Annotated in this window: 124 protein-coding genes, 1 tRNA gene and 1 riboswitch (2 of these 126 cut by a window edge); of the genes, 96 read left to right on the forward strand and 29 right to left on the reverse strand. The window is 38.5% G+C overall.

Features of this window, described 5'->3' with window-relative positions; genetic code table 11:
* The 9 genes from M3175_RS02505 to M3175_RS02545 all read left to right on the forward strand — a co-directional run.
* Positions 1 to 857, forward strand: partial view of an L-lactate dehydrogenase gene (locus M3175_RS02505; RefSeq protein WP_251514290.1) — the 3' portion only. 100 nt of this gene lie to the left of the window's left edge; 857 of the gene's 957 nt are visible here — the last part of the coding sequence; the start codon falls outside the window, past its left edge; it ends in the stop codon at positions 855 to 857.
* Positions 858 to 919: 62 nt separating this feature from the next.
* The gene (yqgO, locus tag M3175_RS02510) at positions 920 to 1,111 is read left to right on the forward strand and encodes a protein YqgO (RefSeq protein ID WP_251514292.1); all 192 of its coding nucleotides are present in this window, start codon (positions 920 to 922) and stop codon (positions 1,109 to 1,111) included.
* Positions 1,112 to 1,252: 141 nt separating this feature from the next.
* On the forward strand, positions 1,253 to 2,773 hold the full coding sequence (locus tag M3175_RS02515) for a rhomboid family intramembrane serine protease (protein WP_251514294.1): 1,521 nt from the start codon (positions 1,253 to 1,255) through the stop codon (positions 2,771 to 2,773).
* A gap of 139 nt (positions 2,774 to 2,912) precedes the next feature.
* On the forward strand, positions 2,913 to 4,370 hold the full coding sequence (locus M3175_RS02520; protein WP_251515253.1) for a spore germination protein: 1,458 nt from the start codon (positions 2,913 to 2,915) through the stop codon (positions 4,368 to 4,370).
* A 123-nt stretch (positions 4,371 to 4,493) separates the two neighbouring features.
* Positions 4,494 to 4,694 carry a YqgQ family protein gene (locus M3175_RS02525; RefSeq protein ID WP_251514296.1) on the forward strand — a complete coding sequence of 67 codons (201 nt, stop codon included), beginning with the start codon at positions 4,494 to 4,496 and terminating at the stop codon, positions 4,692 to 4,694.
* A gap of 11 nt (positions 4,695 to 4,705) precedes the next feature.
* A complete protein-coding gene (locus M3175_RS02530) occupies positions 4,706 to 5,683 on the forward strand; it encodes an ROK family glucokinase (RefSeq protein ID WP_251514298.1) in 978 nt (325 codons plus the stop codon).
* A 249-nt stretch (positions 5,684 to 5,932) separates the two neighbouring features.
* The gene (locus M3175_RS02535; protein ID WP_251514300.1) at positions 5,933 to 7,813 is read left to right on the forward strand and encodes an LTA synthase family protein; all 1,881 of its coding nucleotides are present in this window, start codon (positions 5,933 to 5,935) and stop codon (positions 7,811 to 7,813) included.
* 116 nt (positions 7,814 to 7,929) lie between these two features.
* Positions 7,930 to 9,117 carry a M14 family metallopeptidase gene (locus M3175_RS02540; RefSeq protein ID WP_251514302.1) on the forward strand — a complete coding sequence of 396 codons (1,188 nt, stop codon included), beginning with the start codon at positions 7,930 to 7,932 and terminating at the stop codon, positions 9,115 to 9,117.
* A gap of 73 nt (positions 9,118 to 9,190) precedes the next feature.
* Positions 9,191 to 10,336, forward strand: a complete 1,146-nt coding sequence (locus M3175_RS02545) for a YqgU-like beta propeller domain-containing protein (protein WP_251514304.1) — start codon at positions 9,191 to 9,193, stop codon at positions 10,334 to 10,336.
* Between the two features lie 55 nt (positions 10,337 to 10,391).
* Here M3175_RS02545 and M3175_RS02550 read toward each other — a convergent pair whose 3' ends face one another.
* Complete coding sequence (locus M3175_RS02550) at positions 10,392 to 10,565, reverse strand: DUF2759 domain-containing protein (RefSeq protein WP_251514305.1); 174 nt, start codon at positions 10,563 to 10,565, stop codon at positions 10,392 to 10,394.
* Positions 10,566 to 10,802: 237 nt separating this feature from the next.
* Between M3175_RS02550 and M3175_RS02555 the strand changes: the two genes are divergently transcribed.
* A complete protein-coding gene (locus M3175_RS02555) occupies positions 10,803 to 11,435 on the forward strand; it encodes an MBL fold metallo-hydrolase (protein ID WP_251514307.1) in 633 nt (210 codons plus the stop codon).
* Between the two features lie 137 nt (positions 11,436 to 11,572).
* Positions 11,573 to 12,649, forward strand: a complete 1,077-nt coding sequence (locus M3175_RS02560; RefSeq protein WP_251514309.1) for a class I SAM-dependent methyltransferase — start codon at positions 11,573 to 11,575, stop codon at positions 12,647 to 12,649.
* 59 nt (positions 12,650 to 12,708) lie between these two features.
* Here the strand turns inward: M3175_RS02560 and M3175_RS02565 are convergent, their stop codons facing one another.
* Both M3175_RS02565 and M3175_RS02570 read right to left on the reverse strand, forming a co-directional pair.
* Positions 12,709 to 12,954 carry a DUF2626 domain-containing protein gene (locus M3175_RS02565; RefSeq protein WP_066049620.1) on the reverse strand — a complete coding sequence of 82 codons (246 nt, stop codon included), beginning with the start codon at positions 12,952 to 12,954 and terminating at the stop codon, positions 12,709 to 12,711.
* An 86-nt stretch (positions 12,955 to 13,040) separates the two neighbouring features.
* Positions 13,041 to 13,739 carry a helix-turn-helix transcriptional regulator gene (locus tag M3175_RS02570; RefSeq protein ID WP_251515256.1) on the reverse strand — a complete coding sequence of 233 codons (699 nt, stop codon included), beginning with the start codon at positions 13,737 to 13,739 and terminating at the stop codon, positions 13,041 to 13,043.
* A gap of 201 nt (positions 13,740 to 13,940) precedes the next feature.
* Here M3175_RS02570 and mgsR point away from each other — a divergent pair, with 201 nt between their 5' ends.
* Positions 13,941 to 14,318, forward strand: a complete 378-nt coding sequence (mgsR, locus tag M3175_RS02575; protein ID WP_251514310.1) for a transcriptional regulator MgsR — start codon at positions 13,941 to 13,943, stop codon at positions 14,316 to 14,318.
* 42 nt (positions 14,319 to 14,360) lie between these two features.
* On the opposite strand, the gene M3175_RS02580 is transcribed toward mgsR, so the two are convergent.
* Positions 14,361 to 14,432, reverse strand: a tRNA-Gln gene (locus M3175_RS02580).
* Between the two features lie 147 nt (positions 14,433 to 14,579).
* Here M3175_RS02580 and comGA point away from each other — a divergent pair.
* From comGA to M3175_RS02615, 8 genes are all read left to right on the forward strand, one after another.
* On the forward strand, positions 14,580 to 15,650 hold the full coding sequence (comGA, locus tag M3175_RS02585) for a competence type IV pilus ATPase ComGA (RefSeq protein ID WP_251515259.1): 1,071 nt from the start codon (positions 14,580 to 14,582) through the stop codon (positions 15,648 to 15,650).
* Positions 15,637 to 16,668 carry a competence type IV pilus assembly protein ComGB gene (gene comGB, locus M3175_RS02590; RefSeq protein WP_251514312.1) on the forward strand — a complete coding sequence of 344 codons (1,032 nt, stop codon included), beginning with the start codon at positions 15,637 to 15,639 and terminating at the stop codon, positions 16,666 to 16,668. The genes comGA and comGB overlap by 14 nt, the downstream gene beginning before the upstream one ends.
* A gap of 19 nt (positions 16,669 to 16,687) precedes the next feature.
* Positions 16,688 to 17,008: a competence type IV pilus major pilin ComGC gene (comGC, locus tag M3175_RS02595; RefSeq protein WP_251514314.1), complete on the forward strand. Its 321-nt coding sequence runs from the start codon at positions 16,688 to 16,690 to the stop codon at positions 17,006 to 17,008.
* Positions 17,001 to 17,435 carry a competence type IV pilus minor pilin ComGD gene (gene comGD / locus M3175_RS02600; protein WP_251514315.1) on the forward strand — a complete coding sequence of 145 codons (435 nt, stop codon included), beginning with the start codon at positions 17,001 to 17,003 and terminating at the stop codon, positions 17,433 to 17,435. Before comGC ends, comGD begins: the two co-directional genes overlap by 8 nt.
* The gene (gene comGE, locus M3175_RS25110) at positions 17,419 to 17,739 is read left to right on the forward strand and encodes a competence type IV pilus minor pilin ComGE (RefSeq protein WP_371321645.1); all 321 of its coding nucleotides are present in this window, start codon (positions 17,419 to 17,421) and stop codon (positions 17,737 to 17,739) included. The genes comGD and comGE overlap by 17 nt, the downstream gene beginning before the upstream one ends.
* A complete protein-coding gene (gene comGF / locus M3175_RS02605) occupies positions 17,726 to 18,166 on the forward strand; it encodes a competence type IV pilus minor pilin ComGF (RefSeq protein ID WP_251514317.1) in 441 nt (146 codons plus the stop codon). The genes comGE and comGF overlap by 14 nt, the downstream gene beginning before the upstream one ends.
* Entirely contained in the window at positions 18,163 to 18,534 is a 372-nt protein-coding gene (locus M3175_RS02610; RefSeq protein ID WP_251514319.1) for a hypothetical protein, read from the forward strand. Before comGF ends, M3175_RS02610 begins: the two co-directional genes overlap by 4 nt.
* A 71-nt stretch (positions 18,535 to 18,605) precedes the next feature.
* A complete protein-coding gene (locus M3175_RS02615) occupies positions 18,606 to 18,812 on the forward strand; it encodes a YqzE family protein (RefSeq protein ID WP_251514320.1) in 207 nt (68 codons plus the stop codon).
* A 10-nt stretch (positions 18,813 to 18,822) separates the two neighbouring features.
* Here the strand turns inward: M3175_RS02615 and M3175_RS02620 are convergent, their stop codons facing one another.
* Together M3175_RS02620 and M3175_RS02625 are read right to left on the reverse strand one after the other, a co-directional pair.
* Positions 18,823 to 19,617 carry a YqhG family protein gene (locus M3175_RS02620; protein ID WP_251514322.1) on the reverse strand — a complete coding sequence of 265 codons (795 nt, stop codon included), beginning with the start codon at positions 19,615 to 19,617 and terminating at the stop codon, positions 18,823 to 18,825.
* Positions 19,595 to 21,283 carry a DEAD/DEAH box helicase gene (locus tag M3175_RS02625; RefSeq protein WP_251514324.1) on the reverse strand — a complete coding sequence of 563 codons (1,689 nt, stop codon included), beginning with the start codon at positions 21,281 to 21,283 and terminating at the stop codon, positions 19,595 to 19,597. Before M3175_RS02625 ends, M3175_RS02620 begins: the two co-directional genes overlap by 23 nt.
* A 167-nt stretch (positions 21,284 to 21,450) precedes the next feature.
* A riboswitch (glycine riboswitch) is annotated at positions 21,451 to 21,542 on the forward strand.
* Between the two features lie 139 nt (positions 21,543 to 21,681).
* Here M3175_RS02625 and gcvT point away from each other — a divergent pair.
* Genes gcvT through gcvPB form a run of 3 tightly spaced genes read left to right on the forward strand, consistent with a single transcriptional unit; the run spans position 21,682 to position 25,607 of the window.
* Positions 21,682 to 22,794, forward strand: a complete 1,113-nt coding sequence (gene gcvT / locus M3175_RS02630; RefSeq protein WP_285852107.1) for a glycine cleavage system aminomethyltransferase GcvT — start codon at positions 21,682 to 21,684, stop codon at positions 22,792 to 22,794.
* A gap of 16 nt (positions 22,795 to 22,810) precedes the next feature.
* Positions 22,811 to 24,157 carry an aminomethyl-transferring glycine dehydrogenase subunit GcvPA gene (gene gcvPA / locus M3175_RS02635; protein WP_251514328.1) on the forward strand — a complete coding sequence of 449 codons (1,347 nt, stop codon included), beginning with the start codon at positions 22,811 to 22,813 and terminating at the stop codon, positions 24,155 to 24,157.
* The gene (gene gcvPB, locus M3175_RS02640) at positions 24,150 to 25,607 is read left to right on the forward strand and encodes an aminomethyl-transferring glycine dehydrogenase subunit GcvPB (protein ID WP_251514330.1); all 1,458 of its coding nucleotides are present in this window, start codon (positions 24,150 to 24,152) and stop codon (positions 25,605 to 25,607) included. The genes gcvPA and gcvPB overlap by 8 nt, the downstream gene beginning before the upstream one ends.
* Positions 25,608 to 25,701: 94 nt before the next feature.
* Here gcvPB and M3175_RS02645 read toward each other — a convergent pair whose 3' ends face one another.
* Positions 25,702 to 26,082, reverse strand: a complete 381-nt coding sequence (locus M3175_RS02645; RefSeq protein WP_119709106.1) for a rhodanese-like domain-containing protein — start codon at positions 26,080 to 26,082, stop codon at positions 25,702 to 25,704.
* A 173-nt stretch (positions 26,083 to 26,255) separates the two neighbouring features.
* On the opposite strand from M3175_RS02645, the gene lipM reads away from it, so the two are divergent.
* The 4 genes from lipM to M3175_RS02665 all read left to right on the forward strand — a co-directional run bounded on the left by lipM (position 26,256) and on the right by M3175_RS02665 (position 32,158).
* The gene (gene lipM, locus M3175_RS02650; protein ID WP_251514331.1) at positions 26,256 to 27,092 is read left to right on the forward strand and encodes an octanoyltransferase LipM; all 837 of its coding nucleotides are present in this window, start codon (positions 26,256 to 26,258) and stop codon (positions 27,090 to 27,092) included.
* 387 nt (positions 27,093 to 27,479) lie between these two features.
* Complete coding sequence (locus M3175_RS02655) at positions 27,480 to 30,032, forward strand: vitamin B12-dependent ribonucleotide reductase (RefSeq protein ID WP_251514333.1); 2,553 nt, start codon at positions 27,480 to 27,482, stop codon at positions 30,030 to 30,032.
* Positions 30,033 to 30,139: 107 nt separating this feature from the next.
* On the forward strand, positions 30,140 to 31,165 hold the full coding sequence (gene splB / locus M3175_RS02660; protein WP_251514334.1) for a spore photoproduct lyase: 1,026 nt from the start codon (positions 30,140 to 30,142) through the stop codon (positions 31,163 to 31,165).
* Positions 31,166 to 31,273: 108 nt separating this feature from the next.
* Positions 31,274 to 32,158 carry a patatin-like phospholipase family protein gene (locus M3175_RS02665; protein ID WP_251514336.1) on the forward strand — a complete coding sequence of 295 codons (885 nt, stop codon included), beginning with the start codon at positions 31,274 to 31,276 and terminating at the stop codon, positions 32,156 to 32,158.
* A 16-nt stretch (positions 32,159 to 32,174) separates the two neighbouring features.
* On the opposite strand, the gene M3175_RS02670 is transcribed toward M3175_RS02665, so the two are convergent.
* A complete protein-coding gene (locus M3175_RS02670; RefSeq protein ID WP_251514338.1) occupies positions 32,175 to 32,549 on the reverse strand; it encodes an SA1362 family protein in 375 nt (124 codons plus the stop codon).
* Between the two features lie 365 nt (positions 32,550 to 32,914).
* On the opposite strand from M3175_RS02670, the gene M3175_RS02675 reads away from it, so the two are divergent.
* The 3 genes from M3175_RS02675 to efp all read left to right on the forward strand — a co-directional run bounded on the left by M3175_RS02675 (position 32,915) and on the right by efp (position 35,170).
* A complete protein-coding gene (locus M3175_RS02675; protein ID WP_251514340.1) occupies positions 32,915 to 33,439 on the forward strand; it encodes a YqhR family membrane protein in 525 nt (174 codons plus the stop codon).
* 86 nt (positions 33,440 to 33,525) lie between these two features.
* Positions 33,526 to 34,587 carry a M24 family metallopeptidase gene (locus M3175_RS02680; RefSeq protein ID WP_251514342.1) on the forward strand — a complete coding sequence of 354 codons (1,062 nt, stop codon included), beginning with the start codon at positions 33,526 to 33,528 and terminating at the stop codon, positions 34,585 to 34,587.
* Positions 34,588 to 34,612: 25 nt separating this feature from the next.
* Entirely contained in the window at positions 34,613 to 35,170 is a 558-nt protein-coding gene (gene efp, locus M3175_RS02685; protein WP_251514344.1) for an elongation factor P, read from the forward strand.
* A gap of 54 nt (positions 35,171 to 35,224) precedes the next feature.
* On the opposite strand, the gene M3175_RS02690 is transcribed toward efp, so the two are convergent.
* Positions 35,225 to 35,902 carry an SIMPL domain-containing protein gene (locus M3175_RS02690; RefSeq protein ID WP_251514346.1) on the reverse strand — a complete coding sequence of 226 codons (678 nt, stop codon included), beginning with the start codon at positions 35,900 to 35,902 and terminating at the stop codon, positions 35,225 to 35,227.
* Positions 35,903 to 36,061: 159 nt separating this feature from the next.
* On the opposite strand from M3175_RS02690, the gene spoIIIAA reads away from it, so the two are divergent.
* The 8 genes from spoIIIAA to M3175_RS02730 are packed head-to-tail and all read left to right on the forward strand — an operon-like array spanning position 36,062 to position 41,250.
* Positions 36,062 to 36,979 carry a stage III sporulation protein AA gene (gene spoIIIAA, locus M3175_RS02695; protein WP_251514347.1) on the forward strand — a complete coding sequence of 306 codons (918 nt, stop codon included), beginning with the start codon at positions 36,062 to 36,064 and terminating at the stop codon, positions 36,977 to 36,979.
* Positions 36,980 to 37,495 carry a stage III sporulation protein SpoIIIAB gene (gene spoIIIAB, locus M3175_RS02700; RefSeq protein WP_251514349.1) on the forward strand — a complete coding sequence of 172 codons (516 nt, stop codon included), beginning with the start codon at positions 36,980 to 36,982 and terminating at the stop codon, positions 37,493 to 37,495.
* Positions 37,496 to 37,527: 32 nt separating this feature from the next.
* Positions 37,528 to 37,734, forward strand: coding sequence for a stage III sporulation protein AC (gene spoIIIAC, locus M3175_RS02705; protein WP_009794945.1), 207 nt, complete (start codon positions 37,528 to 37,530; stop codon positions 37,732 to 37,734).
* Positions 37,735 to 37,742: 8 nt separating this feature from the next.
* Positions 37,743 to 38,138 (forward strand): stage III sporulation protein AD, encoded by a 396-nt coding sequence (gene spoIIIAD, locus M3175_RS02710; protein ID WP_251514351.1) that lies wholly within the window; start codon positions 37,743 to 37,745, stop codon positions 38,136 to 38,138.
* 36 nt (positions 38,139 to 38,174) lie between these two features.
* On the forward strand, positions 38,175 to 39,383 hold the full coding sequence (gene spoIIIAE, locus M3175_RS02715; RefSeq protein ID WP_251514353.1) for a stage III sporulation protein AE: 1,209 nt from the start codon (positions 38,175 to 38,177) through the stop codon (positions 39,381 to 39,383).
* 10 nt (positions 39,384 to 39,393) lie between these two features.
* The gene (gene spoIIIAF, locus M3175_RS02720) at positions 39,394 to 40,008 is read left to right on the forward strand and encodes a stage III sporulation protein AF (RefSeq protein ID WP_251514354.1); all 615 of its coding nucleotides are present in this window, start codon (positions 39,394 to 39,396) and stop codon (positions 40,006 to 40,008) included.
* The gene (gene spoIIIAG, locus M3175_RS02725; RefSeq protein ID WP_251514356.1) at positions 40,009 to 40,689 is read left to right on the forward strand and encodes a stage III sporulation protein AG; all 681 of its coding nucleotides are present in this window, start codon (positions 40,009 to 40,011) and stop codon (positions 40,687 to 40,689) included.
* A gap of 15 nt (positions 40,690 to 40,704) precedes the next feature.
* On the forward strand, positions 40,705 to 41,250 hold the full coding sequence (locus M3175_RS02730; protein WP_251514358.1) for a SpoIIIAH-like family protein: 546 nt from the start codon (positions 40,705 to 40,707) through the stop codon (positions 41,248 to 41,250).
* Between the two features lie 35 nt (positions 41,251 to 41,285).
* Here M3175_RS02730 and M3175_RS02735 read toward each other — a convergent pair whose 3' ends face one another.
* The 5 genes from M3175_RS02735 to M3175_RS02755 all read right to left on the reverse strand — a co-directional run bounded on the left by M3175_RS02735 (position 41,286) and on the right by M3175_RS02755 (position 45,219).
* Positions 41,286 to 41,927 (reverse strand): response regulator, encoded by a 642-nt coding sequence (locus tag M3175_RS02735; protein ID WP_251514360.1) that lies wholly within the window; start codon positions 41,925 to 41,927, stop codon positions 41,286 to 41,288.
* A 13-nt stretch (positions 41,928 to 41,940) separates the two neighbouring features.
* Positions 41,941 to 43,032 carry a GAF domain-containing sensor histidine kinase gene (locus M3175_RS02740; RefSeq protein WP_285852108.1) on the reverse strand — a complete coding sequence of 364 codons (1,092 nt, stop codon included), beginning with the start codon at positions 43,030 to 43,032 and terminating at the stop codon, positions 41,941 to 41,943.
* Positions 43,033 to 43,099: 67 nt separating this feature from the next.
* Positions 43,100 to 43,456: a VOC family protein gene (locus M3175_RS02745; RefSeq protein ID WP_251514363.1), complete on the reverse strand. Its 357-nt coding sequence runs from the start codon at positions 43,454 to 43,456 to the stop codon at positions 43,100 to 43,102.
* Between the two features lie 12 nt (positions 43,457 to 43,468).
* Positions 43,469 to 44,497, reverse strand: a complete 1,029-nt coding sequence (locus tag M3175_RS02750; protein WP_251514364.1) for an S-adenosylmethionine:tRNA ribosyltransferase-isomerase — start codon at positions 44,495 to 44,497, stop codon at positions 43,469 to 43,471.
* Positions 44,494 to 45,219 carry an SDR family oxidoreductase gene (locus M3175_RS02755; RefSeq protein WP_251514366.1) on the reverse strand — a complete coding sequence of 242 codons (726 nt, stop codon included), beginning with the start codon at positions 45,217 to 45,219 and terminating at the stop codon, positions 44,494 to 44,496. The genes M3175_RS02750 and M3175_RS02755 overlap by 4 nt, the downstream gene beginning before the upstream one ends.
* Positions 45,220 to 45,489: 270 nt before the next feature.
* Here M3175_RS02755 and accB point away from each other — a divergent pair, with 270 nt between their 5' ends.
* The 14 genes from accB to spo0A all read left to right on the forward strand — a co-directional run bounded on the left by accB (position 45,490) and on the right by spo0A (position 59,470).
* A complete protein-coding gene (gene accB / locus M3175_RS02760; protein ID WP_251514368.1) occupies positions 45,490 to 45,999 on the forward strand; it encodes an acetyl-CoA carboxylase biotin carboxyl carrier protein in 510 nt (169 codons plus the stop codon).
* Positions 46,000 to 46,012: 13 nt separating this feature from the next.
* A complete protein-coding gene (accC, locus tag M3175_RS02765; RefSeq protein ID WP_251514369.1) occupies positions 46,013 to 47,371 on the forward strand; it encodes an acetyl-CoA carboxylase biotin carboxylase subunit in 1,359 nt (452 codons plus the stop codon).
* Positions 47,372 to 47,388: 17 nt separating this feature from the next.
* Positions 47,389 to 47,796, forward strand: coding sequence for an Asp23/Gls24 family envelope stress response protein (locus M3175_RS02770; RefSeq protein ID WP_119709082.1), 408 nt, complete (start codon positions 47,389 to 47,391; stop codon positions 47,794 to 47,796).
* 139 nt (positions 47,797 to 47,935) lie between these two features.
* Positions 47,936 to 48,334 carry a transcription antitermination factor NusB gene (gene nusB / locus M3175_RS02775; RefSeq protein WP_251514370.1) on the forward strand — a complete coding sequence of 133 codons (399 nt, stop codon included), beginning with the start codon at positions 47,936 to 47,938 and terminating at the stop codon, positions 48,332 to 48,334.
* 30 nt (positions 48,335 to 48,364) lie between these two features.
* Positions 48,365 to 49,219 carry a bifunctional methylenetetrahydrofolate dehydrogenase/methenyltetrahydrofolate cyclohydrolase FolD gene (folD, locus tag M3175_RS02780; RefSeq protein WP_251514371.1) on the forward strand — a complete coding sequence of 285 codons (855 nt, stop codon included), beginning with the start codon at positions 48,365 to 48,367 and terminating at the stop codon, positions 49,217 to 49,219.
* Positions 49,220 to 49,360: 141 nt separating this feature from the next.
* Positions 49,361 to 50,719: an exodeoxyribonuclease VII large subunit gene (xseA, locus tag M3175_RS02785; RefSeq protein WP_251514372.1), complete on the forward strand. Its 1,359-nt coding sequence runs from the start codon at positions 49,361 to 49,363 to the stop codon at positions 50,717 to 50,719.
* The gene (locus tag M3175_RS02790) at positions 50,712 to 50,945 is read left to right on the forward strand and encodes an exodeoxyribonuclease VII small subunit (protein ID WP_251514381.1); all 234 of its coding nucleotides are present in this window, start codon (positions 50,712 to 50,714) and stop codon (positions 50,943 to 50,945) included. Before xseA ends, M3175_RS02790 begins: the two co-directional genes overlap by 8 nt.
* A 2-nt stretch (positions 50,946 to 50,947) precedes the next feature.
* Entirely contained in the window at positions 50,948 to 51,841 is an 894-nt protein-coding gene (locus M3175_RS02795; RefSeq protein WP_371321646.1) for a polyprenyl synthetase family protein, read from the forward strand.
* A gap of 134 nt (positions 51,842 to 51,975) precedes the next feature.
* Positions 51,976 to 53,880, forward strand: coding sequence for a 1-deoxy-D-xylulose-5-phosphate synthase (gene dxs / locus M3175_RS02800; protein ID WP_251515265.1), 1,905 nt, complete (start codon positions 51,976 to 51,978; stop codon positions 53,878 to 53,880).
* Entirely contained in the window at positions 53,877 to 54,719 is an 843-nt protein-coding gene (locus M3175_RS02805; protein WP_251514399.1) for a TlyA family RNA methyltransferase, read from the forward strand. Before dxs ends, M3175_RS02805 begins: the two co-directional genes overlap by 4 nt.
* Before the next feature lie 143 nt (positions 54,720 to 54,862).
* Positions 54,863 to 55,312, forward strand: a complete 450-nt coding sequence (ahrC, locus tag M3175_RS02810) for a transcriptional regulator AhrC/ArgR (RefSeq protein ID WP_119709076.1) — start codon at positions 54,863 to 54,865, stop codon at positions 55,310 to 55,312.
* A 16-nt stretch (positions 55,313 to 55,328) separates the two neighbouring features.
* Entirely contained in the window at positions 55,329 to 57,017 is a 1,689-nt protein-coding gene (gene recN, locus M3175_RS02815; RefSeq protein WP_251514408.1) for a DNA repair protein RecN, read from the forward strand.
* A gap of 130 nt (positions 57,018 to 57,147) precedes the next feature.
* The gene (gene spoIVB, locus M3175_RS02820) at positions 57,148 to 58,437 is read left to right on the forward strand and encodes a SpoIVB peptidase (RefSeq protein WP_371321647.1); all 1,290 of its coding nucleotides are present in this window, start codon (positions 57,148 to 57,150) and stop codon (positions 58,435 to 58,437) included.
* A gap of 229 nt (positions 58,438 to 58,666) precedes the next feature.
* Entirely contained in the window at positions 58,667 to 59,470 is an 804-nt protein-coding gene (gene spo0A / locus M3175_RS02825; RefSeq protein ID WP_251514419.1) for a sporulation transcription factor Spo0A, read from the forward strand.
* A 104-nt stretch (positions 59,471 to 59,574) separates the two neighbouring features.
* On the opposite strand, the gene M3175_RS02830 is transcribed toward spo0A, so the two are convergent.
* Together M3175_RS02830 and M3175_RS02835 are read right to left on the reverse strand one after the other, a co-directional pair.
* A complete protein-coding gene (locus M3175_RS02830) occupies positions 59,575 to 60,375 on the reverse strand; it encodes a CsxC family protein (RefSeq protein WP_251514421.1) in 801 nt (266 codons plus the stop codon).
* Positions 60,376 to 60,520: 145 nt separating this feature from the next.
* Positions 60,521 to 61,102 carry a hypothetical protein gene (locus M3175_RS02835; RefSeq protein WP_251514422.1) on the reverse strand — a complete coding sequence of 194 codons (582 nt, stop codon included), beginning with the start codon at positions 61,100 to 61,102 and terminating at the stop codon, positions 60,521 to 60,523.
* A 172-nt stretch (positions 61,103 to 61,274) separates the two neighbouring features.
* Between M3175_RS02835 and M3175_RS02840 the strand changes: the two genes are divergently transcribed.
* Both M3175_RS02840 and M3175_RS02845 read left to right on the forward strand, forming a co-directional pair.
* Positions 61,275 to 62,849: a flagellar assembly protein A gene (locus M3175_RS02840; protein WP_251514424.1), complete on the forward strand. Its 1,575-nt coding sequence runs from the start codon at positions 61,275 to 61,277 to the stop codon at positions 62,847 to 62,849.
* A gap of 16 nt (positions 62,850 to 62,865) precedes the next feature.
* A complete protein-coding gene (locus M3175_RS02845; RefSeq protein ID WP_251514425.1) occupies positions 62,866 to 63,606 on the forward strand; it encodes a glycerophosphodiester phosphodiesterase in 741 nt (246 codons plus the stop codon).
* A gap of 5 nt (positions 63,607 to 63,611) precedes the next feature.
* Here M3175_RS02845 and M3175_RS02850 read toward each other — a convergent pair whose 3' ends face one another.
* The gene (locus M3175_RS02850; RefSeq protein WP_251514427.1) at positions 63,612 to 63,863 is read right to left on the reverse strand and encodes a DUF2627 domain-containing protein; all 252 of its coding nucleotides are present in this window, start codon (positions 63,861 to 63,863) and stop codon (positions 63,612 to 63,614) included.
* Between the two features lie 135 nt (positions 63,864 to 63,998).
* Between M3175_RS02850 and M3175_RS02855 the strand changes: the two genes are divergently transcribed.
* The 14 genes from M3175_RS02855 to M3175_RS02920 all read left to right on the forward strand — a co-directional run bounded on the left by M3175_RS02855 (position 63,999) and on the right by M3175_RS02920 (position 81,690).
* Positions 63,999 to 66,059, forward strand: coding sequence for a sigma-54 interaction domain-containing protein (locus M3175_RS02855; protein WP_251514429.1), 2,061 nt, complete (start codon positions 63,999 to 64,001; stop codon positions 66,057 to 66,059).
* Positions 66,060 to 66,193: 134 nt separating this feature from the next.
* Positions 66,194 to 67,099, forward strand: coding sequence for a phosphate butyryltransferase (gene yqiS, locus M3175_RS02860; RefSeq protein ID WP_251514431.1), 906 nt, complete (start codon positions 66,194 to 66,196; stop codon positions 67,097 to 67,099).
* A gap of 33 nt (positions 67,100 to 67,132) precedes the next feature.
* Positions 67,133 to 68,227, forward strand: a complete 1,095-nt coding sequence (bcd, locus tag M3175_RS02865; protein ID WP_251514432.1) for a branched-chain amino acid dehydrogenase — start codon at positions 67,133 to 67,135, stop codon at positions 68,225 to 68,227.
* A 71-nt stretch (positions 68,228 to 68,298) separates the two neighbouring features.
* Positions 68,299 to 69,423, forward strand: coding sequence for a butyrate kinase (gene buk / locus M3175_RS02870; protein ID WP_251514434.1), 1,125 nt, complete (start codon positions 68,299 to 68,301; stop codon positions 69,421 to 69,423).
* Between the two features lie 16 nt (positions 69,424 to 69,439).
* On the forward strand, positions 69,440 to 70,861 hold the full coding sequence (gene lpdA / locus M3175_RS02875) for a dihydrolipoyl dehydrogenase (protein ID WP_251514436.1): 1,422 nt from the start codon (positions 69,440 to 69,442) through the stop codon (positions 70,859 to 70,861).
* 71 nt (positions 70,862 to 70,932) lie between these two features.
* Positions 70,933 to 71,928: a thiamine pyrophosphate-dependent dehydrogenase E1 component subunit alpha gene (locus M3175_RS02880; protein ID WP_251514438.1), complete on the forward strand. Its 996-nt coding sequence runs from the start codon at positions 70,933 to 70,935 to the stop codon at positions 71,926 to 71,928.
* Between the two features lie 14 nt (positions 71,929 to 71,942).
* Positions 71,943 to 72,926 carry an alpha-ketoacid dehydrogenase subunit beta gene (locus tag M3175_RS02885; protein ID WP_251514440.1) on the forward strand — a complete coding sequence of 328 codons (984 nt, stop codon included), beginning with the start codon at positions 71,943 to 71,945 and terminating at the stop codon, positions 72,924 to 72,926.
* A 32-nt stretch (positions 72,927 to 72,958) separates the two neighbouring features.
* Positions 72,959 to 74,221 (forward strand): dihydrolipoamide acetyltransferase family protein, encoded by a 1,263-nt coding sequence (locus M3175_RS02890; RefSeq protein WP_251514442.1) that lies wholly within the window; start codon positions 72,959 to 72,961, stop codon positions 74,219 to 74,221.
* A gap of 129 nt (positions 74,222 to 74,350) precedes the next feature.
* Positions 74,351 to 76,213 (forward strand): methylmalonyl-CoA mutase family protein, encoded by a 1,863-nt coding sequence (locus tag M3175_RS02895; protein ID WP_251514471.1) that lies wholly within the window; start codon positions 74,351 to 74,353, stop codon positions 76,211 to 76,213.
* Complete coding sequence (scpA, locus tag M3175_RS02900; RefSeq protein ID WP_251514487.1) at positions 76,206 to 78,386, forward strand: methylmalonyl-CoA mutase; 2,181 nt, start codon at positions 76,206 to 76,208, stop codon at positions 78,384 to 78,386. Before M3175_RS02895 ends, scpA begins: the two co-directional genes overlap by 8 nt.
* Positions 78,386 to 79,432: a methylmalonyl Co-A mutase-associated GTPase MeaB gene (gene meaB / locus M3175_RS02905; RefSeq protein WP_251514489.1), complete on the forward strand. Its 1,047-nt coding sequence runs from the start codon at positions 78,386 to 78,388 to the stop codon at positions 79,430 to 79,432. Before scpA ends, meaB begins: the two co-directional genes overlap by 1 nt.
* A gap of 169 nt (positions 79,433 to 79,601) precedes the next feature.
* Entirely contained in the window at positions 79,602 to 80,039 is a 438-nt protein-coding gene (locus tag M3175_RS02910; protein ID WP_251514491.1) for a BrxA/BrxB family bacilliredoxin, read from the forward strand.
* Between the two features lie 114 nt (positions 80,040 to 80,153).
* A complete protein-coding gene (locus tag M3175_RS02915; protein WP_251514493.1) occupies positions 80,154 to 81,158 on the forward strand; it encodes an aromatic acid exporter family protein in 1,005 nt (334 codons plus the stop codon).
* Positions 81,159 to 81,174: 16 nt separating this feature from the next.
* Positions 81,175 to 81,690, forward strand: coding sequence for a L,D-transpeptidase (locus M3175_RS02920; protein WP_251514494.1), 516 nt, complete (start codon positions 81,175 to 81,177; stop codon positions 81,688 to 81,690).
* Between the two features lie 41 nt (positions 81,691 to 81,731).
* On the opposite strand, the gene prli42 is transcribed toward M3175_RS02920, so the two are convergent.
* On the reverse strand, positions 81,732 to 81,827 hold the full coding sequence (gene prli42 / locus M3175_RS02925; protein WP_251514496.1) for a stressosome-associated protein Prli42: 96 nt from the start codon (positions 81,825 to 81,827) through the stop codon (positions 81,732 to 81,734).
* Positions 81,828 to 81,968: 141 nt separating this feature from the next.
* Here prli42 and mce point away from each other — a divergent pair, with 141 nt between their 5' ends.
* The 6 genes from mce to gnd all read left to right on the forward strand — a co-directional run bounded on the left by mce (position 81,969) and on the right by gnd (position 88,615).
* On the forward strand, positions 81,969 to 82,385 hold the full coding sequence (gene mce, locus M3175_RS02930; protein ID WP_371321648.1) for a methylmalonyl-CoA epimerase: 417 nt from the start codon (positions 81,969 to 81,971) through the stop codon (positions 82,383 to 82,385).
* Positions 82,382 to 83,932, forward strand: a complete 1,551-nt coding sequence (locus M3175_RS02935) for an acyl-CoA carboxylase subunit beta (RefSeq protein ID WP_251514500.1) — start codon at positions 82,382 to 82,384, stop codon at positions 83,930 to 83,932. The genes mce and M3175_RS02935 overlap by 4 nt, the downstream gene beginning before the upstream one ends.
* A 75-nt stretch (positions 83,933 to 84,007) precedes the next feature.
* Positions 84,008 to 85,126 carry a tripeptidase T gene (locus M3175_RS02940; protein WP_251514501.1) on the forward strand — a complete coding sequence of 373 codons (1,119 nt, stop codon included), beginning with the start codon at positions 84,008 to 84,010 and terminating at the stop codon, positions 85,124 to 85,126.
* 126 nt (positions 85,127 to 85,252) lie between these two features.
* The gene (locus M3175_RS02945) at positions 85,253 to 85,726 is read left to right on the forward strand and encodes a chemotaxis protein CheW (RefSeq protein ID WP_251514503.1); all 474 of its coding nucleotides are present in this window, start codon (positions 85,253 to 85,255) and stop codon (positions 85,724 to 85,726) included.
* A gap of 72 nt (positions 85,727 to 85,798) precedes the next feature.
* Positions 85,799 to 87,073 carry a DNA polymerase IV gene (locus M3175_RS02950; protein WP_251514505.1) on the forward strand — a complete coding sequence of 425 codons (1,275 nt, stop codon included), beginning with the start codon at positions 85,799 to 85,801 and terminating at the stop codon, positions 87,071 to 87,073.
* A gap of 135 nt (positions 87,074 to 87,208) precedes the next feature.
* Positions 87,209 to 88,615, forward strand: coding sequence for an NADP-dependent phosphogluconate dehydrogenase (gene gnd / locus M3175_RS02955; protein WP_251514507.1), 1,407 nt, complete (start codon positions 87,209 to 87,211; stop codon positions 88,613 to 88,615).
* Between the two features lie 533 nt (positions 88,616 to 89,148).
* Here the strand turns inward: gnd and zwf are convergent.
* A complete protein-coding gene (gene zwf, locus M3175_RS02960; RefSeq protein WP_285852155.1) occupies positions 89,149 to 90,618 on the reverse strand; it encodes a glucose-6-phosphate dehydrogenase in 1,470 nt (489 codons plus the stop codon).
* A gap of 333 nt (positions 90,619 to 90,951) precedes the next feature.
* Here zwf and M3175_RS02965 point away from each other — a divergent pair, with 333 nt between their 5' ends.
* The 4 genes from M3175_RS02965 (at position 90,952) to rnz (ending at position 94,479) form a co-directional block, all read left to right on the forward strand.
* A complete protein-coding gene (locus M3175_RS02965) occupies positions 90,952 to 91,836 on the forward strand; it encodes an ABC transporter ATP-binding protein (RefSeq protein WP_251514510.1) in 885 nt (294 codons plus the stop codon).
* Positions 91,837 to 91,839: 3 nt separating this feature from the next.
* Positions 91,840 to 92,637, forward strand: coding sequence for an ABC transporter permease subunit (locus M3175_RS02970; protein WP_251514512.1), 798 nt, complete (start codon positions 91,840 to 91,842; stop codon positions 92,635 to 92,637).
* Positions 92,638 to 92,653: 16 nt separating this feature from the next.
* Positions 92,654 to 93,454: a DUF2705 family protein gene (locus M3175_RS02975; protein ID WP_251514514.1), complete on the forward strand. Its 801-nt coding sequence runs from the start codon at positions 92,654 to 92,656 to the stop codon at positions 93,452 to 93,454.
* 98 nt (positions 93,455 to 93,552) lie between these two features.
* Positions 93,553 to 94,479, forward strand: coding sequence for a ribonuclease Z (rnz, locus tag M3175_RS02980; protein ID WP_251514515.1), 927 nt, complete (start codon positions 93,553 to 93,555; stop codon positions 94,477 to 94,479).
* Between the two features lie 36 nt (positions 94,480 to 94,515).
* Here the strand turns inward: rnz and M3175_RS02985 are convergent, their stop codons facing one another.
* The 3 genes from M3175_RS02985 to proC form a co-directional block, all read right to left on the reverse strand.
* Positions 94,516 to 95,673, reverse strand: a complete 1,158-nt coding sequence (locus M3175_RS02985; RefSeq protein ID WP_251514517.1) for a glycosyltransferase family 2 protein — start codon at positions 95,671 to 95,673, stop codon at positions 94,516 to 94,518.
* Between the two features lie 167 nt (positions 95,674 to 95,840).
* Positions 95,841 to 96,026 carry a hypothetical protein gene (locus M3175_RS02990; RefSeq protein ID WP_251514519.1) on the reverse strand — a complete coding sequence of 62 codons (186 nt, stop codon included), beginning with the start codon at positions 96,024 to 96,026 and terminating at the stop codon, positions 95,841 to 95,843.
* Between the two features lie 193 nt (positions 96,027 to 96,219).
* The gene (proC, locus tag M3175_RS02995; protein ID WP_251514521.1) at positions 96,220 to 97,065 is read right to left on the reverse strand and encodes a pyrroline-5-carboxylate reductase; all 846 of its coding nucleotides are present in this window, start codon (positions 97,063 to 97,065) and stop codon (positions 96,220 to 96,222) included.
* 461 nt (positions 97,066 to 97,526) lie between these two features.
* On the opposite strand from proC, the gene M3175_RS03000 reads away from it, so the two are divergent.
* Both M3175_RS03000 and M3175_RS03005 read left to right on the forward strand, forming a co-directional pair.
* Positions 97,527 to 98,495, forward strand: coding sequence for an MBL fold metallo-hydrolase (locus M3175_RS03000; protein WP_251514523.1), 969 nt, complete (start codon positions 97,527 to 97,529; stop codon positions 98,493 to 98,495).
* Positions 98,496 to 98,580: 85 nt separating this feature from the next.
* The gene (locus M3175_RS03005) at positions 98,581 to 99,384 is read left to right on the forward strand and encodes an SDR family NAD(P)-dependent oxidoreductase (protein ID WP_251515271.1); all 804 of its coding nucleotides are present in this window, start codon (positions 98,581 to 98,583) and stop codon (positions 99,382 to 99,384) included.
* Between the two features lie 23 nt (positions 99,385 to 99,407).
* Here M3175_RS03005 and M3175_RS03010 read toward each other — a convergent pair whose 3' ends face one another.
* Complete coding sequence (locus tag M3175_RS03010) at positions 99,408 to 99,587, reverse strand: YqzH family protein (RefSeq protein ID WP_251514524.1); 180 nt, start codon at positions 99,585 to 99,587, stop codon at positions 99,408 to 99,410.
* A gap of 161 nt (positions 99,588 to 99,748) precedes the next feature.
* Between M3175_RS03010 and M3175_RS03015 the strand changes: the two genes are divergently transcribed.
* Together M3175_RS03015 and M3175_RS03020 are read left to right on the forward strand one after the other, a co-directional pair.
* The gene (locus tag M3175_RS03015; RefSeq protein WP_251514526.1) at positions 99,749 to 101,008 is read left to right on the forward strand and encodes a Y-family DNA polymerase; all 1,260 of its coding nucleotides are present in this window, start codon (positions 99,749 to 99,751) and stop codon (positions 101,006 to 101,008) included.
* Positions 101,009 to 101,020: 12 nt separating this feature from the next.
* Complete coding sequence (locus M3175_RS03020; protein WP_251514528.1) at positions 101,021 to 101,353, forward strand: YolD-like family protein; 333 nt, start codon at positions 101,021 to 101,023, stop codon at positions 101,351 to 101,353.
* Positions 101,354 to 101,388: 35 nt separating this feature from the next.
* Here the strand turns inward: M3175_RS03020 and M3175_RS03025 are convergent, their stop codons facing one another.
* Complete coding sequence (locus M3175_RS03025) at positions 101,389 to 101,598, reverse strand: CDGSH iron-sulfur domain-containing protein (RefSeq protein ID WP_160546512.1); 210 nt, start codon at positions 101,596 to 101,598, stop codon at positions 101,389 to 101,391.
* Between the two features lie 146 nt (positions 101,599 to 101,744).
* On the opposite strand from M3175_RS03025, the gene M3175_RS03030 reads away from it, so the two are divergent.
* Both M3175_RS03030 and M3175_RS03035 read left to right on the forward strand, forming a co-directional pair.
* A complete protein-coding gene (locus M3175_RS03030) occupies positions 101,745 to 102,074 on the forward strand; it encodes an iron-sulfur cluster biosynthesis family protein (RefSeq protein ID WP_251514529.1) in 330 nt (109 codons plus the stop codon).
* Between the two features lie 109 nt (positions 102,075 to 102,183).
* On the forward strand, positions 102,184 to 102,714 hold the full coding sequence (locus M3175_RS03035; protein WP_251514531.1) for a hypothetical protein: 531 nt from the start codon (positions 102,184 to 102,186) through the stop codon (positions 102,712 to 102,714).
* A gap of 17 nt (positions 102,715 to 102,731) precedes the next feature.
* Here the strand turns inward: M3175_RS03035 and M3175_RS03040 are convergent, their stop codons facing one another.
* Together M3175_RS03040 and M3175_RS03045 are read right to left on the reverse strand one after the other, a co-directional pair.
* Complete coding sequence (locus tag M3175_RS03040; RefSeq protein WP_251514533.1) at positions 102,732 to 103,658, reverse strand: alpha/beta hydrolase; 927 nt, start codon at positions 103,656 to 103,658, stop codon at positions 102,732 to 102,734.
* 83 nt (positions 103,659 to 103,741) lie between these two features.
* On the reverse strand, positions 103,742 to 104,644 hold the full coding sequence (locus M3175_RS03045) for a hydroxymethylglutaryl-CoA lyase (protein ID WP_251514534.1): 903 nt from the start codon (positions 104,642 to 104,644) through the stop codon (positions 103,742 to 103,744).
* A gap of 150 nt (positions 104,645 to 104,794) precedes the next feature.
* On the opposite strand from M3175_RS03045, the gene M3175_RS03050 reads away from it, so the two are divergent.
* From M3175_RS03050 to M3175_RS03060, 3 genes are all read left to right on the forward strand, one after another.
* Positions 104,795 to 105,484: a CoA transferase subunit A gene (locus M3175_RS03050; RefSeq protein ID WP_251514536.1), complete on the forward strand. Its 690-nt coding sequence runs from the start codon at positions 104,795 to 104,797 to the stop codon at positions 105,482 to 105,484.
* A gap of 15 nt (positions 105,485 to 105,499) precedes the next feature.
* Positions 105,500 to 106,159 (forward strand): CoA transferase subunit B, encoded by a 660-nt coding sequence (locus M3175_RS03055; RefSeq protein ID WP_251514538.1) that lies wholly within the window; start codon positions 105,500 to 105,502, stop codon positions 106,157 to 106,159.
* 64 nt (positions 106,160 to 106,223) lie between these two features.
* Entirely contained in the window at positions 106,224 to 106,475 is a 252-nt protein-coding gene (locus M3175_RS03060) for a YqkE family protein (protein WP_251514540.1), read from the forward strand.
* A 65-nt stretch (positions 106,476 to 106,540) separates the two neighbouring features.
* On the opposite strand, the gene M3175_RS03065 is transcribed toward M3175_RS03060, so the two are convergent.
* Together M3175_RS03065 and mciZ are read right to left on the reverse strand one after the other, a co-directional pair.
* Positions 106,541 to 107,449, reverse strand: a complete 909-nt coding sequence (locus M3175_RS03065; protein ID WP_251514542.1) for an aldo/keto reductase — start codon at positions 107,447 to 107,449, stop codon at positions 106,541 to 106,543.
* Between the two features lie 84 nt (positions 107,450 to 107,533).
* Positions 107,534 to 107,668 carry a Z-ring formation inhibitor MciZ gene (gene mciZ / locus M3175_RS03070; protein WP_160546505.1) on the reverse strand — a complete coding sequence of 45 codons (135 nt, stop codon included), beginning with the start codon at positions 107,666 to 107,668 and terminating at the stop codon, positions 107,534 to 107,536.
* A 73-nt stretch (positions 107,669 to 107,741) separates the two neighbouring features.
* Here mciZ and M3175_RS03075 point away from each other — a divergent pair, with 73 nt between their 5' ends.
* Positions 107,742 to 108,296: an NUDIX hydrolase gene (locus M3175_RS03075; RefSeq protein WP_251514544.1), complete on the forward strand. Its 555-nt coding sequence runs from the start codon at positions 107,742 to 107,744 to the stop codon at positions 108,294 to 108,296.
* On the forward strand, positions 108,293 to 109,456 hold the full coding sequence (locus tag M3175_RS03080; protein WP_251514546.1) for an endonuclease Q family protein: 1,164 nt from the start codon (positions 108,293 to 108,295) through the stop codon (positions 109,454 to 109,456). The genes M3175_RS03075 and M3175_RS03080 overlap by 4 nt, the downstream gene beginning before the upstream one ends.
* Positions 109,457 to 109,483: 27 nt before the next feature.
* Here the strand turns inward: M3175_RS03080 and M3175_RS03085 are convergent, their stop codons facing one another.
* The gene (locus tag M3175_RS03085; RefSeq protein WP_251514547.1) at positions 109,484 to 110,044 is read right to left on the reverse strand and encodes a GNAT family N-acetyltransferase; all 561 of its coding nucleotides are present in this window, start codon (positions 110,042 to 110,044) and stop codon (positions 109,484 to 109,486) included.
* Between the two features lie 148 nt (positions 110,045 to 110,192).
* Between M3175_RS03085 and spoIIM the strand changes: the two genes are divergently transcribed.
* The 7 genes from spoIIM to M3175_RS03120 form a co-directional block, all read left to right on the forward strand.
* The gene (gene spoIIM / locus M3175_RS03090; protein WP_251514549.1) at positions 110,193 to 110,837 is read left to right on the forward strand and encodes a stage II sporulation protein M; all 645 of its coding nucleotides are present in this window, start codon (positions 110,193 to 110,195) and stop codon (positions 110,835 to 110,837) included.
* 117 nt (positions 110,838 to 110,954) lie between these two features.
* A complete protein-coding gene (gene fur / locus M3175_RS03095) occupies positions 110,955 to 111,413 on the forward strand; it encodes a ferric iron uptake transcriptional regulator (RefSeq protein ID WP_119709011.1) in 459 nt (152 codons plus the stop codon).
* 163 nt (positions 111,414 to 111,576) lie between these two features.
* Positions 111,577 to 111,804, forward strand: coding sequence for a YqzK family protein (locus M3175_RS03100; RefSeq protein WP_251514551.1), 228 nt, complete (start codon positions 111,577 to 111,579; stop codon positions 111,802 to 111,804).
* Positions 111,805 to 111,810: 6 nt separating this feature from the next.
* On the forward strand, positions 111,811 to 112,701 hold the full coding sequence (gene xerD, locus M3175_RS03105; RefSeq protein WP_251514553.1) for a site-specific tyrosine recombinase XerD: 891 nt from the start codon (positions 111,811 to 111,813) through the stop codon (positions 112,699 to 112,701).
* Between the two features lie 196 nt (positions 112,702 to 112,897).
* On the forward strand, positions 112,898 to 114,079 hold the full coding sequence (gene deoB / locus M3175_RS03110; RefSeq protein WP_251514567.1) for a phosphopentomutase: 1,182 nt from the start codon (positions 112,898 to 112,900) through the stop codon (positions 114,077 to 114,079).
* Positions 114,080 to 114,101: 22 nt separating this feature from the next.
* A complete protein-coding gene (locus M3175_RS03115; protein WP_251514568.1) occupies positions 114,102 to 114,923 on the forward strand; it encodes a purine-nucleoside phosphorylase in 822 nt (273 codons plus the stop codon).
* Between the two features lie 35 nt (positions 114,924 to 114,958).
* Positions 114,959 to 115,343, forward strand: partial view of a pyrimidine-nucleoside phosphorylase gene (locus M3175_RS03120; RefSeq protein WP_251515274.1) — the start only. Its footprint extends 920 nt past the window's final position; 385 of the gene's 1,305 nt are visible here — the first part of the coding sequence; its start codon is at positions 114,959 to 114,961; its stop codon lies beyond the right edge, outside the window.

The raw sequence follows: 115,343 nt of genomic DNA on the forward strand, positions 1-115,343 counted from the left end.
TGCTAATCGATTTAAATAAAGAAAAATCTGAAGGTGATGCTATGGATTTAAACCATGGGATGCCTTTTGCTCCAAGCCCAACAAAGATATGGTTTGGTGATTATAGTGATTGTAAAGATGCTGATTTAGTTGTCATTTGTGCTGGGGCAAATCAAAAGCCTGGTGAAACAAGATTAGACCTAGTTGAAAAAAATACCCGTATTTTCAAAGGGATTGTTGAGCAAGTTATGGCAAACTCCTTTGACGGTATTTTTCTAGTAGCAACAAATCCGGTAGATATTTTAACCTATGCTGTCTGGAAATTTTCTGGCCTGCCTAAGGAGAGAGTCATTGGATCTGGTACCATTCTCGATACAGCAAGGTTTCGCTACCTGTTAGGAGATTATTTTAATGTAGATACAAGAAATGTTCATGCCTACATTATCGGTGAGCATGGAGATACAGAGCTTCCCGTTTGGAGTCATGCGGACATTGCCGGTAGTGCAATCTCACAATGGATCAAGAAAAGTAGCGAGTATAAGCAAGAGGATTTAGAAGAACTTTTTCTTAATGTAAGAGATGCTGCTTATCATATTATTGAAAGAAAAGGTGCAACTTATTACGGAATTGCGATGGGGTTAGTTCGAGTAACAAAGGCGATTCTTCAAAATGAAAATTCCGTTCTTACTGTTTCGGCTTACCTTGACGGTGAATATGATCAAAAAGATGTTTACATAGGTGTACCTGCAGTAGTGAACAGAAATGGAATTAGAGAAGTCATCCATTTGGAACTAGATGAAACAGAGAAGGTAAAGTTTGCTCACTCTGTTAAAGTGTTGAAAAAGACTATGGAACCTGTCATGAATATTGAAAAATGATTTTCATTTGTCATGGATAAAAATGAATTTGACGTTTCAAACTATAGGTAGGAGGGATGAAAATGTCACGTTTATTTTCCATGGTATTAGTTGGTATTGGTGGATATTATGCCTATAAGAATCGTTTTCGATTGGTTAATATCGTACTAGGTAGTCCTATGATAAGAAAACTTGTTATAAGTTCTTTAATGAATGTACCGTATGTAAGAAATCTAATGACAAAAACGGTATTCTCAGGACGTCCTGCCTATTAATAAAAAAGACCAAAGTTTTGTACTTTGGTCTTTTTTATGTTCATTTTTCGTTTGTGTAAGCACTAAACTCAAAACTTTTTTATTAGGAACTAATCTCGTATATAATGTGAGTAAATGTTTGTAAAGGAAAGAGGGGGAAGCTTGAATCAATTAGAAGATTATTTATTTTGGAAGCTTGCACATTTTCTTATTCATAAAAAGGAGTATCGACTGTTAAGAACCTCTCCTTCGCAAGAGGAATTGTGGTTTGAAAGAGTAGAAAACAAACAAGTACCAATAATTCGTCTTAGAAGGATCGACTTAGACTGGAGCAATTGGCTTGCTCGGGATATAGAAAGTAGTGGAAACAATGGTGAAGCAATGCGACGTCAATTGATTCGTGGTGAGGCAAACATATTAAATTTATATGTGTCAGCCTATCCACCGGTCGATGACTATGAGTTTCTACTTTCAGGAAAAAAGATACTCAAAACAAATGTCACGACAAAGGTGATTACCCGGGACACATATAACAAGGAAATATCTGAATTGGAACATATATTCAGTGAGGAAATACCACTTGAGAGCAAGGCGGTGTACTCTCTAAATGAAATTGAGCTCTTAAAGAATGATACGTTAGAAACAGCAATTGAACGTATAAAAATTGAGAAGAGGATGTTTGAAAATGGAAAACCCTTTTTTACATATCTCTTCATGGGCCTTCAAATCATCGCTTTCCTTTTTCTTGAGTGGAAAGGTGGAAGCACAAATACGGCCACACTCATTAAGTATGGTGCGAAGTTTAATCCGCTTATTCTAGAGGGAGAGTGGTGGAGGTTTTTAACACCCATCCTCCTTCATATCGGATTTTTCCATTTATTTATGAATACATTGGCGTTGTATTATCTTGGCCCTACAATAGAAAGAATCTATGGACGAATGAGATTTCTTTTTATATATTTGGTCGCTGGATTTAGTGGCTCACTGGCAAGTTTTCTATTCACTACAAGTCTTTCCGCTGGTGCAAGTGGTGCAATCTTTGGATGCTTTGGTGCTCTTCTATACTTTGGGCTTAACTATCGTTCCCTTTTCTTTCGGACAATGGGCTACAATGTTCTTGTTGTCATTGCTATCAACCTGTCTCTTGGTTTTACGATCCCGGGAATTGATAACGCTGGTCATCTTGGCGGGCTTGTTGGAGGATTTCTAGCTGCATCGATTGTCCATTTTCCAAAACATAAAAAATGGGTCCAGCAACTATTGTTTTTATTCCTTACTTTAGCAGGAATGGGTAGTATTTTGTGGTATGGGTATACAAATCCAGAAAAAATTACAGATACACAATCAGTGATGGTCTTGTCTCAGGTGTATATTCAAGACGAGGACTATGATAAAGCCTATCGTTTATTGTCCAACGCCATTCAAACTCATCAATCCTCTGCGGAATTATTTTTTCAGCTTTCTTATGTTGAGATTAAACGAAACGATCTATCTTCTGCGGCAAACCATTTACAAAGAGCAATTAAACATGATCCATACTTTCATGAGGCATACTACAATCTTTCCCTCATTTACTATGAATTAGGAAACAGTGAAGAGTCACTAACATATGCGCAAAAAGCAGTAGAACTTGCTCCTGATCGAGAGGAATATCAAAGTTTTATAGACAAATTACAACAGTAAATTCAATTTTCTTAAGGTGATGTTTTTAAGCATCACCTTTTTCCATTGGTAGAGTATGTTTTTTTGGGGGGATGTCTATGATGTTGAAGTATACATGGAAATGTTTGGAGTAAGCTCTTCAATTGAACGAGGTGAAGCTATGGAAGCAACTAAACATAAAGTGAGTTCAAAACTACATACTAATACAAGTTATTTAAGGGATGCTCTTGGTGTTGATAAAAGCTTTGATGTTATTCAATTAGATGTAGAGTATGCTGAGAAAGGAATGGCGTTTTATTTTGTTGATGGCTTTGTAAAAGATGATATTCTTCACTATTTAATGAAGCTATTAGCAGATTTAAAGAAGGAGCAGCTTGAGCCTGACGCACTGAGTGCGTTGCTAAAAACATATATTCCTTATGTCGAAGTGGAAACTACTGACGATTTGGATAAGGTTGTTGATACCGTATTAGCAGGTCCTACAGCCCTTCTTGTAGATGGAATACCAACAGCCATTCTAATTGACGCGAGAACCTACCCCGTTCGTGGTCCTCAAGAGCCGGATATTGAAAGGGTGGTTAGAGGAGCAAGAGATGGCTTTGTCGAGACATTAGTTTTTAATACAGCCTTGACACGAAGAAGAGTAAGAGACCGAACATTACGGATGGAATATTTACAGGTCGGAAGAAGATCGAAGACTGATATCGTCATTAGTTATATAGAAGATATTGCCGATCCCCATATGGTTAAACAGTTAAAAGAATCTTTATCAAAAATTGATACAGATGGCTTACCGATGGCAGACAAAACAATCGAAGAGTATCTGTCAGGTAGACATTGGAACCCCTTCCCTGTTATTCGATATACCGAAAGACCGGATACAGCGGCTACCCATTTATATGAGGGACATGTATGTATTATCGTCGATGGGTCACCGAGTGTAATCATTGCCCCGGTCACCTTTTGGCATCATCTGCAGCATGCAGAGGAGTATCGAAACAAACCTATTGTTGGTGCATATCTTAGATTAGTACGTTTTATTGCGGTTTGGGCTTCTATCTTTTTGTTACCAATGTGGTATTTATTAGCGACGAATAAAGAATTATTGCCAGATGCTCTTGCTTTTATAGGGCCAAATGAGATGGGGCAGATACCGCTCTTTTTACAGTTTTTGCTGATTGAAATTGGGCTTGACGTGCTAAGGATGGCAGCTATTCATACTCCATCAGCTTTAGCAACTGCACTTGGTCTTGTAGCAGCCCTAATGATTGGACAAGTTGCTGTCGAAGTAGGATTATTGAGTAATGAAGTTATATTATACTTCTCTATTGCAGCCCTAGGAACGTTTGCAACACCAAGTTATGAGTTAAGCTTAGCATCAAGATTAGTAAGGCTGTGCTTACTCATTTTTACAGCGCTATTCCACACGATCGGATTTGTCGTGGGGACCGTATTACTCATTCTATTACTCGCAAATATGAAATCTTTTGGTGTCCCATATCTTTGGCCATTCATCCCATTTGATATAAAAGCACTAAAAGATGTTCTCATTCGATCACCAATTCCTTTAAAGAGTAAGAGACCAGAAATTTTACACCCACAAGATCCTGATAGATAACACATGTCTTTCTTTTAGAAAGGCATATTTTTTTTGCAGTATTGAGTATAGCGCGGTTTTCGATTATACTTTTTATGAAAGCGTTTGTATAAGCTTTCACAATTTAGTGCTTGAGGTAAATACATGAAGAATACATATGATATTCAACAATTTTTAAAGAAGTTTGGAACCATTATTTACGTGGGTGATCGCCTTGCTGATTTAGAATTGATGGAGGAAGAACTGAAAGAATTGCATCAATCACAGTTGATTGAAGAGCAAGACTTTCAAACGGCATTGTTTATTGTCCGTCATGAAATTCAACAATTAAAAAACAAAGAATAGTAGGTGTTAATATGACAGATAAGTGGTTGGTTGGGGTAGATTTAGGGGGAACAACAACAAAGCTTGCTTTTATTAATCAATACGGTGAAATCTTAAAGAAATGGGAAATTCCAACAGATAATAGCAATAAGGGGAAAAATATTACGATAAATATAGCTAAATCAATTGATCAGGCACTTGAAGAATTAGATCAACCTAAAAGTAAGCTATTAGGGATTGGAATGGGTGCACCTGGTCCAGTGGATTATGCTACAGGCATTATCTACAACGTTGTAAATTTAGGTTGGGATGATAACTATCCTTTAAAGGATTTATTAGAAGTAGAAACCTCTTTACCTGCTATCATTGACAATGATGCTAACTGTGCGGCTCTTGGTGAAATGTGGAAGGGTGCTGGAAATGGTGGGAAGGATATCGTTGCTGTCACATTAGGAACAGGCGTTGGAGGCGGTGTGATCGCTAACGGGCATATAGTTCAAGGTGTAAGTGGGGCAGCTGGTGAAATTGGTCATATTACATCCATCCCTGTTGGTGGGGCACCTTGTAACTGTGGAAAAACAGGCTGCTTGGAAACCATCGCTTCAGCAACAGGTATCGTTCGTATTGGAAAAGAAAAGCTTCAGGCGGTACAGGATTCAAGTGGAGAACTCGCATCTATTTATCGTGAAGAGGGTACCATTACAGCCAAAAATATATTCGATAGTGCGAGAAATGGGGATGTTCTTGCAAAAGAAGTAATTGAAGAAGTAAGTTTCCATCTTGGATTAGCATTAGCAAATATTGCAAACACACTTAACCCTGAGAAAATTGTTCTTGGTGGTGGAGTTTCAAAAGCGGGAGATATCTTACTAGACAGCGTTTGTCAAAACTTTGAGAAATACGCCTTCTCAAGAGTTAAGGAATCAACAAAAATCGCTGTTGCGACACTCGGAAATGACGCAGGTGTGATTGGAGCAGCTTGGTTAATAAGGGATTATGTAAGTAAGTAATAAGGACGAACCTCTACATCTAAAGTGGAGGTTCTTTTTTATTTTTAAAAAAATAGGACAAAGTTGAAACTATTTTAGGTTTCAAACGTCTATTATTAGGGTAATATGGAGGTCAGTAATTTAACATTCTATAAAATAATTATAATGATGAGTTTGATTTTTTGTTAAAAAAGTATTAAGATTATTTTTGGTTAACTATAATTCTACCAAAATATACCATTGACCAAAGAAACAGGAGGTACCATCTGCATGAACAAGTTGAACTGGTCAAAATTCCCTTTAATTGCAATTGCAATTGTATTGCTCTGGATAAAAACGTATATCGTTTATAAAACTAGCTTTGATATTAAAATTGAAAACTGGAGACAAGAGTTTATTTTATTTATAAATCCACTAAGTTTCCTAATGCTGATCATTGGTATTGGCTTATTTTTAAAGGGAAAAGGCCAAAGCCGATTCATTATTACGACAAGTTTTCTTATGTCAGCCGTTTTGTTTGGAAATGTTGTTTTTTATCGTTTCTTTAATGATTTCTTAACGATACCGGTTTTGTTTCAAACAAGTAATATGGCGGACTTAGGAAGTAGTGTGAATGAACTATTAGAATGGAAGGATCTTTTATATTTCACTGATTTCTTTCTAATTGTTGCATTTGTCTTACGCAGACCAAACTTAAACGAACAGAAAAATCGAAATAAAGTAGTGATAAGCGCGTATTATTTACTTACGGCTGCTATTGCATTTTTTAATTTAGGCATGGCAGAAGCAGAAAGACCACAGCTCCTTACCCGAACATTTGATAGGGAAATGCTTGTCAAAAACATTGGAACATACAATTACCATATTTACGATGCGTTCTTACAGTCCAAATCATCCGCTCAAAGGGCATTGGCAGACGGCAGTGAATTGGTGGATATTGAAAACTATGTTCGAGCAAATTACAAGCGTCCTAGTGATGATATGTTTGGAATTGCAAAAGGAAAAAATGTGATTTTAATTTCAATGGAGTCAACCCAAAGCTTTGTTATTAATCAGGAAGTAAATGGCCAAGAAATTACTCCTTTCCTAAATCAATTTATTAAGGAAAGTTATTATTTTGATAACTTCTATCACCAAACCGCACAAGGCAAAACGTCAGATTCTGAGTTTATCGTTGAAAATTCGCTATATGGATTAAGCCGCGGGGCAGTATTTTTTACTCATTCAGAAAATGAGTATCGAGCAACACCAGAAATTCTAAATGAAAATGGATATTACACCGCTTCACTTCATGCCAATAACAAGAGCTTCTGGAATCGTGATTTAATGTATGATTCATTAGGCTATACAAGATTCTATGCCTTGGGTGATTATGACGTAGATGAGACAAATTCGATTGGTTGGGGACTTAAAGATATTCCTTTCTTCGAACAATCAGTTGATCATTTACTAGATATGCCAAAACCGTTTTACTCGAAATTTATTACTCTAACGAATCACTTCCCATTTGAACTTGGAGAAGAAGATTTGTATATTCAACCTTATGATTCTACAAATAAAACCGTAAATAATTATTTTCCTACGGTCCGATACCAAGATGAAGCATTAAAACTCTTTATTGAGGATTTAAAGGAAACTGGATTGTACGAGGACTCCATTATTATCCTTTATGGTGATCATTACGGTATATCGGAAAATCATAATAAGACAATGGGTGAGTTTTTAGGAAAAGAAATTACACCTTTAGAGAGTACACAGCTTCAAAGAGTACCATTAATCATTCATATTCCAGGGCAAGAAGGAAAGGTTATTCACAATGTTTCAGGTCAGGTTGATTTAAAGCCTACCATTCTTCACTTACTTGGAATTGATACAAAGCAAAATATTGATTTTGGTTCCGATCTGTTTTCTGAAGACTATACAGAGTTTACCGTGCTTCGTGATGGAAGCTTTATCACGAAGGAATATGTATACACGAAAGGCACATGTTATAACAAATCAACAGGGGAAGCAATTGATTCTGTTGAAGCATGTGAGCCATACATGGAAAAAGCGAAAAATGAGCTTGAGTACTCTGATAAAATTGTTTACGGAGATTTGCTTCGATTTTACGAAAAATCTGGGAAAATCAAAAAAGAGACGAATGAGTGATCAAATAAAGGCCTACTTTTTGTAGGCTCTTTTTTATCGCTCAGATTTGTCTCTTCTTTCTAGGAATTTTTTTTCATCTTCATCATATGAATCGATAAAGGAAGGAGATGATGGCCTTGAAAGTTAAGGTTCGGACCGGAGACTCATTGGACTATTATAGTCAACTATTTATGTTGCCAATTCATTTGTTGTTAGACGCTAACAAACGGACAAATGATACGATCCTTGAAAAAGGGCAAACGATACAGATTCCAGGATTTGAGCTAGAAACTCGTTATATCGGCCAGAATGAAGCTTTCTGGAAATTAGCTCTTCACTATAACCTTTCCATTGATGCTTTATTGTTAGTCAATCAGAAGCGCAATCCAAACAGCTTGGAGCAAGGTGAAACGATTAATATTCCAAAGCGAATAATTAAACCGATCATACATGGACAGACCTTTTATGATTCAGCTCAGCTTAATACAGATATTAAAAAGCTTGTTGAAGTGTATCCTTTTGTCTCAACAAGTACCATTGGTCAAAGTGTGCGTGGAAATCCGATTCATGAGCTGCGGTTCGGCAAGGGAGATTTAAAAATACACTATAATGCTTCTTTCCATGCAAACGAATGGATTACTACACCGATTCTCCTCCAGTTAGTGAATACCTTTCTGTTAGCATTAACCAATCATAGACCAATCAGAGGAATAGATATTCAGGCACTTTATAACCGTGTGGATGTTTCTATCGTACCCATGGTGAATCCAGATGGTGTGGATCTAGTTTTACATGGTCCGTTAGAAAATGAATGGGATAGTTTAAAGTCATTTAACGGTGGCAGTAGTGATTTTGTAGGTTGGAAAGCAAATATTCGCGGAGTTGATCTAAATAATCAATATCCTGCTAAATGGGAAATTGAAAAAGAGAGGAAAATACCAAAGGCACCGTCGGCAAGAGATTTCCCTGGTAATGAACCTTTAACAGAACCTGAGGCAATTGCAATGGCTCAACTAGCTAAAGAGAGAAATTTTCATCGGCTTTTGGCCTTTCACACACAGGGAGAAGAGTTTTATTGGGGTTATGAAGGGTTGGAACCTTCGGAGGCATCTTCACTTGCAAACGAGTTTGAACGTGTCAGTGGATACCGTTCAGTACAGTATATTGACAGCCATGCAGGCTACAAGGATTGGTTTATACAAGAGTTCAAACAGGCTGGCTTTACGTTTGAACTTGGGAAAGGAATCAATCCACTCCCATTATCACAGTATAGAAAGATATACCATGAGATGCTAGGGATATTTTTAGCTGCTATGTATGTTTAGGAAGGATTTTACTTGTTCACCGCAATAGAGAAAGGTAAAATAAATTTAATTGTTTTTAAGGAGGAAAAGAATAGTGTTTTCAATAAAAATTAAACAGGCACTTTATCTTATTCTTTTCCTTCTATTTGTTGTTCTATTATTTGGGTGTAGTAAGGAAAATGTACCAAATAACTTACCTCAATCATTACATAATAATGAGTTAAAAAAGAAGGAAATACCTCTTTCCTTTATTGGTGGCGAGGTCATGCTACCCATTAAAGAAATCAAGGGAAGTTTTTCTTCGGCTAGTGGCTGGTTAGACAATCAAACCATACTATATGTAACCGATACTAGTGAGGGCTCCGCCTTGTATTCTTATGACATAGTGGTAGGTCAGTCCACACTGTTGTATTCGAGCGTCTATTCTATTGTTTCGGTAACTGTTAGTCCTTCTAGAAACAGTATACTTATTCATTCATCACCTAATTCAAGTACGGGATTGGTGACGATTATTTCATCTACTGGAAAAATCATTCTGTCGTCAGAGATACCTTCGAATGAATTGGCGATTGAGTGGAATGAGTATAATGAAAATCTTTTGCTAATAACGAGCTTTACTGAAGATTGGCAGTATCACACATATACATTAGATATAAGTAATAATACACTTGCTCAAATAACCATCCCACAACCATTTGCATATTGGAGTAATGTAAATGAACTTCTATATCTCGATTGGCGTACGGATAGTCCATCGCTTTCTGCGCCGTTAAAAAAATATAATATTAATAGTAAAGTAAGTAAGGATGTCTTGAAGGATGTCTATCAGGTAGATGTTTTTCCGAAACATACACTTAGCATAACGATTGACTCCAATGAGGAATCATCTGTGGGAAACTACACATTTTATGACCAAGACTTTCAAGTTAAGTCACAGTTGTTGTTGCCACAGCTGTCGAACTTTTCAGGATGGTCCGTTCCTTTTTATGATTATAACCAGGATTCTCACGCATTCTATATATTTAAACCAGAATATAGTTCGGAGATTGACACATACGAAGGGACGTTCGACCTTATCAAGTTTTCAGTCGAGTCTAATGAGGAGCAAGTTGTTATCGAAGACTTAGGAAATCAGCCTATCAGCTGCTCTCCTAACGGATCATTATGTTTGTACGGGTATAATCTGGAGAACGTCCTCCTCCTTAGTGAGAAAAAGGAAATAGGGTTGATAGAAAAATAAAAAAGGACTGCGAAAATTTCTTTTCACAGTCCTTTTTTAGTACATCGCTATTGTATTAATGCGTTGCTGGATATCCATGGTGAATTACAGTCATAACTGTAAAGAAACCGAAAATAGCTAAAGTTCCTACAGCAAAAAATAGTCCTAGGAAATTTTTGTTTTTTAGTGAACTAAATGCTCCGTATGCTGCTAGCAATGTAACTAAAGCAAATATAATGACCAATCCCACTTTGACAGCCCCCTTTATCAAATGGTAAAGACAAATGCCTTTTATCATTTCGTGCATATTCAGTATTCTATGTAACGTAAGTGTTTACATTCGTATTTTATTGTATCGGTTTTTATGCCATTTGTCGAGGTCTAAAAATGACACTTTCTTGACGTCAATTCTGTAGAGCAATATTTCTCCTTTCCATAAAACTAGTGTAAAATATTCTTAAGATTAAATGATATGGAGGAAAATCTTATGAAATGGGAACAGGTTCCCCTCGGTCCGTTACAAACCAATAGCTATATTGTAACCGAAGGAAATCATTGCCTTGTTATTGACCCCGGTGATGAAGGGAAAAAACTGATTCAATTGCTAGAAAAGAGAAAAGTGGTACCACAAGCAATCCTGTTGACACACGCTCATTTTGACCATATTGGAGCAGTAGACATCATTAGAGACCACTATCGTGTACCCGTATACATACATAAGAAAGAAGAAAACTGGTTAGGAGATCCTTCTTTAAACGGTTCTAAATTCTTTATGATGCCAGTCTCTACATCAGTAAAGCCAGCAAACAGTTTCTTTGAAAAGGAAGAAACCTTAACGATTGGAGACTTTACTTTTTCCGTATTTGAGACGCCTGGACACTCTCCGGGTAGTGTGTCGTTTTACTTTGAGGAAGCAGAAATTGTTATTTCAGGAGATGCGTTGTTTCATCAGAGCATCGGGAGAACAGACCTTCCTGGGGGAAATCATGATCAGCTTCTTAAGAGTATTCATAGTAAATTATTAGTACTTCCCGAGCAAACGTTAGTATTGCCTGGACATGGATTCACAACTACTATTGGTGACGAGATGGATTCCAATCCGTTTTTAAATGGTTTTTAACAAATGAAAAGACCCTTCTCATGTGAGTAGGGTCTTTTATAGGGATACTACCATACCTTCTTTGGGAGGGATGGTTAATTACTAATACGATATTACAAAATAAATACTGTGTCAATAGAGGATAGTGGGGATATCTAGTGAAGGAAAAAATAATTGAAATGATCACTTCATCCAAACATCAGCAAATCTCTTATGCTGAATATATGTCAGCAGCCTTATATGATAGGGAAAGTGGCTATTATATGAAAGCTGGGGAGAAGGTTGGTCGTCAAGGAGATTTTATTACAACAAGTAACATCGGAAATATTTATGGACAGTTAATTGCAAGGTGGTATTTTAAGCAAGTATCTGCGGGGGTTATCCCTGCTTATGTTTGTGAAATCGGAGCTGGATCAGGAAGATTTGCAAAAGCATTTCTGGAAGAATGGAGCATATTAACTACAGAACCTATTACGTATTTCGTATTAGAGGCCAGTCCTTTTCATCAGGAACTTATACAAAAAGGGATAAATGATGGGAAAATAAAAATAATTGATACGTTGAGTAAGCTTAAAGGCTTTCGTGGAATGATTTTTTCAAATGAGTTATATGATGCTCTCCCGGTACATGTTATCGAGGAGAGAAAGGGGATCCTTCATGAAGTGATGATTACGTTAGAGAACGAGGACTTAAAGGAGTTATTAGTACCGCTTGTAAACACTAATGTTCAATCTTATGTGGCAGAATATATGCGAAACTTGAGAGAACACGAGCGAGCGGAAGTACCTGTAGCAATGGTTGAATTCATTAAAGAGCTATCTAATATAATTGACTCAGGAATCTTACTAACTGTTGATTACGGTTATACTGACTCAGAATGGGAAGAACCAGGTCGCTCACAAGGTAGCTTAAGGGGATATTCGAAACACACAATGAAAACAAACCTGCTTTCACATCCAGGGGAAATCGATATTACCTCACATGTACAGTGGGATCCTTTCATTCTGATTGGGAAAAAGTATGGACTAAACTTAGAACGATTTATGAGGCAGGATGAATTCTTCTTACAAATTGGTATTTTGGATTTATTGAAAGACCATTATGATCCTAATCCTTTTTCGGAACAAAGTAAACGAAACCGAGCGATTCGGAGTTTAATCACACCGGGTGGAATGAGTAGCCATTTTCAAGTAGTTGTTCAATCGAAAAATGTTTCAAAGGAATTCTCTATATAATAAAAAGCGATGGAACAATTCCATCGCTTTTTCCCCTTTTTCATGGGGCTTCGTTCCTATTAATGCCCGCCAGCACCTGGTGTCATCATAAATGTTGTCCAGTATGTAAAGCCAACGAAGAACACTGTTAAATAGGCACCGAAAATATAAATATACATACGTTCAGAAAGCTTTAGGTAGCTTAACAGAATGAAAAACCCCGTTTGACCAAAGAATAGCAATGATGTTTGTGGCATATGCCCTAGGTAGAACATAACGGCAAAAATACCTGTCCAAAACCCCATTACTCTAAACATACGATCCATATGATCCCTCCTTTTCACCCTACAAGTCCCTTACCTTACAATATTATAATGTAAACGCTATGAAAAAGTAAACAGGAGTTTGCTTTTTAATTGGTGATTAATGCTTGATATGCACAAGCATCGCAGCCATTGATTAGGTTTTGCTTCTCTATAAGTTCAACTTCATTAAAAAGTGACTCAAACATCCCTTTTAAAAATTCGTGATGTGTTTCACAAACAGCATCTGGATGTTCAGTCGCAATTTCTTTAAATGGACAGTTGAAAATTTGGAAGTATATACGAGACTGATCTTCACTCACTTCGAATTCTGGATAAAAGCCAGCCATTGTTGCAGCATTTTTCAACGTGTTTAACTTTTGTTCAAATGTTGGGAATTCTCCATTATGAGATCTGGCCATTTCTTGTTCAATCATTTCCTTACCAAATCTTTTCCCGGTCATTCGTAATACTTTATGGCCTTCTTCTCCAAGAGAGAGCATGGATTCCATGGTAATTTTAGCTAACAATTGATAGTCACGGAACGGAAAATTTAACTGAATGACGTCATCGGACAATCGGTATAACCTACTTGGTCTACCACCTTTGCCTGTTTTCTTTGTTTCCGAGATCAGCATATTCACATCTTCTAGCTTAGAAAGATGTAATCTTGCTACGTTCGGATGAATATTAAAATTGTCTGCAATTTCTTGAACGGTAACTTCCTGATGTCTTTTTGTAATGTACTGATAAATGTAATAACGAGTTGGGTCCGATAATACATTTGTTATTTTCAATGTTTGTTCCATCTTAGCCACACCTCTCGGATCTCCTTAAATTTATTCCATTATAATACAGGCGACCGTAGTAAAAACTGTATTCACTATAAGTTTATAAAATGTTCACAACTTGTTGGCGAAATATTGAACAATTAACTATACAAAGGTTATACAAAAGGTTAAAATATATTTAACAAATTAATGAAAACAACTTAAAAGGCGGGGAAAAGGATGAATGATTTGATATTTTTCACTTATCCAAGTTGTACATCTTGTCGTAAAACGAAAAAGTGGCTAACGGCCAATGCAGTTGCATATGAGGAGAGGCATTTATTTAAGGAGACACCGACAAGTGAGGAGCTGAAAGAAATACTTTCTCTTACCACTGAGGGATTGGACGAATTGCTTGCCACAAGAAGTCGAATATTTAAAAGTCTTAATCAAGATGTGAGTGATCTTACTCTTTCACAGGCAATCAATATGCTCGTTGAAGAACCTAGATTGCTAAAACGACCTATTGTTACTGATGGCAAAAAGTTAATAGTCGGTTACAACCCCGACGCATTAAAGAGCATCGCGAACAAAAAAATGATTAAAAAAAGTAGCTAGACAAATAAAAACAGGAAGACCACAGTCTTCCTGTTTTTATTACTGGGCTAGCTGGATTCGAACCAACGCATGACGGAGTCAAAGTCCGTTGCCTTACCGCTTGGCTATAGCCCATCTTTGTAATGTTTAAATGATGAAACTACCGTGTTTGTAGTAATTATTATGGTTGCTTTGTTGAAAATTATACACACTTTTTCTCCCATCATTTACTATTGAAGTGGTATGATAGGATTATCCAAATGAAAAGGTGGTGTCTTATTGGTGACTTCGATTGAAGAATTAGCCGATCGAATGTTGAAGGATGCTGTTACAAAGCAAGCAACCGATATCCACATTATCCCCCGAAAGCATGATACTCTTGTTCAATTCAGAGTGGCACATCGTCTCGTCACTCGCTATTCGTTTCCTATCGAAGAATGCGAAAGGTTAATCTCCCATTTTAAATTTAGTGCATCCATGGATATTGGGGAAAAAAGACGTCCCCAAAACGGGTCCTATTCGATAGTGGTCGATCATCAGCAAATTGGTTTGCGCCTCTCCACGCTTCCTGGCAACAAAAAAGAAAGTTTAGTCATACGACTGCTCCCTGAGCACCAATCAATTCCTTCCTACCAAGTTTCCTTATTCCCTTATATGACAAATAAGCTTCTAGCCTTACTTAAACATGCCCATGGATTAATTATCTTGACTGGTCCAACCGGAAGTGGGAAAACCACAACCCTATACACTTTGCTCGAAAAGAGCACGAATTTATTTGACCGAAATGTGATAGCTTTAGAAGACCCAATTGAAAAGGAAAGTGACGCAGTTTTACAGGTTCAAGTGAATGAAAAAGCTGGAATATCATATTCGACTGGATTAAAGGCCATCCTTCGTCATGATCCAGATATTATTATGGTAGGGGAAATTCGTGACAGTGAGACAGCCAAAACGGCTGTGAGAGCAGCGTTGACAGGCCATTTGGTGTTATCAACCATGCATACTCGAGATGCAAAGGGGGCCATTTATCGACTCCTTGAGTTTGGAGTAGATTGGATTGAAATTGAACAAACTCTTGTTGCTGTAACAGCTCAAAGATTAGTAGAACTTAGTTGTACACTCTGTACAACTGAATGTACAAATGCTTGTTTTGTTTGTAATCGTTCAAAGAAAGCATGTGTTTTTGAGATATTAGCTGGTCAACCTTTACATCATGTTATTAATGAAGCAAGAGGAGAGAAAAGAGCGTATGACTATACGACCCTAAGAAAGATCATATCAAAGGGGATCGCACTGGGGTTTATTAAAGAAACAGAATATGATCGATGGGTGTTAGACAATGAAATCAAATAAGTGGTTAGTAACGGAACAATCTAACTTGCTAAAGCATGTGGGAGAATTACTGGATAGGGGGTACTCTCTTGCCGAAGCAATGGAATCCACTTCCTTGCAGATGGCAGAAGGGAAGAAAATCCAGCTTAATAACAGCATCAAATTACTAAAAGAGGGCTTCGCTTTTTCGTTAGTGATTCAAAAATTAGGATTTCACCAAACCTTAGTTAGCTATGTGTATTTTGCAGAGCAACATGGTGGCCAAGCACACGCATATATAGAAGCAAGTAAATATATGTTGAAGCAGCAAAAAGATAAGAAAGAACTAATTAAAGTATTAACTTATCCTCTAATTCTTGTTTTCACCACTATACTCCTTTTTGTATTTGTTGATCAATTTCTTTTACCAAAGTTTGTTTCTCTCTTTCAATCCATGGACTTGCCTTCAAACCTCTTCACAAGGGTTATTCTCCTTATTGGTTCTACCATCCCCTACGTTAGCACTCTCTTAGTCATAACTCTACTTCTATTTGCTAGTTACTTTCTTTTTGTGTTCAAAAACTATTCCGCTATAAGACAAAAGAAGATTTTAGTATCCATTCCGTGGTGTGGTTCGTTTTTTCAATTATTAATCACTCACTATTTTTCTGTGCAAATGAGTTATTTGTTAGGAGGGGGACTTTCGATTTATGAGGCGGTTACTCTCTTCGAAGGAAATAAGGAAAATAAGTTTGATCAAGAACTAGGAGCTTATTTAAGGAAACATCTATTAAAAGGGACTAGTCTTGAAGAAATCATTAAAAAGCAGAGACTATTTGAATGTGATTTATCAATGGTCATCCAGCACGGGCAAAAAAATGGTCGGCTTGATCAAGAACTTTATTTCTTTAGCGGCCATTGTATAAATAGATTCCAAGAAAAAGTGAATGATATTATGAAATTTATTCAACCGACTGTTTTTCTACTTGTAGGATTATTGGTTATTTCAATGTATTTATCCATCCTATTGCCAATGTTTCATTTAATGGATGGTATATAAATATTAAGGAGAGAAAAAAATGAAAAAATTCATCCAAAATGAAAAGGCTTTTACACTAATTGAAATGATGATTGTTTTGCTTGTGATTTCAGTATTATTAATCATTGCAGTACCAAATATCAGCAAGCATAACAGCAATATTAAGGAAAAAGGATGTGAAGCTTTTATAAAAATGGTAGAAGCACAGGTTCAGTCCTTTGAAATGGAAAAAAATCGTATGCCAACTGGTTTGGCAGAATTGCAAACAGAAGGATATTTAAAAGAAAACCAATCATCCTGTCCCAATGGAGATGTCGTGACGATCTCATCTTCAGGAACTGTCACTGCTAATAATGAATAACAATAATGGGTTTACATTAATAGAATCTATTTTTGTGTTAAGTATGTTTGTTTTAATTGTCTCTATTTCTTTTCTTTTTGTTCGTCCTCAAATGTTTTTCCTCGATAAACAGCTCTTTTTTTCTCAATTCAAGGATGACCTTTATTATATGCAACAATATGCTATCACAAATCATACAGTTGTTTCTGTAAATATCCTCCCGCTATCTCATCGATATTACGCAAAGGATCAGAATGGAAATTATATTGTCGATCGAATCTACTCAAACAAGGTGAATATTAGAGAGGGTTCACAAAAATTGTATTTTCGATATAACACCTCTGGAAATATAAATACCTTTGGTACATTGTATATCGATATACAAAAAGAACGTTATAAATTTACGTTTAACATAGGGAAAGGGAGATTTTATGTTATTCAAAACTAACGGCTTTTTCCTTGTAGAACTTTTGCTATCTCTGTCAGTTTGGTTGGTACTTACTTTATTTTTACTTCCCATGTTTATTCAGGTGAGCAAGCAGTCGCTTAATACCCAATATAGTCGTGAGGCATCAAAGATCTTATATGACTCCTTGCAGGAAGTAATGTTTACCGGAAGTATCAAAGACCAATTAACAATACAAAGAAAAGGGAAGTCATATACAGTGACAAAGGAAGTGACTAAAAATGAGGTGTGTGTAAGTTATGATAATTCCTTCAAAAAGGAAGTTCTTATATGTGACAATTTTTAATCATCAGGGCTTTACTATGGTAGAGATGTTGGTCTCTTTCTCGATTTATTGTATGCTTGCTTCTTTTTTACCCTATATTTTTTCTATTATTTTAAACATGACCCATGTTGCGAACCGCACACAACAATTAGAATTCGAGATCTTTATTAGTCAATTAAATACTGAGCTTCAAGGTTGTGATTATGTTGAGGTGAAAAACGGGAAGCTATATATGCAGAGTGTTGGGGATTTAGTCACCTATGAGAAATATGGGCCATATATCCGTCGATTGGTACAATTTCAAGGTCATGAAATCGTTTTGCAAAATATTAGTAGTGTTGAGTTCAAACAAAATCAACATAGTATATCAATTTATGTTATTGGTAACAATCATGTTATTTATGAGGACCAGCTGTTTCCTTTTCTTCAGGTGGTGGAAGGTCCATGAATGAAAAGGGGTTTATGTATCCTGTTAGTTTATGTATTTTTCTACTAGTCTCTCTTTTTCTAACGATTGAGTTTAATCAATACGTATCCGAAAAAGGGATCGTAGCATCAGTCAATCAACAAGAAAGACGACAGTATTTATTCTTGCTCACATCAAAGAAGATTTCTGAGGAAATGGCTGGAGGGTTGATTCCTGGAGATGGAATGGCAACCTACTCTGACACCAAAGTGACGTACACAGTGAAACAGATTTCTACCCAATATGTAGAAGTTACTTATATTATGATTCAAGGTACACTTTCTGTTAAAGCGATAGCGCAGTATGAGGTAGGAAGCGGAAAATTAATAAGATGGTTGTTGCCAGTGTAGCTTATCTCCCTATGGGTTTAGTTAACTAGTATTTGGTCATACTGTTAATGACAATAAGGGAGGCAAGTAACATGAGCGCCATTAATGATTATGTGAAATACATTACACAAACGGTCGTGAAATATATTGATCAACCGAAGGAAGAAAGAAAAAAGCTTAGGAAGGAGAAGAAAGAAACGAGAGAAGCATTTGCTTACCGTTGGTTTGGTATTCTTCCATATGTCATTATGATGAGCAAAGGAAAGAGAGAGAAATCACTTAAAGGGAATGACAAATGAGTCGTTCCCTTTAAATTGCATTTTCAGATAAGTAAAAAATACCACCGTTTATAATCGAAATTTGGACTTTTGGTTCGTATTGCTCCTTTAAGGCTCGTTTTTCATTTTCATAGCTTTCCCCTTTTTCTTCCACATCTTCATAAAAATGCTCCAGCAACCTCAAGTCTTTTGACCAGCGTTCTCTAGCCTCATTTGCCCATGTATGATCTTCTTCAAGAACGTTTGAACGAATCATATTCTGAATTCGTGTTACTCCACTATTCGGCATAATAAGTGGTGATAAGGTAAAGGAGTAATCAGGTATTTTGCGAGCTAATTGTAATTTTATCAGCTCCTCGTGGAAGTTCTCGATTATTTGTCCATTAATTAATTGTAGACCTATTGACCGAAAGACGTCTCTTTTGCGGTCACATTGATAAGAGATTTTTACATTCATACCTAACCAAGGACGCAAGGGTACTTGTTGACCCATGGAAGCTTGGTGATCTTCATAAAGTCGAATATATCCAGCAAGGTTTTTAGATGAGTTGAATATTTGATGAAGTCTTGGTGAACCGAAGTGTATAACCTCGCCTTTAATATCGTCAGGTGTCTTTTTTGGATCCGAAATAAGCGTAAGTTTCATAGGGTTTGGGACTCCACCTGTTTTTTCTAAGTAATGCCAATAAAACGGGCGATTCATTAATTCCTTATCAAGTTCAATCGTTAATTGAACAGTTAAATAAGAACCGGTATTCTCGAGTATGTCACATTGGTTAGCAGTAAAGTACTTGACCAAAAAATTATGAATTTCCTGTTGCTGCATGATAATCACCTTCCCTTACTTCTTCAGCAAATTGAATCATGGAAGCTAGGTTGTCCATTTTTATTCGCATTTCCCCTTCTGAGGTAGAGTTTCCAAATATATCTGAAAGATGATCCTCAAAGCTACCAAACTCTAAACGAGTAAGAATATCATCAAGATCCCCAATAACTTTTTCAAATAAATTAATTTTTTCATGTAATAGCTTAAGCACATGTTCTTCAACTGTCCCTTTAGTTGCGAAGTTATAAATCATCACGTCTTTTTCTTGTCCTAGGCGATGAATTCTCCCGATACGTTGCTCAAGTCTCATAGGATTCCAAGGTAAATCAAAATTGATGATATGATTACAGAATTGAAGATTGATTCCTTCTCCTCCTGCTTCGGTTGCAATAAGAACCTGTACATTATTTTCAAAAAGCTGTCTCATCCAATCCTTTTTACCTCTTTTAAATCCTCCGCGGAAGGGAACGGAGCTGATTCCATTTTGCTTTAAAAACCATTGTAGATAAAGTTGAGTGGCACGATATTCCGTAAAGATTATGACTTTATCATTTACTTTTTGAATCAGTTCAAGAGCTTTGACGGCCTTGGAATTCGTATGAACGGCGTTTACCTTCTCGATTAAATATGTGATTTGATCTTGGTATTCCTTTGATGGGTTTTCTTTCTTTTCAAGCATATTTTTTAATGTGAAAAAGACAGCTTCTCTGCTACTGCATGCTTCTCTTTGCAAAGTCATAACTGAAAAAGCAGATGTGGTTGTCCAATCTCCCTCTGACCGTAGTTCAGTAACAGAATCATATAAGTCCTGCTCTTCCTTAGTAAGCTCAATAGGAATGGTTTCAACTTGTCTCTTCGTCCATTCAATACCTGTGTCTGCTCGACGATTTCGGATCATGACTTTATTCACAAGCTCTTTTAAATGTTCATTATCGTTAATATCTCGAGAATCCTTCTTATATTTTTCATTAAACACCGATTCATTTCCTAAATGGCCTGGTTTTAAGAGAGAGACAAGGTTGAAAATCTCGCCAATTCGATTTTGAATCGGGGTTGCTGTGAGAAGTAAGCAGAATTTTTTCTTTAAGCTTTGTACAAATTCATAGTTTTTTGTTTTATTGTTTTTTAATTTATGCGCTTCATCAATAATAATAAGATCATAATCTTGAGAGAGAATGATTTCTCTATGAGGAGCCCGTTTTGCTGTATCAATAGAAGATACAACCACATCACACTGTTCCCACACATAGCTTTTACGTTGTGAAACTGCCGGAATATAAAACTTGCTTGTTAACTCATATGACCATTGGGTAACGAGGGAGGCGGGAACCAGGATGAGGACTTTTTTTACAAGACCTCTGATCATGTATTCCTTTAAAATAAGTCCTGCTTCAATCGTTTTCCCAAGACCTACTTCATCAGCCAGGATTGCTTTTCCGTTCATGTTTTCAACTACTTGCTTGGCGACTTCTAACTGATGGGGAAGCGGTGTTAATTGAGGGAGATGTTTGGGAGCTTGTAATCCCTCAAAGTTATCAATAACTGTATGTTTCTCTACCTCTACCGCTAGCTTATATAATTCAAAGTTCCCCCAAGGACCATCATTTGAAATTTTCTCTACCAGCCCTTCCTGCCAAGTGGAATCAAACTCAATCTCTACCGTCATAAAAACAACTCCCTTTTTGATCGATAAATATATTGCCCTATGGGTTTCGAAATGGTAGGATGATAATATCTTAAAAGTTTTGAAATTTGTCACATTATAGTTTATTTTGACGAATACTCTATAAGTACAGTTTAGTATTATCCAAATTGGGAATTTTTATAATGCGAATGAGAACAAGGGGAGAGACTACTTCAAAGTAGCGCCGAAGGAGCAAACAAAAATTTGTGAATCTCTCAGGCAAAAGAACTCTTGTTTGACGCAGCTCTGGAGAGCGCTTCATTCATTTGAAGCCACCAAAGGGGACAGCCAAACGGTAAACTTTCAGGTGCCAGGACAGAGACCTTTCTTAAGTAAAGAGGGGGGTCTCTGTCCTTTTTTTATGATTTTATAAGGGGGAAATGAAAGTGTCGCAACTAAAAAGAACACCGCTTTTTGACGTGTATCAACAGTATGGTGGGAAAACCATTGACTTTGGAGGATGGGAACTGCCAGTTCAATTTTCAAGCATTAAGGAAGAACATGAAGCTGTAAGAACAAAGGCAGGATTGTTCGACGTTTCTCATATGGGAGAAGTTGAAGTGAAAGGGACCGACAGTTTGGCCTTCCTTCAAAAAATGATGACCAATGATGTATCAAAGCTGCAAATTGGTGGTGCACAATATACGGCAATGTGCTACGAAAATGGTGGTACGGTCGATGATCTTCTAATCTATAAACTGAATGACGACCATTATTTGCTTGTTGTAAATGCTTCAAATATTGAAAAGGACTTTACATGGCTAAACGATCATGTGGAGGGAGATGTAAGGCTGCTGAACCTTTCCGAACACATGGGCCAGTTAGCTCTTCAAGGGCCGCTCGCCGAACAGGTTCTTCAGAAGCTAGTTGAAACCGTTGACCTTTCGACAATTGGATATTTTAAATTTCAAGAGAATGTTTCCATCGGAGGAAAACAGGTACTTGTTTCTAGAACTGGGTACACCGGAGAAGATGGCTTTGAGGTGTACTGTAATAGTGAGGATGCGACTGAGCTATGGGGAAAAATACTCGAGGCAGGTAAAGAAGAGGGCGTTCTTCCTTGTGGCTTAGGCGCTCGTGATACCCTGCGCTTCGAGGCTAATTTAGCTCTTTATGGCCAAGAACTTTCTTCCTCGATTTCTCCGCTAGAAGCTGGTATTGGTTTCGCTGTGAAAGTAAATAAGGAAGAAGATTTTATTGGGAAGCAAGCGTTAAAGCAGCAAAAGGAAGCTGGAGTTCCTCGGAAATTAGTAGGAATTGAAATGATTGACCGAGGCATCCCAAGACATGGATATCCGGTGTATGTGGGTGAACAACTAGTAGGAGAAGTAACAACTGGAACACAATCACCAACATTGAAAAGAAACATTGGCTTAGCATTAGTGGATTCAGCAGTCATATCTAGTGAGTCGGAGCTAACCATTGAGATTCGTGGGAAACGCTTGAAGGTGAAAGTGGTACCAACACCATTTTATAAAAGGGAAAAGAAATAAGGGAGGCACAACAGTCATGAAGCATCGCTACTTACCAATGACAGAAACCGATAAAAAAGCCATGCTAGAAGAAATCGGAATTTCCGATGTACAGGAGCTTTTTAACGATATTCCAGAAAGTGTTCAGTTTAAGGGAGAATATAATATAAAAAAAGCTAAATCGGAGACAGCCTTATTAAAAGAATTAACTACTTTGGCTGCTAAAAATGCCGACTTACGCTCACATACTTCCTTTTTAGGAGCGGGTGTGTATGATCATTACATGCCGGTCATTGTGGATCATGTTCTTTCCCGTTCAGAATTTTACACAGCATATACACCATATCAACCAGAAATTTCACAAGGTGAGTTACAGGCGATCTTTGAATTTCAAACAATGATTTGTGAATTAACAGGTATGGACGTAGCAAACTCTTCGATGTACGACGGGGGGACCGCTTTGGCAGAAGCAGCGATGCTAAGTTCTGGTCATACGAAGCGTAAAAAGGTGCTTCTCTCTAGTACGGTACATCCAGAAACAAAGGATGTAGTAAAGACGTATGCCAAAGGACAATACGTAGAGGTTGTAGAGATTCCATACAAAGATGGTGTCACTGATTTAGATGCTTTAAAGAACGAAATAGGTGATGATATTGCAGCCGTTATCGTTCAGTATCCAAACTTCTTTGGAAGAATCGAACCGATGAAGGAGCTTGAAGAAATCATTCACGCGAACAAAGCAATGTTTGTAGTATCGAGCAATCCTTTGTCCCTTGGTGCATTGACACCTCCGGGAGCGTTTGGTGCTGATATTGTAGCGGGAGATGCACAGCCGTTTGGAATTCCAACTTCATTCGGTGGACCACATTGCGGTTATTTTGCGGTTACGAATAAATTGGTTCGTAAAATTCCTGGTCGCCTCGTTGGTCAAACAAAGGATGATCAAGGAAGAAGAGGGTTTGTATTAACGCTTCAAGCAAGAGAACAACATATCCGACGTGACAAGGCAACATCTAATATTTGTTCAAACCAAGCGTTGAATGCTTTAGCTGCCTCTGTCGCTATGACTGCCTTAGGAAAAAAAGGAGTCAAGGAAATGGCTGTTAGTAACATCCAAAGAGCTCACTATGCAAAGAAAGCATTCGAAAATAAAGGATTCACAATTGCCTTTAATGGACCGAGTTTTAACGAATTTGTTGTTGTATTAAATAAGCCTGTGAAAGAAGTAAACCAACAGCTTTTACAGGAAGGAATTATTGGAGGTTACGATCTCGGTCGTGATTATCCAGAATTGAAGAATCACATGCTTGTAGCAGTAACCGAACTACGTACAAAAGAAGAAATAGATCTATTTGTTGATAGAATGGGGGATTATCATGCATAAGGAAGACCAAGCGCTCATTTTTGAATTAAGTACCTCTGGACGAGTAGGGTATAGTCTCCCGGAGATGGATATCCCTGAGGTAAACTTAGATGATTTAATTCCAGCAGATTATTTGCGAGCTGTTGAACCAAATCTACCCGAGGTTTCTGAGCTTGATATCATGCGTCATTACACAGCTCTTTCAAAAAGAAATCATGGCGTGGATTCCGGTTTTTACCCTCTTGGATCTTGTACGATGAAATACAACCCTAAGATCAACGAAAACGTTGCTCGTATCCCTGGTTTTGCTCATTTACATCCTCTTCAAGATGAAAGCTCTGTTCAAGGTGCATTGGAGCTTATGTATGATCTTCAAGAGCATCTGATTGAGATTACGGGTATGGATGAAGTAACATTACAGCCTGCAGCGGGAGCACATGGTGAGTGGACGGGACTTATGCTTATTCGTGCCTTCCATGAAGCAAATGGCGACACAAAAAGAACAAAGGTAATTGTACCTGACTCCGCTCACGGAACAAATCCAGCTTCAGCAACGGTAGCAGGGTTTGAAACAATCACTGTTAAATCCGATGAAAATGGATTAGTCGATTTAAATGACTTAAGAAGTGTTGTTGGAGAAGACACGGCTGCCTTAATGCTAACCAATCCAAATACTCTTGGTTTATTCGAAGAAAATATTCTAGAAATGGCGCAAATCGTTCATGACGCTGGTGGTAAGCTTTATTACGATGGAGCAAACCTAAATGCTGTTCTTTCCAAAGCTAGACCAGGAGATATGGGCTTTGATGTTGTCCATTTAAACCTTCATAAAACGTTCACTGGTCCGCATGGTGGCGGAGGCCCTGGATCTGGTCCTGTTGGGGTGAAGAAAGATTTAATTCCATACTTACCAAAGCCAATCGTTACGAAGAAGGACGGAATATTTGTATTGGATTACGATCGTCCACAGTCCATTGGACGTGTAAAACCGTACTACGGTAATTTTGGGATAAACGTAAGAGCGTATACGTATATTCGTACAATGGGTCCTGATGGATTAAAAGCAGTGACAGAATACGCGGTTTTAAATGCGAATTATATGATGAGACGTCTTGAGCCATATTTTGATTTACCGTTTGACAGACATTGTAAACATGAGTTCGTGCTGAGTGGAAAGAGACAAAAGAAGCTTGGTGTTCGTACACTAGATATTGCAAAGCGCCTGTTGGATTTCGGTTATCACCCACCAACTATCTACTTCCCTCTAAATGTAGAGGAATGCATCATGATTGAGCCAACAGAGACAGAGTCGAAGGAAACTCTAGATGCATTTATCGAGGCAATGATTCAAATTGCAAAGGAAGCAGAAGAGAATCCTGAAATCGTTCAAGAAGCCCCTCACACAACGGTTATTGGAAGATTGGATGAAACAACAGCAGCAAGAAAGCCGATTTTAAGGTATCAAGCATAAAGATGTAAAAGAAACAAGCACGGCAGATGTCGTGCTTGTTTCTTTAGGAAAAACAAAAAGGATTCCGCTCTAAAGAGCTAGGAATCCTTTCTTCTTACTTCACTTTAATTTTACCAGACCACTTTTTGAATCCGCCTTCAAGGTGAGAAAGATCTTTGTAACCTTTACGGTAAAGTGTTTGTGCAGCACGGCCACTTCTCATCCCACTTTGGCAATATAGATAAACCGGTTTGTCAGGACGTATTTCTTTCATGCGCATTTTAAATTGCGATAAAGGAATGTTTCTAGCTCCTAAAATATGTCCTGCTTCATACTCGTTCGGTTCACGCACATCAATTAGTTGAGCTTTTCGATAGCCTTCACGGAATTGTTGTTCATTCAGTGTTTTTACAATTTTTCGTTGGTAGAGCCAAGTAATCACAGAGTAAGCGATAATGGCAACTACTAGTATAAGGATAAAATAAAGAGTATCCATAAAGTTACATGTCTCCTTTCGAACAAGCATCACGCCAAGTTATATTATATCGGTGTTGTGACTTGGGGTAAAGAGGAACAACTTAATTTTTGAGTACATGTTACTTTCTTTCAATCGTTTCATTTGTTAAGCTAATAGAGCTAGATTTCAACATTAGAAAAAGAGGTTTCATTATGAACAAAGAAATATGGGGTTTCATTGATTCAGGAGAAGGATCTCCTTCTTTTAATATGGCATTGGATGAAGCATTACTTGATTGGCATAGTAAGGGAGAGATTCCTCCAATAATCCGTTTTTATGGCTGGAATCCTGCTACTCTTTCTATTGGATATTTCCAAAAGGTTGATAAGGAAATTGATCTTGATAAGGTGAAAGAACATCACCTCGGTTTCGTACGTAGACCAACCGGCGGGAGAGGGGTACTTCACGACCAAGAGTTAACCTATAGTGTGATCGTGACAGAAGAACATCCTGATATGCCAAAAACGGTAACAGAAGCATATCGTGTCATTTCTGAAGGAATATTAAAAGGTTTTCAGCTACTCGGGTTAGATGCTTACTTTGCGGTTCCTAAAACAGCAGAGGAAAGAGACTCTCTTAAAAACCCTCGTTCAGCTGTTTGCTTTGATGCTCCTAGCTGGTATGAGCTCGTTGTAGAGGGAAGAAAAGTAGCAGGAAGTGCGCAAACAAGACAAAAAGGTGTTATTTTGCAACATGGTTCGATCCTACTAGATATAGATGAGGATAAGCTGTTTAGTCTTTTTAAATACCCGAACGAAAGAGTAAAAGAAAGAATGCAAAAAGCCTTTAAAAACAAGGCTGTGGCCATTAATGAGATTAGTTCAAGAAAAATAGAGGTAGAAGAAGCCAAACATGCCTTTAAAGATGGGTTCGAACAAGGGCTAAATATAGAATTGCAACCATTTAAACTTTCAGAAGAGCAGTTAGAATATGTTCATAAACTTGCGCGCGAACGTTATGAAAGTGACGATTGGAATTTCAAAAGATAAGCGTCGAAATATGTCGCTTTTCTTTTTTTTGTAAAGTTATAGGAAAAAAGCTATAGTACGTAGGTTTTGTCTTGTTATCAGAAAAAGCAAGGAGCGAAATTTGTTAAAATTTATCGCTTTCGCTCGAAAATCTACAAAAATCATCTCTTTTCGCTAGATTCTTAATTTTTTTGAGTTTGACAAATTTGCTGGCGTTTGACCTAAACACAATATATAGTAGGTGTTTTTTGAAAATATATACTATATGTAGACAATATAGTTGATTTCACCATTGGACTGTGGTAATTTAAGAATATTCCTAGCTGCGCTAGATTCTGGATTTCTATTAGTAGTTTTTTACAGAGTAGATTAAAAGAAGCATTTGTATATTTTAAAGGAGTTGTGTGTATGTCTGTTGCGTTTAGAAAAAAAATGAATATTGATGTCGAGAGTTTAAACAAGGACATTAGCTTGTTTCCTCAGGTGCATCCAGTAACCCCAGATATGAAGATTACTCATAAAGGGGTATCAAGACTTGTTATGCTTGACCGTTATACATTTAAAGATACGGAAAAGATAACATTATCGAACGGAGATTTTGTTGTTCTTACAATTAAAGAAGATCCAAAGTTTCCTGCTAGAGGTCTTGGATTTATTCTTGAAATTGATTGGGACCAAAAGATGGCTAAAGTGCTTGTTGATGAGGAGTTTAGAGGTGTTCTAGATGACCCGGAAGAAGCTAGTACAGGAGTTATTAATCGTTCGCTTGATGTCATTGAAAAGCCATTGGAAGTGTTTTATGAGCAAATTGCGAAACGCAACGCAACAGGCTTGGCTTCAGTAGAGAGAACAGAAGAAAAGAAGGCTGAATGGTTCCAGAAGTTTTATCAGGAACTTGTTAACTTAAATTTCATTCCAGCAGGACGAGTTCTTTATGGAGCAGGCGCTGGAACAGAAGTAACATTCTTTAATTGTTATGTTATGCCATTTGTTCAAGATTCTCGTGAAGGAATCTCCGAGCATCGTAAGCAAGTAATGGAAATCATGAGCCGTGGTGGCGGAGTTGGAACAAACGGATCAACTTTAAGACCTAGAAATACACTTGCTCGTGGAGTAAACGGTAAATCTTCTGGCTCGGTATCATGGTTGGATGATATTGCAAAGTTAACTCACTTGGTTGAGCAAGGTGGATCAAGACGTGGAGCTCAAATGATCATGTTAGCGGACTGGCATCCTGACATTATTGAATTTATTATTTCAAAAATGCAAAACCCAAGAATTCTTCGTTTCTTACTTGAGACAACAAAAGATGAAACGATTAAAAAATATGCGAAAGAAAAACTAAAGTTTTCTCCTCTTACTGAGAGTGAGCGTTCTATGTATCAAGGAATTGCTAATTATAAAACGATTCCAGGTCATGGTGGTTTTTCTGAGAAAAACATTGCAGACGCGGAAGAAAAGCTTGCTACTGGAGGGAATTTCTCTGTTCATAACTCAGAATTCTTAACAGGTGCGAATATTTCTATCTGTTTAACGAAAGAGTTTATGACAGCGGTTGAAAATGATACTGCGTACGAACTTCGATTCCCAGATGTGGAAAGCTATGATGCTGAGGAAATGAAGATTTACAATGAAGAGTGGCATAAAGTCGGGGACGTTCGTGAGTGGGAAAAGCAAGGCCATAAAGTACGAGTGTACAGAAAGATCCAAGCAAAAGAATTATGGAATCTGATCAATATTTGTGCGACATACTCAGCTGAGCCTGGAATTTTCTTCATCGACAACGCAAACGACATGACAAATGCAAAAGCATATGGTCAACAAGTAGTAGCTACAAATCCATGTGGAGAACAACCACTAGCACCATATTCCGTGTGTAACCTTGCTGCCGTTAATTTAGCGGAGATGGCAGATAAAGAGACAAAAACGGTTAATTTCGAAAAGCTAAGACAAACGGTCGCTGTCGGCGTTCGTATGCAAGATAACGTTATTGATGCAACTCCATACTTCCTTGAGGACAATAAGAACCAAGCATTAGGAGAAAGACGTGTAGGACTTGGTGTAATGGGCTTACATGATCTTCTAATCTATTGTGAGACAGAATACGGTTCTGAAGAAGGAAACGTTCTTATTGATAAAGTGTTTGAAACGATTGCAACAACAGCGTATGAAACATCTGTTGAACTAGCGAAGGAAAAAGGAAGCTTCCCGTTCCTTGTAGGGCATACAGATGTGGAAACGAATCGCCTTCGTCAAGCATTTACGCAAACGGGCTTTATGCAAAAGATGCCTGAGCATGTGAGAGAAGCCATTCTTGAAAATGGAATTCGTAACTCTCACTTGCTAACAGTAGCTCCTACAGGGTCTACTGGAACAATGGTTGGTGTTTCAACGGGTCTTGAGCCTTACTTCTCGTTCTCATATTTCCGTAGTGGACGTCTTGGGAAGTTTATTGAAGTAAAGGCAGATATTGTACAAGATTATCTTGACCGCCATCCAGAAGCGGATCCTGATCAGTTACCTAGCTGGTTCGTATCTGCGATGGAGCTTTCACCTGAAGCGCATGCGGACGTACAATGTGTTATCCAAAGATGGATTGATAGTTCAATCAGTAAAACGGTAAATGCACCAAAAGGATATAGCGTTGAGCAGGTAGAAAAAGTGTATGAGCGTCTATACCGAGGTGGAGCAAAGGGTGGTACGGTTTATGTGGATGGATCACGTGATAGCCAGGTTCTAACACTGAAAGCAGAAGAAAATACGGTTGATGATTTTGAGACCAATGTAGAAAAAGCACATGTAGTATTAGTTGATACCATCTCGGATCTTCGCTCAACAGATGTGACCATTGGTTCAGAAGTTGGAAATACTTGTCCTGTTTGTCGTAAAGGAAAAGTAAAAGAAATTGGTGGCTGTAACACTTGTACAAACTGTAACGCACAATTAAAGTGTGGTCTATAATTTAAAGGGAAAGAGGATGGAAATAATTGTTCCATCCTCTTTTTTCGTTTCTTTCTTTTTTTGTTCATACTACCTGTATAACTAGGTTGATGAAATGAGGGAAAAAAATGAAGCCGTTTGTTCCACAGCTTGTATATATAGAGCCAGGTGCATTAGAGTATGAACTCGGTAAAGAATTGAAAAAAAAGTTTGAAGATATGGGCCTTGAAATAAGAGAAACTACTTCACATAATCAAATCCGTGGGATTCCTGGAGACAATGAGCTTCAGCAATACCGTAATGCCAAGTCCACTTTAGTCGTGGGTGTAAGAAGAACATTAAAATTTGATACATCTAAGCCGTCAGCAGAATATGCCATTCCTTTAGCAACGGGTTGCATGGGGCATTGTCACTACTGTTATTTACAAACCACATTAGGAAGTAAGCCGTATATTCGGACATACGTAAATCTAGAAGATATTTTTAATCAAGCTCAAAAATATATGGATGAACGAGCACCAGAGATCACTCGATTCGAAGCCGCTTGTACATCAGACATTGTTGGTTTAGATCATTTGACACATTCCCTAAAGAAAACGATCGAGTTCATCGGTCAAACAGAATATGGTCAGCTTCGTTTTGTAACGAAATATCACCATGTAGACCATCTGCTTGATGCGAAACATAATGGGAAAACACGATTTCGTTTTAGTGTGAATTCGCGATATGTTATTAAAAATTTCGAACCAGGAACATCAACATTTGATGAACGTCTTGAAGCTGCTAAAAAGGTCGCCAATGCAGGATATCCACTAGGTTTTATTGTGGCTCCTATCTATCTTCATGACGACTGGAAGGAAGGGTATCGAGAGTTATTTGAGCGTCTTAGTGACTCGTTACAAGGAATTGAGTTACCTAACTTAACCTTTGAATTAATTCAACATCGTTTTACCAAGCCAGCGAAAAAGGTCATAGAAAAGCGCTACCCAAAAACAAAGCTTGAAATGGATGAGGAAAAAAGAAAATACAAATGGGGGCGTTACGGAATAGGAAAGTATGTGTATCAAACGGATGAAGCAGCCGAAATGGAGCAAACGATTCGAGGGTATGTTAAAGAGTATTTTCCTACTGCAGAGGTAAGTTACTTTACGTAAAAGTCCAATTCGATAAAAAAATTAAATGATTTAGATTGTCCGCCGTACTATTTCAGGAAGCAACTGCTTAAAGATGTATCATATACGTGCATCTAAGGAGTGACTTCCATGTATATTGACGGCGTTTTTTCTGGGGGAGGCATTAAGGGGATTGCCTTAGTTGGTGCCTATGAAGCAATTGAAAATAGAGGCTTTCGTTTTAAAAGAGTGGCAGGAACAAGTGCAGGCTCAATTATTGCTTCGTTAATTGCTGCAGGCTATACAAGCAAAGAGGTTTATGAGCTTATCAATGAGTTGGATTTAAAAACGTTTTTGGATACTCGGCCTTCTTATCTACCCTTTCGTGTGGCTAAATGGATTCTTCTTTATTGGAGACTGGGTATCTATAAGGGCCAGAAACTTGAAGAGTGGCTTGCTGAAAAGCTTTCACAAAAAGGTGTTCGAACCTTTGCAGACCTCGAACCTCAAGCTTTAAGAGTTGTCGCATCGGATTTATCAAATGGCCGATTAATTGTTCTCCCAGATGATTTGCCGTATTATGGAATTAATCCAAATTCATTTTCAGTTGCAAAAGCGATTCGAATGAGTTGCAGCTTACCATATTTCTTTGAACCTGTGAAAATCAAGCATGACCATACGACAAGTACAGTTGTTGATGGTGGAGTTCTTAGTAATTTCCCTATGTGGCTATTCGATAGTGAGAATGTAAAAAAGGTCCGACCTGTATTAGGAATCAAACTGTCTCATAGTATTCAAGATCGACCAAATAAACAAATTACCAATGCAATTAAGCTATACGAGGCTCTGTTTGAGACTATGAAGGATGCACATGACTCGCGGTATATTTCAAGAAAGCATGAAAAAAATATCATCTTTATCCCAACAGAAGGGGTATTAACAACGGAATTTGAATTGACCGAGGAGAAAAAGCAAATCCTTTTCGATCTAGGAAAGGAAAGAGCTTCCCAATTCTTTTCTAAGTGGAGCTATTAAAAAGAAAACCGAGCGTCTAAAACGATGCTCGGTTTTTCTTTTTGCCTTTTCGCCCTTCAATGACCGTTAAATGTGTGGCTGATTTGGATTTATTCGCATGCTTTTTTAACGAAGTAATGGAGCCACTTTTAGCTGAAGGCTTCCGACCCTCTTTTTGAAAATACTTCTTTTTCGAACGCTTAGCAGCTTTGCGGAACGCATGCTGTTCTTTTTTGTCGGGACTTCCCTTATAAAAATGTCGAACCAAAAAGTACAGAATGACTCCGACAATTGCAAACACAAAAATACTTTTAAAAAATTCACTAGGATTGACCATAAGTCTAGAAACTACTCCAATAGCAGCTAAAGTAACTAAACAAACGATAAAAATAAGCGAAGTTCGATTTTTCATGAAAGCCACCTCCCTAAAAGCATGATTAGCATTTTTTTCCGCTTTTAAACTAGCTGTTCTGACAATTACACAATTTCTACCCATTGTTCGTTAATGATGGTGAGGATATTGGGCTTGAACATTTTAATGGTGAGGTTGTTATTGTATAAAACGTTTTAAAGGTATTAATTAATTTATGCAACTTTCCACGATATTGGAACTCCGTTTTTACATTTGTTTAATAAAATCTTATCTTAATATTTATTCTACTAGAAAAGGAAAAAAACCTCTATCATGTAAACTTAAATTGACAGAAATCAAATTATTTTTATTTATAAGTAAGGAAAGAAATGCCGTGGGACATAATACAAATGGAGGTGATTTTAATGGCAGAAAACAAGGGGAAATATGAGCAAGAACAGCATGAAAAACCATTATCATTTATGGCTATGGTCATTATTACAGGGTTTGTAGGAGGAATGCTATGGAGTTTTCTTGCATTTATTGCCTGGTATTTTAACTTCACTGAGATTCATCCAAGGGTTATCTTAGAGCCATGGGCGATCGGCGCATGGAAGAAACAATGGCTTGGTACAGTCATTTCCATTTTTCTTCTCGGAGTTATTTCAATCGGAGTTGCCATTATGTATTACATAGCGCTCAGACGTTTTAGGAGTATATTCATTAGCATGGGCTTTGGACTTGTGTTACTTGGATTAGTATTGTTCGTACTTAACCCGATCTTCCCTGGAATTCCTCCATTTAGAAAGATGGAGTTAAATACATTAATTACTACAGCATGTTTTTATGTTTTATATGGGACGTTTATCGGTTATTCGATTTCCTATGAGGAACATGAAATGAAGAAAATAAAAAAGGCAAACCATGAGCCTCCCTTCTCTCCAGACTAGTGTAACGAAAAAAGGATGTGTTAGAATGTTCTTATTGAGCATTCTTTTTTCGTTTAACAGAATAAGATTACGAAAGGGAGAGAATGATGGAAAAATTAAATAAATTAAGAGCTGAGATAGAAAAGTTAAAGGTGGATGGAATTCTTATTACAAGTAGTTTTAATCGTCGCTATATGTCTAACTTCACAGGCTCAGCAGGTGTTGTCCTCATAAGTAAAGATCGTGCACAATTTATTACAGATTTTCGTTACGTCGAACAAGCGGAAAAGCAATGTGTCGGCTTTGAAATCGTAAAGCATAACGGTACCGTAGCTGAAGAAGTAGCCGCGCAAGTTAAAGAGCTTGGAATCACTAGACTAGGATTTGAACAAGAACATGTTACATATTCATCTTATCAATCATATAAAGAAGCTTTGCAGTCAGAACTAGTCCCATTATCAGGCGTTATTGAAAAGTTGCGCTTGATAAAGACTGACGCAGAGATTAAGATATTAAAGGAAGCAGCAAAGATTGCAGATGCTGCGTTTACACATATTTTAGGCTTTATTCGTCCCGGTATAACAGAGTTAGAGGTTTCGAATGAGCTTGAGTTCTTTATGAGAAAAAGAGGTGCAACTTCATCATCTTTTGATATAATTGTTGCTTCGGGAATTCGATCTGCACTTCCTCATGGAGTGGCTAGTGAAAAAGTAATTGAAGCAGGTGATTTTGTAACACTTGACTTTGGGGCATATTATAAAGGCTATGTATCCGACATTACAAGAACTGTATCAGTTGGAGAACCTGATGATAAGCTAAAGGAAATTTACAATATTGTTTTACAAGCGCAATTACTCGGGATGGAAGGAATCAAACCAGGAATGACGGGAAAAGAAGCCGACGCATTAACAAGAAATCATATTTCTTCACATGGGTATGGTGAATATTTTGGTCATTCAACGGGACATGGTATTGGTCTAGAAGTGCATGAAGGACCTGCACTTTCGGTAAGATCAAATCTTGTTCTTGAAGAAGGAATGATTGTAACTGTCGAACCTGGTATATATATTCCAGGGCTTGGCGGTGTTCGTATTGAAGATGATACGATTATTACGAAGGATGGAAATGAATCCCTCACTTACTCTACAAAAGAGCTTATTATTCTTTAATGCATCATATTAGGAGGATTTATTAATGATTTCAGTAAACGATTTTCGTACAGGTTTAACAATTGAAGTAGATGGCGGCTTATGGCGCGTAATGGATTTCCAACACGTTAAGCCTGGTAAAGGTGCGGCATTTGTTCGTTCAAAGCTTCGTAACCTGCGTACAGGAGCGGTTCAAGAGAAGACATTCCGTGCGGGTGAGAAAGTAGCGAAAGCGCAAATCGACAACCGCAAAATGCAGTATTTATATGCAAACGGTGAGCAACATGTATTCATGGACGTTGAGTCATATGATCAAATCGAGCTTCCAGCAACTTCTATTGAATATGAACTAAAGTTTTTGAAAGAAAACATGGAAGTTCATATCATGATGTATCAAGGTGAAACACTAGGAGTTGAACTTCCTAATACTGTAGTGCTTGAAGTAGCTGAAACAGAGCCAGGAATTAAAGGTGACACAGCTTCAGGTGGAACAAAACCTGCTATTCTAGAAACGGGTCTATCTGTTCAAGTGCCTTTCTTTATTAACCAAGGTGATCGTTTAATCATTAACACAACAGAATCTTCATACGTTTCAAGAGCTTAATCATATACTTTCAATAGCGAATGAAAAAGACACTCGAGTGAGTGTCTTTTTTTGTTATGAAGTAAATTGGAAGACAGCCGTAATGGTTGCCTTTACTTGTAGTAATCCTGGTTCTATCGTTGTACTTACTCCTTTTACCATAGGCATCGTAGTATAAAGTGGCTCAGGGATGGTTATAGCACTGCCACCTTCAATAATGAGTATGGGAGGATGATTAAGTTGAACACGTAGGGCTTGAGCAATTGCTGCCGCCTTCTGTGTGGCATCATTAACGGCAAGTGTGAGTGCTTGTTGTTCTTGAATTAAATTATTCTTTGCAGAAAAATTTATCGCTAGTATACTGTTTGCTCCACTTTCTACTGCTTTATCAACAACCATGCCAATTTGCTCCATATTGGATAAAGTAACAGTTAAACGATGTTCTACTTTATAATTTCTAAACGTTTGTACGCCATCGACAAAGTCGTATTGAGGGAAAATGGAATAATCAGATGTTCTAATTTTTTCTCTCGGAATTTGTAGTGAAAGCAAAGCATCCACAACAGCAGAACTCACTTGTGCATTTTCTCGCTGTGCAGGCACGAGGTCCTTATTCTCCGTAATGATTCCAATAATAACATCGGCCTGGTCAGGCTGAATATCCACCGTTCCTTCTCCTATCACTCTAATTTCATTTGTACTTGTTGCTCTGGAAGGATAATGGTTCCATACACGCGTGTAATCTTGATACATATCAACTCCTCCTTATTTTTAGTACTTCTCTTTGTAAAATGTATGCAGTCTAAGGAATAAGATTCTACTCTTAATTATAGAATTCAGGAGTCATAAAGTGGCCAAGCAGGCATACAAATGAATTAATGAGAAAGGTTCTGATGACAGGAGGTAAAGGTTATGGAAGAGGTTATTGGTATGTTACCTAAAGCAATTGCCAATCAAATGAATCAACTGTCTCCCTTTCAATTAAATGATATGGAAGAAATTCGAATTAGAATTGGTCGCCCATTGGAAATCACCTGTGGGGGAAATCCAATCTTTTTATCTTATACGGTAAAAGCAGAAGATGCGATCCAACTGCTGAATAAGATCAGTCATTTTTCTATCTATACGTTAGAAGAAGAATTAAAAAGAGGATATGTTACGGTGGCAGGCGGTCATCGGGTAGGACTTGCTGGGAAAGTTATTTTGGAGGCGGGCAAGGTGAAAGCAATTACAGATGTTTCCTCTTTTAACTTTCGTATAGCAAGAGAGAAAATTGGGATTTGTCATAGTCTCCTCCCGTTTCTATATGAAGGAGATTGGTTGCATACCATGATCATTGGTCCGCCACAGACAGGAAAGACCACGTTAATAAGAGACTTAGCGAGAGTGATTTCAACAGGTACAAAAACGATCCCGGCAGCTAAGGTAGGAATTGTTGATGAGCGATCCGAGATTGCTGGAAGTATAAATGGTGTTCCTCAGCTGACATTTGGACCGAGAGTAGATGTATTAGATTCTTGTCCAAAAGCGGAAGGAATGATGATGATGATTCGCTCTATGAGCCCTGATGTACTAGTTGTAGATGAAATTGGTAGGGAAGAGGATGGAGAGGCAATTTTAGAAGCCGTTCATGCAGGGATCTCTCTTTTAACAACGACACATGGTCATTCGTACGCGGATATTTTAAAAAGACCCACATTAACACCAATCATCAAGAGTGGAATATTTCAAAGATTTATTGAATTAAGCCGTTTAGAAGGGCCAGGCACGATACTTTCTGTGAAGGATCAACAGGGTAGGGAAATTGTCAGAAAAGTGAGTGTGACATAAATGATAAAGTTAATCGGAGCCGTTTTTATTATCATTGCTACTACTTGGACGGGCTTTGAAGCCTCTAGGCATTTAACAGAAAGGCCTCGTCAGCTAAGACAATTAAAGTCAGCTTTACAATCACTCGAGGCTGAAATTATGTATGGTCATACCCCTCTTCATGAAGCAGCTAGAAGATTAGCTTCACAGCTTTCCAAGCCTCTTTCTTGGTTTTTTGAATCTTTTTCTAAGAAACTAACCAACTCTGAAACTACGGTAAAAGATGCGTGGGAGGAAAGCCTTCAAGAGGTTTGGAAGCTCACAGCATTAAAACAAGGAGAATATGAGATTATGAAGCAATTTGGGGAGACGCTTGGTAGACATGATCGTTTCTCGCAACAAAAACAAATTCGTTTGGCCTTAACTCATCTAGAGCGTGAAGAAGCGGATGCGTTTGATAAGCAATCGAGATATGAAAAGATGATGAAAAGCTTAGGATTTCTATCAGGTTTACTACTAGTTATTCTACTGATGTAAAAAATTGAATGTGGTCTTAGGAGGAAAAGCGAATGGGTCTAGAAGTAGATATTATTTTTAAAATAGCTGGAGTAGGTATTGTAGTTGCGTTTTTACACACAATTCTCGATCAAGTTGGAAAGAAAGAGTACGCTCAGTGGGTAACTTTATTTGGCTTTATTTATATATTGTTTATGGTTGCTTCAATTGTAGATGACTTATTTCAAAAGATCAAATCAGTGTTCCTATTCCAAGGGTAAAGGAGGGTTTGACGATTGAAATTTTAAAAATAGTTGGGTTTGCACTCATTGCTACTTTTTTAGCTCTTGTAGTCAAAGAGCAGAAACCAAATTTCGCCTTTTTGCTAATCGTATTTGTGGGATGTTCTATCTTTCTCTATCTAATCGATCAAATCTACGCGATTATTCATATGCTTGAAAAAATAGCGATAAATGCAAATGTAAATATCATTTATGTAGAAACCATTCTGAAAATCATCGGAATTGCTTATATTGCGGAGTTTGCTTCTCAAATTACAAAGGATGCGGGACAAGCTGCAATCGCCTCGAAAATTGAGATGGCTGGGAAAATACTAATCCTTGCCATGGCGATTCCCATTTTGACTGTGTTGATAGAAACAATTATTGCATTAATCCCAAATTAGTTGAGCTACTGAACAGAATAAAAGAAGGTGAAAAAGTTGAAGCAACTGATCTTCAAAACAATCTCTCTCTTATTTCTCATCCTATTTGTATCTGTCCCAATAAGTAAGGCGGAGACAAACGAAGAAACGCAATCTTCTTCACAGTCAGTCCTAAATCCTGAACAAATGATGGAAGAACAGCTTGAAGCGTTGGATATCGATGAAATGAAGGTGTTTTGGGAAAAGATTACGACAGAATATGGTGGGTTTCTCCCGGAAAGTCAAAAGGGAAGCTTGTACGACTTTATCAAAGGGGACAAGCAATTTTCCTTAAAAGAGTGGACGAATGGAATAATTAAATTTATATTTCACGAATTTGTTGTGAATGGAAAGCTTCTTGGCACGCTAATATTACTTACCGTGTTCTCGATGTTTTTGCAAACACTACAAAATTCATTTGAAAAGAGCACAGTTAGTAAAGTAGCCTATGCGATTGTATTCATGGTGTTAATTATTATTGCGCTAAATAGTTTTCATATAGCTATCCAATATACAAATGATACGATAACAACTATGATTTCCTTCATCTTAGCGCTAATACCGCTTCTCCTTGCATTAATCGCCTCGTCGGGGGGGCTTGTATCTGCAGCCTTTTTCCATCCAGTGATTTTATTCCTTATGAATAGCAGTGGAATGTTTATACAATATGTTGTTTTACCACTTCTATTTTTAGGAGCAGTACTTAGCATCGTGAGTATTTTATCAGAGCATCACAAAGTGACTCAATTAGGGAACCTGTTAAGAAATTGGAGCATTGGATTATTAGGGATTTTCCTGACCGTCTTCCTTGGTGTTCTAAGTGTACAAGGAGCTTCAGCGGCTGTGACAGATGGAATTACAATTCGAACAGCGAAATTCATTACCGGTAATTTTATCCCTGTTATTGGACGAATGTTTACAGATGCCACAGACACGGTAATTAGTGCTTCTCTTTTACTGAAAAATACCGTTGGAATTGCAGGAGTAGCCATATTACTACTAATTGTCGCTTTTCCAGCGATTAAGATATTAATGATTGCCTTTATTTATAAGTTTGCAGCTGCCGTTTTACAGCCTCTAGGTGGAGGACCCGTTATCGCGTGTTTAGAAATCATTAGTAAAAGTATTGTTTTCGTATTTGCTGCTTTAGCGATCGTATCTATGATGTTTTTTCTAAGTTTAACCGTTGTCATTGCAGCAGGAAACCTTACGATGATGGTTCGTTAGGAGGAGTGGAATGGATTTTCTAAAAGATTGGATCACAAATATTATCCTTTTCGTCTTGCTGGCAACAGTTGTTGATATGCTGCTTCCAAATTCGAATATGCAAAAGTACACCAGGATGGTTACTGGATTATTGCTAATAGCCATTATTCTTTCACCGGTTCTGAAAATATTATCTAGTGATTTCGAGGCGAGCCTCTCCTCCATCACAGAAGTAGACTCCATTTCAGAAAAAAATATAGAAAATTCAATAGAATTAAAGAAAAAAGAAATACAAGCCTCTTTTGATGCATATGCTTTAGAAGAAGTGGCTGTCCAATTGAAAAAGGACGTTGAAGAGGAGTTGATGGAACAGTACGGTTTAGAGATTGCTAGTATCGATCTATCAGTGGATGAAACGAGCAGCGCAACCTTCCCAGACAATCTTCAAGAGATATCTGTTACATTACGTGAATCAACAAAAGAGGATGTGGTAGAAGTCGTACAAATGGTTGATATTAATACGAACTCACCTCTACCATCTAATTCCGAAAGTGAACAAAACGAAGAACTGTCTTCACTTCTCTCTGAAAAATGGGATGTAAACAAAGGCGCTGTTGAAATCTTCATAGAAGGGGGGAACAAATAAGTGGAAAATGATACAGAAAAAGATAAAGAACCTAACAAAGATAAAGGGCCAATTACATTCCTAAAAAAACTATTTAGTAAAGATAGCCCTCCTGAGAAAAAATCTAGTAAATATCAATACTTTTTAATCGTCTTATTAATTGGAGCCGCCATTATGTTAGCAAGCAATTTGCTCATAAATCCAAATCCAAGTTCTTCCGCTATTGAAACGGGAGGAAAGGCTGAGGATTCAAGCGAGGATGTAGAAACATTTGGACAGAAAAAAATTGATGGGAATGAAATCATTGCCGCCTATGAAGATCATTATGAAAATCAATTAAAGGAAACACTTGAGGGAATTGTCGGCGTTGGAGAAGTCATTGTAGCAGTAAATGTTGACGCGACTGAGAAAAAAATACTAGAAAAAAATGTGGTTGTTCAGTCCCAAAAAACCGAAGAGGTTGACCGTGAGGGTGGGCAAAGAACAGTCGAAGACCAATCAAAGGATGAACAGTTAGTGATTATCCGAGATGGGGAAAAAGAGGTTCCTATTGTGATAGAAACGAAGAAGCCAGCCATACGCGGTGTCATCGTAATTGCAAAGGGAGCTGATAATATACAAGTAAAAAAATGGATACTTGAGTCCGTTACGAAACTATTAGATGTACCGGTTCACCGAGTATCTGTAATGCCTAAAAAATAAAAGGGGGATTTATAGATGTTATTGAAAAAACAAACGGTTTGGTTATTAACAATGCTTAGCTTAGTTGTTGTATTATCGGTATATTACATTACTTCTCCAGAACAGCAAATGAATAATATGGCTACAGTAGACAAAGAAACAGAGGAAGATTCAACAGTAAGTGGAGAAAATAAATCTGAATCTGGTGAATCAGTCATTTCTAGCACGGCTAGCGATGAAATGTTTGAAGCACTACGCCTAGAGCTAGATGAAGAGAGAAGTAAATTAAAAGAAGAGCTAGAAACGACAGTTGCTTCTACAGATCTACCAACTGAAGACATTAATGCGGCTCTTGATAAAATTAAAGAATTAAATGATGTTACTCAAAAAGAAGCGTATCTTGAAACAATGATTGTAGCTATGGACTATGAAGATGCTTTAGTAAGAGTAAACGATGACGAAGTACGTGTCACTGTAAAAGCAAAAAGCCATTCTCCAGCTGCTGCTAATGAAATTTTAAAGTTAGTTCGCTCTGAATTAGGTGGCTTGAAGCCAGTAGTACAATTCCAAATAAGTAAATAATAGAAAAACGGAAAGCCCGAGTGCTTTCCGTTTTCTTATTCAACTAGCCGATTTTTAACAGCATAAAGGGCTGCTTGGGTACGATCGGCTAAACCAAGCTTTGAGAGAAGGTTAGAAACATGGGTTTTGACTGTCTTTTCAGTAATATATAAGCTTGTTGCAATCTCTTTGTTGCTTTTACCTTTGGCAATTTCTTTTAATACATCCATTTCTCGTTTGGTTAACTCATAAATTGAATGCCGAGATTGGTTTCGATCGATTGATAACTTTGCTAATAAATGACTTGTGGCCTTGGGATGTATCTGGTTTGTTCCTAGCATCACATTTCGGATCGACTGAACAAGTTCGTCTGGTTGAATATCCTTTAATTGACATCCAGAAGCACCCGCCTCGAGTGCAGGAATTACATGGTCCTGTTCAGAAAAGCTTGTCAAAATAATGACTTTTATCGTAGGGTACAAGGTTTTTATAATTTTCGTGGCTTCGATTCCATCCATTTCCGGCATGGAAAGGTCCATTAATATAAGGTCGGGCTCATATCTTTTCGTAAGCTCAATGGCTTCTATTCCGTTAGCTGCTTCGGCCACAATTTCAATCTCTTTTTGCGTGCGTAGAAAAAAGACGAGTCCCCGACGAACGACGTGATGATCATCGACAACAAGAATCTTCGTTGTCATTTAGCACCCCTCCTTAATGAGGTATTTTGATTTGAATAATTGTACCATTTCCTAGATTACTTTCTAATGAAAATTCTCCCTTAATGGCTTCAGCTCGAAATTGCATACTTTGTAAACCTAGAGAAGGTGTTTGGATTCCCTTTTGATATTGAAAGCCAATGCCAAGGTCTTTAATGATGAAAGTGGTTTCCTTTTTGGTTTTTTCCAAATCAATATACACAATCGTTGTACCTGCGTGTTTTTTACAATTTGCAAGTGCTTCTTGCCCAATTCTCCACAGTGCTTCTTCGACCTGATTTGAAAAGTGAGGAACACCCTTCATATTTATATGAACAGTTAGCCCTAGTAGTTGGCCGTATTTTTGAAAGGCGCTCAGCAGCCCATCCTCTAACCCTTGGGGACGTAACTGCCAAATCAAGGATCTCATTTCCCCAAGTGCATCTTGAGCGAGCTCTTGTATATAGGTGAAGGTATTTTTCATTTCCTCTGTTTTTGTCATTTCTCTTCCTGCTCTTGCCGTGAGACTTAAAGAAAATAATAATTGATTTACCGAATCATGAAGATCTCGAGCAAGTCGATTTCTCTCGTCATTGAGGGCGGTTTTTTGCTCATGTTCCACAAGCTTCATCCTCTTAATGGCAGTACCAATTTGAAAAGCAACGGCTTCAAGTAGGGCTAACTCATCATCCTTGAAAAAGGTTTTAAAGGGAGCGCCCACATTTAATAAACCATATCGTTCCTCTCCCGCACGGAGCGGAACAGTAGCGTGATGGGTTAAACCGTTATGATCTCCCATTTTTGCTTCTATTGCTTCCTCAATTCTTTGGCACTCAATAATATTGGTTGCTTTTGTTAATTTCTGATGATGATAACGATTAACACACCAGCACGAACCCTTGCACATTCTCAGGTTCTGTTCATACGAAAGAGCAGGAGGGAGGGCTTCATGTGCGACAAGTTGATGGGAGCCTTTTTCATCAATAAAAAAGATCCAACCGGTTTGAAGTCCTGTTATATCCAATAGCTTTTTTAGGACTTGAGATAGAACATGATACAATTCAGTCCCCTCGTTTAACATTTCAGCAATTTCTTTAAGTATCTTCATTTCTCTATATCTAGAACTCTCTCCCATCAGGACCACCCTCAAACAATAGAAATTTAGTATGTTGATACTATCTCAAACTCATTTGTAAAAATTCAATCGTTTCATTAGAGGGTCCTGTCACAAATGCAGTTTTCCAACCGATTTCCAACTCGTATGGACCCTCCACTATACAGTAATCGTATTCTTTACAACGAAGAAGGACCTCAGTTATACAAGGAACTTCGAAGCAAATATGCGTATGTGAAACTTTATTTACATGATCACCGAGAAAAAGTTCCAAGCGAACATCTTCTAACCGTAAAAAAACAATCTCTTCTTCCATAAATTTTACCTTTTTTTCTATCTGAAAATGAAGTGCCTTTTTATAAAAAGATATGGATTTCTCCATATCTTTTACTTCAATCCCATAATGATGGACTCGCAAGCAGACTACCTCCTAAAGGATGACATTAATATCTCCAAATTCATGCCATAAATATTGTTTATTAAGTGCTTCCTCATACGCCGGAAATAGTTTTTCTTTTGGTACAAAAGCTAAAAGCATATCCAAATGACTCGCTTTTGGTTCATGAAAGCCAGTAATAATGCCATCTATCAACTGCAACTTTGACTCTTCAGTAATATACAAATTTGTCCAACCAGAGAGACAGCTGGTCTTCGCGGCGGTTTCTAAGGCACGAACAACTGTCGTACCAACCGCAATGACCTTTGATCCGCTTTTCTTTGTATCTAGCACCTTATTCATTGTCTTCTCTGGAATGATATATTTCTCACAATTTTCTTCAGGACTTGGAAGCAAATTGTCGTCCAAAAAATAACTAAGCCCAGTGTGTAATTGAAGAAAAGCAATCTGAATCCCTTTTTTTTGTAATCGAAATAGCAGTTCCCAGCTTATGGCTCTTCCAGCTGAAGGCATTTCCAACGATCCGGGTGTTGACGCAAAAACGGTTTGATAATATTCAAGACTCCAAGGTTCATGAATATATTCATAACGGATAGGTTCTCCTATCATATAGATCTCTTCTAGTAGCTCTGTACCTCCTTTTGAAAATTGAATTCGTGAGAGGGGAGTAGGGCTTTTCAGATTTAATACAGTAGCTGACAAAGTGGGGGAAAAGTATAAAACTTCTCCAGCCGATACCTTTTTACTTAAAATTAATGCTTCCCATTCGAACTCATTTAGTTTACGAGCAAGTTTCACCTCTATAGTTGATGGTTCCTTCAGACTATTTTGATGAAACCTAGCTCTTAATAGTGCGGGGATTGTTCTACTATTGTTAAGAACTAGGAGGTCACCTGCTTGAAGATAATGTTCAAGATGACTGAATTCATCGTGGTCTACTTGCCCACTTTGTTTATTAAGTACCATCATTTTTACCTGATCACGTCTAATCCCTCTTCGCTCAGGAGGGATTGACGCATTTAACTGTCTCGGAAGATGAAAATCAAAAGCTTGTGAAGTCATTTTCTTTCCTCCTTGTATACTTGGGCTTCAAACCGTTTCCCGGTAATATTATTTGCGTCTTCGGAAGCTAAATAAAGAAAAATATCAACCACATCGTTCGGGTCTGCTAGAGGATAATCACAATCAGGGACGGCTAGTGCGTGCATTTCGGTATTCATTTCCCCAGGATCGACCATGTTGATGCGGATATTTGTGTCACGTAGTTCATCAGCCCAAGTTTCTGTTAATCCTTCAAGTGCAAACTTTGACACCCCATAGGCACCCCATCCGGCATACCCAGTTGAACCGGCTTCAGAGGTAATATTAATGACTGCCCCCTTATTTTGTAAAAGCATGTGAATCAGCACTCTTTTTGTTATCAAAAAAGGACCTAGAACATTTACGTGAAATGTAGTAGAAAAGTCATACTCAGGATAATCTAGTAATAGAGGTATTGGACTCGGCCCAAGAGTTGAGGCATTATTGATTAACACATCGATTTGTCCATACCGTTCTACTGTTAAAGCTACAAATCTTTCTACGTCTCTTGGAAGAGAAATATCTGCCTTTATTGCAAACACCTCTGCTCCTAATTGTTCAGCTTCTTCCTTCACTTGAAATAAGGCTTCCGTATTTCTGGCGCAAATAGACAATCGTTTCCTTTGTTTGGCAAATGCTAATGTTAAAGCCTTTCCTAATCCTTTTGATGCTCCTGTAATCATGACTACATCGTTACTATTCATTACAAATCTCCTCCTGTATAAATGGTTTCTTGTAATTACAGAATAGAAAATATTTTTATTATTTCCCTCGTGAAAAAGCTCTATATTTTCTACAACTTTAGTCGTAGAAGAAAAATGAATAGGAAAAATTTAAAAAAATCTTATATTTCAAAAATGAAAACGTGTTCTTTTGTCGAATATGTATATAGAGGAATAAAGGTTGAACTTCTATGAGGTCTTATCGTATGATATTAGTATCTAGTGCTAAAAAGTAAATTAGAGGTGAGTATGATGTTAAAGGTTCAAGAAATTAGAGAATTAATAAAACTTGTAGATCAATCAAGTCTAGATGAATTTGTATATGAATACGAAGGTGCAAAAATTAAAATGAAAAAAAATGTGGCTGAGGGTACTGTAACTGTAAAGGAACAAGTTACACCAGCACCTGTAGTCGTTGCTGACAGAACACCAGCACCAGTGGCTGCTGTAGAGGTAAAGAAAGAGGAGCCAATTGCACCTCAAGCACAACCAGCACAAACACCTGCTGCTGATACTTCAAACTTACATAAAATCACTTCACCGATGGTGGGGACTTTCTACCAATCGCCTTCTCCTGATGCTGATGTGTATGTTAAGGTTGGATCAAAGGTTTCTAGCGATTCAGTTGTTTGTATTGTCGAAGCAATGAAGTTATTTAATGAAATAGAAGCTGAAGTTAACGGAGAAATTGTAGAAATACTTGTAAAAGACGGACAGTTAGTGGAGTATGGTCAACCGTTATTTTTAGTGAAGCCAGAGTAAGGAGCTGTCTGCTATGATAAAAAAGTTATTAATTGCGAATCGAGGAGAAATAGCTGTTCGAATTATAAGAGCTTGTCGTGAGCTTGGGATTGAATCTGTTGCAGTATATTCTGAAGCGGACCGTGAATCTTTACATGTTCAGCTTGCTGATGAAGCATACTGTATTGGACCAACAGCTTCAAAAGATAGTTACTTGAATTTTACTAATATTATTAGTGTAGCTAAGCTGACGAGCTGTGACGCGATTCATCCTGGTTATGGATTTTTAGCTGAAAATGCTGACTTTGCTGATCTTTGTAGAGATGTGAATATCACATTTGTAGGACCATCTCCTGAAGCCATCTCTAAGATGGGGACAAAGGATGTAGCTCGTGAAACGATGAAACAAGCAGGAGTTCCTATTGTTCCAGGATCCCAAGGAATCATTAAAGACGATGAAGAAGCAATCGAATTGGCTAATAAAATCGGGTACCCTGTTATAATAAAAGCGACTGCTGGTGGGGGCGGAAAAGGGATTCGTGTGGCCCGAACGGAGACTGAGCTAATCAAAGGGATTAACATTACTCAACAAGAAGCATTAACTGCTTTTGGTAACCCTGGTGTATATATCGAAAAGTTTATTGAAGAGTTCCGACATGTGGAGATACAAGTTCTTGCAGATAATCATGGTCATGCCATCCATTTAGGGGAAAGAGATTGCTCCATCCAAAGAAGACTTCAAAAGCTTCTCGAGGAAACGCCATCTCCAGCCTTAGACGGAGAAGTAAGACATGAGATGGGAACAGCAGCCGTAAAGGCAGCACTAGCGGTTGATTATTCCGGTGCAGGGACAGTAGAATTTATATATGATTATCAAAACCGTAAGTTTTACTTTATGGAAATGAATACTCGTATCCAAGTAGAACATCCTGTCACAGAGATGGTAACTGGCGTTGACCTGATTAAGGAACAAATAAAAGTGGCATCTGGTGAAAAGCTTAGTTTAACTCAAGAAGAAGTTAGTTTTAATGGGTGGGCAATTGAATGCAGAATTAACGCAGAAAATCCAATGAAGAAATTCATGCCTTCACCTGGTAAAATAGAGATGTATCTTCCTCCTGGAGGTTTAGGAGTTCGTGTGGATTCAGCTGCATATCCTGGTTATACGATTCCGCCATATTATGACAGCATGATTGCGAAGCTGATTACTTACGGAAGTACTAGGGAAGAAGCAATCGCACGCATGAAAAGAGCGCTTAGTGAATTTGTCATAGAAGGAATTCATACAACCATTCCTTTCCACTTAAAACTTTTAAATCACGAAAAGTTTGTTGAAGGTGACTTTAACACGAAATTTCTTGAAATGTATGATTTAATGGAAACAGGAAAATAAAGTTGGAGGTGCTTTGTATGAGCGAAAATAATATCTTGGAAATGAATCCAGGAAATTCTGGTCTTGGGAAAGTTGAGATTGCACCTGAAGTGATTGAAGTAATTGCTGGTATTGCTGCTTCTGAAGTAGAAGGAGTTTCTCAAATGAGAGGAAACTTCGCATTAGGGGTCGTTGAGCGATTAGGTAAGAAAAATCATGGTAAGGGCGTTAAGGTGGAGCTTGGAGAAGACGGAATTAAAGTTGATGTGTATTGCTTAATGAAGTTTGGTGTTTCCATTCCAACTGTTGCTCAAAAGGTTCAAGATAATATTCGACAAGCACTTTTGAATATGACTGCACTTGATGCTAAGGAAGTAAACGTGCATATCGTTGGCATTCAGTTTGAAAGTACGAAGCAAGAGGTTGAACAAGAACAAGAGCTGTAAATTTACTCACTCTAAAGAGTCAAGGACAACAAAAAAGTCTTTGGCTCTTTTTTCTTTCGAGTATTTCATGTATGATGAGTTATTATGCTATGATCATATTATGATTAGGTATCTCAACCAATAAAGGAGTTTAGGATAGATGAAAAGAAGAACGGCAAGAGAAAAAGCGTTACAAGCATTGTTTCAAATTGACATGAGTGAAGCAGATCCAAAGGAAGCGATTCTTCATGTATTAGAAGAAGAACGTGGAGATGACTACCTCTCTAATCTAGTTAGTGGGGTTGTAGAACACAAAAGTCAAATTGATGAAATGATTAAAGAGCATTTAGAAAAATGGACAATTGAGCGAATTGCACCAGTAGATCGGAACCTGTTAAGACTGGCTGTTTACGAACTTGTATACTTGAAGGAAGAGGTTCCTTCAAACGTTGTCATCGACGAAGCGATTGAGATTGCGAAAATTTTCGGAGATGAGCATGCTAGTCGATTCGTAAATGGAGTTCTCTCGAAAATAAAGCAACAAACAGAAAAGCAGTAATTCCGCTTTTGCTGATAAGGGGGAATGATTGTGACAGCTCAAACAATTGATGGGAAAGAAGTTAGTATAAAAAAGAGAATAGAAATCCAGTCAAACGTTCAGAACCTCAAAAAAGAGGGAGTGGTACCAGGCTTAGCGGTTATTTTAGTCGGGAATGATGATGCATCACGTACATATGTAGCTAACAAGCAGAAAGCCTGTAAGGAACTTGGAATTTACTCAGAACTTATTACATTCGACTCAACTGTAAGCCAAGACATATTGCTATCTAAAATTTATGAGCTTAATGAGTGTAAAGAAATACATGGGATATTGGTACAGCTTCCACTTCCAGAACACTTGGATGAAGACGAAATTATTAATGCTATTTCACCGATGAAAGACGTTGATGGTTTTCATCCAATTAATGTGGGAAAGATGGTTATCGGACAAGATGCATTGATGCCATGCACCCCCTCGGGTGTGATCGTAATGCTCGAAGAAAATGGTATTTCTCTATCTGGAAAGCATGTTGTGATTGTGGGACGAAGTAATATCGTAGGAAAGCCACTAGGGCAAATGCTATTAAATCGTGATGCAACGGTTACTTACTGCCATTCAAAGACTCGCGATCTACGATCATACACGAATCAAGCAGATATTTTAATTGCCGCTGTAGGGCGAGCTAATTTCATAACTGCCGACTATGTAAGACAAGGGGCAGTAGTCATTGATGTTGGAATCAATAGAAATGAACAAGGGAAGCTCTGCGGTGATGTTGCTTACCATCAAGTAAAAGAAAAGACCTCCTACATAACCCCGGTACCAGGTGGAGTCGGTCCCATGACCATTACCATGCTCATGTATAACACAGTCAAAGCCGCACGAAAAGCTATTCAAGGATAGATTTTCACAAAAAACAGCCCTTTTTTTATAGGTAATCCCTTTTCTAAATCATCAAGACGTGACTGAAAAGAGATTTATCCTTATAATTAGATAGGACTGTTTTTTTGCGTGATCCATACCTTTGGTTAAAAGGAGTACTAAATGGAAGAAAAGCAATATGTAACAATAACTGCCTTAACTAAATATATAAAAAGAAAGTTTGACGCTGATCCACATTTACAGGATATTTACGTAAAAGGGGAAATTTCAAACTTTAAACAGCACTCTAGTGGACATATGTACTTTACCTTAAAAGACGAAAAAGCAAGAATCCTCGCCGTCATGTTTTCAAGCTTTAATAAATCCATTAAATTCAGACCGGAAAATGGAATGAAAGTGTTAGTGAAAGGCGATATCACCTTATACGAACAAAGTGGTCAGTATCAAATGTACATAAAAGAGATGCAGCCCGATGGAATCGGCGATCTTTATCTAGCTTTTGAACAGCTTAAAGAAAAACTTTTAAAACAAGGTTTATTTTCAAAGGAATATAAAAAACCATTGCCAAAATATCCCCACACAGTTGGGGTCATTACCTCTCCTACGGGTGCAGCGATACGAGATATTTTAACGACCCTTAAAAGGAGATACCCGATTGCTAATATAATGGTCATTCCCGCCCTTGTTCAAGGAGAGCAAGGAGCTGCATCCATTGTAAAGGCAATTGAACAAGCGAATCAACTACATGAAATTGACGTTCTGATTGTTGGCCGCGGTGGGGGATCAATTGAGGAATTATGGTCGTTCAATGAGGAAATAGTCGCAAGGGCTATATTTGCATCTAGGATTCCAATTATCTCTGCTGTTGGTCATGAAACAGACACGACCATTGCTGATTATGTGGCGGATCTTCGAGCACCGACTCCTACGGGAGCGGCAGAGCTCGCTGTCCCGCATATTGATGAATTAATTGAAAGAGTGTTAACAAGACAAACAAGGATTATTCGAAAGATAAAAGAGAAGATAAATGTACAAGCACAGCGATATGATCGTTTAAGTAAATCATATGCTTTCAAGTACCCTCAAAGATTGTATGAGCAAAAGTTAGAGCAAATTGATAAGTCGACAGAATTATTACAGAGGGCAGCACAAGGCTTATTTTTGAATAGAAATGAAGGATATATTCGTACGAAACGGAGACTTGAAAGAAATAATTTGAATACACTTCTTCAAACAGCTGTTCTGCAGCAAACAAAGACGGAAAAGGTATTAAATCGTGCTTTTGCTAGCCTTCTTTTAGCTAAGAAGAAAGAACATCAAAGAGTGAATATGGCATTGGATGCGTTAAGTCCTTTGAAAATTATGGACCGAGGATATAGTCTCGTCTACGATGAAGACGATCACTTAGTAAAAAGCACAGAACAAATTCAACTTAATGATAATATTAAAATAAAACTTGTAGATGGTTCTATCACTTGTGAAGTGTTAGAGATCGAGGGGAAGGATCAAACAAATGAGTAACGAAACGAAAATAAGTTTTGAAGAAGCGATGCAGCAACTTGAAGATATTGTTGAACAATTAGAAGAAGGAGATGTACCTTTAGAAGAGGCGATTTCTATTTATAAAAAAGGAATGGAGCTCTCAAAGCTTTGTCACGATAAGCTCCGCAATGTAGAAGAGCAACTAACAGAAATTCTTACGGAGAATGGGAAGAAGGAAACCTTCTCTATTCAAGAGGAGGAATAATAGTGAAGAAAGTGGGACTTACCACCTTTTCTAAAAAGTATAAAGAGCTAGTGGAAGCTTATTTAAATGAATCTGTTAGTAAATTAACTGCACCTTCACTAATTAAAGAAGCGATGCTCTACTCGTTAGAAGCAGGCGGCAAACGTATTCGTCCGTTATTATTATTCGCTACATTAGAAGCGTTTGGGAAGAAGGGGGAAATAGGTTTAGAAGCGGCTGCAGCGATAGAAATGATTCATACGTATTCTTTAATTCATGACGATCTTCCTAGCATGGATAACGATGACCTAAGAAGAGGAAAACCAACTAATCATAAGGTGTTCGGAGAAGCATACGCTATCCTGGCTGGCGACGCCCTTTTAACGTACAGCTTTCAAGTAATTTCAAGTTTATCCTCCGAACATATACCGGCCGAAGTGAAAATTCAACTTATTACAGAGCTAGCGAAAGCTTCAGGGGCCGAAGGGATGGTAGGTGGACAAGTAGCCGATATGGATGGGGAAGGGAAAGACTTAAGTCTTGATGAACTTGAATACATTCACATCCATAAGACAGGGAAGTTACTAGCGTACAGTGTGGTTGCTGGAGCAATGATTGCCGGAGCAAATACTCACCAATTAGAAAAGTTTTCTGCATTTGCTCATCATTTAGGTTTAGCCTTTCAAATTAGGGATGATATTTTAGATCTTGAAGGCGATGAGGAAATCATTGGGAAAAAAGTGGGCAGTGACGAACAGAATAATAAGAGTACATATCCATCATTATTGACAATCGAGGGGGCAAGGCAATCGTTACTAGAGCATATTTCGCTTGCAAAGGATGCCCTAAATAGCACGGAACTTGAAACGGATATTCTTAAAGAAATCACGGATTTAGTTGCTAACCGAAATCATTAATAAGAGTGTAAACGGAAAACATTTGGAAAAATGTCAGTAATACGGTACTCTTAATGTATACAGCTAACGAAACACATGAACAACTAAGAAAAAGATCGGCAACAATTAAGAGATGAAAGTGAGTGGTCCAACTAGTGGATCTATTATCAATTAAAGACCCTTCCTTTTTAAAAGGGCTTTCTCAACAACAACTAAAAGAATTAAGTAACGACATCAGACAATTTTTAATAGAAAAATTATCAGTTACGGGTGGGCATATTGGACCGAACTTAGGAGTAGTAGAGCTGACCATTGCTCTTCATACTTGTTTTTCAAGCCCAAAAGATAAAATTTTATGGGATGTTGGTCACCAATCATATGTTCATAAAATTTTAACAGGTAGAGCCAGTGAATTTGATACGCTAAGACAATATAAAGGCTTATGTGGATTTCCAAAGATGATTGAAAGTGAACACGATGTATGGGAAACCGGCCATAGTTCTACCTCTTTATCCGCTGCTATGGGAATGGCGATCGCTAGGGATTTAAAAAAGGAAAAATCTTTTGTTGTCCCTGTAATTGGTGATGGCGCATTAACTGGTGGAATGGCATTAGAGGCATTAAATCACATTGGTCATGAAAAGAAGAACCTCATCGTTGTCTTAAATGACAATGAGATGAGCATTGCACCAAATGTTGGAGCTCTTCACAGTATCTTAGGGCGATTACGAACGGCTGGGAAATATCACTGGGCGAAAGATGAACTGGAGTATTTGTTAAAGAAAATTCCAGCTGTTGGAGGAAAATTAGCGACAACTGCTGAGCGGATAAAAGATAGCCTGAAGTATTTATTGGTTTCAGGTATGTTTTTTGAAGAGATGGGATTTACATATTTAGGACCAGTAGATGGTCATAATTATGATGAACTATTTGAAAATTTAGCATACGCAAAAAAGACAGAAGGACCGGTTCTTTTACACGTAATCACTAAAAAAGGGAAGGGATATCACCCTGCGGAAAGTGATGTAGTGGGTACTTGGCACGGAACTGGACCGTATAAAATAGAAACGGGAGCTTTTCCAAAACCAGCTGAAACACCTCCGCCTGCTTGGAGTAAACTGGTTAGTGAAACGGTTCGAAGACTAGCACGTGAGGATGAGAGAATCGTTGCCATTACCCCTGCGATGCCTGTTGGATCGAAGCTTGAAGGATTTGCAAGTGAATTCCCTGATCGTATGTTTGATGTGGGAATTGCTGAACAGCATGCTGCAACTGTAGCTGCAGGACTTGCAACCCAGAAGATGAAGCCGTTTTTAGCGATTTATTCGACTTTCCTGCAACGAGCTTATGACCAAGTGGTTCATGATATTTGCCGTCAAAACTTAAATGTGTTTATTGGTATTGATCGTGCAGGGCTTGTAGGTGCTGATGGAGAAACGCATCAAGGAGTATTTGATATTGCCTTTATGAGACATGTACCAAATATGGTGTTGATGATGCCTAAAGATGAAAACGAAGGGCAACACATGGTCAATACAGCCTTAAAATATGATGATGGACCGATTGCTATGAGATTTCCTCGAGGAAATGGAGTGGGTGTTCCATTGGATGAGGATCTAAAAACGATTCCAATCGGTACTTGGGAAGTATTAAAAGAAGGCGAGGATATAGCTATTTTAACTTTTGGGACAACGATTCCAATGGCGTTAGAAGCAGCAAATCATCTTGAACAGCAGGGGATTCATGTGAAGGTCATCAATGCACGATTTATTAAACCGTTAGACCGTCAGATGCTCTCAGAGCTATTTGAAAATAAAATGCCTATATTAACGATTGAAGAAGCGGTTCTTCAAGGTGGATTTGGAAGTTCTATTTTAGAGTTTGCGGCTGAAAATCGTTACTTTGATGCTGTGATTGATCGTATGGGTATTCCAGATCAATTTATTGAGCATGGAAATGTTGATGAGTTATTGAAAGAAATTGATTTAACAGTGGATTCAACCATTCAGAAAGTAATCGAACTTACACAGGTTAGAGGGAAAAAGGGTTCACTACTATGAAAAGTAAAAAGGAAAGAATTGACGTTCTGCTAGTTGAACGCGGGTTAATAGAAACTAGAGAAAAAGCGAAACGTGCGATTATGGCGGGACTCGTATATAGCAATGAAAACCGATTGGATAAACCAGGTGAGAAAATAAGTAGCGATCTTCCGTTAACGATAAAAGGTAATGTCATGCCCTATGTGAGTAGGGGGGGCTTAAAGTTAGAAAAAGCTCTGAATGAATTTGACGTACAAGTCGAAGGAAAGGTCTTGTTAGATATTGGTGCTTCCACCGGCGGATTTACGGACTGTGCACTACAAAATGGAGCTAAACAATCGTATGCCTTAGATGTCGGCTATAATCAGTTAGCATGGAAGCTAAGGCAAGATGAACGAGTCATCGTTATGGAACGGACAAATTTTCGTTATGTAACACCTGCTGATTTGACTGGTGATATGCCGAATTTTGCTTCCATAGATGTTTCGTTTATATCATTAAAGCTAATTCTCCCTGTTTTAAAAACTCTTCTAGTGCCTAACAGCGACATTATTGCTCTGGTCAAGCCACAATTTGAGGCTGGTAGAGAAGAGGTAGGGAAAAAGGGAATCGTAAGGGATCCCAAGGTACATGAAGCGGTTATTAATAAAATCATTGACCTTTCTTTGTCTCTTGGTTACGATGTCAAAAATCTATCGTTCTCACCAATCACCGGTGGCGATGGCAATATTGAGTTTTTACTCCATTTAGTCTGGGAAGGTGAAAAGGAACAAGGGCTGAACCATCTTTCTAAGATGCCAAGTCAAATTGTTTCAGAAGCTCATGAAGTATTAAAATCTAAGGGGAATGTAGAAGGATAAGCGTCATGCTTGTTCTTCTTTTTATTGTAGGTATACTTTGACGAGATAAGCAAAAGGATGTATATTTATACATATATACTACAAAAGTTGAAAATATATTACAAAATATTACAGAGTTCTTGAAAGCAATCAGGGGTGAAAACATGAATAAAGGTCAACGTCATATTAAAATTAGAGAAATTATTACGAGCAATGATATTGAGACACAAGATGAATTAGTGGATGAACTAAAGTTTGCTGGATTTAATGTAACACAAGCAACCATTTCGAGAGATATTAAAGAACTACACTTAGTAAAAGTGCCTCTAATGGATGGAAGATACAAATATAGTCTTCCTGCCGATCAACGATTTAATCCTCTCCAAAAATTAAAGAGAAATTTAATGGATGCCTTCGTTCGAATTGATAGCGCAGGTCACTTACTTGTTATGAAAACATTACCAGGTAATGCGATGGCCATTGGTGCACTGATAGATAACTTAGATTGGGAAGAGATTTTAGGAACGATTTGTGGAGATGATACGATCCTTATTATTTGTAGAAAAGAAGAAGAAACGATTACGATTTCCAATCGATTCCTTGAAATGCTCTAAATAGAGGTGAAACCAGTTGTTAACCGAGTTGTCGATTAAAAACTTTGCAATTATTGAAAACCTAACTGTGTCTTTTACAAAAGGATTGACAGTTTTAACAGGTGAAACAGGAGCAGGTAAATCGATTATAATCGATGCTGTTCATCTTCTTGTCGGGGGAAGAGGTTCATCAGAATTTGTGCGACATGGAGAAGAAAAAGCTGAAATTGAAGGGCTTTTCCAATTAGAGAGCTTGACACATCCTAGCTATCAAAAAGCCGAAGAGTTTGGTATAGAGATTGAAGAGGGAATGCTTATCTTAAGAAGAGATATATCACAATCGGGTAAAAGTGTTTGTCGCATAAACGGCAAACTAGTGACGATATCTACCTTGCGTGAAATTGGGTCCACGTTAATTGATATTCATGGACAACATGAGCACCAAGAATTAATGGAGGAATCCAAGCACCAAAAGCTTTTAGACCAATTCGGTGCAAAAATAATATCAAGGCAACTAGAAGAATATTCGAAATTATATCGAAGCTATGAGCAGACCTCCAAAAGGCTAAAAAGTTTGAGTGAAAATGAACAGAAAATGGCACATCGATTAGATTTGATTCAATTCCAATTTGATGAAATTCAAAAAGCACAGTTAGTGATTAATGAAGATGATCAATTACTTGAAGAAAAGAAACAATTGTCTAATTTTGAGAAGGTTTATGAAGGCCTTTCTAATAGTTATTCTGTACTTCAGGGAGATCAAAAGGGATTGGATTGGATTGGGCTTTTAATGAGTCATTTAGAAGATGTTTCAAGTGTCGATCAACAATATCAAGAACTAGCTGATACGGTTTCGACTAGTTACTACGCCTTAGAGGATGTTGCTAGAGAGCTTAGAAGTAAAATGGATAGTCTTGAATTCAACCCAGAACGTTTGCACGATATTGAAAGCAGACTAAACGAAATAAATCAGCTAAAGAGAAAATATGGGAAAACGATTGAAGAGATTATAGAATACTCAGCTAAAATTGAAGAAGAGATAGAAACACTACAAAATAAAGAAACACATATCAATGCCTTAAGTAAGGAACTAGTAGCGATCAAGAAAGATTTAGTTCTCGAAGCGAAAGAGTTGACCTCTGCACGGTTACAGTTTGCGGAGAAGCTAACAAAATCCATACACCGTGAATTAAAAGAGCTTTATATGGATAAAACAGTATTTGAAGTACGTTTTCATTCGGATTATGATGTGTTCACTCCTACAGGGTGTGATCAAATCGAATTTTTTATCTCGACAAATCCAGGAGAACCATTAAAGCCACTATCCAAGGTAGCTTCTGGTGGAGAGTTATCGAGAATGATGCTTGCCTTAAAAAGTATTTTTTCAAAACATCAAGGTGTTACTTCCATTATTTTCGACGAAGTCGATACAGGAGTGTCAGGACGTGTTGCACAAGCCATTGCAGAAAAGATTTATAAAGTAGCTGTTTCATCACAGGTACTTTGTATTTCCCATTTGCCTCAAGTCGCAGCTATGGCTGATACCCATCTTTATATTTCAAAGGTTACCCAAAAGGGAAGAACAAAAACCTCAGTGCAATCATTATCAGAGCCAGATAAGGTAAAAGAAATTGGACGAATGATATCTGGAGTAGAAATCACCGATTTGACCCGTGAACATGCGAAAGAATTACTCCATTTAGCTAAAGAAATGAAGGTAACTTGAAAAGCTATCCATAACGGGTAGCTTTTTTATATCGGAAAAGGTTATAAATGCGACTCAAGCAGGCAAAATTAAAGATGTAGCCATAAAGAAGAAAAAAGTGTGTGTGGACTAGAAGCGAGGAGAGTGAAAGATGTTGAGGCATGAACTTCTTAGAAAAATAATTGGTGGAATTCTCCTTGTTTCATTAGTTGCCATAGGATTTTCGAAACCGTTTCAAGATTACCTTAGTATCCCCAAAAGCGTTACCCTGTTTGAAGGTGAAAACCTTATTTTACAAAAATCTACTCCTGTATCTGCTGCCGTCACAGCAAATTCAACTCTTTCTATTCAACAAGATGATCAAACCGTGTCATTACAAGCAAAGAAATACGGGAAAGATGAAATGCTGCTTGAACTAGCAGGTTTCCCAATTAAAAAGGTCGATGTAGATGTATTAAAGGATTTTAAAGTCATTCCAGGTGGACAATCTATCGGTGTAAAGCTGAATACGGTAGGAGTCCTTGTCGTTGGTCACCATCAAGTAAATACAGCAGAAGGCAAGAAATCTCCAGGTGAAATTGCAGGAATTAAAGTAGGCGACATTATTACAAAAATTAACGGGCAAAAAATTGAAAAAATGTCGGATGTAGCACCATTTGTTCAAACCGCAGGTCAAAAGGGTGAACCATTAAATATTGAAGTAAGCAGAGAAGATGGCAAAATCGAAACAAAGCTTATGCCATTAAAGGAAACAGGAGAAGAGAATTTTAAACTCGGCTTATATATTCGTGATTCGGCGGCTGGTATTGGAACAATGACTTTTTATCATCCTGAATCCAAAAAGTATGGTGCTTTAGGACATGTTATTTCGGACATGGACACGAAAAAGCCAATCGTAGTTGAGGATGGTCAAATTGTTCGCTCAACAGTCACGTCTATTGAAAAAGGAAGCAATGGAGATCCAGGTGAAAAACTTGCCCGTTTCTCTTCCGATAAAGAAGTAATTGGTGACATTCAAAGAAATAGCCCTTTTGGAATATTTGGTAAGCTTTCAAAAGAAATTACCAATGGAGTAATGGATAAAGCCCTTCCTATTGCCCTCTCACATCAGGTTAAAGAGGGTCCAGCTAAGATATTAACGGTTGTAGATAATGATCAAGTTAAATTATTTGATATCGAAATTGTAAGCACCATTCCTCAAAAATTTCCGGCTACCAAAGGAATGGTCATTAAGGTAACTGACCCCGAGTTACTTGAAAAAACAGGTGGGATTGTTCAAGGGATGAGCGGAAGTCCGATCATTCAGGATAATAAGGTCGTTGGAGCAGTAACGCATGTGTTCGTCAATGACCCTACTTCAGGCTATGGTGTTCATATCGAATGGATGCTAAATGAAGCAGGTATCGATATTTACGAAAAACCACGAGAAAAGGCAAGTTAAGGTGGAGGCTTTACGCCTCTCCCTTTTTTCATTCAATATAAAGATTTTTCGACAAAAGCACAGAAATAGTCGAATACGGGCGAAAACCGAAGAAAAATAGAGATTTATACCATTTTTTTAGATTTTTTCAAAAAAGAAAAGGATTTACTGTTGCATTGTCGAATTGGTTAGTAGATTATATATATAGATAATTGTTCAGGTGAGAATACTTTCGAGGAGGAAATATGTAGTGAAAAAGATAAAAGTATGTGTAGTTGATGATAATAGAGAGCTAGTTGGCTTACTTAAGGACTATTTAGTGTCCCAAGAAGATATGGAAGTCGTTGGAGCAGCTCATAATGGTCAAGAATGTCTGGATTTATTAGATAAAGTGTCTCCTGATGTTCTTGTGTTAGATATCATTATGCCACACTTAGATGGACTTGCGGTTCTTGAAAAGTTGCGTGAAACTCGAAAGTCTCCGATGCCGAACGTTATTATGCTTACAGCATTCGGCCAAGAGGACGTTACTAAGAAAGCGGTAGAACTGGGAGCTTCTTACTTTATTTTAAAACCATTCGATTTAGAGAATTTAGGAAACCATATTCGTCAAGTGAGTGGAAAAACAAGTGCAGTCATGAGAACGACCTCGCCATTAACAACTAGTCCAATGTATCGTCAACAAATGGAATCAAAGCCGAAAAATTTGGATGCCAGTATTACTAGCATCATCCATGAAATTGGTGTACCGGCTCATATTAAGGGGTATTTATATTTACGTGAAGCTATTTCTATGGTTTACAACGATATCGAACTGCTGGGATCAATTACGAAGGTGTTGTATCCTGATATTGCAAAGAAATATAATACTACGGCTAGCCGTGTAGAACGTGCCATTCGTCATGCTATTGAGGTAGCTTGGAGTCGTGGAAATATCGACAGCATTTCGAGTCTTTTCGGTTATACAGTGAGCATGTCAAAAGCAAAACCGACAAATTCCGAATTTATCGCGATGGTTGCTGATAAGCTTCGTTTAGAGCACAAGGCTTCTTGAAAGAGTTAGAAGAAAAGTAAAGCCATCATTCAGTAATTTTATTTATAAGGAAAGTAAAAACCCAATGACATTTGTGTTCATTGGGTTTTGTGTGGTTATAGGGATTAATAATGGTGGTGGTTATCTTTATCCTCGTCGTGCTTACATACATGTTTCTGCATTTTTACCTGTTGGTTTTGTAAAACTTTTAAAGTCAGTTCAACAACCATTTTTTCTTCGATTTTTGTGAAGGTACCTTCTTCGAATGGCGCACAAATTTCTCCCTCTGGTCCAAAGACCGTCCCCATTTTTCTATTAAGAGCTTCATCCATTTCAATAAAATGACTTGAGATTAATTCGCAATAAGGGAGCTCGTTGAAAACCTCACCACTAATTTGGTTGAACTCGGAGAGGTCAGCTGAAAGCAATTTTTCTTTGGAAGCAAATCCGTGCGGTAGTGGGGAAGACTTAAAATACTCGAACTCAGTCGTTTTAGGACCAACTTTAAAAGCAGGTTTGCTTAAAAAGTCAATTTGAGTGACTGCTTGGAATGGGACATCGACCGTTAAGGAGTGAATGCTTGAAGAGACAAAATCCTTCCCTCCTGCTTTAGGGGTTGCGTATTGGATGTTTTTTCTAACAAATCCCTTTAAGAATAGCTTATTTGTCGGCAGCAATAGACGACATTGTACTAGTTTAAGGTTTTTCTTAATTTTTTTGATTTCTAATACTGGCTCAGGAAACTCAATAATAGTATCAAGATCGAGTTGTACAGTTGTTTCCCCTAATACTACAGGAACTTTCATAAAAGGAAACGAATTTACTACCTCTGGTTTTACGGGTGTGTTACTTACCTCATGTTGAACAGATGATGATTTGACAACTTTCTTTTTTTCGTTAGAATCATAATGCTCAAAAAATGACATGTAAACTTTCCCCTTTCGAATGCTTGATTTACATGATTAGTGTATGAATCCCTTGTCCCGATGTATGGACGAATGGACAGGTGTTTTAGCCTGTTTATGTTTGGTGCATAACAAAGAAGGAACTATAAAAACAGTTCCTTCTGGACTAAAGTTTAATTATTTGGTTTTGCCATATCCTGAACTGTTTTTCACAATAAAGATCCAATAATAGAATGGAGGTAGTACCCTCTTCTTTTATATTCTTTGTTGTAATAATTTTTGTGGATATGATTTCAAATTTAGGTGCTTCATTTTGATAAATCGTTTGTTCAAAGTGAGTGGAAGATTCTGTTTGTTGGTCTTGGTTAATGAATTCATACTGTGATTTTTCATTGCTCAAAGGAATCATCGGAGGGTATGTATATTCTAATTGACATGTTTTTTTCCACGGAATAAGAAGATTTTCCATGTGAATATTAGAGTTGTTATGTTTGGTGTAGGTGATTTCAGCATGAAGTTTACCGGAAATCCAAAGTCGGTTTGCTACTAGATTTATTTGATACTCAGGGTAAGTGGTAGTCCAGTTGATATCTAATATTTTGTTTGTTCTTTCGCTAATTTTAATGTTTTTATTAATGGTAAAGTCAAACTTTGAATGTACAATTTCGACTGGTACTCTTATATAACGGGGGACGCCTGAATTAGAATTTGAAAGTTGCTCATAAGAGTGATGATTATTTTCATTCATAGAAATCCCTACTAACCTTAATTTATTTACTTAAAAATATGATATTGGTCTCATAGTTATCACTTGTTGGGACAAAGTTTTGTTTTTATATGAAGATAATTGAACACGTATATTCAAGAAAGTATCTTTCATATATACTTAAAGTACTATTATGATTAGGGTGACGGCATTCATGGACCTAATAAACAATGAATATTTTCGAATGGAAGAGGAGAACGGATCTATCTTTATTACTGTTGTACAAAAGGGATTTTCACTTAATCAATTGGATCAGCTTGTTCGAGATCATCCGAGAATATCGATCACAAAGTTTGTAGAGTTGAAAGCTAGTTTAGAACAGGCAATAAGTGAGAAGATACATATCGGTGAATGGAAGCCTCTTATTTCTATCTCTATAAGTGAAAATAAGATGCAGGCAAAAATGCGCATTCACGTAACAGAAACCCAATTAGACAGCGAGCGTGAAAAACTTACTGCTGACATAATGGAAGCACTAGGTGTTCATGGAATTAAAGCTGGGATATTGGAAAAGGCAGTAAAGCAACCGCTTGCTAATAAGGAATTTGTCGTAGCAAAAGGTGAACCAGCCATTACTGGTGCGGATGCAGTTGTGCGGTACTTTCAATTATCTGTCCGAAAACCGACAATTCGTGAAGATGGAAAAGCGGATTACTTTGATTTGCATTTTATTGATGAAGTGAAAGCTGGAGATTGGCTTGGTGAAAAGATACCATGTACCGAAGGTGTTTCTGGGAGAAATATACTTGGAGAGGTTTTGCTTCCGATAAAAGGCAAGGACAAACCCTTGTTTTATGACCATAAAACAGTTGAAAAGATAGAAAAGGAAGGCGTAACCACTTTAAAAGCGATTGTAGATGGAGTGGTCCAATACAAAGATGGGAAAATTTCGGTTGGGAATCATCTCCTCATTAATGGAGATGTTGGAACGGGTACTGGGAACATTCAATTTGATGGAAGTGTCACAATTAACGGTATGGTTTCAGCAGGCTTTAGTGTCAAAGCTACTCAGGATATTTCAATCCTAGGGGAGCTAGGAATAAGTGGGGTCAAAGAAGTGGAATCCGAAAGCGGTGACATTTTTATTAAAGGTGGCGTATTCGGGAATAACATAACCATTATTAAAGCAGCAAAAAATATATTCTTAAAGCATGCGAATGAATGTACTCTAGAAGCTGGTGAAGATATTCATATTGGTTATTATGCGTTAGGTGCAAAGATTAAGGGAAGAAATATTATCGCTAACGAACAAAAGGGTAAAATTATCGGAGGAACCATTGAGGCGAAGGGGAAGGTAAGTGCTGCTGTTTTTGGTAATAGGTTAGAAAGGAAGACGTTCGTTCAAGTTGAAGGATTTAATCGTTTCGAATTAGAACATGAGCTTTCAGAGTTATTGATGAGGTATAAAGAAAAAGTGGTCTATGTGGAAGGGCTTAAAAGGCAACTCGAATCGTTTGAAGAATTACAATCGCATCTGAATGAAACACAATTCAAGCAATTTCAACGGTTAAAGACCGTATATGAGGACGAAATGATGGAAGTGTCCTTTTTAGAGGCGCGAAGAAAAAACGTTATGAAGCTTCTTGAAACAAAGGGAGAAGGTCAAGTAAGTATACAAGTTGCAGCGTATCCAGAAACAACACTACAAATCAAAAATCAGAAAAAACATGTTCGAACTTTAATAAAAGGTACGATTTACTGCGAGAAGAATACACTTTACTCTGAATAATGGGGGTAGGAGCATTATGACTGAAGTAATTGCGCATCGGGGCTATTCAGCTAAGTTTCCTGAGAATACGATGATTGCATTTCAAGAAGCACAATATGCAAATGCAGATGGAATAGAGCTAGATGTCCAGCTTTCGAAAGATGGTGAAGTAGTAGTCATTCATGATGAAAAGCTAAATCGAACGACAAGTGGAAAAGGGTATGTAAAGGACGAGACACTTCAAGAATTAAAAAAATTGGATGCAGGAGTATTGTTCCCTAAGTTAAAAGAAAAACAAATGATACCTACATTAGAAGAAGTATTTGTTTGGCTAAAAACAAATACATTAACTTGCAATGTTGAATTAAAAAATAGTGTATTTCGTTATGAAGGAATGGAAGAAAAAGTGATACAATTAATTCGTCAATACGATCTCTCGGAACGTATCGTAATTTCTTCATTTAACCATTACAGTATTGTTCATTGCTATAGACTTGCTCCAGAAATTGAGATTGCCCCTTTATTATCAGAAGGTCTATATATGCCATGGGTATATGCGGCTTCCATTCAAGCGAAAGGGTTTCATCCCCATTATAAAGCAGCGCCTAATGAGGTGATCGGTCCTTCTCTAAACTCAGGGATTGCTGTGAGGCCATATACAGTCAATAAAGAAGTTGAGATGGAAAGATTATTTCAAATTAACTGTACAGCGTTTATAACAGATGACCCAACTATAGCGGTTAAACTTCGTGATCAATATAAAAAAGACAAAGCGTAAAATTTTTACGCTTTGTCTTTTTTTTGTGTCCGAAATCGAGCTTGTACTTTATTTTTTTTGCGATCTCTGTGAAAGATAAATCCAGCCACAAAAGAAAGCCCAGCCACAAACAGAAATAGACCAATCAGAAATTGAAGCCAAAGATATGGAAAGGGTGAAAGTAGTATGCCGAACAGCATATCTCGCATGAGCTTAATACCGTATGCAGCTAGAAATCCAGGTATTAATAAGATAAGTAATGCAAATATTCTAATCATAGGCAATCCCTTCAAAACGAAAGTGTGGTCTCCTCTGCCATCATAAATTATTCTCCCAATTTGTCAAGATGGAATAATCACTTTAAAATAGAGACATGCAATATTTTTCATTATACATAAAGAGTAGGTGATTTTTTGCAGACAGTCATGATTGTAGGGGCCGGTAAGGGTGGAACTTCTATATTAAAAATATTAAAAGAAACCGCTATGCTTGATGTTAAAGTGGTGATTGACCGTGACTTAGGGGCGGAAGGAATAAAGCACGCTAAAATGGAAGGAATCATTACAGATATTGATTGGCGTAAATATATAGAAACAGTTGATATTATTATTGAGGTAACTGGTGATGAAAAGGTTTTTCGGGAATTAAGAGATGCTCGTTCTAAGAATACAGTGCTTATTCCTGGAAGTGTAGCCTTCCTTGTTACCATGTTAATTGAAGAAAAAGAAAAGTTGTTAGATAAAGTTCAAAATGATGCATACAAACATGACCTAATTTTTAATTCTACTGACGATGGGATGATCGTTGTAAATAAAGACGGGGTAGTTACTCTTTTTAATAGCAGTGCCGAGAGAATGACAGGAATTAGCCAAAAAGAGGCGATTGGAAAACCAATCATTGAGGTTATTCCTTCAAGTCAGTTGCCACGCATTTTAAAAACCAGGAAAATTGAAGCGAATCATGAATTGGTATTAACAAATGGAATCCATGTGATAACCACCCGAATCCCGATGATTGATGAAAATAATCAATTAATTGGGGCGTTTTCTGTCTTTAAAGATAAAACGGAGCTAATGGACTTGGCGCTGGAAATAACCAATTTAAATGAAATAAAGACTATGCTTCAAGCGATTATTCAGTCAAGTGATGAAGCCATTTCTGTTGTCGACGAAAATGGAAATGGGATAATGATTAATCCGGCTTATACTAGGCTTACAGGATTGACGGAGGAACAAGTTATTGGACAACCAGCCAATGCAGATATATCAGAAGGCGAAAGTATGCATATGAAAGTACTCCAAACAAGAAGGCCGGTAAGAGGAGTAACGATGAGGGTTGGACCGAATAAAAAAGATGTTATTGTCAATGTGGCTCCGATAATCGTTGATGGAAAACTAAAAGGAAGTGTCGGAGTCATTCATGATATGTCCGAAATTCAAAGCTTAAATAAAGAGTTGAGTAGAGCGAGGCAGATAATTCGTACTCTTGAAGCGAAATACTCCTTTGATGATATTATTGGACGTTCGGAGGAAATTCAGCTTTCGATTGAACAAGCAAGACTTGGAGCAAAAACTCCTGCCACGGTGTTGCTTCGCGGTGAATCAGGAACGGGAAAGGAACTTTTTGCACACGCGATCCATAATGGAAGTGATCGTAAATATAACAAGTTCATCCGTGTAAATTGTGCGGCATTATCTGAAAGTCTGCTTGAGAGCGAACTATTTGGCTATGAGGAAGGAGCGTTCTCAGGTGCAAAACGTGGCGGCAAAAGAGGGTTCTTTGAAGAAGCGAATAATGGAAGTATATTTCTTGATGAGATTGGTGAGTTGACGGCTAATACACAAGCAAAGCTGTTAAGAGTTCTTCAGGAAAATGAAATTACAAGAGTAGGTGGGACCAAATCGATTCCGATTAATGTTCGAGTGATCGCTGCCACGAATGTAAATATTGAGAAGGGCATTGCAAACGGTACTTTTCGGGAAGACTTATATTATCGTCTCAATCGAATGCCCATTCATATTCCTGCTTTGAGATTTAGAAAAGAGGATATTCCGTTGCTTTGCGAAAGGCTTATTCAGAAAATTAATCAAGATTACGGCCGAAATGTGGAGGGAATCACTCCGCTCGCAATGAAGCAACTGATGCGTTACGATTGGCCAGGCAATGTTCGAGAATTAGAGAACATTCTTGGACGGGCAATCATTTTTATGACCAACCACGAAACAGAAATTGATATTATGCACGTTCCTGCTTTAATTAAGGAGCAAGATCAGTTGCCAAAGGTGACTGCTGAGGATGAAAAAAAGGAATCGCTCGCAGAACTGGTGGAAGAGTTTGAAGCGAAAATAATCGCTCAAACCTTAGCGGAGTTAAAAGGAAATAAAACAGCAGCAGCCAAGAAATTGGGATTATCCGTTCGGAATTTATATTATAAGCTGGATAAATACAATCTTGCTAGAAGTGGCATGCAATAAATTTCATACAGTGAAATAATTTGCAGGATAATTCATGCAAAATAAAACGTTTTCATATTTTATTTTTTGGCATGCTTCTTGCATAATGTTATACAGGAGTATTGCAAGTTTGGGTAAAAAGGGGTTGAACATACATGACATTGGATTTGCTAATCGAAAGAGCAACCCAATTTGAAGAAAAGACCGTAGCAGTAGCGGCCGCAGATGATGTAGAGGTTATTGAAGCAGTAATAGAGGCTTTAAGGCTTAGAATAGCTAATTTCTTTCTATACGGAGATAAAGAGCAAATTTTGTCTATACTGAGGGAAAAAGCCCCAGAACTAGTGAGAAGTGAAAGAATAAAGATTTTTCATACCAACTCAAGTGCCTCTGCTGCTGAACATGCAGTAAAAGCAATTAAATTAAATGAAGCTAATGTACTTATGAAGGGAAATGTTCCAACAGCCACCATCTTAAAGGCAGTACTTAATAAAGACTACGGTTTACGAACAGGGAATGTGCTGTCGCATATCTCCGTTTTTGAAGTTGCTGGCTATGACCGTTTTACGATCGTAACCGATGCAGCCATGAACATAAATCCTGATTTAGATACAAAAATACAAATCATTAATAATTCGGTGAAACTTGCGAAATCGATCGGAATTGAAACTCCACGTGTGGCTGTTATTGCAGCTGTAGAGGTCGTAAACCCCTCCATGCCAGCAACCATGGATGCAGCGATCTTAACTCAAATGAACCGAAGAGGTCAAATAAAGGATTGCATCATAGACGGTCCATTTGGTCTTGATAATGCCATTTCTCTCGAAGCTGCTAAGCAGAAAAAGATTAACAGTGAGGTGGCTGGACGAGCTGATATTTTATTAGTGCCAACTATCGAAGTAGGAAATACACTATATAAATCACTCGTATATTTTGCTGGTGCTAGAGTTGGAGCGATCATTGCCGGAGCAAAAGTACCAATTGTTTTAACATCTAGAGCAGATTCAGCAGAAAGTAAAGTGTATTCACTTGCTCTAGCAATTTGTTCTGTTTGTAAATAAAGAAAACACTGTTGGTTGAGGAGGAAGAAGTTAATGGAAATTTTTAAGTATATGGAAACTTATGATTACGAGCAATTGGTGTTTTGCCAAGATAAACAATCTGGATTAAAGGCGATTATCGCTATACATGATACAACATTAGGTCCCGCCTTAGGTGGAACACGGATGTGGACATACGAATCAGAAGAAGCTGCGATTGAAGATGCCTTGCGGCTAGCAAAGGGGATGACCTACAAAAATGCAGCAGCAGGGTTAAATCTTGGCGGTGGAAAGACAGTTATTATTGGTGATCCGCGTAAAGATAAAAATGAAGAAATGTTCCGTGCGTTCGGTCGTTATATTCAAGGGTTAAATGGACGCTACATTACAGCAGAAGATGTGGGAACAACAGTTGCAGATATGGATTTAATTCACGAAGAAACAGATTACGTAACGGGTATATCACCAGCGTTTGGTTCCTCTGGAAATCCATCACCTGTTACTGCATATGGTGTTTATCGTGGGATGAAAGCTGCTGCAAAGGAAGCGTTCGGCACGGATTCACTTGAAGGAAAAGTGGTTGCCATACAAGGTGTAGGAAATGTAGCATATAATTTGTGCCGTCATCTTCATGAAGAAGGTGCACAATTAATTGTTACGGATATTAATAAAGAAGCTGTACAAAAGGCTGTTGAAGATTTTGGAGCCAAAGCGGTAGAACCAAATGAAATTTATAGTGTGGATTGTGATATTTATGCACCATGTGCTCTTGGGGCAGTCATTAATGACCAGACGATTCCGCAAATTAAAGCGAAAGTCATTGCAGGAGCGGCAAACAACCAACTGCGTGACCCACGCCACGGTGATATCATTCATGAAATGGGAATTGTTTATGCGCCAGACTACGTAATTAATGCAGGTGGAGTAATAAACGTAGCAGATGAGTTATACGGCTATAACCATGAGAGAGCAATGAAAAAAGTGGAGACGATCTACTCGAATATTGAGAAAGTCATTGAGATTGCAAAACGTGATAGAATTCCGACATATAAAGCAGCTGATCGAATGGCAGAAGAGAGAATCGAGAGAATGCGAAATTCTAGAAGTCAATTCCTACAGAACGGACATCATATTTTAAGTCGACGCTAATGCACGGACAAGGGAAAGGCTGAGGATTTCAGCCTCTTGTCTTTTACATAGTATTATAAAGCTTGGATACAATGGAGGTTTACACGTTGCACGAATTAATGAATCGAATTCTTGTAATCAACCCTGGTTCTACATCAACGAAAATCGGAGTTTTCGATAATGACCTTTCAATTTTTGAAAAGACCATTCGACATGAATCAGACCAAATCAATTCGTTTGACAATATCATTGATCAATATGAATTCAGAAAACAGACGATACTTGAGACGCTTGATATCGAAGGGATAAATATATCAAAGCTGAGTGCTGTTTGTGGACGTGGGGGCTTACTTCGCCCTATTGAAGGTGGTACGTATGAAGTAAATGATATGATGCTTTCAGACTTAAAGGCTGGTTATTCGGGTCAACACGCATCAAACCTGGGAGGAATCATTGCCTTTGAAATTGCATCGGGTTTAAATATTCCAGCTTTTATTGTCGATCCAGTTGTCGTAGATGAACTTGATCCTATTGCACGTATTTCTGGTTTTCCATTAATTGAACGGAAAAGTATTTTCCATGCTCTTAATCAAAAAGCGGTTGCTAGGAGGGTTTCGAAGTCACTCGGGAAAAGGTATGAGGACCTGAACCTAATTGTGACTCATATGGGTGGAGGAATCACCGTAGGGGTTCATAAAAATGGTAGAGTGATTGAGGTGAATAATGGATTGCATGGTGATGGGCCATTTAGTCCCGAGCGTGCGGGAACCGTACCAGCTGGTGATTTAATTTCCTTATGTTATTCAGGTGATTTTTATAGAGAAGAAGTGATGAAGAAACTAGTAGGTCAAGGCGGGCTTGTTGGGTATCTTGGTACGAATGATGCGCTAAAAGTTGAAGAAATGATTAGTAAGGGAGATAAGCAAGCAACACTTATTTACTCAGCGATGGCATACCAAGTTGCGAAAGAAATTGGAGCGGCTAGTAGTGTATTAGCTGGAAAAGTGGATGCTATTATCCTTACTGGCGGATTAGCGTACGGGAAAGGATTTGTTAAAGAAATTACTGATCGTGTCAATTGGATAGCAGACGTCATGATTGAACCTGGTGAAAATGAGTTACAGGCTCTTGCAGAAGGTGCGTTAAGAGTGTTAAAAGGAGAAGAAGAGGCGAAACAATATCCAAATGGTATAAAAGATACTGTTCATAGCAAGTAATGAGGAGGGCTTTGGTTTGGCAGAAGAATATGATTTAGTCATTTTAGGTGGAGGTATGGGTGGATATGTGGCAGCCATACGTGCGTCACAGTTCGGCTTAAAGACGGCGATTGTGGAGAAGACAAAGTTAGGCGGAACTTGTTTACATAAAGGGTGTATTCCTAGTAAAGCATTACTTCGAAGTGCAGAGGTATATCGTACGACAATGAAAGCCCAAGATTTTGGTGTAATTGCCTCAAATATTTCATTAGATTTCAGCAAGGTACAAGAAAGAAAGAATAAAATAGTAGATGGGCTCCATAAAGGGGTTCAACACCTTATGAAACAAGGCAAAATTAGCGTATACGAAGGAACTGGAAGGATCTTAGGTCCCTCTATCTTTTCACCAATGCCAGGTACTATATCGGTAGAGATGAATAGCGGAGAAGACAACATGATGTTAATACCGAAAAATGTCATTGTCGCAACTGGGTCTCGTCCTCGTACGTTAGAAGGTCTCGAAATCGATGGTTCACAGGTACTCACCTCTGATGAAGCATTGCAACTGACATCTGTTCCTAAATCAATCATTATTGTTGGTGGCGGTGTAATTGGAATTGAGTGGGCATCGATGCTTTCGGATTTTGGAACAGATGTAACTGTAATAGAGTATAGTGACCGCATTATCCCAACAGAAGACCGTGAAATTTCAAAGGAAATGCAGCGCTTAATGAAGAAAAAAGGGATTAAATTGGTTACCAGTGCAAAAGTCTTATCAGAAACTTTAAAAAAGGATAACGACGTTTCGATTTCTGCTGATGTAAAAGGTACGATTAAGGAATTTTCAGCTGAGAAGATATTAGTTTCTGTAGGTCGCCAAGCAAATGTGGAAGGAATTGGGCTTGAGAATACGGATATTGAAATAGAAAAAGGAGTTATTAAAACAAACTCTTTCTATCAAACAAAGGAATCCCATATATATGCCATTGGTGATGTCATTGGTGGACTTCAGTTGGCTCATGTAGCTTCACATGAAGGAATTGTGGCGGTTGAGCATATTGTTGGGGAGAAGCCGTCTCCAATTGATTATAGTCTTATTTCTAAGTGTATTTACTCTAATCCTGAGGTAGCAAGTGTAGGATACACGGAGGAAGAAGCGAGAGAAAAAGGATTTGAAGTAAAAGTAGGGAAGTTCTCCTTCCGAGCCATTGGTAAAGCTCTTGTATATGGTGAATCTGATGGTTTTGTGAAAATCATTGCTGATAAGAACACGGATGATCTTTTAGGTGTCCATATGATCGGCCCGCACGTAACAGATATGATTTCAGAGGCAGGGTTGGCTAGAGTGCTGGATGCAACTCCATGGGAAATCGCTCATACGATTCACCCTCATCCTTCATTGTCTGAAGCAATCGGAGAAGCAGCCCTTGCTGTAGATGGGAAAGCATTACACGGGTAAAGGAGTGTGCACTCCAGAAATACAAATGTACACAAAGGGTGTCTGTCACCGTTAAATAGGAGGTTATGATAATGGGTGAAAATCGTCATCTTGCGTTAGGTTTGAGTGATGAAACAGTTTTAGAAATGTATGAAATGATGCTGCTTGCTCGTCGAATTGATGAGCGGATGTGGCTGTTAAATCGCGCGGGGAAAATTCCGTTCGTTATTTCGTGTCAAGGTCAAGAGGCAGCTCAAGTCGGTGCTGCATTTGCACTAGATCGTGAGAAGGATTATGTTCTTCCATATTACCGAGATATGGGTGTGGTTTTGACGTTTGGTATGACAGCCAAAGATCTCATGTTGTCTGGCTTTGCTAAGGAAGAGGATCCAAACTCGGGTGGGCGTCAAATGCCTGGGCATTTTGGACAAAAGAAAAACCGGATTGTCACAGGCTCATCTCCAGTAACTACGCAGGTTCCTCATGCAGTGGGGATTGCTCTTGCTGGTAAAATGGAAAACAAAGATCTAGTGACATTCGTTACGTTTGGGGAAGGCTCATCGAATCAGGGAGACTTTCATGAAGGTGCAAATTTTGCTGGAGTTCATAAACTTCCAGTCATCTTTATGTGTGAAAACAACAAGTATGCGATTTCTGTCCCGATCGAAAAACAACTTGCGTGTGAGAATGTTTCCGATCGAGCCATTGGTTATGGGATGCCAGGTGTAACGGTAGATGGAAACGATCCACTGGAAGTATACAAGGCTGTTAAAGATGCAGCAGACCGTGGGCGAAGTGGAGAAGGACCAACGTTGGTAGAGACCGTTTCTTACCGATTAACTCCCCACTCTTCTGATGATGATGACAGAAGCTATCGCGGTCAAGAAGAGGTAGCGGAAGCTAAAGCGAAGGATCCAATTTTTACATTCGCTTCTTATCTAACAGAAGTTGGGGTCCTAAATGATGATTTAGCAAAGGAAATTAATGAACGAATAATGAAACAAGTAAATGAAGCAACCGACTATGCAGAAAATGCACCATATGCAGCACCTGAAAGTGCATTAAAGCATGTGTATGCTGAGAAGTAAGGGGGAAGAAATCAATGCCTGTAATCTCATATATTGATGCGGTAACTATGGCGATCCGTGAGGAGATGGAGCGCGATTCGAAAGTATTTGTCTTAGGTGAAGACGTTGGTAAAAAGGGCGGTGTGTTTAAAGCGACGCAAGGCTTATATGAGCAATTTGGTGAGGCTCGAGTAATTGATACTCCACTAGCTGAATCCGCTATTGCGGGAGTCGGAATTGGTGCAGCGATGTATGGCATGAGACCAATTGCTGAAATGCAGTTTGCTGATTTTATTATGCCCGCAGTGAACCAAATTATTTCCGAAGCTGCAAGAATCCGTTATCGCTCTAACAATGATTGGAATTGCCCTATTGTAGTACGTGCTCCTTACGGTGGAGGCGTTCACGGTGCGCTGTACCATTCTCAATCCGTTGAGGCGGTATTTGCCAATCAGCCAGGTCTAAAAATTGTTATGCCTTCGACTCCTTATGATGTAAAAGGTCTGTTAAAGGCTGCTATTCGTGATGACGATCCTGTTCTATTTTTTGAGCATAAGCGTGCTTATCGCTTAATCAAAGGGGAGGTTCCAGCTGATGATTATGTTCTTCCTATTGGAAAGGCAGATGTAAAACGTGAGGGAGAAGACATTACTGTCATAACTTATGGTTTATGTGTTCACTTTGCTCTACAAGCCGCAGAAAAATTAGCTAGTGACGGAATTTCAGCCCATATCCTTGACTTGCGTACCGTATATCCTTTAGATAAAGAGGCGATTATTGAAGCAGCTTCAAAAACAGGAAAGGTCCTGTTAGTGACGGAGGATAATAAGGAAGGCAGCATTATGAGCGAAGTAGCAGCCATCATTGCTGAGAACTGCTTGTTTGATTTAGATGCACCGATTAAGCGTTTAGCGGGCCCTGACGTACCAGCTATGCCATACGCACCAACGATGGAAAAATACTTTATGGTAAATCCAGATAAGGTTGAAAAAGCGATGCGTGAGCTTGCTGAATTTTAATAGGGATTAAAGGTTAACAAGGAGGTAATCAATTGGCTATCGAACAAATCAAAATGCCTCAGCTTGGGGAGAGTGTAACAGAAGGAACGATTAGCAAATGGCTCGTTTCTGTTGGGGACACGGTAAACAAATATGACCCTCTAGCAGAAGTAATGACTGATAAAGTAAACGCAGAAGTACCTTCATCCTTCTCAGGAAAGATTGTCGAACTTATTGCTAGTGAAGGTGAAACATTAGAGGTGGGTGCGATTATCTGTACCATCGAAATGGAAGGGCAAGATCATACACCACAGGAAACGAAAACAAAGAATCAAACAGTGGAAAATGTTCAAAAGCCTGAAGTGAGTGATGCGCCTAATAAAGCACGCTATTCACCAGCAGTCTTAAAGCTTTCTGGAGAACATGGAATTGACTTAACTCAGGTAACAGGTTCAGGAACGGGTGGTCGAATTACTCGAAAAGATCTTCTGGCAATCATAGAGTCCGGTTCCATTCCTACACCTCAACCAAAAGCGGAAGCTGTCCCAACCGCTCCAGCTCGAAAAGAGGTAGAAAAAGCAGCACCTGCTCCAATGGATGTTCCTGTAACAGCGGGGGATATAGAAATTCCGGTTTCAGGTGTGAGAAAAGCAATCGCAGCTAATATGCTACGCTCCAAGCATGAGGCACCACATGCCTGGACGATGGTTGAAGTTGATGTCACGAATTTAGTTGCATACAGAAACTCCATTAAATCGGAGTTTAAGGCAAAAGAAGGATTTAACTTAACATTCTTCGCTTTCTTTGTAAAAGCAGTCGCTCAAAGCCTAAAGGAATTCCCGCAAATGAACTCTATGTGGGCAGGAGATAAAATCATCCAGAAGAAGGATATTAATATCTCCATAGCAGTTGCAACAGAGGATGCTTTATATGTTCCAGTTATTAAGCATGCGGATGAAAAGACCATTAAAGGGATTGCGAGAGAAATTACTGAATTAGCGTCTAAAGTAAGAGCTGGAAAGTTATCAAGTGCTGATATGCAAGGTGGTACCTTCACTGTTAACAACACCGGTTCATTTGGATCCGTTCAATCCATGGGTATTATTAATTACCCTCAAGCAGCAATTCTACAAGTAGAATCCATCGTTAAACGTCCGGTTGTTATGGATGGCGGTATGATTGCTGTAAGAGACATGGTTAATCTTTGTCTATCTCTTGATCACCGCGTTCTTGATGGACTTGTGTGCGGAAGATTTTTAAAGCGAGTGAAAGATATCCTTGAGGCTACTACAAAGGAAAATACATCTATCTACTAATACAAAAAGCCGTTGTCAGGTAGACAGCGGTTTTTCTTCTTTGCAATTATTCCCATGTGTACTACAATAAGGGTAAGATCAATAATTTTGAATTTTACCTCAATTTTATCTTTCGGAGGGAGGGGAGCCGTGGCAAACTTGGCACGGCATACAATGCAAATAAAAGACATGAAACGCGCGTCATTCCCACTTTGGCAAGAAGAAGACTGGACCGAAAAAAGTGAACAGTCACTGAAAGGAAAAAAGGTAGAACATTTAATAAATCATACATACGAACAGATAAAATTGAAACCGCTTTATTTTAAAAAAGAACAACACTGTTCTCAATTTCCTGGTGTCCCAGATTATCGAAGAGGAATCGATTCGTGTCCGGGCGAGAAGCAGCCATGGAGAATAGCTCAGACCATTCACGCATCTACGGTAAATGAACTAAAAGACAAGATGGAAGCTGCCATCAAAGTTGGACAGTCCGCCGTTTCTTTCTCTGTTCAAAAGGATACTTCCTATCAATCGATATTTGAAGCGTTTGCTGGTCGTTTTCCAGTTTGCGTACAAGCGAAGAACGGACATCAATCCAAACTCCTCTCAGAGCTGTGTAGCGTCAAAGATAGTAGTGATATACAAGGCTTTATTGCTACGGATCCGTTAGCCCAATTGGCTTCAGATGGCTATTTAGAAGAGCCAGTGAACGATGTGTATGATGAATTAGCAAAAAATATTCAAATGGCCTCACAAAAATTCCCAGAATTAAAAACTATTCTTGTTGACACAACTCCCTATCATAATGGGGGGGCTAACGCCGTCCAAGAGATTGCGATTTCTCTTGCAACGGCTGTATTCCACCTAGAAGAACTTTCAAACCGAAATATTCCAATCGAAACCATACTCTCTAAATATATTTTTCGCTTCTCAGTAGGAGCTAATTTCTTTATGGAAATTGCTAAGTTAAGAGCAGCACGCATGCTTTGGAGTGAAATCGTAAAAGCGTACGGAGGAAATACCGAAAATCAAAAAATGGAAATATCAGTACGAACATCAAGCTTTACAAAAACGGTTTATGATCCGTATGTAAATCTTCTCCGTTCTAGTAATGAAGCGTTTGCTGCAGTCATTGGAGGAATTCAATATTTACATGTAAGTCCATTTAATGAGCTCGAAGGGGTTGGAACAGAGTTCTCCGAGAGAATTGCTCGAAATACTCAACTTATTCTAAGTGAAGAAGCACTTATTTGTAAAACACATGATCCAGCTGGAGGTTCCTGGTATATAGAAGAACTAACGGACGAGATTGCCAGAAAAGGATGGGACTTATTTTTACAAATCGATGATAATGGCGGGATGCTATCCTCTCTTGTTGATGGTGAGATTCAATCTCAAATCTCAAAAGTATTGGATAGTAGAAAGAATGATAGTTTCACAAGAAAACAATCAATCGTCGGTACCAATATGTACGCAAATCTAGAAGATCAACCATTGAAAATATGCATGCAGCAAAAAACTACACCTGAAGCAGTAGCCATCAAGATACCCGAATTGAAGCAAACTAGACTTTCAGAACCCTATGAAACTCTTAGAAGGATTTCTGAAAAACTAGAAAAGCAACCAGTGGTAGGGGTCATTTGTATTGGTGGGTTAAAACAGTTTAAGCCACAAGCAGATTTTATTGAGGGCTTTCTTGCGCCAGGTGGAATAGCTATAGAAAAAAACGAGGGAACTGACAGTTGGGAACAAATTCAGAAGTATATTGAAAGTAGTAACCATTCAACTTATTGCTTGTGTGGAGCGTATGGGGAATTTGAAGAATTGGGGCTTTCCATCGTGAAAGAATTTCATACGAATTATCCAGAGAAACGACTATATTTGGCAGGGCTACCTGAGGCAAAGAATGAATGGCTTCAATCTGGTGTAACGGACTTTTTTCATCGACAAAGTAACTGCTATGATTCTCTATCGAGTCTCTTGACTGAAATGGAGGAAACCACTCATGCTTAACAAACCCAATTTTCGTCAAATAAAGATACCATCTATTAAGGCTGAAAAGAGCAATCGAAAAAAAGCAGAAATATTAACCTCCATAGAGGAGTTATTTTACGAAACCAATGAACAAATCAAAGTAAAGTCATTGTATACGAAAGATGACCGTGATCATTTAGATCATCTTGAAGATTTACCTGGTTTGCCCCCCTTTACTAGAGGACCATATCCTACGATGTATGTAAATAGACCTTGGACGGTAAGACAGTATGCGGGATTTTCTACTGCAGAGGAAAGTAATGCATTTTATCGTAGAAATTTAGCAATGGGACAAAAGGGACTGTCAGTTGCTTTTGATTTAGCCACCCATAGAGGCTACGACTCTGATCATCCACGTGTCGAAGGTGATGTAGGGAAAGCGGGTGTTGCTATAGACTCTGTACTCGATATGAAAACCTTATTTGATGGTATTCCTCTTGACCAGATGTCTGTCTCGATGACAATGAATGGAGCCGTTTTGCCGATCATGGCCTTTTACATCGTAACGGCTGAGGAGCAGGGGGTGAGTAAGGAACAATTATCTGGGACGATTCAAAATGATATTTTAAAAGAGTATATGGTTCGTAATACATATATTTATCCTCCAGAAATGTCGATGAAGATTATTGCTGATATTTTTTCGTATACTTCTAAGTATATGCCGAAATTCAATAGCATTAGTATTTCAGGATATCATATGCAGGAGGCGGGAGCACCAGCAGATATTGAACTTGCTTACACACTGGCAGACGGACTCGAATATGTTCGAACAGGTCTAAAAGCGGGTATTGATATCGATTCCTTTGCCCCAAGATTATCATTTTTTTGGGCGATTGGTATGAATTATTTCATGGAAGTAGCTAAAATGAGGGCAGGGCGTTATATTTGGGCAAAGATGATGAATTCGTTTTCCCCTCAAAGTGAAAAGTCTATGGTTTTACGTACCCATTCCCAAACATCTGGATGGAGCTTAACGGAACAGGATCCATTTAATAATGTGACTCGTACACTTATTGAAGCGCACGCTGCTGCGATGGGGCATACTCAATCTCTTCACACAAATGCTTTAGATGAAGCAATTGCCCTTCCAACAGATTTCTCTGCTAGAATTGCTCGCAATACGCAGTTATTTCTTCAGGAAGAAACCGGAATCACGAACGTGATTGACCCTTGGGGTGGATCGTATTATGTTGAAGCCCTAACAGATGAGTTGATTAAACGTGCATGGGAGCATATTCAAGAGGTTGAAGAGCTAGGTGGGATGGCAAAAGCAATTGAAACGGGCTTGCCAAAAATGAAGATAGAAGAAGCGGCAGCTAAGCGCCAAGCTAAAATTGACTCAGGTGAGGAAACGATCATTGGTGTCAATCGTTACCGCGTGGATAAAGATGATGAAATTGAGATTTTAGACATAGATAATACGGCTGTAAGATTAAAACAAATTGAAAAACTGGCCTTCTTAAAAGCAAATAGAGACGAGCAAGAAGTAAAGCAAACTCTAGAAGCATTAACAAAAGGGGCACAAACTGGCGAAGGAAACCTCCTTGAACTTGCGGTAAACGCTGCTAGGGCTCGCGCAACAATTGGGGAAATTTCAAATGCGGTGGAAGCTGTTGCAGGAAGACACAAAGCGATTATCCGCTCAATTAGTGGAGTATATAGCTCTGCGTACTCGAATGAAGAGGAAATGAAACAAGTTCAGCGTATGACAGAGGAATTTCTAGAAAATGAAGGACGTCGGCCGAGAATTCTTATAGCCAAGATGGGACAGGATGGTCACGACAGGGGAGCAAAAGTGATATCAACAGCTTTTGCTGATTTAGGATTTGATGTGGATATTGGACCGTTATTCCAAACACCAAAGGAGACCGCATTACAAGCAATCGAGAATGATGTACACGTGATCGGAATAAGCTCACTTGCTGCGGGCCATAAAACACTGCTTCCACAATTAATGAAAGAATTAAAGGACTTAGGCAGGGATGATATTTTAGTGGTGATCGGTGGCGTCATTCCTGCTCAAGATTATGAGTATTTATATGGCCAAGGGGCTGCCGCTATTTTTGGACCAGGGACCGTCATTCCAGTAGCCGCTCAAAAGGTGGTAAGAGCCATCTACGAGCGATTGGGCTATGAGGAAGTGGAAAAGTAATGAAAGAAAATCATATAGAGAAAAGCTTTTCTTCTGCAAAACGATTTCACAAAAAAGTAAATCATGCACCAACGGTCGAGGAGCTTTGCTCAGGGCTAAGGAATGGAAACCGTTCTATGCTTGCTCAAGCGATTACATTAATTGAAAGCAATGCTGACCACCACTTTAAAAAGGGGCAGGAACTTCTTCAACAAATTCTTCCCTTTTCAGGTAACTCGGTTCGAATTGGTATTACCGGTGTACCAGGAGCGGGAAAAAGCACCTTTATTGACTCTTTTGGGATGTACTTATGTGACCAAGGCATGAAGGTAGCTGTTTTAGCTGTTGACCCAAGCTCTAAACGGAGTGGTGGAAGTATTTTAGGGGACAAAACGAGAATGGAACAACTATCTAGGACAGAGTTAGCTTTTATTCGACCGTCCCCTACAGGAGGAAAGCTAGGTGGTGTTCATCGAAAAACGAAGGAGTCTATTGCTCTTTGTGAAGCGGCAGGTTATGAAGTGATAATTGTAGAGACTGTTGGTGTGGGACAAAGCGAAGTTCTAGTAAGAGACATGGTAGACTTCTTTATGCTCCTTGTTTTAACTGGCGCTGGTGACGAGTTGCAAGGAATGAAAAAGGGAATCATGGAGCTTGCCGACGGCATTGTCGTAAATAAAGCAGATGGTGAAAATGAAGCTGCCGCACGAAAAACTAGGGATGAATATAATCAAATTCTGCATTTTCTTCAACCCTCAACTGCTAATTGGGAAACGAGAGCGCATGTATGTTCAAGTTTATATAATAAAGGAATTGAGGAAATCTGGCGGACAATTGACCAATTTATTCATGAAACGAGACAATCAGGAGTGTTTGAGGAGCGAAGAAGAAAACAAACAAAGGATTGGATGCACGCTCTAATCACAGATCAACTTCAGCTACAATTCTATGCTCACGAAAAAATAAAAGAATTGCTTCCTCAGCTTGAAAGAGCTGTAGTTGATGGTGATCAGACAGTTACCTCTGCAGTAGACCTTCTATTTAAATATTTTTATGAAAAAAAATAAAAAAAGGAAGGTCACACATACGGTGACCTTCATCTAAGGAGTAGGGGTATGATCTAGCTGTGCTTATATCATACCCTTTTTTCATTACCTTAAACCTTTCTGATTGTATATTTGTATCTCATATTGGTATATTGAATATATATTAATGAAATAATGGAGGGAACTTTTCGTGAATATGGATTTTAATTTATTTATGAACGATGTGGTTCGACAAGCGCGACAAGAAATTGTTGCTGCTGGATATACAGAATTAAAGACGTCAGAAGATGTGGAAGCTGCACTATCTAAGTCAGGTACAACACTTGTAATGGTTAACTCAGTATGTGGCTGTGCAGGTGGGATTGCTCGTCCGGCAGCGATGTATTCTGTTCACTACGATAAAAAGCCTGATCAATTAGTAACGGTTTTTGCTGGTCAAGATAAAGAAGCAACAGCAACAGCACGATCTTATTTTACTGATTATCCACCATCTTCTCCTTCTTTTGCTCTATTAAAAGACGGAAAAATCTTAACAATGGTTGAACGCCATGAAATTGAAGGGCATGAACCAATGGCAGTTGTACAAAAGTTACAAGAAGCATTCGATAAATATTGTGAAGAAGTGTAACCTCAGGTCTCTGAGGTTTTTCTTTTTACTCTTCATTGGTTAACAGTTGAATTGAAAGCGTCATCAAGGGTAAGGTAACTAATGGGAAATTATTATATAGGAGTAAAATATAAAATGGAATTTAAAATTGGTTACCGAACGGTAAAGACAGCGTTGGGAGCAGCAGCTTCCATTATGATGGCTCAGGCTTTTGGTCTTTCGAGTTTTACATCTGCGGGAATCCTTACCATCCTTTGCATTCAAGTAACAAAGAAGAAAAGTGTACGTGCTTCCTGGGAACGGTTTTTAGCTTGCATGGTGGCAATGGTTTTTTCAATCATTATTTTTGAAGGTATTGCTTTCCATCCCGTCATGATTGGACTTTTATTATTATTATTCATTCCTACAGCGGTAATGGTGGGAGCAAGCGATGGGATTGTGTCGAGCACGGTTATTATTTTGCATTTGTACTCAGCTGGACATATCACAAAGAGTTTATTATTGAATGAATTGGGCTTAATTATTATTGGAATTGGTGTGGCCTTAATTATGAACCTGTATATGCCAAGTTTAGAAAACAAGCTGATAGATTATCAAAGAAAAATAGAGGAGAACTTCAAAGCCATCTTTGATGAAATTATCTTATATTTGAAAAATAATAAAACGGATTGGGATGGTTATGAAATCCCAAAAACAGCAGCACTTATTGATGAGGCCAAGACTCTAGCTTTTCGTGATGTAGAAAACCATTTCCTCCGAAACGAGAACTTATATTATCACTATTTTAAGATGAGAGAGAAGCAATTTGAAATTATTGAAAGAGTGTTGCCTCTTGTTAGTTCCATTTCTCTTACCGTCGAACAGGGAGAGATGATTGCAGAATTCATTGAAGATCTCTCAAATAATATTCATCCGGGAAACACAGCGGATATTTATATCGAAAAGTTAGAGAGAATGAGAATAGAATTTCAAAAAATGGAGCTTCCTCGAACACGTGAGGAATTTGAGACACGGGCGGCTCTTTTGCACTTCACAAAGGAAATGGAGCAATATTTAACGATTAAAAAGGACTTTGTTGGAATGAAAAAACCTAAAGCGAATAAAAGGAGCAAAATGCTTCAAACTACTAAGGAGAAATAATACGGTAGGTGAACATATGGTATCCTTTCTTTTAGCCTTACTTATTGCATTTACTTCAAATCCTATTTGGCCATTAGGAGAAAATCCTCTTCCAGGAGATCCTTTCTTAATTGTGAATAAAGCTTCCAATGAAGTAGCTTTAATTAATGAGAATCGAGTTCAGACAGTGGTAAAAGCTGCAACAGGCAAAACAGAAGAGTTAACTCCTGAAGGATTATTCACGATAACAGTTAAGGCCAAAAATCCATATTACCGAAAAAACAATATTAATGGTGGAGATCCCGAAAATCCTTTAGGAACAAGATGGATTGGATTTGATGCAAATGAAACCGATGGAAGAATCTATGGTCTTCATGGAACCAACACTCCTAGCTCTATCGGAAAGTATGTGTCACAGGGATGTGTGAGACTTCAAAATGAAGCGATCGAATCTCTCTATGATTTCATTCCAATAGGTACAAAGGTATTAATTACAACAACAAATGAAAACTATACAGAAATAGCAAAAGAATACGGTGCGATTTCAAAATAAAAAGTCACTTAAGGCCAAACCCTTAAGTGACTTTTTGCTTTTTATAAGAATGCAACAACTCCAGCAAGTATGGTAGATGCTAGCATCGCAAATAGCATGACATAAACAACAATCTTTTGTGTTTTCTTATTTCCCATTTTCTATCTCCTCTCAATCAGAACTTTTCTAAGTTTATTTTACTAGGAAAAGATAAATTGAACAACCGCTCAAGGCTTGGAAGGGATTTTTGTCCAAAAAGCGAATATTTATATTATATTACTTTGGGGGAGATGGAAAAAGTGATAAATAATGTCGATCACATTGGGATCGCTGTAAAATCAATTGATGCAAGCTTGCCTTTTTACACAGAGGTTCTTGGATTAAAGCTTGTAGGAATCGAAGAAATCCCATCAGAACAAGTAAAAGTTGCCTTTATAGACACGGGAAACGTCATGTTAGAGTTATTAGAATCGACAAGTTTTGAAAGCGCTATCTATAAATTTGTCGAAAAACGCGGAGAAGGAATCCACCACATAGCTCTAGGGGTAACTTCCATAGAATCTAGAATTCAGGAATTAAAAGAGAAGGGTGTACAAATGATTCATGATAATCCAAAGAAAGGAGCACATCATGCAAGAGTGGCCTTTATGCATCCAAAATCAACTCATCATGTGCTTTTAGAATTGTGTCAAAGAGATGGGGGGAGTCAAAAATGATCGACATCTATGAGAAAATTAATGATTTATATGATCGGAAAAGAGAAGTAGAGTTAGGTGGGGGAGATCAAAAAATTGAAAAACAGCATGAAAAAGGAAAGCTGACAGCAAGGGAGAGAATTGAGCTTCTTGTTGACAAGGGAACCTTTATTGAGCTGAACCCTTTTATTGAACATAGATGTAAGGATTTTGGTTTGGAAAATCAAAAGGGTCCAGGCGACGGTGTCGTCACTGGCTATGGAAAGGTGAATGGCCGTCCAATCTACTTGTTCTCTCAAGATTTTACGGTTTTTGGTGGAGCTTTAGGGGAAATGCATGCGAACAAAATAGCGAATGTAATGGATTTGGCTGCGAAAAATGGAGCACCCTTTATTGGGCTGAATGATTCGGGTGGAGCTAGAATTCAAGAGGGAGTCGTTTCACTCGATGGCTATGGAAAGATCTTTTATCGAAATGCCATCTACTCAGGAGTCATTCCGCAAATATCTGTGATTATGGGTCCGTGTGCAGGTGGGGCGGTATATTCCCCAGCCATCACTGATTTCGTGTTTATGGTCGATCAAACGAGCCAAATGTTTATTACGGGTCCAAAGGTGATTGAAACGGTTACGGGAGAGAAAATAAGTCCCGAGGATTTAGGAGGGGCGAAGGTACATAACTCCATAAGTGGAAATGCGCATTTCCATGCATCAACGGAGGAAGAAGTACTTGCAGGAGTCCGACAATTATTAAGCTATCTTCCACAAAATAATGAGGAAAAAGCCCCGATTAATCAGTATGAAGATGATTGGGATTATCGACCTGATTTAACCGATGTGGTCCCATTTGACGCGGTTCGTCCGTACGATGTGAGAAAGGTAATCGATCAAGTAGTAGATGAAGATTCTTTCATGGAGGTTCAAAAGGATTTCGCCAAAAATATCGTTGTCGGGTACGCTCGAGTAAAGGGAGAAGTGATTGGATTAGTATGTAACCAACCGAAGTTTATGGCCGGTGGGTTGGACATAGACTCATCTGATAAAGCAGCCAGATTTATTCGTTTCTGCGACTCGTTTAACATACCTATTATTACATTCGAGGATGTAACAGGCTTTTTTCCTGGTGTAAAGCAGGAACATGGTGGAATCATCCGACACGGTGCGAAAATATTGTATGCCTATTCAGAATCAACGGTTCCAAAATTAACGATAATACTTCGAAAAGCTTATGGCGGGGCCTATGTGGCATTAAACTCAAAGTCTATCGGTGCTGATCTTGTATTTGCTTGGCCCAATGCTGAAATAGCCGTGATGGGACCGCAGGGGGCTGCGAATATTATTTTTGCAAGAGAAATAAACCAAAGTGAAGATCCAGAAGCAACAAGAGCACAAAAAATCGAGGAATACCGAGAAAAATTTGCCAATCCATATGTGGCCGCAAGTATGGGGATGGTAGATGACGTCATTGACCCGCGTGAAACAAGAATTAAAATTATCCAATCATTAGAGATGCTTCGTAATAAAAAGGATACTCGTCCTAATAAAAAGCACGGAAATATTCCCCTATAATCCCATTCATTTGCTGATTATGATATGTAAAAGTTATACTACAAGAGTGAGTGAATGATTGATGGAGGGTATAGGATGATTAATGAAGAAAGATTGTTAAAGGAATTTCTAGAGCTCGTTCAAGTGGACTCAGAAACGAAGAATGAAGCAGAAATAGCAAAGGTATTAAAACAGAAGTTTTCGGAGCTAGGCGTTGAAGTAGTTGAAGACGATACAACTGCAACGACTGGGCATGGAGCAGGAAACTTAATTTGTACACTTAATGGCTCAAAGGAGCAGGTAGACACCATCTACTTCACTTCCCATATGGATACGGTTGTACCTGGTAAAGGCATTAAACCAAGTATTAAGGATGGTTATGTAGTAACAGATGGTACAACGATTCTCGGGGCGGATGATAAAGCAGGACTTGCCGTAATGATTGAAGTGGTGCGTGTGTTAAAGGAACAATCCATTTCACACGGAACGATTCAATTTATCATTACTGTTGGAGAAGAGTCTGGATTAGTTGGTGCCAAAGCATTAGATCCATCCTTACTTGTAGCAAAATACGGCTATGCTCTAGATAGTGATGGTAAAGTTGGGAATATTATTGTTGCTGCACCTACGCAGGCAAAAGTAAAGGCAACGATTTTTGGAAAGACAGCACATGCTGGCGTGGCACCTGAAAAAGGAGTATCGGCGATTACGATTGCAGCAAAAGCTATTTCGAGAATGCCTCTTGGTCGCATTGATGAGGAAACAACTGCAAATATCGGTCGTTTTGAAGGTGGAACGCAAACCAATATCGTTTGTGACCACGTTGAAATCTTAGCTGAGGCACGGTCATTGGTCAATGAGAAGATGGAAGAGCAAGTGCAAAAAATGAAAACAGCATTCGAAGAAGCGGCCTCAGAAATGGGTGGCAGAGCAGAGGTTGATATTCAAGTAATGTACCCTGGCTTTAAATTTGGAGAAGGAGATCATGTGGTTGAAGTAGCAAGAAAAGCGGCAACCAAAATTGGTCGATCCTCCGAGCTGTTAAGAAGCGGCGGAGGCAGTGATGCGAATGTAATAGCTGGATTTGGAATTCCTACCGTCAACTTGGCAGTGGGTTATGAAGAGATTCACACAACGAATGAAAGAATGCCAATTGCAGAACTCAATAAGTTGGCAGAGTATGTGATTGCGATCATTGAAGAAGTTTCTGCCTAATAGACAGAGAGTGAGGAGAGATCCTTCACTCTTTTTTTGTTACTTTCGATAGACAAATTAGCCGGAATGTTAGTATGATACAGGTATAAAGTATGATGCATTTGTGCAAGATTGGAGCGAGTACCCATGCTTATAACAACAAAAGTAGTCGTTTTTCAAGTAGGGTCTGAAGAATACGGGATTCCTATCGAACATGTGATTTCAATAGAGAAGGTGGAAGGAATTACACCAATCCCTCATTTACCTGTGTACGTGAAAGGAATCGTGAAAGTTAGAGGAGAATTACTGCCTGTTATTGATTTTGAAGAGATTTTATATCACCGAAATATTCAGTACAATGATCAAACAAGGATGATTGTCGTAAAGACTGATGAATTAACCATTGGAGTCTTTGTTAACGACGCAAAAGAGATTATTGATATTGAAAAGGAAAATTTAAAGCAATTGGGGTTAGTAGCATTTAATAAAACAAGTTACTTCTCTTCCATTGCTAACTTGGATTCTCGTTTGATTACATTGATTGATCCGTTAAAACTTGTTCAATCGCTAGAAGGAATAAATGAAATCCAACAATATATGAAATCACATCAAGAAGAGTAGCCTGTGGCTCTCTTTTTTTTCGTCATCCAATTCTTCTGGTAAAATATAAGGACAATGGTGAGGAGGTGGGCTATGCGAGAAATGTACCCGAAAAACGGCCGTGTCATCCTTCATGTGGATATGAACAGCTTTTATGCATCCGTGGAAATGGCTTACGACCAAAGTTTAAAGGGGAAGCCACTTGCAATTGCGGGCAATGTTGAGGAAAGACGTGGCATCATTGTTACCTGCAGCTATGAAGCAAGGCGTGTTGGGGTGCGAACGACAATGCCGTTATGGGAAGCTAGAAAACTATGCCCTGAGTTAATTGTGATGAAACCCAATTTTGAGCGCTATCGTTCTGCCTCTGTTGCTATCTTTGATTTGTTAAGGCAGTTTTCGGACCTTGTTGAGCCGGTTTCCATTGATGAAGGATATGTAGATATTACAGAAAGCTACGAGTTTGGATCACCTCTTGAAATTGCGAAAACGATTCAAGCTAGGATGTTAGAACAGTTTGACCTTCCTTGCAGCATCGGAATTGCTCCCAATAAGTTTTTAGCAAAAACAGCATCTGATATGAAAAAGCCATTAGGAATAACGGTCCTTAGAAAAAGAGATATTAAACAAGTTCTGTGGCCAATGAATGTGGGGGAAATGCACGGTGTGGGACAAAAGACAGCTGAGAAATTTAATACAATAGGAATACATACGATTGGTGACTTAGCAAAAGGAAATGAGATTCAATTAAAAGCACTTTTAGGAATCAATGGAGTACGTCTTAAGGAACGAGCGAATGGTATTGATCACCGTGAAGTGGACCCCAATTCTGTTTCTGACTTTAAAAGCGTTGGAAACTCAACTACTCTTCCGAAGGATGTTACAAATGTTAGAGAGTTAAACGAAGTGTTGGAGAAGCTGGCAGAGAAAGTTTCTGCAAGACTAAAAGCAAAACAAGTGTTGGCAACGGGACTAAGTGTAACGATACGGTATAAAGATCGAAAAACGTTTACTAGAAGTAAAAAACTAAATAATCCAGTAGATAAACAAGACGAGATTTCTCAACTTGCCAAAGTATTGTTTCATTCCAACTGGAATGGGAATGCCATCCGTCTTCTTGGAATCACAGGTACAGATTTAATACATGTGAATGAAGCAGTGAAACAGCTTGATCTCTTCTCTTATGAACGTGATGCAAAAAAAGAGCCGCTATTAAATGCGGTTTCAAAATTAAAAGAAAAGTATGGAACGGCCATAATAAATCGGGCAGGAATGGCTCGGAAGAAAAAGCAAACGCCATCAATTGGGACGGATACAAGCTTTAATAAAGATTTTTTACATGAGGTGAGAGATAGGAAAGAAGAGTAACATAGTTAAAGAAATTCAGGAAAAAATATATTTGAATATTTAATTAATCACCTTACTTGCGCTTTTTGCTTAATCTTGCTAAAGTAAAGTGGATTCTTATGTATATAAGTATTTAGCTAGAAGGGAAGTAAAAAAATGACAAAACAACAATTTGGAGTAATTGGGTTAGCGGTAATGGGGAAAAACCTTGCTTGGAACATCGAGAGCCGAGGCTATACAGTCTCAGTTTACAATCGTTCAAGCCAAAAAACAGATGAAATGCTTGCGGAATCAAATGGAAAAAATATATTTGGTACATATAGCATGGAAGAATTTGTTGAATCATTAGAAAAGCCACGTAAAATTATGCTTATGGTTAAAGCTGGTGGCCCAACTGATGCAACAATTGATCAATTAAAGCCATTACTTGATAAAGGTGATATCGTTATTGACGGTGGAAACACGTATTTTGTTGATACACAGCGCCGTAATAAAGAACTTAGTGAATTAGGTATCCACTTTGTTGGAACAGGCGTTTCAGGCGGAGAAGAGGGTGCGCTTAAAGGGCCTTCTATTATGCCAGGTGGTCAAAAAGAAGCGTATGAGTTAATTGCACCTATCTTTAAGGATATTTCAGCGAAGGTTGACGGTGAGCCTTGTACAACGTATATCGGTCCAGATGGAGCAGGTCATTATGTGAAAATGGTTCATAATGGAATTGAATACGGAGATATGCAGTTAATCTCTGAGTCATACTTCCTATTAAAGCATGTACTTGGTCTAAGTGCAGACGAGCTTCATGAAGTATTCGCTGAGTGGAACAAAGGCGAGCTTGATAGCTACTTAATCGAAATTACAGCTGATATTTTCACGAAAAAAGACGAAGAAACAGGTAAGCCACTTGTTGACGTTATCCTTGATACAGCAGGACAAAAGGGAACTGGTAAGTGGACAAGCCAAAGCTCTCTTGACCTTGGAGTACCACTTCCAATCATTACGGAGTCGGTATTTGCTCGTTTCCTTTCAGCAATGAAGGAAGAACGTGTACATGCTAGCAAAGTATTAGGTGGACCAACTGCGAAGGAATTCACTGGTGATAAGAAGGCATTTATCGAATCAGTTCGTAAAGCTCTTTATATGAGCAAGATTTGTTCTTACGCACAAGGCTTCGCACAAATGCGTGCAGCTTCAGAAGAATATAATTGGGATTTACAATACGGAGAAATTGCGATGATCTTCCGTGGAGGATGTATTATTCGCGCTCAATTCCTTCAAAAGATTAAAGAAGCATATGATCGTGACGGACAGCTTAAAAATCTATTACTTGATCCATATTTCAAGGAAATTGTTGAAAGCTACCAGCATGCTCTTCGTGACATCATGGTTGTTGCTGTTCAAAACGGTATTCCTGTACCATGTTTCTCTGCTGCGCTATCATACTACGACAGCTACCGTACAGAAACACTGCCTGCGAATCTGTTACAAGCTCAACGTGACTATTTCGGTGCACATACGTACCAACGTACTGATAAAGAAGGAACATTCCATACAAACTGGTTCTAAGCCTTCTATAAGTGAAAATAGCCTGCCCAATAGGGTAGGCTATTTTGCATATCAAGGACAAGCGGTTGGGGAGCAGTTTTGAAAGTGCTTTACTTAAAATGCGTGCCGAAATGATAGTTGTATTGGCATCGTTATTGGATTTTAAAAGTCCTTAATCGAGTAACTGGCGAAAGTAAAATAAGGGGAGAATTTCCGGTTAGATGCAAAATGGAGCCTCGTTTCCGGGTGAATAAGGGGATGTTTTCCGCTTATACAAAGAAAAATCGTTCCTTTTTGACTTTTTCGAGCCAATAGGCGGAATCTCTCCGTCTATTTCCGCTTTATTTAATAATAATTAATAATTAAGCGGAATTTCTCCGTCTATTTATCAGTTCTGATGCCTATCATGATTCCCCAACCGAAAGTGCGGATCCTTTTGAACCTAGATGAGGGAATCGGCCGTTTTTTTATTAAAAATGGTACTCAAAACTAAATAAAGAAACGACGTATGCCAAACCATACGTCGTTTCTTGTGTCTATAATTTAAGAAAGTACTAGCACTTATCAACGTCAAAATTAGAGATTGGCCACCAATGGAATCCATCTTTCTCAAGAAGCTCATCCGCTTCACGAGGACCCACAGTACCTGCGTTGTAGTTAGGGTAATTCTCAGCCTTTTGATTTTCCCAAACATCAGAAATCTTATCAACAAAGCTCCAAGATAGTGCAACTTCATCCCAATGTGTAAAGTTGGTTGCATCACCGCGCATGCAATCGAATAGAAGCTTCTCGTATGCCTCTGGTGTGTTTAATCCATCGATTCCGCGGTTTGCATAGTTTAACTTAACAGGAGTTGCTGCGATATTTTGACCTGCTTTTTTCGCATTCAGATGCAGCGTAATGCCTTCTTCTGGTTGAATATGAATCACAAGTAGGTTCGGATTCAATGTTTCCTCAGGGCTATAATATAGGTTCATAGGAATGTCTTTAAACTGAATAACAATTTTTGTAGATTTGGAATCCATTCTCTTTCCTGTACGTATATAAATAGGAACCCCTGCCCAGCGGAAATTATCAATCATTAGTTTTCCAGCTACATATGTTTCCGTGTTAGATTCAGGGTTAACCATTTGCTCTTCACGGTATCCTAAAACTTCTGTGCCTTCTACCGTCCCTTTGTCATATTGACCGCGAACAAAGTATTCTTTTACTTCTTCACCTTCAATCGGACGAAGAGCACGAAGGACTCTTACCTTCTCAGAGCGAATTTCTTCAGTTGTTAGCTTAATTGGTGGTTCCATCGCAAGTAATGCGACCATTTGCAGCATATGGTTTTGAACCATATCTCTTAACGCACCGCTTTTCTCATAGTAGCGTCCGCGCTCTTCAACTCCAAGAACCTCACTAGAAGTTACTTGAATATTCGAAATATAACGGTTGTTCCAAAGCGGTTCGAAAATCGCATTCGCGAATCGAATAACTTCTATATTTTGAACCATTTCTTTTCCTAGGTAATGGTCAATTCTGTACACTTCATCTTCAGAGAAGGCAGTTCTGATTTGATCATTTAGTTCTTGTGCTGATGGAAGGTCATGACCAAATGGTTTTTCAATGACTAAGCGTTTAAACCCACTCACATTGGTCAAACCATCTTCTTTTAAATGGAGTGCAATGGTTCCGAAGAATTCAGGTGCCATTGCTAAATAGAAGATGCGGTTGCCTTGTAATTCATAATTTGAGTCAAGTTGATTTGCTAGGTTATTAAGCACTGCGTATGAATTTGAATCAGTTACATCATGTGAATGATAGTAAAAATGCGAAGCAAATTCATCAATTCGATTTTCTTTTTGAATAGAAGACTTTACCGATTTTTTGATGTTCTCTTGGAATTCCTCATTTGTTAATGGTCTTCTGGCAACTCCGATTACAGCAAATTTGTCTGAAAGCTTTCCTTTTTCAAACAGTTTATAGAGCGAAGGATACAGTTTTCTATTTGCTAAATCACCAGTTGCTCCAAATATCATGATTAATGCAGTCGGTTTCTCGTTTTGTGTCACGTTAAGAACCTCTCTTCCAGGGTATTTCCATGTTATATATGTATTTTTATAAAAAAAAATTGACCTATACAAGTACAGAATTTTATCGGTTTCTAGCGAAATAAGCAAATAATTCTTCACAAAATTACGTATTTATTTTTAACCAAATCGCTTGAACTATCCTTAATGAAAATGAAAGCGTTATTTATTTATTTTATGAAATGTTTCGATAAAAATATTTCATAAAATGATTGTTGCCTTATTTTTCATGTAGTATGATGGTGTTAGATAGATCAACTGTCTAAAAAGGAGGCTTTCTTTATGAATGTGATTGAAAGCAATCAGTTAACGAAAATGTATGGAAAAGCAAGAGGAATCTCCAATGTCAGTTTCTCAGTAAAAGAAGGGGAGATTTTTGGATTCATTGGACCAAATGGAGCTGGAAAATCGACGACCATTCGAACCCTCCTTGCACTTATTTATCCAACAAGTGGAAGTGCTACGATTTTTGGGAAGGATTGTATAAAATATGCTCCTGAAATTAAAAAGGAGATTGGTTATCTTCCATCGGAGGTTTTTTATTATGATAATATGAAGGTAAATGACTTGCTTAAATATTCTGCAAGTTTTTATAAAAAGGATTGTACAAAGAGAATACGTGAGCTTGCTGAAGCACTAAATCTAGATCTCTCTAAGAAGATTGACGATCTTTCGCTTGGTAATAAAAAGAAGGTTGGAATCGTTCAAGGATTATTACATGAACCGAAGCTTATTATTCTTGATGAGCCGACAAGTGGCTTGGATCCATTAATGCAACAGAAATTTTTTGAATTATTAAGAGAAGAAAATAAGAAGGGGGCAACCATTCTTTTCTCCTCTCATATTTTAGGTGAGGTTCAAAAGCTTTGTGATCGTGTAGCCATTATTAAAGAAGGAGAAATCGTGAAAGTCGAGACGATGAGCGCGTTAACAGAGAATAGCTATAAGAAATTTAGACTAGAAGCGGTTCATCATGTAACTACTGAAGATTTCCAGCTAGACGGTGTCACAGATATGAAGGTGAAAGAAAAGACGGTGTCCTTTATTTACAAAGGGAACATGAATGCAATTATAAGCAAAATAGCAGAAATACCACTTAAAAATTTGTGGGTAGAAGAACCAACCCTTGAAGAGATTTTCATGCACTACTACGAAAAGGAGGAGTAGAAGGTGAATATCTTTCTTCATGAAATAAGAGCTTATCGAAAGTCCACGCTGGTCTGGACGGTTTCCCTTATTGCCCTTGTACTCTTTTTTATGTCACTTTTTCCTTCCTTTGCGAAGGATGCGGAACAAGTGAACGAGCTTTTAAAAACGCTTCCGGAAGCATTGCGTAAAGCGGTTGGGATTGAAATTGGGAGCTTTACTAGCATTCTTGGTTTTTACTCGTATGTTTTTATGTATATTGCGTTATGTGGTGCGATACAGGCGATGATGATAGGCACTTCTATTTTATCCAAGGAAGTTCGTGAAAAGACAGTTGATTTTCTTCTTACCAAGCCGGTTTCAAGGTCAACGATCATTGTTTCAAAGCTATCTGCGGCAGTTGTGTCTATTGCCATTACTAGCCTATCCTTTATTCTCTGCGCTTACTTTATTGCTTCATACGTAAAGACGGAGAATTTTAATGAACAAGCGTTTTTTCTTCTTTCATCTACACTCTTTTTTGTTCAGGTTATGTTTTTAACCATTGGAGTTATTGCATCTATGCTATTGCCTAGGTTGAAATCGGTTCTTTCTTTATCACTAGGTGTCGTCTTTGCTTTCTTTTTTATTGGAATGTTTGGTTCTACAGTGGGGGAAGCTTCTGTTCGATACATCACCCCATTCAAGTATTTTGACTCGATGTTTATTATAAAAAACAGTCAGTATGAGTGGTCGTATTTGATAGTCGGTTTGGTGTGGATTGCAGTAGCTCTTAGTGCTAGCTTTTATATCTATACCAAAAGGGATATGAATGCGCTGTAAGGAAGGAGGGGTTAAGGTGAATGTATTTATGAGAGAGTTAAAAGCACTAAGAAAGTCACTCGTTATTTGGTGTTTAGGAATTTTTGCTATGGTGGCTGGTGGAATGAGTAAGTACGGAGCAACAGAAAATTCCGGTCAGTCTATAAATGAACTCATGGCAAGTATGCCAAAAGCCATGCAGGCCATAATGGGAACAGGCTCGTTGGATTTAACGACCGTAAGTGGCTACTACGGAATTTTGTTTTTATATTTGATTGTTATGACCACGATTCATGCTGTGATGTTAGGTGCAAACATCATCTCGAAAGAGGAAAGAGATAAAACAGCCGAATTCTTATTAGTGAAACCAATCTCAAGAAAACAGGTGATTCTTTCAAAATGGATGGCATCCTTGGTAGCTATTATTGTATTAAATTCCGTCACCTTTTTGATTTCTCACTTCATGGTGGATTATTATAATAAGACAGATGAGTCATATCTCATAGAGATTGCTAAATTGATGGGTGGTATGTTTATCCTGCAACTGCTGTTTTTATCATTGGGAACATCCATTGCTGCTAGCATAGAGTATCCTAAGAGGGCTGCAAGCATTTCTACAGCCGTGTTATTAATTACTTTTTTCTTATCAATGGCTATTGACCTTAACGAAAATCTGGAGATTCTTACGGTCTTCACTCCTTTTAAATATTATGAGGCGAAGGACATCATAGGTGGAACCGGGTATGATGTATTATATATAACGGTTAGTGTCCTATTAGTTGTGGCCATGACAATTTATACCTTTATCGCTTATGAAAAGAGAGATCTGCATATATAGTAAGAATCTCGTTATAAATATGGTATAGTGATAGTAAGAATAAACGTATTCCGATGTCTTTGTTGACGTCGGTTTTTTTACATAAAGGAGCGTTTCATATGGATATTTTATTTCTTGGTACGGGGGCGGGGGTTCCAGCAAAACTTAGGAACGTAAGCTCTCTTGTTCTGAAGCTGTTGGATGAGAGAGGGACACTTTGGATGTTTGATTGCGGTGAGGCGACTCAGCATCAAATTTTACACACGTCTATTAAGCCACGCCGCATTGAAAAGATTTTTATAACTCATCTTCATGGCGATCACATATATGGTTTACCTGGCTTATTGTCCAGTCGATCCTTCCAAGGAGGAGAATCACTTGTGACAGTTTATGGCCCTAAGGGGATAAAAGATTATGTGGACATTTCTTTGCAAGTAAGCGGAACGTATTTAAAGTATCCTCTAAAGATTGTAGAGATTGAAGAGGGGATTGTTTTTGAAGACGAGCAGTTCAAGGTTGAAGCTCGTAAATTGGAGCATGGAATTCCATCATACGGTTATCGAGTCGTGGAGAAGGATCGTCCGGGCTCTTTATTAGTAGAAAAGCTGCGGGAAGCCAATATCCCACCGGGTCCTTTATACAAAAAAATTAAGGCTGGGGAAAACGTTGTTCTAGAAGATGGAACCATCATTGATTCTTCCAAGTTTCGCGACGAAGATATAAAAGGAAGGATCGTAACGATCTTAGGTGATACAAGAATATGTGACAACGCCTATTTACTTGCTTCAAATGCGGATCTTCTCATCCATGAGGCAACGTTTTCTAGGGGAGAGGAACAGCTTGCGTATGATTATTTTCATTCAACGACTACACAAGCAGCACAGGTCGCACGAGAGGCTGGTGTGAAACAACTGTGTCTTACCCATATCAGCTCTAGATATGATAAAAAAGCTTCACAATTACATGTAGAGGAAGCGAGAGAAGTGTTTCCGAATACCGAAATCGCTGATGATTTTAAAGAAATTTCAATTCCTGTACACAAATAAATCGGGTACCAATAGGGTCCCGATTTTTTCTATGTTTTACTTATTGTGGTTGCGTAAATCTTTTAAGCGATATTTCGTCCCTCTCCAAATAATACCGCCTCTTCTAAAGGTTAAGAAGCTTGCCCGTATGATGGAGTAAATAAACAACATAGCTGTAAAAGGAAAGAGGAGAAACATCCATGGCGAATAGGTTGTCATTCTTTTAATAATCATGGAGTAAATCAGTGCAAGTAAAAAAATATTGCCGATACTTAAAAAGATTAATATAGGTTCAAAGGAGAATAGGGTAAAAAAGGGGAGTACTTGAGACACAAACACTCCAAAGATCGCAAACATCACCATGCTAATTCGGTAATGAAGTCCCGCAAACGTATTTTTCTCTAAGCCAATCAGTGCCTCCTTTAAAGTCGAGTACCATTCAACCTCAAGAAGTGTCAAAGCCGTTACCATTCGATGTCTAAATCCTAGTTCCTTCATCTTTTTCCCGAGCATTAAATCATCATCCGGACGCATTTTAATCACTTCATGTGTTCCTAACTTCTCATAAGCTTCTTTCCTCACTAGATTAAATGCTCCAATTCCTATTCCTACCTTAGAACGAGGATGATTCGCAAGCCAAGGACGTTTAAAATAAGAAAATCCAAACATAAAAAAAGCAATAAAGCTATTTAACCATAATCGCTGTCCTCGTAAATTAGGGGCAGCAGTTAAGTGATCTAGTTTATGTTTCATAGTATAATGAACGGCTTTTGCGATTGCATCTTTGTGAAATATCACGTCTGCATCTGTGAATAAGAGAAGTTCTCCTCTCGCTTGCTTTGCGCCAACATACATCGCATGATTTTTCCCTAACCATCCTAGTGGAAGGGAAGTAATGTGAATAACGCTTACATTTTCGTGTTCAGATTTCATCTCATTCATAATGATGGGAGTGTTGTCGGTGGATCGGTCGTTTACTAAAACCCACTCCAGATGGCCATAACTCTGCAAAAACTGACTTTGTAAGCTTTCCTTTATCCCTTTTTCCTCATTACGTGCCGCAACAATGATGGACACTAAAGGACCCTCCTGAGACGCAGGTTCGTTTTCGAGAAAATCGATTCTATGAAGCCCGATCTTTGCATCAATAAAGATCAGAATCCAAACCACAATGCTGATAGCTAATAAAGAAGAAACTATTAGAAATAAGGACATCTAAACACCCTTTTATTTATTTTTAAGTAGGTTTATATTACAGTTCTAATCTAATTATACTTGTTCTTAAATAATGAACAAATGTGGACTCTCTAATGGTATCCCCTAAATGATATATGAAAAAGGAGTTCCGCAAATACAGAACTCCTACTAAGAGCAATTGCCCCCTATAACGCTTTTAGCATGATTCCGCAAGAAACTAGATAGGCCATACCACTAACAAGAAGTACGATTCCAGATATAGCAAAAGCCACTTCACTATTCATCCGTTCTACTAAAACAGTATGAAGCACATTTAGAATTATCAAGCCCACACAGAAGGCTAATGTAACCCACAGTACATTTACTCCCACAAAGCTCCCACCTTTACTAATACTTACTAAAATTAGTTTTCTCTCTTACCAATGGTCTATACATGGCGTTGGTAAAACATGACAACAGGGAGTTAGACACTGATCTTACAATTATCTTACTTATACTTGTACTGGTCTAAAGCATAAAAAGAACCTTCATCCAAAATGGAGAAGGTTTTAGTTTAAAATGATTTCAGGAAGTCTTCTGCACACTCTCCATCTGCTCCGCAATAGCTTTCCCCATTCGTTTAGATTGAGCAGTTGCTTCTTTTATACATTCCACAAACGCTTCCTGAACTCCGTGAGCAGCAAGAATTTTTAATCCTGCTTCGGTTGTTCCGCCAGGACTTGTTACCGCATGGCGAAGCTCCTGTGGGGTTTTTGTCGTTTTAGCTACCATATGTGCTGCCCCTATTAAGGTTTGAACAATTAATTGCTGTGCCATTTCTCGCTCTAAGCCAATTTCGACTGCGCTTTTTTCCATCGCTTCGATCAAATAATAGATATAAGCAGGACCACTTCCGGATAAGCCTGTGACCGCATCTAATTGGTGTTCCTCTACAAAAGCGGTCATCCCCACTGTGCCAAATAGCAATTGCACATTTCTTTTTTGATCGTCATCTACTTTGCCATTGACAGCAATCGCTGTGGCAGATAGACCTACTGTTGCCGATGTATTAGGCATTGCGCGAACGATGGCAAGCTCCTTTTGTGAGAGTAATTCAATTGAATCCATTGAGACACCTGCTAAAACAGAGACAATCAGCATGTTAGTCTTTAATAAATGCCGTACTTGTTCAATGGAGCCTGCAGCATCCTTTGGCTTCATTGCTAGTAGAACGAAGTCTGCTCCTTCTAATAGTTCACGATGATCATACGTGGAGCTTACGCCGTATTGCTCGTGAAGTGTTGCCAGTCGATCTGCATTGCTGCGATTGGTCACCCATATTTTTTCTGGGTTGATTAATTGATTTTCCACAATCCCCGCAATTAATGCCTCTGACATTGATCCTGCTCCGATAATCGCTATTTTCTCCACGTTTCTTCCTCCTAAAATCCATTTATAAAAACAAAAAGACCCTTCATCCTAACAAGGACGAAAGGTCTAAGCTTCCGTGGTACCACCTTCATTTTCATTTTTGCACATGTCTCGCATAAATGAAACTCGAATCCGTTAACGCCGGAGAACACGGTTAGGTTTGCCTAACAGCTCATAAGGTAGGTTCGGTGGGTAAGGGACGGTAAAGCCTCTCAGCCGGTGAGCTTTACTCTCTTTCGTCTTTTGCCACGTACTGGTCTTATTCATTGCCACTTTAACGCTCTAAATGATTTACTAGTGATTATGCAAGAAAACAAGCCCTTCTGTCAAGTGGGAATGTCTCCTGACTTTTCGCATTTTTCAAAAAACGATATATGAAAATAATGACATTCTTGATAACATTGGGTAAAATATACGTATGTACTATTGTTATATAACAATTATAATCAAGGAGTTCAAATATGACAGAATGGCGTGATGGAATTGCAAAGCTGGTGTTGCCTACTCCTTTTCCAGTCGGTGATGTGAACGTGTATGTAATAAGGGGGGAACGTTTGACTTTAGTAGATGTTGGCCCGAATACGGAGCAAGCATTTGTATCGCTTCAAAATCAACTAGCTACACTGGGTTTAAAGGTAACAGATATTGAACAAGTCATCCTAACCCATGATCATCCAGATCATGCAGGATTGCTCGATCGGTTTTCTCTTGATTTAGAGGTTTACGGGCATGCTAACAATGAACGCTGGCTGAATCGAACCGAAGAGTTTTATCATGACTACGATTCTTTTTATCGGCAGTTATTTGTGGAATGTGGCATTCCAGACAAGTATTATGATCCTTTTATCGGTGGAATGAAACAAATGCTTTTGTTTTCCTGCAACCGATCGTTAACAGGTACGCTTTCTGAGGGGGAAGTTCCAATCGGATTATCTGAATGGACAGTGATTGAAACACCTGGTCATGCCCAAAGTCAGATCGGTCTATTTCGGAAAAAGGATGGCGTGCTAATAGGAGGAGATCTCTTATTGGCGCATATTTCAGCAAATCCGCTTCTCGAGCCTCCACTCCCAGGAGAGAGAGAACGTCCAAAACCACAGCTGCAAGTTAATGATTCCTTGCAGAAGCTTCTTATCCTTCCTATTCGCCTTACTTATACGGGGCATGGAGAAGAGGTAACAGATGTTCATGGCCTGGTTGAAAAGCGACTATCTCATCAAGTTTTGCGTGCTGAGCAAGTGAAGGAGTGGCTGGAACAGGAATCTTTGACCGCTTTTCAAATATGTCAACGCTTATTTCCTTCCGTCTACAAGAAACAGCTAGGGTTGACCATTTCAGAATCCATCGCACAGTTAGATTCTTTATTAGATGGTGAAAAAATTCAAGCCACTAAGGTAAATGGCACCTTTATTTACCGTGCGGATATATAAATAAATGACGTCCTTCCTACGCATGATTTTTTAGCGTTTTTTAACTGGCTGTGGTAAGGTATGAGTGACAAGCTACATAGATAAGATGGTGAGTGTATTGAAACAATTAAAAGGAAAACATATTGTTATAACAGGAGCTTCATCAGGGATTGGAGAAAAGGTGGCTCTTATGGCCGCTGAGCGCGGAGCAAGGCCTATTCTTGTAGCTCGCTCTATTGACAAGCTGCAAACAATCGGTGAGGAAATCAGCCGAAAAACGGGTATGAATGCCTTGTTTTTTCAATTGGATATAGGTGATATCGATCAGGTTCAACAGGTGTTTTCACAAATTAAACAAGAGGTTGGCCATATTGATATTCTCGTAAACAATGCTGGGTTTGGCGTGTTTGATTCCTTCCATGAGGCCGATTTTGCTGATATTGAAAAAATGTTTCAAGTGAACGTCCTCGGTTTAATGGCTTGTACGAAAGAGGTTCTTCCTGTAATGATGGCTCAACATTCAGGTCATATCATTAATATTGCCTCACAGGCAGGAAAGCTCGCCACGCCTAAGTCCAGTGGATATTCGGCTACGAAGCATGCAGTATTAGGTTTTACGAATAGCTTACGATTAGAGCTTGCGAAATCGAATATACGTGTATCGGCGGTAAACCCTGGTCCGATAGAAACTAATTTCTTTTCAATTGCTGATAAATCAGGAAACTACGTAAAAAACGTAAATCGATTCATGCTGAAATCGGATTATGTTGCCGAAAGAATTATTCAACTAATGCTTAACCCTAAGCGTGAGCTGAACCTTCCAGGCTGGATGAATATGGGTAGTACCATCTATAATCTTATTCCAGGATTAGCTGAACGCTTTGTTGGCGGCTTTTTCGATAAAAAATAAAAATCACCTTGTGGGTGATTTTTTTAATTGGTCAAATATTCATAAACAGCATCGTTGATTAGTTCAAATAAGGGAACTTGCTCCTCTTGTGCTTGTTCTTCTACTATCCGTTCGTACAACTTCTCATAGTCCGCTTCACATGCCTCATGCTCGTACTGCTGAAAGCATTGCCTAATCATTTTATAAATAAGTTTCTTCTCCATTCCCGTACACCTCTTCTTTAGCCATTATAACGTATCCCCATTCATAAAAGGAAATAGAGATTAAAATTTCCATTGAAACCGAACGTATATTCGCTTAATATAAGAATATACTAAAAAGAGAACGAATGTTCCTATTTGATGTTTGGGAGAGAGAGAACACGATGATTAATTACAGTGAGTTGCCCCATCAAACCATTTTATGTGTGGACATGAAGAGCTTTTATGCAAGCTGTTCAGCTGTCATGGAAGGACTGGATCCACTTGAGTGTTATTTGGCAGTGATTGGAGATAAAGAGCGGGAGGGGAGCATTGTGCTAGCAGCCTCCCCAAAGATGAAGAAAGAGTTTGGCATTAAAACAGGATCAAGGAAGTTTGAAATTCCAAAGGATCCGAAGATTAAAGTGGTTGAGCCGAAAATGGCGACTTATTTACGTATTTCCACTGAAATTACGAAGGTGTTTCATCGTTACGTTCCAAAAGAAGCTATTCATACGTATAGCGTCGATGAGAGCTTTCTGAAAATTGATGGAGCCCTTCATTTATGGGGAGATGCCTGGACGGTTGCACAAAAGATTCGTGATGATATTGAGCGAGAATTTCAGCTGCCCTGTGCGATTGGAATTGGTCCGAACATGCTATTATCAAAGCTTTGTCTTGATTTGGAAGCAAAAAAGAAGGGGATTGCTGAATGGACGTACGAGGATGTAAAAACAAAGCTTTGGAATGTTTCTCCTTTACGTGAAATGTGGGGAATTGGAAGACGGGTAGAGAAAACATTAAATGGAATGGGAATTTTTACTGTCGGCCAGCTTGCTCGCTTCGATTTGCAGAAGCTTGAGAAAAAGTTTGGGATTATGGGAAATCAACTGTACCATCACGCATGGGGAGTGGATTTATCCGAAATTGGAGCACCTATTATGGAGGGGCAAATTAGCTTTGGGAAGAGTCAAATTTTGCTTCGTGATTATAAAGAAGAAGTAGAAATCAAACGCGTAATTCTAGAAATGTGTGAAGAGGTGGCGAGAAGAGCAAGAACGCATAAGAAGGCAGGTCGAACAATCAGCTTCGGCATTGGTTATAGTCAGGACGAGTTCGGTGGAGGCTTTTATCGTTCGCGGTCGATTGAGGTACCGACGAACGTCACGATGGAGCTGTATGATGTTTGTCTACGTCTATTTGCTGAGCACTACGAAGGAAAAACGGTACGAAAAATCTCCATCGCCCTTAGCAATATTTGTGATGATACAGACTATCAGTTAAATATTTTTGAACCGAATGGCTGGAAGGAACGAGAGATCGGCTATGTTGTGGACCGTATCCGCAATCGGTATGGACATGGTGCACTATTGCGTGCGGTATCGTATACAGCAGCGGGAACGGCGAAGCATCGTGCGAAGCTAGTTGGCGGTCATAAGAGGTAAGGAGGAACAAGGATGATTCGAGATAGAGGAAGAATCAAGTGGACATCAATGATGCTTCCTGAGCATGTTAAGCTATTGCGCGATTGGGCGGAAGCGGATTCTTACGAGAAAGAAAAGGAGATGGATGAACAAAAGCTAGAGGAGATGAACCATTTGTTATTAGCGGCGATGGAGGATCATCAAGCGGTGATGGTCACTCATTATCGTTACCGAAAGCACGAATTGATTATCGGGCAAATCCATTATTGGGATGAGCTTCAGCAAAGGCTTCATATTGTTGACCATTTTGGGGAGGTTCACCGAGTCCTCCTTTCAAGCATTGTAGATGTACAAATGAAGGAATAAGAGCAGTCTCCGAGAAGGAAACCGCTGCTTAAAGATTATTCAGGAGTTTTAACTGCGCGATCACGAGCCTGAAACTTTCCTTTATGCGATCCATCGCAAAAGGGACGTTTGGATGAGAGACCACAACGGCATAGAGAGAACGTGGGTTTCGTTTCAAATACATTTCCATCCATATCAATTAATTCAACCTCACCAGTGACACGTAAAGAACCATTGTCCATCACTTTAATCTGAACCTTCGACAAACTGACCACTCCTACCAAAAAAATGTAATAATATCATAAAGAATTCATTGCCGAAAAGCAAATCATGGGGCAATAAAAAAACGCTATGTTACAATGATTATATGAAGTGGTGTAGGAAACATGATGAAATGCTGGAGGAACAGACAATGAATATTACGATAACAGAAACAGCAGCAAAAAAAATTAGCGAAAAAATCAATGGAAAGCAAGGCTTTTTGAAGCTAAAGTACGATATAGAAGGCTGTGGGTGTGTAGTAAGTGGCGTACCAACTCTATGGTTAGTGAATGAGCTGGATGAGGATGATGATACAGCCATTGAAACGAACGAGCAAACGGTGTATATCGAAAAATCAAAGGCAGTATTTCTTGATGAAGAACTAAAAATTGATTTCTCTAAAGACTCAAATACATTCCAATTAAAAAGTGTAGGACAATACCTAAACCCAAGAATGGCCTTTGTCGATAAAACAAAATAGAACCATGGCACGAGCAGATCTACTACAAAAAAGTGGATCTGTTTTTCTTTTTAAAGAAAATTAGCATTTTTTGGGTGTTTCTTACATTCACTGATAGTGGGGGGATGATATGCGACATTGGCGAGGAATACTGCTAGTGGGTATTGCTATTCTACTCACATCATGTCGGGCAGCAACTATAGAAGTGGCAGTGCCTTTTGAAGTAAAAGAAACGATTGTAAAAGAAAAGCTTACGGATGGAGCCATCATCATGTATACCACAGCCCAAGAGCATGAAGGAGAAGAGTTTGATGCGATAAGCATTGCATACCTGGAGGGAGATGAAGAGAAAGGCTGGACAAATGAAGGTGGTAACCATTGGGAATATAAAGGATCTAACACACTAACCGTTTATTACCGAGACATATATGATTATAGCAGTCAGGGGAAGATTTTGAGTAGATTTCAGCTTACATATGGACAGGTAGAAAGTACAGATATTGTCTCTATTGAAGGATCGGAAACGGGAAATCAATACACCAATCTAAACATCATTGAAAAAGAAGGGAAAAGATATTTTTTTGAAATGAAAAAATATCCATACATTCGGGCGCTAGATAAGGAGAAGAAAGTGATTGCAGAAGAGAAGCCGAGACGTTAAAAATGTCTCGGCTTTTTTTATTGATCGCTTAAAAGTGGGGAGAAGACAAAATCATGCAGAAACTCGTCAATGACTTGTTCGTAGTCTTCCTTATTCTCGTTTAACGATTGGGCATGAACACCATTTTCAGCAAGATATATTTTTTTTGGTCCTTTCTTCTTTTTATACAACGCTTGTGTCATCGTTGGAAGAATAAAATCATCCTTTTTGCTGTGAATAAAAAGAATCGGTTTTTTTATCGAGTCAATGACGGTAATCGGAGCGATGCTTTGTAAGGAGTAGCGATCGCGCATTCGCAGGAACAAATCTGCGACAGGGAGAAACACCTTTCCAGGAAGCTTAAATTCACGCTTTAAACGATAAGCAAGCTGCTCCTTAAAGTCAGAGAAGGGACAATCAGCGATGTAAAAATCTGCTCCATCCTCAAGCATTCCTGCATACAATAGCATGGTTGCTGCACCCATTGATTCTCCGTGAATACCAAGAAGGAGATGTGGACCTTGGTCCGCTTTTAACCAGTCAACAATCGCTTTTAAATCAAATTTTTCGTAGTGACCGTAGCTGGTGGTTTTTCCTCCAGATTCTCCGTGGCGACGATGGTCATAAATAACCGCGTTAAAACCTCTTTCGATAAACAGATTCATGTATTTAATGGAATTGATTTTGTTTTCGGTAACTCCATGACAAATAATGACGTACTTCTTTGTATGATGTGGCTCCAACACAATGGCTTTTAATTGGTATCCAAATGGTGAGGTAATGAGTACTTCGCGTTTAGGAATTCGATCAAAATCATCAGGGTTATAACGACCTGCTGTTTGTTCACGATCAACAACGAAAAGAGGATCCTTTGTTCTCATATACATAAGCCGATTGGTAAAGTACAAACCGAACGTGATAAAAAAAAGAAAAAAGCCTAAAAGGAAACGGAGTGTTTTCCTCAACAAACTTCCCTCCGATACATAATGTTTTACTTAATTTTACCATTCAACAGGAATTTAAAACAAAAAAAAGCTTAGAAGTGTATCTAAGCTTTTGACTGAAGAGTATACAAGGAGCTTGTAATGGGTTTTGGAAGAAGAGGAGCGATCACATCAATAGCCTGAACAAGGAGGGGGATGTTTATGCCCGTTTGAATCCCCATTCTTTCAAGCATGAACACAACATCCTCAGTCGCAACATTTCCAGAGGCCCCTGGGGCAAACGGACACCCACCAATCCCCCCGGCAGAAGTATCAAAGCGGGAAACGCCTGCTTGTAGGGCCGCAAATATATTGGCAAGGGCCATTCCTCGGGTGTCGTGAAAATGGGCTGTAATAAGTGTAGTAGAAAAGAGATTAGTAAGCTTTGAAAACAAAGAATACGATTCGTGCGGAGCAGCCATCCCGATGGTGTCTGCAACACTTAATTCATCCACCCCTGCTTGAACAAATTGCTCGCATAATTGAATCGTTTCTTTTTCTTCGACTCGGCCTTCAAACGGGCAGTAAAAAGCGGTTGAAATGCATGCTCGCACAAAAACACCTTGATCTTTTAGCTCTTTTATAAGTGGGAGAAGCTCTTCCATCGCCTGAGCCGTTGTTCGATTAATATTCTTTTGGTTAAACGTGTTGCTTACTCCGACGAACAGAGCAATTTCTTGGCAATTGGACAAGCGAGCACGCTGAATACCCGAACGATTAGGAGTTAGGACAATGGTGCGGGTGTTAGGATCTAGGGAATGCCAGACAATATCCTCGGCATCTTGCATTTGTGGAACCCACTTTGGTGAAACAAAGGAGGTGATCTCCATTTCTTTAATACCCGATTTCTTTAATTGGTCAATAAACTGAAGTTTTGCCTCAGTTGGTATAAAAACGCTTACATTTTGAAGCCCATCACGAGGGCCAACTTCAATAATTGTTACTTTGTTAGGTAAATCAATCGTCATGTTTTATTCACCCCTTCATACGTTAATTGTAGAGTGATTGATTTTGAATATGCAAGAATAATAGAAATTTTCATGAAATAAAAGGGTTTTTCTATTTCCGCTAGAAATATAAAGTCGGTAGCGCTTACATAAAGAGAAGGGGTGAATGATATGAAACCAATTTATACGTCTTATTTGGATGCGGTAAAGGATATTCATGATGGTGCAACTCTTATGGTGGGGGGCTTTGGGCTTTGTGGCATTCCCGAAAATTTAATTTTAGCACTCGTTGAAAAGAAAGTCACAGACTTGACGGTCATATCAAATAATTGTGGAGTAGATGAATGGGGCCTAGGGCTATTATTAAAAAATAAGCAGATTAAAAAAATGATTGGGTCCTATGTGGGTGAAAATAAAGAGTTTGAAAGGCAAGTTTTGTCAGCAGAGCTTGAAGTGGAATTAACCCCACAAGGGACGCTAGCTGAAAAGATTCGAGCCGGTGGAGCAGGTATTCCTGCCTTTTATACACCTGCTGGAGTGGGCACTCCCGTTGCGGATGGGAAAGAGACAAGAAAGTTTAATGGAAAAGAGTATTTACTAGAGGAGGCCCTGCAAGCCGATTTTAGTCTCATTCGAGCTTGGAAGGGAGATAAAATGGGAAATCTCATTTACCATAAGACGGCTCGAAACTTTAATCCAATGATGGCAGCTGCAGGGAAAGTAACTATTGTAGAGGTAGAACATTTATATGAAACAGGAGAACTAGACCCGAATGAAATCCATACACCAAGCATATATGTTCAGCGACTCATTGTTGGAAAACAGGAAAAAAGGATTGAAAGACTGACCGTACAGGGCTAGAAAGGGAGTGGGGATATGACAAATATTCGTGAAAGAATTGCCAAAAGAGCAGAAAAGGAAATTCAAAGTGGATATTACGTAAATTTAGGTATAGGAATGCCAACACTTGTTGCAAATTTTATATCAAAGGATAAAGAGGTCGTTCTACAATCTGAAAACGGATTACTTGGGATAGGACCTTTTCCTAAAGAAGAGGAAGTAGACGCGGACTTGATTAATGCGGGGAAAGAAACCGTTACGGCTATTCCTGGAGCTGCTTATTTTGATAGTGCAGAGTCATTTGCGATGATTCGTGGTGGACACGTAGACATTGCTATCCTCGGAGGAATGGAAGTGTCCGAAAATGGAGATTTGGCGAACTGGATGATTCCAGGAAAAATGATTAAAGGCATGGGTGGAGCGATGGACCTTGTTCATGGGGCGAGAAAAATCATCGTCATCATGGAGCATACGAATAAAAAAGGTGACGCAAAGATCCTAAAAAAATGTAGTTTGCCCTTAACGGGTCAAGGTGTAGTGGACCGAATCATTACTGACAGAGCTGTCATTGAGGTAACTTCTAATGGCTTAAAGCTTATAGAAGTGGCAAAGGGCTATACGGTAGAGGATGTGGTTGCGTCCACTGAACCTGAGTTGTTAATTGAGGAGAATGTCCGATTAGATGCATTTGAGTGAGGATAGTACGATGATCGAACATTTGGTATAATATTCGTCATCAACATGTAGAGAGGGATTTTGAATGAAGAAGAAAAAACAAACTCGCCCGGCTCAAAAGAAAGTCGAAGACAAACCAGTCACTCTTGGTGACCTTTTAAATGTGGACCTAGTCAAACAATTAAAGAATGCAAAAAATGAACTAGAGGAAGAAGCTCAAGCTAAAAAGGAAGCGGAAGAGGAAAGAAAACGAGAAGAACGCCGCCTAAAAGAAAAAAACAAAACGTTTGAAGAGCTTCTGAATGAAAGTGTATTTGATTGGAAGAAATTTAAGTGATTGTACGTGTGGGTCCTTCATTTTTGTGATGAAGGACCTTTCATTGTTAGACGGGCATTTTCGAATTACCGATGCTGGTCATACACATTCGCTTTTGAAACGTCCTTAATAAAAGCAACCTCTTCTACTGATAAGGGTTGAGAGCGAACAGCATTTGCATTGTTCTTCACTTGTTCCACTGAGCTTGCCCCAGCAACCACACTAGCAACGGTCGGGTTATGAAGAACGTATCGTAAAGAAACTTCAGTTAAAGATCGATCCCCAAAGTGATTTTTTAACTGTTTTACTAGCGAGCGTAACTCTTCCTCTGAATAATCCATAAAGCCCTTTTCTGTAATTTTATTCACACCAGCATCGCTTAATAAACCCTTTGCGACAGGTCCACGTGCTACAACTGAAATATCATTCTCACGAAGAACATGTAAAGCTTCCTCTTCCGGACGGCGATCAAGGATACTGTACTGCATCATCACGGACGAGATATTCGATTTACTAGCATATTCACGAATGACATTTGGTCGGATCGAGGATATACCGTAATATTTAATAAGACCCTCACTAACTAGATCTTCAAATGCCTCAATCGTTTCATCAATTGGATCATCCAAAGTACCGCCATGAAGTTGATATAAATCAATATAATCAGTTCCAAGTCTAGTAAGGCTGTCTTTAACGGCTTCCTTAATATACGCTTTGCTTGGATCCCAGCTCCAACCATCTTGTTTATTGTTCCAGCGGTTTCCGACCTTTGTTGCCATAATTATCTGCTCTCGTACAGGCTTTAAAGCTCGTCCGACGATTGATTCATTCACTCCAAAATCGTATAGGTCTGTCGTATCAAAATAATTGACTCCTTCTTCAAGAGCGGCGTTGATGATTCGTTCTGCTGCAAGTGCATCTGTTCCAAGCGTCATGCATCCAAGTCCTAGCTCTGTTACATACAAATCCGACTTACCGAGACGTCTCTTTTCCATGGGTTAAGCACCTTCTTCTATAAAATAGATTACCTTCTGCTCATTATTTTACAGAAAATTCCCCATTGATGCGAAGAACAAGCCTTACTTTTTCTTTCTCTCGTCCTCGACCCAGTCTTTTACGAGAGTATAGTCTTTAGAATATTGGAGAAGTTTGTGTCGAATTTCCCATGCTTTCCCGACAAGAACGATTCCTTTTCCGTGTAAGTATATTTTCATCACTTTCCTCCAAATTAAGGTATGATAAAATGTATGAAGAAACTAGCTGACTATAGAACAGGAGTGGAGACAAATGAGTTCATCCTTTGAAGAAAAAACAATCAAATCAGAAAAGATCTTCTCTGGGAAAATCATTTCATTACAGGTAGACGATGTGGAGTTACCAAATGGAAAGCATTCGAAACGCGAGCTGATAAAACATCCAGGCGCAGTTGCTGTTATTGCGATAACGGATGAAGGAAAATTGGTAATGGTTGAGCAATACAGAAAAGCTTTGGAAAGAGATGTAGTGGAAATCCCTGCAGGAAAGCTTGAAAAGGGAGAAGAACCATCCCTTTGTGCGAAGCGTGAGCTAGAAGAAGAGACCGGTTATGTATGCAAAAGCCTAGATTGGTTGATTTCTTTCTACACATCACCTGGATTCGCGGATGAAATTGTTCATTTATATGTGGCACGTGGATTAGAGAAAAAAGAAGACGCTGCACCACCTGACGAGGATGAGTTTGTTACATTAGTAGAGCTAACGCTTGAAGAAGCACTAGAATACATAGAAGAGAGAAAAATATATGATGCAAAAACAGCCTACGCTGTTCAATACTTACAACTACAAGAGGCATTAAAGAAATGAACTCATACTTCGCCGACCTTCACATCCATATTGGGAGAACATGGAATGGGAAGGCAGTGAAAATAACGGGGTCAAAATCATTAACGTTTACGAATATTATTCAGCATGCGAGAACGATTAAAGGATTGGATATCATAGGAATCATCGATTGCCATTCACCTGAGGTCATTCAAGAGATGGAAGCATTGATAAGTGAAGGGGAAATAATAGAGGCTACAAGAGGTGGTTTGCTGTATGGAGACATGCTTATCCTTATGGGTTCTGAACTTGAAATCTACGACGATCACAGCAAGGGCCCCATTCATATACTAGCCTTTTTGCCTAACATGGCTCGTTTAAAGGAATTTTCCCAATGGCTTTCCAATCATTTGAAAAATATCAACCTAAGCTCACAGCGTGTGTATGTGACGGGACTTGAGTTGCAGAAAAAGGTGAAGGAACTAGGGGGATTATTTATTCCAGCCCATGTATTTACTCCATTTAAAAGCTTGTTTGGAAAAGGAGTAAAACAGACACTCACTGAGGTGTTTGATCCAGACTTAATAGATGGCATAGAGCTTGGATTAAGTGCTAATACGCAAATGGCAGATCAAATAGGTGAGCTTCATCGGTATTCATATGTGACGAATTCAGATGCACACTCATTAGGGAAAATTGCAAGAGAATATCAGCAAATCAGAATGAATGAGCTGTCTTTTACTAGCTTTCAGGAGGCTTTATACAACCAAGATGATCAGTATGTAGAAGCTAATTATGGACTTGATCCATTGCTCGGAAAGTATCACGAAACCGTATGTGCTCACTGCAATGAGAAAGTTCAGTTGTCCGACTATTCATGTGAAACATGTGGACAGACCAAATTCATTAAAGGAGTGGCAACAAGAATACGAGAGCTTCAAACCTCTAAAGAGGGAAAGAAGGGACGTCCTCCATATATTCATCAAGTTCCTTTAGACTTCATTCCAGGACTCGGACCAAAGCTTTTTCAAAAATTACTAGATCATTTTGGCACGGAAATGGCCATTCTCCATCACGTGCCCGAAGAAGCTCTACAAGAGGTTGTTCCAAAACGCGTGGCAGAATTAATTGTTTCAGCTAGAAATGGAGACCTTCATTTCCATGCAGGTGGTGGTGGAAGGTACGGGAAGATTATTGAATAGAAGAGACAGTAGATACTGTCTCTTCTATTATTTTAGCTTTGAAAAAACACAGGTATCCCTAAGCGTTTTCCCATCCGCACTTTTACTATTATTTTTTAAGGTGGCTTCTAGGGTAAATCCGAGTTTTTCAGGAATGCTTCGACTAGCGATATTAGCCGGATCACAGCGGATTTCCACGCGATTCGCTTGCAAATCTTCAAAGGCAGTTTTTATTAAAGCAGTTGTGGATTCCGTTATATACCCCTTTTTTGTCAAGCGACTGTCACACCAATATCCAATCTCAAAGCAACCTGCCTCCCAATTGATTCGGTGCAGTCCTGTAGAACCTATAAATTGATGATCCTCTTTTCTAAAAATATGAAGTCGAATATCCTCTTTTAAAATAAATTGGGCGTAGGATTTTCTCACTCCTTCTTCCACATCCTCTACTGTTTGATGTAGATGAGCGAAGGGAAGCCATTCTTGTAAATCGTTTAATGATGCTTGTATGGCTTCGTAGACAAGATGACCGTCCCCAGGCATACAAGGTCGAATATAAAGACGCTCTGATTCTATTTTTTCAGGAAAATCTATTAATATAGGTTTCATTATCTTTCCCTCCAAAAAAATGAGATTTCGAGTATTATAACTGGAAAGTTATGGTTAAGACAAGAGATTTTTTAGAATCTATCTAGTCATACCTTTACTAGAGTTCGCATACATTTTACTAACTGAGTTGTAAGGGGAGGAAAAGCAATTGAAGAAAAGAAAATACCAGAACGTCGTAGCAATGCATTTCCGCGAGCACTCCTCGATTTATTTATTTGTCGTGGTGTTATTTCTAATGGGAGTCATCTTTGGAGCAATAATCGTCAATAGTTTAAGCTTTACCCAGAAGGAAGACCTATTTTATTATTTATCACAATTTTTCGGACAAGTATCAGACGGAAAAGTAGCAGCATCAAAAGATTTGTTTTATCAAAGTTTTTTTCATAACAGTAAGTTTGTGGGGCTTATGTGGGTATTAGGTGTGTCAATTATCGGCTTACCAATTACACTTATACTTTTGTTTATGAAAGGAATGGTTGTTGGGTTTACGGTCGGTTTTTTAGTGAATCAAATGGGCTGGGAAGGTTTTGTGTTATCCTTTGTATCTGTACTTCCGCAAAATCTATTAATTATCCCAGTATTTATTATTGGTGCAACCCTGTCAGTAGCATTCTCACTAAAGATGATTCGAAGACAGTTTATGAAAAAACAGGGCCAACCCATCATGCCGATGCTAGGCGGATACGTTGCAGCCTTTTTAGCCGCTCTTATATTCATTGCCATAGCTGCTGCCATTGAGGCATATATATCACCATTATTAATGAAATCAATTGTTGAATCGATTCACTCTTAATAATAATTATTTTTATATGATAATTGTTATTTTCGCTTATTTGTAATTATTTTATTTTGAAAGTCTATTCTCATCTGTTATAATGAGTATTGACAGTGGCGAGGGAGGACTTTCGTGATGGAAAATCGAATTGATAGAATTAAAAAACAGTTACATTCGTCCAGTTACAAGTTAACACCTCAGCGCGAAGCAACCGTTCGAGTGTTATTAGAGCATGAAGAGGATCATTTAAGTGCGGAAGATGTATACCTCCTTGTAAAAGAAAAATCGCCTGAGATTGGATTGGCAACTGTTTATCGAACTCTGGAATTACTTACAGAACTGAAAATTGTTGATAAAATAAACTTTGGAGATGGCGTCTCAAGGTACGACCTAAGACAGGAAGGTGCAGCACACTTCCATCACCACTTAGTATGTATTGAATGTGGAGCAGTTGATGAAATACAAGAAGATCTACTTGAAGATGTGGAAGAGACGGTAGAGCGCCGCTGGAACTTTAAAATTAAGGACCACCGTTTAACCTTTCATGGTATATGCCACCGCTGTCATGACAAAGTAGAGGCAGAAGAAGAATAAACCAGCAAAACCTTTTCAAATGGAAAGGTTTTTTATTTTGGTTCTTTTTATAACAGTTAAAGCCCTTTAGGTATAATTCTTGTCCAAACTGGCATACCCTTTACTAGTAGGTTCTTTAAGAATAAGAGCCAATACTTTATTTTGGATTTGGAGGACATCAAAAATGAAAGCGTGGTTCCAGCTCGTTTTTCAAACCTTGAAGGTATTTATCCTTTTTACCGGATGCACAATCCTCTTTTATTATGGTATTATGTGGGTAAATGAAGAGTATCAAGATTATCATCGATACGATGAACCAAATGGGACAGCGGTAAAAGTGTCTGCTAATGTAGATACAGAAAAATCTACTTGGTTTGATCGTATTGTTCTTTTTTACTTAAATGGGGAGTAATGTTAGATGGAAGATGAGTTAAAGGACTTTATGCATTTTCTAATAGTTGAAAAAGCATTAGCTAAAAATACGATTGTATCATACGAAAGAGATTTAAAAGCGTACTTAAAATATATAAAGACAGTAGAAAATGTTCAATCCATTAACGATATCGGCCGGATCCAGATTGTACATTTTTTAGGTCATTTAAAAGAACAAGGAAAATCGTCAAGAACGATTGCAAGGAATATAGCCTCTATACGCGCTTTTCATCAGTTCTTGTTACGTGAAAAAGTAGCAGAGCAGGATCCTTCTGTACATATTGAAACACCTCAGCTTGAACGAACACTTCCAAAGGTGTTAAATCTGCAAGAGGTTGAAAGATTGTTAGAGGTACCAAAGCTTCACACCCATTACGGATTGCGTGATAAAGCGATGCTTGAGCTTTTATATGCAACAGGAATTCGTGTAAGTGAACTAATTGGTTTGAATCTCGATGATGCCCATTTAACGATGGGATTTGTTCGGTGTATCGGAAAGGGAAATAAAGAGCGGATTATTCCATTAGGCCGAACAGCCGCAGCAGCCATTCAAGAGTATATAGACAAGGGGCGCCCGCAATTCATTAAAAATCAACGAGAAGAATCATTGTTCGTCAACCATCATGGAAGAAGATTAACAAGACAGGGATTCTGGAAGATTTTAAAGGGATTAACGAAGGAAGCCGGCATTGAGAAGGAACTAACTCCTCATACACTTAGACATTCCTTTGCTACCCATCTTCTCGAGAATGGAGCAGATTTAAGAGCGGTTCAGGAAATGCTAGGACATTCAGATATATCGACAACGCAAATATACACACATGTAACGAAAACGCGTTTAAAGGACGTGTACAGTCAATTCCACCCAAGAGCCTAATAGTTTAAGAGAAAGTAATTAATGTTCAAAAAGCTGCCATGAAAAGATAGCAGCTTTTCGTTGTGTTTTATATGAAACTTCTTGTACAATGGAGATGTCAGACTTCTGACGTTATTAGATATTGATCCGTCAAATTAATATTTGGGAAAGCTATTTGATGAGAGTTGTAAACGGTTAATTTTAAGGAGGAGAATGAATGCCTTATCAATATAAACGGATTTTTTTAATTGTGATGGATTCTGTTGGGATCGGTGAAGCAAAGGATGCCGAGAGATTTGGAGATAAAGGTTCGAATACCTTACGCCATATTGCAGAAAGAATGAATGGTTTAAATATGCCGAATATGGCGAAGCTTGGCCTTAGTAATATTGAACCAGTAGGTGGAATTGAAAAAGCGGATTCCCCGCTTGCTTACTATACAAAAATGCAAGAAGCCTCTAATGGAAAAGATACGATGACAGGTCATTGGGAGATCATGGGACTTAATATTAAAACCCCGTTTAAAGTATTCCCAGATGGTTTTCCAGATGAATTGTTAGCAGAATTAGAAGAAAAAACGGGTAGAAAAATTATTGGAAATAAGCCAGCCAGTGGAACGGAAATTCTAGATGAACTGGGTGAAGAGCATATGAAGACAGGTGCATTAATTGTCTATACATCTGCTGATTCCGTTTTGCAAATTGCGGCACATGAAGACATTGTTCCGATTGAAGAGCAATATAAAATCTGTAAAATAGCTAGAGAGTTGACCTTGGATGAAAAATACATGGTTGGAAGAATTATTGCCAGACCATTTGTAGGAGAACCAGGGAACTTTAAAAGAACAGCGAACCGTCATGATTATGCACTAAAACCATTTGATAGAACAGTGATGAATGAATTAAAGGATAGTAAGTTTGATGTGATCGCGATAGGAAAGATATCAGATATTTACGACGGCGAAGGAGTAACTGAGTCTTTACGTACAGTGTCTAATATGGATGGAATGGATAAGCTTGTTCAAACGCTTGATATGGATTTTACAGGATTGAGCTTTTTAAATTTAGTTGATTTTGATGCATTATTTGGACATCGTAGAGATCCTATTGGTTACGGAAAAGCTTTAGAAGAGTATGACGCTCGCTTACCTGAAGTATTGGAGAAACTAAAAGATGATGATTTGTTAATCATTACGGCTGATCACGGAAATGATCCGGTTCACCCTGGAACAGACCATACTCGTGAATACGTTCCTCTATTAGTGTATTCACCTGTCATGAAGGGTGGAAAAAAACTTCCGATTCGTGAGACATTTGCAGATATTGGAGCAACAGTAGCAGAGAATTTCCAAGTAAAACTGCCAAAGTACGGAAAAAGCTTTTTAAACGAATTAAATTAAATTCATAAAGGAGTTTTGTAAGATGGACGTGTTAAACATAAATAATTCAGCTTCTTTTTTAAAGGAAAAATACAAAAAAACACCAAAAATTGGACTGATCCTTGGTTCCGGGCTAGGAGTGCTTGCAGATGAGATTCTTGAGCCAACAAAAATTCCATACAATGAAATACCTGATTTCCCTGTTTCAACAGTAGAAGGCCATGCTGGACAGCTTGTATTTGGGACGTTAGAAGGTGTTGAGGTCGTTGCTATGCAAGGGAGATTTCATTACTACGAGGGATATAGCTTTGATAAAGTAACATTTCCTGTTCGCGTAATGAAAGAGCTTGGTGTAGAGATACTAATTGTCACAAATGCAGCAGGTGGCGTAAATGAGTCCTTTAATCCAGGTGATTTAATGTTAATTACCGATCATATTAATAATATGGGATCAAATCCGTTAATCGGGCCAAATGATTCAAGATTAGGCGTACGCTTCCCTGATATGTCTGAAGCTTATTCAAGAGAATTACGTGAAAAAGCAAAGCAGGTAGCTAATGGATTAGGTCTTACTCTTCAAGAGGGAGTGTATGTTGGAAACACTGGGCCTACATATGAGACGCCAGCAGAAGTTCGTATGTTACGTGTGTTGGGTGGCGACGCAGTTGGAATGTCAACGGTTCCGGAGGTTATTGTAGCAAGACATGCGAACTTAAAAATTCTAGGCATTTCTTGCATTTCTAATATGGCAGCAGGAATTTTAGACCAGCCGTTAAATCACGAGGAAGTAATAGAAACAACTGAAAAAGTAAAACATGACTTTTTAAGATTAGTTAAAGCAGTGGTTAAGGAAATAGGAGCATAAAAGAAAACAATATTCCTTATAAAGCGGTGAGAAAAATGAGAATGGTTGATATTATTGAGAAAAAGCGTGATGGCAAAGAGTTAACAACAGAAGAAATTCAATTTTGTATAAAAGGATACACGGATGGAAGCATTCCTGATTATCAAATGAGTGCTCTTACAATGGCCATCGTGTTTCAAGGGATGTCCGAGGCTGAAAGAGCGACTCTAACTATGGCTATGGTTGAGTCAGGGGACCAAATCGATCTATCGGCAATACATGGAACTAAGGTGGATAAACACTCGACAGGTGGAGTGGGAGATACAACCACTCTTGTATTAGGCCCATTGGTAGCCTCTGTAGGAGTGCCTGTTGCTAAAATGTCTGGGAGAGGGCTAGGACATACAGGTGGAACCATTGATAAGCTTGAATCGGTTGAAG

Source organism: Robertmurraya korlensis (assembly GCF_023715225.1).
Lineage (GTDB): Bacteria > Bacillota > Bacilli > Bacillales > Cytobacillaceae > Robertmurraya_A.

Bases quoted from the DNA above. Each gene is read 5' to 3' on its own strand.
- M3175_RS02835 (WP_251514422.1), bottom strand. From the start codon at position 61,102: ATGAATGAAAATAATCATCACTCTTATGAGCAACTTTCAAATTCTAAT.
- M3175_RS03015 (WP_251514526.1), top strand. From the start codon at position 99,749: ATGATTAATTACAGTGAGTTGCCCCATCAAACCATTTTATGTGTGGAC.
- M3175_RS02840 (WP_251514424.1), top strand. From the start codon at position 61,275: ATGGACCTAATAAACAATGAATATTTTCGAATGGAAGAGGAGAACGGA.
- M3175_RS03010 (WP_251514524.1), bottom strand. From the start codon at position 99,587: ATGGAGAAGAAACTTATTTATAAAATGATTAGGCAATGCTTTCAGCAG.
- M3175_RS02530 (WP_251514298.1), top strand. From the start codon at position 4,706: ATGACAGATAAGTGGTTGGTTGGGGTAGATTTAGGGGGAACAACAACA.
- M3175_RS02965 (WP_251514510.1), top strand. From the start codon at position 90,952: ATGAATGTGATTGAAAGCAATCAGTTAACGAAAATGTATGGAAAAGCA.
- meaB (WP_251514489.1), top strand. From the start codon at position 78,386: ATGAAAGAAAATCATATAGAGAAAAGCTTTTCTTCTGCAAAACGATTT.
- deoB (WP_251514567.1), top strand. From the start codon at position 112,898: ATGCCTTATCAATATAAACGGATTTTTTTAATTGTGATGGATTCTGTT.
- M3175_RS02690 (WP_251514346.1), bottom strand. From the start codon at position 35,902: ATGTATCAAGATTACACGCGTGTATGGAACCATTATCCTTCCAGAGCA.
- M3175_RS02610 (WP_251514319.1), top strand. From the start codon at position 18,163: ATGAATGAAAAGGGGTTTATGTATCCTGTTAGTTTATGTATTTTTCTA.
- spoIIIAF (WP_251514354.1), top strand. From the start codon at position 39,394: ATGGATTTTCTAAAAGATTGGATCACAAATATTATCCTTTTCGTCTTG.
- comGE (WP_371321645.1), top strand. From the start codon at position 17,419: ATGTTATTCAAAACTAACGGCTTTTTCCTTGTAGAACTTTTGCTATCT.
- M3175_RS02885 (WP_251514440.1), top strand. From the start codon at position 71,943: ATGCCTGTAATCTCATATATTGATGCGGTAACTATGGCGATCCGTGAG.
- prli42 (WP_251514496.1), bottom strand. From the start codon at position 81,827: ATGGGAAATAAGAAAACACAAAAGATTGTTGTTTATGTCATGCTATTT.
- M3175_RS02915 (WP_251514493.1), top strand. From the start codon at position 80,154: ATGGAATTTAAAATTGGTTACCGAACGGTAAAGACAGCGTTGGGAGCA.
- accC (WP_251514369.1), top strand. From the start codon at position 46,013: ATGATAAAAAAGTTATTAATTGCGAATCGAGGAGAAATAGCTGTTCGA.
- M3175_RS03045 (WP_251514534.1), bottom strand. From the start codon at position 104,644: ATGACGATTGATTTACCTAACAAAGTAACAATTATTGAAGTTGGCCCT.
- M3175_RS03075 (WP_251514544.1), top strand. From the start codon at position 107,742: ATGAGTTCATCCTTTGAAGAAAAAACAATCAAATCAGAAAAGATCTTC.
- M3175_RS02735 (WP_251514360.1), bottom strand. From the start codon at position 41,927: ATGACAACGAAGATTCTTGTTGTCGATGATCATCACGTCGTTCGTCGG.
- M3175_RS02675 (WP_251514340.1), top strand. From the start codon at position 32,915: ATGGCAGAAAACAAGGGGAAATATGAGCAAGAACAGCATGAAAAACCA.
- M3175_RS03035 (WP_251514531.1), top strand. From the start codon at position 102,184: ATGCGACATTGGCGAGGAATACTGCTAGTGGGTATTGCTATTCTACTC.
- spoIIIAB (WP_251514349.1), top strand. From the start codon at position 36,980: ATGATAAAGTTAATCGGAGCCGTTTTTATTATCATTGCTACTACTTGG.
- M3175_RS03020 (WP_251514528.1), top strand. From the start codon at position 101,021: ATGATTCGAGATAGAGGAAGAATCAAGTGGACATCAATGATGCTTCCT.
- gnd (WP_251514507.1), top strand. From the start codon at position 87,209: ATGACAAAACAACAATTTGGAGTAATTGGGTTAGCGGTAATGGGGAAA.
- M3175_RS02920 (WP_251514494.1), top strand. From the start codon at position 81,175: ATGGTATCCTTTCTTTTAGCCTTACTTATTGCATTTACTTCAAATCCT.
- M3175_RS02680 (WP_251514342.1), top strand. From the start codon at position 33,526: ATGGAAAAATTAAATAAATTAAGAGCTGAGATAGAAAAGTTAAAGGTG.
- M3175_RS02730 (WP_251514358.1), top strand. From the start codon at position 40,705: ATGTTATTGAAAAAACAAACGGTTTGGTTATTAACAATGCTTAGCTTA.
- M3175_RS02615 (WP_251514320.1), top strand. From the start codon at position 18,606: ATGAGCGCCATTAATGATTATGTGAAATACATTACACAAACGGTCGTG.
- xseA (WP_251514372.1), top strand. From the start codon at position 49,361: ATGGAAGAAAAGCAATATGTAACAATAACTGCCTTAACTAAATATATA.
- comGD (WP_251514315.1), top strand. From the start codon at position 17,001: ATGAATAACAATAATGGGTTTACATTAATAGAATCTATTTTTGTGTTA.
- M3175_RS02535 (WP_251514300.1), top strand. From the start codon at position 5,933: ATGAACAAGTTGAACTGGTCAAAATTCCCTTTAATTGCAATTGCAATT.
- comGC (WP_251514314.1), top strand. From the start codon at position 16,688: ATGAAAAAATTCATCCAAAATGAAAAGGCTTTTACACTAATTGAAATG.
- M3175_RS02565 (WP_066049620.1), bottom strand. From the start codon at position 12,954: ATGGATCGTATGTTTAGAGTAATGGGGTTTTGGACAGGTATTTTTGCC.
- M3175_RS03005 (WP_251515271.1), top strand. From the start codon at position 98,581: ATGGTGAGTGTATTGAAACAATTAAAAGGAAAACATATTGTTATAACA.
- M3175_RS03115 (WP_251514568.1), top strand. From the start codon at position 114,102: ATGGACGTGTTAAACATAAATAATTCAGCTTCTTTTTTAAAGGAAAAA.
- M3175_RS02750 (WP_251514364.1), bottom strand. From the start codon at position 44,497: ATGACTTCACAAGCTTTTGATTTTCATCTTCCGAGACAGTTAAATGCG.
- M3175_RS02950 (WP_251514505.1), top strand. From the start codon at position 85,799: ATGCGAGAAATGTACCCGAAAAACGGCCGTGTCATCCTTCATGTGGAT.
- M3175_RS02985 (WP_251514517.1), bottom strand. From the start codon at position 95,673: ATGTCCTTATTTCTAATAGTTTCTTCTTTATTAGCTATCAGCATTGTG.
- M3175_RS02755 (WP_251514366.1), bottom strand. From the start codon at position 45,219: ATGAATAGTAACGATGTAGTCATGATTACAGGAGCATCAAAAGGATTA.
- efp (WP_251514344.1), top strand. From the start codon at position 34,613: ATGATTTCAGTAAACGATTTTCGTACAGGTTTAACAATTGAAGTAGAT.
- rnz (WP_251514515.1), top strand. From the start codon at position 93,553: ATGGATATTTTATTTCTTGGTACGGGGGCGGGGGTTCCAGCAAAACTT.
- M3175_RS03050 (WP_251514536.1), top strand. From the start codon at position 104,795: ATGAAACCAATTTATACGTCTTATTTGGATGCGGTAAAGGATATTCAT.
- spoIIIAC (WP_009794945.1), top strand. From the start codon at position 37,528: ATGGGTCTAGAAGTAGATATTATTTTTAAAATAGCTGGAGTAGGTATT.
- M3175_RS02880 (WP_251514438.1), top strand. From the start codon at position 70,933: ATGGGTGAAAATCGTCATCTTGCGTTAGGTTTGAGTGATGAAACAGTT.
- gcvPB (WP_251514330.1), top strand. From the start codon at position 24,150: ATGCATAAGGAAGACCAAGCGCTCATTTTTGAATTAAGTACCTCTGGA.
- spoIVB (WP_371321647.1), top strand. From the start codon at position 57,148: ATGTTGAGGCATGAACTTCTTAGAAAAATAATTGGTGGAATTCTCCTT.
- M3175_RS03060 (WP_251514540.1), top strand. From the start codon at position 106,224: ATGAAGAAGAAAAAACAAACTCGCCCGGCTCAAAAGAAAGTCGAAGAC.
- zwf (WP_285852155.1), bottom strand. From the start codon at position 90,618: ATGATATTTGGAGCAACTGGTGATTTAGCAAATAGAAAACTGTATCCT.
- M3175_RS02935 (WP_251514500.1), top strand. From the start codon at position 82,382: ATGATCGACATCTATGAGAAAATTAATGATTTATATGATCGGAAAAGA.
- M3175_RS02830 (WP_251514421.1), bottom strand. From the start codon at position 60,375: ATGTCATTTTTTGAGCATTATGATTCTAACGAAAAAAAGAAAGTTGTC.
- M3175_RS02555 (WP_251514307.1), top strand. From the start codon at position 10,803: ATGAAATGGGAACAGGTTCCCCTCGGTCCGTTACAAACCAATAGCTAT.
- M3175_RS02625 (WP_251514324.1), bottom strand. From the start codon at position 21,283: ATGACGGTAGAGATTGAGTTTGATTCCACTTGGCAGGAAGGGCTGGTA.
- scpA (WP_251514487.1), top strand. From the start codon at position 76,206: ATGCTTAACAAACCCAATTTTCGTCAAATAAAGATACCATCTATTAAG.
- M3175_RS02665 (WP_251514336.1), top strand. From the start codon at position 31,274: ATGTATATTGACGGCGTTTTTTCTGGGGGAGGCATTAAGGGGATTGCC.
- gcvT (WP_285852107.1), top strand. From the start codon at position 21,682: ATGAAAGTGTCGCAACTAAAAAGAACACCGCTTTTTGACGTGTATCAA.
- fur (WP_119709011.1), top strand. From the start codon at position 110,955: ATGGAAAATCGAATTGATAGAATTAAAAAACAGTTACATTCGTCCAGT.
- M3175_RS03100 (WP_251514551.1), top strand. From the start codon at position 111,577: ATGAAAGCGTGGTTCCAGCTCGTTTTTCAAACCTTGAAGGTATTTATC.
- M3175_RS02790 (WP_251514381.1), top strand. From the start codon at position 50,712: ATGAGTAACGAAACGAAAATAAGTTTTGAAGAAGCGATGCAGCAACTT.
- M3175_RS03055 (WP_251514538.1), top strand. From the start codon at position 105,500: ATGACAAATATTCGTGAAAGAATTGCCAAAAGAGCAGAAAAGGAAATT.
- M3175_RS02805 (WP_251514399.1), top strand. From the start codon at position 53,877: ATGAAAAGTAAAAAGGAAAGAATTGACGTTCTGCTAGTTGAACGCGGG.
- M3175_RS02740 (WP_285852108.1), bottom strand. From the start codon at position 43,032: ATGAAGATACTTAAAGAAATTGCTGAAATGTTAAACGAGGGGACTGAA.
- M3175_RS02645 (WP_119709106.1), bottom strand. From the start codon at position 26,082: ATGGATACTCTTTATTTTATCCTTATACTAGTAGTTGCCATTATCGCT.
- lipM (WP_251514331.1), top strand. From the start codon at position 26,256: ATGAACAAAGAAATATGGGGTTTCATTGATTCAGGAGAAGGATCTCCT.
- buk (WP_251514434.1), top strand. From the start codon at position 68,299: ATGGAGGTTTACACGTTGCACGAATTAATGAATCGAATTCTTGTAATC.
- yqgO (WP_251514292.1), top strand. From the start codon at position 920: ATGTCACGTTTATTTTCCATGGTATTAGTTGGTATTGGTGGATATTAT.
- M3175_RS02525 (WP_251514296.1), top strand. From the start codon at position 4,494: ATGAAGAATACATATGATATTCAACAATTTTTAAAGAAGTTTGGAACC.
- ahrC (WP_119709076.1), top strand. From the start codon at position 54,863: ATGAATAAAGGTCAACGTCATATTAAAATTAGAGAAATTATTACGAGC.
- gcvPA (WP_251514328.1), top strand. From the start codon at position 22,811: ATGAAGCATCGCTACTTACCAATGACAGAAACCGATAAAAAAGCCATG.
- M3175_RS02520 (WP_251515253.1), top strand. From the start codon at position 2,913: ATGGAAGCAACTAAACATAAAGTGAGTTCAAAACTACATACTAATACA.
- M3175_RS02940 (WP_251514501.1), top strand. From the start codon at position 84,008: ATGATTAATGAAGAAAGATTGTTAAAGGAATTTCTAGAGCTCGTTCAA.
- spoIIIAA (WP_251514347.1), top strand. From the start codon at position 36,062: ATGGAAGAGGTTATTGGTATGTTACCTAAAGCAATTGCCAATCAAATG.
- mciZ (WP_160546505.1), bottom strand. From the start codon at position 107,668: ATGAAAATATACTTACACGGAAAAGGAATCGTTCTTGTCGGGAAAGCA.
- mgsR (WP_251514310.1), top strand. From the start codon at position 13,941: ATGAATGATTTGATATTTTTCACTTATCCAAGTTGTACATCTTGTCGT.
- comGB (WP_251514312.1), top strand. From the start codon at position 15,637: ATGAAATCAAATAAGTGGTTAGTAACGGAACAATCTAACTTGCTAAAG.
- M3175_RS02655 (WP_251514333.1), top strand. From the start codon at position 27,480: ATGTCTGTTGCGTTTAGAAAAAAAATGAATATTGATGTCGAGAGTTTA.
- accB (WP_251514368.1), top strand. From the start codon at position 45,490: ATGTTAAAGGTTCAAGAAATTAGAGAATTAATAAAACTTGTAGATCAA.
- M3175_RS03030 (WP_251514529.1), top strand. From the start codon at position 101,745: ATGAATATTACGATAACAGAAACAGCAGCAAAAAAAATTAGCGAAAAA.
- M3175_RS03085 (WP_251514547.1), bottom strand. From the start codon at position 110,044: ATGAAACCTATATTAATAGATTTTCCTGAAAAAATAGAATCAGAGCGT.
- M3175_RS03065 (WP_251514542.1), bottom strand. From the start codon at position 107,449: ATGGAAAAGAGACGTCTCGGTAAGTCGGATTTGTATGTAACAGAGCTA.
- M3175_RS02845 (WP_251514425.1), top strand. From the start codon at position 62,866: ATGACTGAAGTAATTGCGCATCGGGGCTATTCAGCTAAGTTTCCTGAG.
- splB (WP_251514334.1), top strand. From the start codon at position 30,140: ATGAAGCCGTTTGTTCCACAGCTTGTATATATAGAGCCAGGTGCATTA.
- M3175_RS02670 (WP_251514338.1), bottom strand. From the start codon at position 32,549: ATGAAAAATCGAACTTCGCTTATTTTTATCGTTTGTTTAGTTACTTTA.
- yqiS (WP_251514431.1), top strand. From the start codon at position 66,194: ATGACATTGGATTTGCTAATCGAAAGAGCAACCCAATTTGAAGAAAAG.
- xerD (WP_251514553.1), top strand. From the start codon at position 111,811: ATGGAAGATGAGTTAAAGGACTTTATGCATTTTCTAATAGTTGAAAAA.
- nusB (WP_251514370.1), top strand. From the start codon at position 47,936: ATGAAAAGAAGAACGGCAAGAGAAAAAGCGTTACAAGCATTGTTTCAA.
- M3175_RS03080 (WP_251514546.1), top strand. From the start codon at position 108,293: ATGAACTCATACTTCGCCGACCTTCACATCCATATTGGGAGAACATGG.
- M3175_RS02945 (WP_251514503.1), top strand. From the start codon at position 85,253: ATGCTTATAACAACAAAAGTAGTCGTTTTTCAAGTAGGGTCTGAAGAA.
- M3175_RS02850 (WP_251514427.1), bottom strand. From the start codon at position 63,863: ATGATTAGAATATTTGCATTACTTATCTTATTAATACCTGGATTTCTA.
- bcd (WP_251514432.1), top strand. From the start codon at position 67,133: ATGGAAATTTTTAAGTATATGGAAACTTATGATTACGAGCAATTGGTG.
- M3175_RS02620 (WP_251514322.1), bottom strand. From the start codon at position 19,617: ATGCAGCAACAGGAAATTCATAATTTTTTGGTCAAGTACTTTACTGCT.
- M3175_RS02570 (WP_251515256.1), bottom strand. From the start codon at position 13,739: ATGGAACAAACATTGAAAATAACAAATGTATTATCGGACCCAACTCGT.
- M3175_RS03000 (WP_251514523.1), top strand. From the start codon at position 97,527: ATGACAGAATGGCGTGATGGAATTGCAAAGCTGGTGTTGCCTACTCCT.
- M3175_RS02770 (WP_119709082.1), top strand. From the start codon at position 47,389: ATGAGCGAAAATAATATCTTGGAAATGAATCCAGGAAATTCTGGTCTT.